The organism is Brevundimonas sp. (assembly GCF_030656255.1).
GTDB lineage: Bacteria > Pseudomonadota > Alphaproteobacteria > Caulobacterales > Caulobacteraceae > Brevundimonas.
Genome location: NZ_JAUSOE010000030.1, coordinates 1 through 110,513 on the forward strand (window position 1 = coordinate 1; position 110,513 = coordinate 110,513).

Genomic DNA, 110,513 nt, shown 5'->3' on the forward strand with positions numbered 1-110,513 from the left:
CCGGCGCGAAGCGACCGGGGGACCCAGCGGCGCGCGAGAGCGCGACACTGTCGCGGACGCGCTTTTCGACGACTGTGCGGCGGACGCATCGCCTTCGGCGCCGCTGGGTCCCCCGGTCTGCGCCGCGAAGAGGCGGCTTGCCGGAGGATGACGAAAGCAAGGTCAGAAAACCTTCCGGCCGCCCACCCAGGTCCCGATCACCTTGCCCTGGAGCCGTCGCCCGTCGAACGGCGAGTTCTTCGACTTCGACCGCAGCTTGTCCGCATCGACGATGATCGGCGCGCCGGGGTCGAACAGCACCAGGTCGGCGGGCGCGCCTTCGGCCAGCACCCCGGCGTCGAGGCCCAGCAGGGCCGCCGGTCCCTGGGTCAGGGGACGCAGCACGTCCAGCAGGTCCAGCCCGTCCTCGTGGTGCAGGGTCAGGGCGGCGGGCAGCAGGGTCTCCAGACCCACAGCGCCGGGCGCGGCCTCGGCGAAGGGACGGCGCTTGTCCTCGGCGGGGGCCGGGGCGTGGGCCGAGGTGATGACGTCGATCAGACCCTCGCGCACCGCCTCTATCAGCGCTTGGCGATCGGCCTCGGAGCGCAGCGGCGGGTCCAGCCGGTAGAAGGTGCGATAGTCGCCGATGTCCACCTCGTTGAAGCACAGGTGGTTGATCGAGACGCTGACGGCGACCTCAAGCCCCTTGGCGCGGGCCCGGGCCAGGGTCTCCAGCGCGCCTTCGGTCGAGATCTGATCCACCAGGAAGCGGGCGCCGGTCTGTTCGACCAGGGCCAGGTCGCGCTCCAGCCCTATCCGCTCGGCGATGGCCGGGCTGCCGGACAAGCCCAGACGCGTGGCCAGTTCGCCCGAGGCGGCCACGGCCCCCTCGGTCAGCCAGGGATCGGACGGGCGGCAGGCGATCAGGGCGTTGAAGGCGGCGGCGTAGCTCATCACCCGCTGCAGGGTGCGGCTGTTGACGATGACCTTGTCGCCGTCGGTGAAATACAGGGCGCCGGCTTCGTCCATCAGGCCGATCTCGGCCATCCGCTGGCCGTCCAGGGCCTTGGTCGCGGCGCCGGCGGCGCGAACATTGACCAGGTTCAGGGCCGCGCCGCGCCGCTGGATGAAGTCGACCATGGCCGGGTCGTCGACGGCGGGATCGGTGTCGGGCTGGACCACGATGGTGGTCACGCCCCCGGCCGCAGCGGCCAGGCTGGCGGACTTCAGCGTCTCTTTCGGTTCAGCGCCCGGTTCGCCGGTCTTGACCCGAATGTCGATCAGACCGGGGGCCAGGCACAGGCCGTCCGCGTCGATGGTCTGGTCGGCGTCGATGGGCGATGCGCCGTGAATGACGCGCACGATGCGGCCATTCTCGATCAGGACGCCGCCGGGACCGTCATAGTCCGTGGCGGGATCCAGCAGGCGGGCGTTGATGATGGCGACGGTGGTCATCACTTGTCCCCCCAACGGGCGGAGAGGGAGGCTAGCACGGCCATGCGGGCGGCGACGCCCATCTCGACCTGATCCTGGATCAGGGAGACGTCCAGGTCGTCGGCCACGTCGGAATCGATCTCGACCCCCCGGTTCATCGGCCCGGGGTGCATGACCCGGGCGCCGGGCTTGGCCCAGGCCAGTTTCTCGCGGTCCAGGCCCCAGAAGCGGAAATATTCGCGGGTCGAGGGCACCAGGGCGCCGGCCATCCGCTCCAGCTGAAGCCGCAGCATCATCACCACGTCGCAGCCCGCCAATCCCTCGCGCATGTCGTGGAACACCTCGCAGCCCCAGCGGTCGGCGTCGCCCGGCACCAGGGTCGGCGGGCCGATCAGGCGCACCCGCGCGCCCATCATCTGCAACAGGGCGACGTTCGACCGCGCCACCCGGCTGTGGGTGATGTCGCCGCAGATGGCGACGGTCAGGCTGGTCACATCGCCAAAGGCGCGGCGCATCGACAGCAGGTCCAGCAAGGCCTGGGTCGGGTGTTCGTGGCGGCCGTCCCCGGCGTTGACGACGGCGCAGCCGACCTTCTGGCTCAGCAGTTCCGCCGCGCCCGAGGCCGAGTGGCGGATGACCAGAATGTCCGGCTTCATCGCATTCAGCGTCACCGCCGTATCGATCAGGGTCTCGCCCTTCTTCACCGAGGACGAGCCGACCGGCATGGTCACCACATCGGCGCCCAGCCGCTTGGCGGCGATCTCGAAGGAAGAACTGGTGCGGGTCGAGTTCTCGAAGAACAGGTTCACGACCGTGCGGCCGTGCAGCAGGTCCAGGGCCTTGGACGACTGGCGATTGAAGTCGACGAAGGCGTCGCCGAGGTCCAGCAACTGCGGCGTGACGAAGGGGTTCAGGTCCGAGGCGGCCAGAAAATGGGCCTTGGGGAACGGAACCAGCCGTTCGCGAAGGGTCTGGTCGGTGACGTCTTGGGGCTGGGTCATCGAGACGCGCCTATAGGCGGGAGTCGCTGCAAACGCCAGACCGGGCGCCGGCCGGGCGCCAGATCAAGCGAAGTGGAACAGGGTCAGCAGCACCGGAATGACCACGGCGCTTCCGACGGTGGTCAGGGCGATGATCCCGGCGATCAGGGGCGCGTCCCCGCCCATCTGCCGCGCCAGCATATAAGAGGCGGCCGAACCCGGCGCCGCGCCGCAGATCAGGGCGACCCCCTGGGCCAGGCTGTCGCCGCCCAATGCCCAGGCGATGAACCACATCAGGGGCGGCATGACCCCCAGCTTGACCAGGGTGACGGCGGCGATGGTGGTGCGGCTTCGCTTGACCTCGGCGAAGGACAGACCCGCCCCGGCGACGATCAGCCCCAGGGGCAGGGCGGCGGCCCCCAACAGGTCCAGGGCGTCCGACAGGCCGGGGATCACGGGCACGCGCAACAGGTTCAGCGCCAGGCCGATCAGGCAGGCCAGCAGGATGGGATTGGCGAGCATCGACTTGGCCAACCCCAGGGCCGACGGCTCGCGTTTCAACGATCCCCATTTGGCCAGCACTGCGACGCAGGTGATATTGGTCACCGGTATGATGAAGGCGATGGCGACCGCGGCTATGGCCGTACCTTCCGAGCCATAGACCGACTGGATCACCGGCACGAAGACGAAGCTGTTCCAGCGGATCACCCCCTGAAAGACGCTGGTGTAGGCCGGCCCGTCCAGCGGGATCAGCGGTTTCGCGGCGAATGTCGCCGCCGCCACGATCAGGGTCGCCCCGACCGCCGCAGCCCCCGCCACCGTCGCCCCGCCCCCGGCCAGATCGGCGTGCCAGATCGCAGGGATCAGGAAGCTTGGGTAAAAGATGTTGATCGACAGCTTCTCGATTGGCCGCCAGGCCTCGTCGGGCAGGAAGCCGGACTTTCTCAGCCCATAGCCCAGGGCGATCATCAGAAAGACCGGCAGGACGCCGGCGATCAGCCCTGTCAAACCCAGGTCGCCTGATCCCGCACCCGATCCAGCGCCCCCTGCAGGATCCAGGCGGCGGCGGTGCGGTCCACGACCTGCGCCCGGCGCTTGCGGTTCAGGTCCAGGTCCTCGATCAGGAACCGCTCGACCGCGCTGGTGGACAGCCGCTCGTCCCAGAAGGCGACGTTGATCGGCCGCAGCCGCTCCAGATTGCGGGCGAAGGCGCGGCACGACTGGGCGCGCGGCCCTTCGGTTCCGTCCATATTGGCTGGCAGGCCGATCACCAGGGCCGAGACCTTGCGATGGGCCATCAGCTTGAACAGCTGCTCGGCCTCCAGCGTGAACTTGGATTTGCGGATCAGCTGGAGCGGAGAGGCGATCAGGCGCGTGGCGTCCGACACGGCGACGCCGATGGTCTTCTCGCCCAGATCCAGCCCCATCCACGGCGTGTCGGGCGGGCAGGCGGCGGGCAGGTCGAGGAGGTCGAGAACGGGCACGGCCTGCGGTTAGGACTGGCGGGCGGGGAAGTCAAAGGGCGTGACGAGAGCAACGCGGGAAGAGTGGTTGGACTGATTTTTCTCTGGTCGTGTCGCTGCCGCTAGGTTGCGGTGTTGTGGTCTGCCGTGAGTATCCACACGACATCCGTTTTTGGGATGCCTGCCTTACGGGCTGAAGCGTCGGTTTCAGCGAACTCTGGACCGCCTATCCAAGCACAGAATTTGGTCAGCCGGCTGTTACCGAATGCGTCGTCATACTCAACATCGCAAACCAGATACAGGCCCCAAGCCCCACTACAAATTCCAGCCCACTCCACCGCTGTAAGGGGTTTATGCTGGATAGCTTCTGCTTCATGAGATTCTTGAGGATGTATAACTGCGAGGGGAGGTATTTCTCCGGCGGGCGTTCCAAACTGCGATTTGATATCGCCCTTGAACGGCACATCGAAAACCTCGAGAGCTGCACGATACCGCATGTTGTGTGCTGGCGTGGTTCCCGCGTTGAATATCTTAAAATCGACGCGCGCATGTTGCCCTACGTATAGGCGACTAAGAACTCGGTCTTTGATGGAAACATAGGCCCTCAGTTCTGCGACAGAGTGCTTGCGCCCATCAGAAATGGCAATGTAGGCGAACGTCAGTGTTCCTATCAGAGCGAAGAACTCCAAAACGCTCCATCGCATCTGGCGCTCGGCAATAGCTACGGCGTTCCGGTTGGCTGTGGCAGCCGTCCATTGGGCGGCCAAATCCTGTTTTTCTCTTTGGGCGCTATTTATTGCTTGCTGGCACGAAACGCTATCGGGACCTTCTTCGGCAGAGGCAGCTGGCGCCGTCACCCCCGACTTGCTGCTTGCGCCAAGTTGCTTCCGGGGTAGCTGACATTCTTTAAACGGGCCGACCGCCTCGTTCGAGGGGTCGGGAATGTTGTATGGCAACATCCCAGCGTTGGGCGCTAGCGCCCAGAGAATGCCAGCGGCGACTACAACAGTCAGCGCCGCCCAAGATGTCCAGTTTCGTTTCATAAGTCCCAATAAGTGTCAGATACCGCCTTAAACCGCTAGGCTTGGTCCTGCTCCGGAGCGAAGGCAGCGTCGTCCTTGTGAATCTGAGGTCGGGAGGCTAATCCCGCCGATACATTCCCTATCGACGTGCATTGGAGGGCCGCATGGCCATCGACGCTGCGACGGTGCGCAAGGTTGCGCATCTCGCCCGCATCAAGACCCCCGAGGATCGGCTGGAGCCGCTGGCCCAGGAGCTGAACGGCATCCTGCAGTGGATCGAACAGCTGAACGAGGTCGATGTCGACGGCGTCGAGCCCATGACCTCGAACGTCGCCCAGCCCCTGCGCCTGCGCGAGGACGTGGTCACCGACGGCGGCAAGATCGACGCCGTCCTGTCCAACGCCCCGAAGTCGGCCGATGGCTTCTTCGTCGTGCCCAAGGTGGTGGAGTGACGCTCTCTCTTTCCCCGTCACCCTCGGACTTGTTCCGAGGGCCCACGGCGGGTTCGAATGGCGGCGTCTGCCGTCAAGGCGCGGCGGATGCGGCGCAATGGACCCTCGGGACAAGCCCGAGGGTGACGGATTTTGGGTTTGGCGCGAATGTCTGATCTTACGAAACTGAGCCTCAAGGCGGCTGTGGACGGCCTGAAGTCGAAGGACTTCTCGTCCCAGGAAATCACCCAGGCCTTCCTGACCAATATCGAGGCCGCCAATCCGACCCTGAACGCCTATGTCGAGGTGACGGCGGACAAGGCGATGGACATGGCCCGCGCCTCCGACGCCCGCATTGCGGCCGGCGAGGGCGGGGTGCTGGAAGGCGCGCCGCTGGGGATCAAGGACCTGTTCTGCACCGAGGGCGTCCAGACCACGGCCGGCTCCAACATGCTGCGCGGCTTCGTGCCGCCGTATGAATCGACCGTCACCGCCAATCTGTGGCGCGACGGGGCGGTCATGCTGGGCAAGCTGAACATGGACGAGTTCGCCATGGGCTCGTCGAACGAGACCTCGGCCTTCGGTCCGGTCAAGAACCCGTGGAAATCGACCGGTTCCAACGCCGATCTGACGCCGGGCGGATCCTCGGGCGGTTCCGCCTCGGCCGTCGCCGCCGACCTGTGCCTGGCCGCAACCGCGTCCGATACCGGCGGCTCGATCCGCCAGCCCGCCGCCTTCACCGGCACGGTCGGGATCAAGCCCACCTATGGCCGCGCCAGCCGGTTCGGCATGGTGGCCTTTGCGTCTTCGCTGGACCAGGCCGGCCCGATCACCAAGACGGTCGAGGACGCGGCCCTGCTGCTGCAATCCATGTGCTCGTTCGACGCCAAGGACTCCACCAGCCTGGACGTCCCGACGCCCGACTGGACCCAGTCGGTCGGCAAGTCGGTCAAGGGGCTGCGCATCGGCGTGCCGCGCGAATATGTCGTGGACGGCATGCCCGCCGAGATCCAAGCCCTGTGGGACCAGGGCGTGGCCTGGCTGAAGGACGCGGGCTGCGAGATCGTCGAGATCAGCCTGCCGCACACCAAATACGCCCTGCCGACCTATTATATCGTCGCCCCGGCCGAGGCCTCGTCGAACCTTGCCCGCTACGACGGCATGCGGTTCGGGCACCGGGCGGATCAATTCAGCTCGCTGGACGACCTGTACGCCACCTCGCGCGCCGAGGGCTTCGGCAAGGAGGTCCAGCGTCGCCTGACCATCGGCGCCTATGTGCTGTCGGCCGGCTTCTATGACGCCTATTACGTCCGCGCCCTGAAGGTCCGTCGCCGCATTGCCGAGGACTTCGACAATGTCTGGGGCCAGGTCGACGCCATCCTGACCCCCTCGACCCCATCGGCCGCCTTCGCCATCGGCGACAAGCAGATCGATCCGCTGACCATGTATCTGAACGACGTCTTCACCGTGACGACCAACCTGGCCGGCCTGCCGGGCCTCTCGGTCCCCGCCGGCGTCGATTCCGGCGGCCTCCCGCTGGGCCTTCAGGTCATCGGCAAGGCCCTGGATGAGGCGACGGTGTTCCAAGTGGGCGCGGCGCTGGAACGCGCTGCGGGCTTCACGGCCAAGCCCGGCCAGTGGTGGTGAATTAAAGAAAAGGGCCGGCGAGATCGCCGGCCCTCCCTTATTGATCAAGCCGCCGGAAGCGCCTTCAGATCCGCGTCGATCGCCGCGATCTTCTCGTCGGTGATGTTGCCCTGGGAGTAGGGCGCAACCTGGCGAAGGGTCATGCCCTTGAACTGGCCATAGGCGGGATGCTTGTCCATGCCGGGCAGGTGCTTCTCCAGCACCGCCTTGGTCGCCGGATCGTTCACCAAGGCCTCGATCGGGCTGTCGATGGTCGGATGCGCAGCGTGGTGCTCGTCATGTGCGTGTTCTGGCGCAGGGGCAGGGGCGGTCTGGGCCGAGGCGGCGCCGACCAGAAGCAGGGAAGCCGCAGCAGCGGCGAACAGGGTCTTGGTCATCGGATTCTCCATTGAGGCGACCGATGTTGAGCGCGATTTCGCGACACCCTCAAGACACCCCCTTTCTCGCCGCCGACGACGGCGCTAGGACGAAGCCATGACCGACACTGTTCCGAACTCGAAAACCATCAAGGGCCGCACCGGCGATTGGGAAATCGTCATGGGGCTGGAGATTCACGCCCAGGTGGCCTCGAAAGCCAAGCTCTTCTCCGGCGCCGCCGTCGGCTTCGGCGGAGGGCCGAACGAACAGGTGTCGCTGGTGGACGCCGGCTTCCCCGGCATGCTGCCGACCCTGAACAAGCACTGCGTCGAACAGGCGGTGAAGACCGGCCTGGGCCTGCGCGCGCAGATCAACAAGCGCAGCCAGTTCGACCGCAAGAACTACTTCTATCCCGACCTGCCGACCGGCTATCAGATCAGCCAGCTCTATTATCCGATCGTCGGCGAAGGCGTGGTCGAGGTGGAGGCCGAGGACGGCAGCTTCTTCAACGTCGGCATCGAGCGCCTGCACCTGGAACAGGATGCGGGCAAGCTGATCCACGACCTGTCGCCGACCGAGAGCTATGTCGACCTGAACCGGGCCGGCACGGCGCTGATGGAGATTGTCTCTCGTCCCGACCTGCGCACGCCGGAAGAGGCGGTGGCCTACGTCAAGAAGATCCGGACCATCCTGATCTATCTGGGCACCTGTGACGGCGACATGGAGAAGGGCAATCTGCGCGCCGACGTGAACGTCTCGGTCTGCCGCGCGGGGAACTACGAGAAGTTCAAGGCCAGCGGCGATTTCAGCTTCCTGGGCACGCGCTGCGAGATCAAGAACGTCAACTCGTTCCGCTTCATCTCCCAGGCGATCCAGTACGAGGCGCGCCGCCAGATCGAGATCCTTGAGGACGGCGGCTCGATCACTCAGGAGACGCGCCTGTACGATCCGACGGCCGGCGAGACGCGTTCGATGCGGTCCAAGGAAGAGGCGCAGGACTATCGCTATTTCCCGGATCCGGACCTGCTGCCGCTGGATCTGGAACAGGCCTGGATCGACGAGATCAAGGCCTCGCTGCCCGAACTGCCGGACGACAAGCGCAAACGGCTGATAAGCCAATACGGCCTGTCTCAGTACGATGCGGTGGTGCTGATCTCGGAACAGGCCAAGGCGGACTATTTCGAAGCCGCCGCCAAAGGCCGCGACGCCAAGCTGGTGTCCAACTGGGTCACCAACGAGATCTCGGCGCGTCTGACGGCTGACCACAAGGACTTCAGCGAGAACCCGCTGCCGGCGGCCCATGTGGCCCAGCTGGTCGAACTGATCGAGACGAACGTCATCTCGTCCAAGATCGCCAAGGAGGTCTTCGATCACGTCTGGAACGGCGAAGGTTCGCCAGCCGAAGTCGTGGAGAAGCACGGCCTGAAACAGGTCACCGACACCGGCGCTATCGAGAAGGCGGTCGATGAGATCATCGCCGCCAATCCGGACAAGGCGGCGGCGGTCGCCGAGAAGCCTCAAGCCCTGGGCTGGTTCGTCGGCCAGGTGATGAAGGCCACAGGCGGCAAGGCCAATCCGGCGGCGGTCAACGACATCCTGAAGGCCAAGCTGGGACTTTGATTTTTGGGGGCTGCGGCCCCCAAACCCCCGGCTGGTCGCTAACGCTCGCGGCGCGGCCGCTCGCTGCTTGAGCGACCCATTCTAGTGAGAAGGCCCGGCTAGTGAGAAGGCCCGGAGATCGCTCTCCGGGCCTTCGGTCTTTGTAGTGGCTACCAGCGCCAGGCGTCGCGGATGACGTCGATGATGTAGCCGTCGTATTCGTCGATCAGATAGATGGTGTTGTCGACCAGCACCCAGCGCGTGCCCTCGGGCGGATAGCCCAGGCCATAGGTGCGCCAGTCGTCGAGGCGGTAGCGCCAGAAGACGTCCGGCAGATAGTTGCCGACCGACCAATAGCGGCCCCAGTATGAGCGCGGCACGCTGTAGTAGCCCCAGCCCGGCGCGAAATAGAAGCCGACGCGCACACCGCTGTAGCCATGGAAGCGCCGGTCGTTCCGCCACCAGTCAGAGCGGTGGTTGCGATAGAAGTCGCGCCGCCATTGCTCACTGTTGAAGCGGCGTCGGAAGTCGTCGTGCCGGTCGCGGTTCTGGTTCCAGCCCGAGCCGGGACGGTCGGGGCGGCCGGGCCGTGTCTGACCATTGTTGGGTCGATCCGGCCGGTTCCACCCACCGTCCGGGCGGTTGGGCCGCCCTGCGCTGTCGCCGGGGCGATCTGGTCGTCCGCCGATTGAGGGGCGGTCAGGTCGGGATCCGCCGGTCTGAGGACGATCTGGTCGATTCCAGCCGCCTTCGGGACGATCAGGGCGAGAGGGCCGACCCGGATTCGCCCCTTCAGGGCGGCCGGGCCTGACGTCGGGACGATCTGGACGCGCGCCGCCGTTGTTCGGACGGTCGGGCCTGTCGCCCCCTGTCTGCGGGCGCTCGGGACGGGGCCGCTCGGGACGGGGCGTGTTGTCGTCGGGCCGGGTGGGGCGCGAGGGCGCTTCCGGCCGGGATTGTAAAGGACGGTTCGGCGCGGGACGCTCTCCCCGCGTGATCTGCGGCCTTTGGGGGCGGTCGGCGTCGCGTTGTTCGCGGTCGGCCTGACGGTCCTGGGCCAGGGCCTGGAGCGGGGTGGCGAGCGGACCGCCCAGGGCGGCGACGGCGGTGAAAGCCATCAGGAGGCGTTTCATGGTCTTTTTCATTCCTGCACGCTGGTTTTCCAGCGGCTTAGGGTGATGATCGCGCCTGGTCGATGAACCCCGGCTGAATGCCGGATAGGGGGCGCCCCAGACAGACGCCCCAGACAAAAGCCCCGCGAGCTTGTCCTCGCGGGGCTTGTCGGCTCAACGGCTCAGCGTCCTCAATAGACGTTGGACAGGACGCTGGCGATCAGGCCAGTGGCGACCGCGACCATCAGAATGTCGCTGCCGGCGTGGACGTAGCGATAGCCGCGCGGCGCTTCGCGCAGGCCGTAGAAATACGGGTCGCGAACATAGTAGGTCCGGTATTGAGACGGCAGATAGCCGCCCGTCCGCCAGCGATAGCCGGAGTAGCGGGGCTCGACCCGGTAATAGCCGTAGCTGGGCGCATACCAGTAGCCCGCGCGCGGGCCGTTGTAGCCGCGGAAGTCCGACCGGCCGCGCCACCAATTGCGATTGTTTCGGTCCCAGCGGTCGTCGCGGCGCTCGTGGCGGAAGTCGCGACGGTCGTCCCGGCGGTCCTGACGATAATCCTGCCGACTGCTGTAGTCGCCCTGACGCCAATCACGACGGTCGTCGCGGCGTTCCGAGCGGTAGTCGCGCCGGTCGTCGCGGCGGTCCTGGCGATATTCCCGACGATCGTCGCGGCTCTGCGCCTCGGCCAGCAGGGGAACGGCCGTGGTGGACAGGGCGATAGCGACAACAGCGGCCTTGGTGAGGCGGTTCATCTGCGTGCTCCATTCTGGGCCGCCGACGGAAACGACGAACTGGCCCGTTAATGAGGTTGAAAGTCGGATCGCGCGCCTGAACGCGTCCTGAACGACTGTGTCAGGATTGAATTGTGGATTGCGGCGCGGCGTCGCGGCCCCCAGATGCGAGGGACGCCACAGGAAAGACCGCCGCAATGACCGCTCCGATCCAGCTCTGGTACTGGCCCACGCCGAATGGATGGAAGGTGTCCATCGCCCTGGAAGAGATGGGCCTGGCCTATGAGGTCAAGCCGGTGAACATCGGAACGGGCGAACAGTTCGAGCCGGGGTTCCAGGCCATCAGCCCGAACGGCCGTATGCCCGCCATCGTCGATCCGGAAGGGCCTGGCGGCGAACCGATCTCGATCTTCGAGTCCGGCGCGATCCTGCAGTATCTCGGCGACAAGTCCGGCCGTTTCTATCCGACCGAGGTGCGGGCGCGTGTCGAGGTGAACCAGTGGCTGTTCTGGCAGGTCGGGGGTCTGGGGCCGATGGCGGGCCAGACCCATCATTTCCGCCAGTATGCGCCGGCGATGATCCGCGACCAGCGCCAGATCGCCTATGGGGTGCAGCGCTATACGAACGAGACGCTCCGCCTGTACGGCGTCATGGATCGACGTCTGCAGGATCGCGACTATCTGGCGGGCGATTACTCCATCGCCGACATGGCGGCCTGGCCGTGGATATTGCCGACGTTGCAGGGACAGGATCTGACGGACTTTCCGCACCTGGCGGGCTGGATGGAGCGGGTCGGCTCACGGCCTGCGGTCAAGGCCGGACGCGCCCTGTTGGAAGACCGACGCGGAAATGCAGGCGCGCCGGGCAAGGACGCCGAGGCGGCGCGCAAGGTTTTGTTCGGCCAGAGGGCGCCCAAGACGTAAACAAGGCCTTTCCAAATCGTATCGGAACTCTGAACGCTTTTCGCAGTATTCATTCCTGTTTTACTTAAAAATTCGGCGGCGCTTTGCGCTGTTAACTTTAACTTCAAACCGGCGGTATTTGATGCGGCATCAGAGGCGGGCCCAGAACGGCGCCCGTTCAGGAGATACGGTAATGAACGCGCAAGAAATGGCGCACGACCTGCAGGCCGACTTGGAAGTCGCGTCCTTGCCGCTGCCGACCGTCGATATGTCGGGCGATGACCTGTTCAAGCTGGGCATGATGTATTCGGCCGGCTCGGGCGGTTGCCCGATGGACCGGGTCTCGGCCCACATGATCTTCAACCTGGCCGCCATGAAGGGCTCGATCGAGGCGCGCGTCTATCGCCGCGAGATGAGCCAGGAAATGGAACGCGAAGAAATCGCCGAGGCCCAGAAGGCCGCCCGTCGTTATATCGACACCGGCGTGGTGCGGCTGGCCGCCTGACGGACTTCAGAAGGTGGCGTAGCCGTTGCCGTTCGATCCATTGATCGAATAGCTGAAGCCGATGGGCAGGGCGGCGCGCACCTGGGTGAAGAAGGCGGCGAGTTCGCCCAGGGTCGAGCGCGGCACGAAGATGATGTCGCCCCGGCGCAGGGCCACGACCTCGCCGCGACGCGGACGCAGATCGACCACCCGCATCATGCGCGACCCACCCGGACCGCGTCGGATCAGGGCCGTAAGCTCAGGCTTGCCCGACGCCAGGAAACCGCCCGCCTGGACCACCGCCTGATAGGCGTCCAGATCGCCGGTCATCTCGATGACGCCCGGGGTTCGCACCTCGCCGTCGATCCAGACGCGGATCGGGCCTGCCTGGCGCAGCGTCACCTCCACGATGGGCCGCACCAGTTGCGAGGCGTAGGCCGAAGACACTTCCCGCTCCAACTCCGGCAGCGTCCGGTCCGCCGCCATCACCTGGCCGACCAGAGGCAGCGCGACGCGGCCGTCGGGCCCGACCTTGAGCGTGCGGGTCAGTTCGGACGCGGTGGGCAGGGCCACCTCGATCTCGTCGCCCGGATAGAGCAGATATTCCGGCTCCTCGTCCGTCCAGCTTGCGAACGGGATGGCGGGAAAGTCGCCCCGTCGTGCGGCCTCTACCCTTCGTGAGTCTTCGGGGCGCGGCATGCGACCGCCGCCGCACGCGGCCAAGGCGGCGCAACCCGATCCGAGGGCCAGCAGGAACAGTCGGCGATCTGGCGTCATGGAATCGGTCTGGTCCGACGAAAGGGCGTTGAACTGCAGACTCGCCGCTTATGGGTAACCGATGGTTAACGCCGGTGGGCGAAGGGTGGATTCGCAAAAGACTTTCCAGGATTCGGCCCGCCTATGCGCTCGACGGCATATGTCACGACCCGACCGCGCTATGGCGTGCTGGACGTCGTCGGTCTGCTGTTTCGTGAACTGCTGCTGATGGTCATCGTCTTCCTGGTCATCTTCGCCCTGGGCGCCGCGGCCGCCTTCACCCTGAAGAAGAATTACACGGCCCAGGGCGCGGTCTTCGCCGGCGTGGGTCAGGAATATGTCTATCAGCCGCGCGTCGGCACGGCCGAACGGGGGCAGGCGCCGCAGGGCGACGAGGTGGCGAATTCCGAAGCCGCGATCCTGAGTTCGGGCCAGGTGCGCCAGCGCGTGGTCGAGGCCCTGGGGCCTGCGGCGATCCTGGGCAAGACGCCGACGGGATCGAAGGATCGGGCCGAGGCCGCGGCGAGAAAACTGATCGGCGCCAGCCTGGGCGTCGGGACGGCGCCGGGCAGCGCGATCATCCGTCTGAGCTATGAAGCCGACGACCCCGAGCGCGCGGCGCGCGTGCTGAACACCGTGATCGAGCAATATCTGGCCTATCGCCGCGAGGTCTTCCAGGACAAGACCCCCGCAATCGCCACCCAGAGACTGGCCTTCCAGGATGATCTGAACGCGGCGGATCAAGCCTATGAGCAGTTCCTGACGACCAACGACATCGGCGACTTTACCGCGGCAAAGACCACTCTGGCGGCCGTCTATCAGACGGTCTTCACCGACCGGTTGTCGACCCAGAGCCAGCTGAACCAGACCAGCCAGAGGCTGAACACCCTGGAGGCGCAGCAGGCGGCGACGCCGGCGGAGGTAGCCCTTCAGCAGGATCTGAACATCTCGGCCCAGGACCAGGTGCTGCAGCTGCGCACCGAACGCGAGCAACTGTTGTCGCGCTATCAGCCCGATGCTCAGCCGGTGAAGGACATAGAGGCGCGGATTGTCCAGTTGCAGGCCTATGTCTCGACCGGCACGGCCGTGGGCCCCAAGGAGGTTCGCACCGGGCCGAACCCCGTCTGGACCGAGCTGGAGACCAACCGGATCAACACCCGCGCCGACCGTGACGCCCTGGCCGCGCGCCTGTCCGCGCTAGATCGTCAGTTGTCGGACATTCGGGCCAGGCAGGCGCGTCTGACGGCGCTGGAGTCTGAAAACGCGACCCTGGCAGGCAATCGCGAGGTCCTGACCGCCAATATCCGCGAGTTCCAGCAGCGCGAGAGCCAGAGCCGGGCGGACAACGCCCTGGTCGCCGCCGGCGCCGACAATGTCACCGTCATCGAACGCGCCCAGCCGCCCTCGACCGGCAAGAGCCTGAAGGCGCCGGCCCTGGCCGCCGTCTTCCTGTTCGCCGCCTTTACGGCCCTGTGCATCGGCCTGTTGCGGATATTCACGCGGCGGGGCTTTTCGACGCCCGACTCGGTGCGGCGGACCCTGGACATGCCGGTCCTGGCGGTGGCGCCGGCCAAGGCGCACTAGGAGCGTGGCCGTGGTAATCTGGGACCTGGTGGAGCGCGCATAGCGATTCGATGGTCGATCTGACGTCCGAAATGGCCGGTCTTTGGGCGGCGCTGGGGCCTGCCCCCGCGCATCGCGCCCGCGTGATCCAGTTCGCCGCCGCCACGACCGGAGAGGGCGTCTCGACCGTGGCGCGGGAGTTCGCGCGTCTGGCCGCCGTGCGGGCGCGCAAGCCGGTTTGGCTCGTGGACGGCGACCTGGCCCAGCAGGGCCAGCTGGACGCCATCGCCGCCGAACCGGACCGGTTCGGCCAACTGGGCAAGCCGGCCCAGGCCTCGCCCGATGGGTCCAGCTTCTTCGCCGTCACGCCGGCCCCGACCGGTCGGGACGGCAAGCCGGTTCCGCCCGCGCGCCTGCTTACCGCCCGTCCCTGCCTGGGCGGGCGATTGTGGACGACCCGGTTCCATATGGAATCCCTGCGCTCGGGCCACCGCGTCGAGGCGGTGGGAGAGCCCCGCTACTGGGACGCCTTGAGGCCCCACGCCGACACCATCGTCATCGACAGCCCGGCGGCGGACCGCAACGACATGGCGATCATCCTGGCCCCCTTCGTCGACATGACGGTGCTGGTGGTGGCGGCCGGCGGCGCGACCGCGAGCGGACCGGTGATCCTTCGCGATGAGATCGAGGCGGTCGGCGGTCGCATCGCCGGGGTGGTCATGAACCGCTCGACCTACAAGCCGCCCAAGTTCCTGAGCCGGCTGGCGGGCTGAGGCCCGAGCGAAATAGACTCAATCGACTCGAAAAAAAGTGAGTCTATTTTCGTATATTCTGCGGCGCGAGGGCTCGGCCCTTCAGCTCTTCTGGAACGCGATGTCAAAGACCAACGCCAGATTATAATCCCGATCCGCAGAGTGGTGGTTTGAACGCCGCTTTTATTTTCAGGCTATTGAAAATAAAGAGAGTTGTCTTCAAAATTGAGATGGCAAAGGACGGCTGAGCTAGCCGTGATGACGCTGCGTCGAGGGCGTCGGTTGAGCATCATCGCCGCGCCATTTGGGCCTGCCAGTTAATGCTCTTCAGCGATCTGAAGGCGTCGCAGGCGGCCATTCCTGCAAATAGAACAAAGCCCAGGGCGACCTGAGGCGCCTTCATCAAGGACCAGGCCGCGACGAAGAAGCCGCTTAGTGCGATGTTGGCGGCGAACAGGATCAGCGGGCTTGATTGTTCCCGTGCCCGCAGATCGACGATATTCATCAGCCCAACCGCAGCTATGGCCAGGCCCGCGCCAGAAAGCCAAAGCGCCTCGAGCGAGGCTTGCCGATAGAGTAGGGCTGTCAGGCCGACATGTAGAGCGCCGAGCAGGCCTGCGGTCGTTGCGAAGACCCATTTAGACGGCGCATCATGGTTTCGCCCTTAGACGAAGTGACAGCCAATGGGCGCTCAGAGCGAGGCCGATCAATAGGGCGAGGAGGCCGTACGCCTCGATCCCCAAGGCTTGCAGAAATCTGGCATGCGGCGGGACGTCGGAAGAAAGCGTCCCGAAAGCGAGCGAGACCAGGGTGTTGAGAATAATGCCCGCGCCAAAATAATGCGCCGAAGCCTTGAGACCGATCGTCCACGCCACCCCGGCGGCGCCGGCATAGAAGATCGCCATAGCCGCCAGGAAAAGCGCAGCGTTCTGGGCGTCCTGGGTCAATAGACGCAGGGCGACGGCAAAACAGGCCACGCCTAAGACCGCTGTCCCTGTCGAAATGGCGAAGCGCGCCGTCCAGCTCACGCCGTCCGCCGTGGCCAGCCACCAACCGAGCGTGCAGTAGAGGCAACCAACCGCGAACTGGAGGGCGTCGCGTTCATCGACATGATCCAGTTCAACCGCCATGGCGTGCACCAGGGGGGACCTGTGCGCCGGTGCAATTCGAGAGGCGAGGGCGCAGATCGCTCCGGCGATCCGTTTGCGAGACGATATCCTCATGCGAGCACCTGTTTGCTGGTTCCGGGACTGCGGATCTGGCGTTGGGCCTGGGCGAGTGCGAACTGCGCGCCGGCGGTGGTCAGCCGATAGGCGTGACGCGGCGGACGGCCCTGTTCCAAGGGCTGACGCCATTCTGATTCCAGAAGTCCCTGCTCGCTGAGGCGCGCCAGCGTGGGGTACAGCGTCCCCGATTTCAGGCCTGTGGCCTTACAGAGTTCATAGCCATACCGCCAAGCCTGGGGCTGCAAGGCAAGCTCCGCCAGCAGGCGTCGGGTTTGAGTGGATGCGTTGGCTGTTCTCGGCATGGATTTATATCGACATATGTCGAGTTATGAGTCAATCGCGCTTCTTCGCGGTGGGGAACTGGTCTCATCTGTCGGTAGATGCGGGATGTCGAGGCGCCGCAAAGACGGCATGTCGGGAGGCGGTTTAAGGGGAAGCGCTAAATCCTCTGACGAAGATTTCGGCCGTCAGCCCCCCGTTCGCCTGACCATCGCCGCGCCGTAGAATTTCGGCTCAAACCGGCTGGTCCAGAAGATCTTGCCCAGGCCGCGCGCCGTGCGGTCCAGGGTTTCGGCGCGGGCGGGGCGGCGGAGCAGGGTCAGGGCGAGGGAGGCGAGGCCCCAGACGGCGGCCTGGGCGGCGCCGATCAGCATCCAGCGGGCGACGCCGGGCCAGTCGCGGCGGGCGGCGGCCATCTGGCTGGGGCTTTGGCCATAGGCGAAGGCGCGCAGCAGGGCGTAGTTCAGGGTGGCGCGGTCGGGCGGCGCGAACTCGTCCACCCAGGCGTCGGCGGCCCAGCCGAATCGGCAGCCGCGCGCTTGCAGGGCGGTGAACAGACGGTCGTCCTCGCCGCCCGTCTGGTCCATGGCGGCGTCGAAGGGTGCGGGGCCGGGCAGGGCCGAGGCGCGGACCATCAGACTGTTGCCGCAGCCGTGGATCTGGTCGGTCAGGCCGGTCTGGGTCGGTCCGTCGCGGCCGAAGAAGCGCTCCAGATAGGCGGTGGTCCAGCCGGTTCCGTCGGGCACGCGGCCTCGGATCGGGCCGAACAGGACGTCGGCGCCGGTCTGGGACTGGGCCTGCAACAGGGCGGCCAGCCAGCCAGGGGAGGCGGCCTCGTCGTCATCCAGGAAGGCGATCAGGGGGGCGTCGGCAGCGGCCAGGCCGATGTTTCGCGCCGTGGCGACGCCGGGGACAGGCGCGTGGGCATAGGTCAGAGGAACCGGCGTTTCGGCCCGCAGGCGGTCGATCAGGGCGGCAGCCGAACCGTCGGGGTCATTGTCGGCGACGACCACGGCGGCGATCCGGTCCAGGGATCCGACCTGAGCGAAGACCGAGCGCAGAGCCCGCTCCAGCATGGCCGGGCGACGCAGGGTGGGGATGACGACGGCGACGTCCCGCATCAGATCGCGTCCGCATAGACGGCCGCGCGGTACAGACGCAGGGCGAAGGCGCGGGTGCGGGTCGGCAACAGCGGCGACAGGGCCGCGCCCCGGGCCATGCGACGGATCAGCGGCAGGGACGGCAGGCGTTTCAGGGCGCGGGCGGCCTTGTAGCTGGGGTAGGTCTGGACGATGGCCGGGTGCAGGGCGACCACGCGGGCGAAGTTGGCGGCGCCCTGGTCAAACTTGCGCGCCAGGTCCGCCACCGTGTCCAGGCCCATGTGGGTGGCGGGGTTGTCGATGTGGACCACCTGGAACCGGCGGGCGACCCGCATGGCCCATTCCACATCCTCCCACCCCCAGCCGGTGAAGCCGGGGTCGAAGGATTCGACGGCGAAGACATCGCGCCGGACCAGCAGGTTGGAGGTGTAGACGTATTTCTCGGGCGTCTTGGCGCGCTGGGCGGCGCGTACGCATTCGCTGGCGCCGGACAGGGCGCGGTGGACGGCGAACCGACGGTCGCGCGGCGCCTGTTTCAGCGAGAAACCGCCGAAGGCCACGGCCGGGTCGTCGCGCGCGATCAGATCGACCCAGGTCTGGAGGAAGCGGGGGCTGTCCGGCTTCATGTCGCTGTCGAGGAACAGCCAGGACCCGGCGCGGGCGGCGATGGTCAGCCGGTTGCGACCCCGCGCCCGGCCTTCGTTGGCGGACAGGGTGACGAGGCGGGCGGGCAGGGCCAGGGCGTCCAGCGTCGCCTTCAGCCGGGCGGTCAGGTCGGCGTCGCCCGTGCCGTCGTCCAGCAGGATCAGCTCGACCCGGCCGGCCAGGGCGGCGGCTTCGGTATCCAGCCGGCGCAGCAGGGGCTCGGGATCGTCGCCCAGGAAGGGAATCAGGACCGACAGGGCGGGCCGGGCGGCGGCCCAGCCGGGATTGTCGTGAATATCGGCGCGGGAGCCGCTCATGCCGTCGCCCCTCGTCGGGCCTGGATCAGGCGGTTCAGCACATCGCGCACCCCGGCGGCGTTCAGGGTGAGCGCCAGGGCCGCATAGACCAGTCCGCCGACGCTCGCGTCCAGCATCAGTTCGACAAAACCGCCCAGCGGCGGAAGGCGCCAGACCACCAGGGCCATGCCGGTCGAGGCGACGCCGCAACGGATCAGCGCCTCCCACGGAATGGGCAGGGCGATGGCGCGGCGGCTGATGATCAGGCAGGCGACCAGGCCTATGGCGAAGCTGAGGGCCGTGGCGACGGCGGCGCCCAGCACGCCCAGCCGGGGGATCAGCACCAGGTTCAGGACGATATTGGCCAGCGCCGGAACAGCCATGGTGACGAGCAGCAGGCCGGTCTTCTTGCCCAGGGTGAAGCCGAAACCGAAATAATAGGCGATCAGGCCGGACATGAAGGCCGAGGCCGCGATCCAGGGCGTGACCAGGGCGGCGGCGACGCGCAGGTCAGGGCCGATCATCAGCTCGGCCAGCGGGCGGGCGACCAGGGACAGGCCGACGGCGGCGGGCAGGCCGATCAGGATCAGGGTCGAACCCTGTTCCAGCGCCGTCTGGCGCAGGGCCTCGCGGCCGCCGCGCTCCAGCGCCATGACCATGGCCGGGGCGCCGGCCGCGCCCAGCCAGATGAACATCACGTCCAGCGTGCGGTTCGCCAGGCTGTAGCTGGCGTGATAGGCGCCGACCGCCGCCGCATCCATGAAGGCCGCCAGCAGGAAGCGGTCGGTCGAGGCCAGGACCAGGGCCAGGGTCAGCGAGGCCGCGATCGGATAGCCGTAGGCGGCGTAGGTCTTCAGCCGCGCGCGATCCACGGTTCCGCCCGCCGACTGGCGCAGTTCGCCCGGCAGGATGAAGGGCAGGGCGAACAGGGGGGCGATCATCAGGCCCAGCATGGGCGAGGCGGCGCCCGCCCCGGCCAGGGCGAAACCGGCCCCGACCAGGAAGCCCAGGACGGCGACGGCCATGTCCACCGAGGCGGCCTTGGACACCTCGCCGGCGGCGCGGTACCGCTCCTGCGCCAGCTTGGCCAGGTTGCGGATCGGCGCCCCGGCCAGGCCGAAACCGACCGCCAGCTTGAAGGCCGGAGTCAGGGGCAGGAGCCAGACCACCAGGGCGGCCAGCGGCACGAAGACGGCGATGACGGCGAAAGACGTCCGGTACAGGCTGGCGAAATGGGTGGCCAGGCCGCCCGGCGTGCGCTCGGCCGCCCAGAAGCGGGCCATGGACGCCTCCAGCCAGCTGAAGCTGACCGTATGGGCCAGGCTGGTGACCGAAAACGCCAGGGCGTAGTGGCCGAAATCCTCGGGGCTGAGCAGACGGGTGAAGACGACGATGGTCAGGAAGCCGACCACCCCCTGGACGATCTGGGCCGGCAGATAGCCCCAGACGCCGCGCCAGAACATGCGCTTCTCGCTCACCGCACGGCCGCCCGGTCGCCCAGCAGGACGGGGATTGTGATCAGTATGATCCACAGATCCAGCCAGAAGGACTGGCGCTGGATATAGTCGATGTCCAGTTCGACGCGGCGGCGCACCTCGGCCTCGGTGTCCACCGGTCCGCGCGACCCGCGAACGGCGGCCCAGCCGGTCATGCCCGGCTTGATGCGGTGGCGGTGTGCGTATTCGGCGACCAGAAGCGCGGATTCGGTCTCGCCGGTCCTCATGCCGATGGCGTGGGGGCGCGGGCCGACCAGGGACATTTCGCCCCTGAGCACGTTGAACAACTGGGGCAGCTCATCCAGGCTGGAGGCGCGGATGAAGCGGCCGACGCGGGTGACGCGGTCGTCGTCGGCGACGACCTGGCGGCTGGCGGTCGCGTCGGCGTCGCAGTGGCGCATCGAGCGGAACTTCCACACCACGATGGTCTCCTGGTTGAAGCCATGGCGACGCTGGCGGAACAGGATCGGGCCGGGACTGTCCAGCCGCACGGCCAGGGCGACGACCGCCATGACCGGGGCGAAGACGACCAGGGCCAGGGTGCCGATCAACAGATCCTGCACCCGTTTGGCGAAGGCGCGGCGGTCGTCGTCGGGGGCGGCGCCGATTTCGGCCAAGGACGGACCGGCCAGACGATTCAGCGCCGCCTCACGACTGGCGTCGGAATCGAACAGGACGGTCAGGGGATTGGGCAGGGTCTCCAGACGGCGCGTCAGCTCGCGGACCCGCGCCCCGGCCTCGGCGTCGATCGCCAGAACGATCCGGTCGACATAGGGCAGCATGCGATGGGTCAGCAGGGCGTTGGCCCCGCCCAGCACCGGCACCCCGGCCAGGCGGTCGGGCGAGCGGGCCAGACGGTCGTCGAACACGCCCAGCACGTTCAGGTCGCGCCGGTCCAGCGCCCGCCGGATCAGGGCTTCGGCGTTTCGGGTCGCCCCGACGATGACGATATTGGGCGACAGCAGGCCCTGCCGCCGCCACCGGGCCGCCAAGACCCGCCATAAGCCGTGCAGGCCGGCCAGACAGACCGTGGCCGCAAGACCCCAGGGTAAAACCGGCCCCAGGCCGTGCCCGTCCAGGCCCAGGCCGACCAGCAGCGCCGCCATGATCGCTAGGGCGACGATCCCGACGACCCCGACCAGATGGAGCAGGGGCGTCGGCTCCGGTCCGAATCGATACAGGCCCAGGCTGCGCAACAAGGCCAGGGCGACGACGACGCCAGTCGCCAGGGGCAGGACGGCGCCGACGGTCAGGGTCTTCACATCCAGAGATCCCAGCGACCACAGCGCCAGAACGGCCAGGCCGACGACGGCCAGAACATCGGCGGCGCGGAAATAATAGGCGGCCAGCCGCACGGTCGAGCGCTGGCGCGCGTTCCGCCACACTTCCGGTCGGAAAGGCCCGCGTTCGGCATGCGGCGCGAGGCTTTCGGACGCGCAGCCGTTCGCGCTCACCGCGGTCGGCGCGGCAAGGGGATGGGCGCAGTCGGGCATGTCGATCCGGAGTTTCCGCACGGCCGCACCGTGCATACGCCGCCTCTATGTCGCGTTAACAACAGGTCTTTGTCTCGAACCGGATTGCACAACGCATCATGCTCGGCTATCGAGCCCTTCGCTGGAGACGTGGCCGAGTGGCTGAAGGCAACGGTTTGCTAAATCGTCGTACCCTGTAAGGGGTACCGAGGGTTCGAATCCCTCCGTCTCCGCCATAGGCCGACGTCCCCATTATGACTGACCAACCCAAAGTGCCCGAAATTGTGGGGGTTAATAGCCCCCCCCCTGTCCCTTGCCATTTCCACAAGCCAGATAGTGTGTGGGGAATAACGTGAGAGCAGCGCCATGGGCTGACAGCAACTGGCGTCAAGCTGCACTCGAACGCAATATGGGAATGACCTGGAAAAGGTCGAGCAACTGATGCGGCCTATGACGACCGAACCACATTATGGCGGGCGGCGCTGGTGGTTGATCTGTTCCTAGTCCGTCAAGCGAGCAACCAACATTTATATGCCTCCAGGCGGTGATTGATTCGCGGCCGCGCCGCCTGGCGGCTTGGGTATCGGTCGCAGCGCGTAGCGCATAGGGGAGGACAAATTTTAGAAGCTATTCGGCTACAGTGGACGCTGGGGAAGGCTGGGGGCTGGTCGATTCTGCCCCAAGGGCGGAGTCTGTCCCAAGGTATGTGGCAGCGCATGTTCGCGCGTCCACCTAGACCTCTACCCGGATTTGTCACGCTATGCACGCGGAAAGACAGGTGTGCTGTGGGACGGCAATCTGACTAACGCGCAGGAGGCGCTAGACTGTATCATCGGCATACGTGAAGGGGAGTCAGAATGCTGGAACGGCGGCTACCAGTGACTTGCGGTGCACAAATCGGGCGTCCGGTGCTCCACGATCCGGCGTGTGGGTGTAGGTGATGCCGGGTCTGCTGATCGATTTACACGCGAAATGGCCTAATCGCATCACGTGGCGGAAATGCTATGGTGGGAGGAGCCATGCAATGACCTATTTCATAAGCTCCCCGACAATTGCCGTCTATCAAAAATGAAAACATGAGCGAAGTAGAAAATGAATAGAAAAGAAAAAATTATCGTGGCTACGATGCCAAAATCCGGCACGTATTTAATTGCAAATATCCTAAAGGAAATGTCCATCATTGATTGCGAAATGCATCTGTCTGAATATCAATATTCAGATTACAGAAACTTAACGCCAGAAGAAAAAATAGCGAACGTTGTAGATTTAACGATCCACGAACCTCTAGAGGTGGCAATTACAAAAGTAATGCCCGGTCAGTTCGTCGTTGGCCACATTCCTTATACCCTAGAAATAGACGGCCTTTTTGGAGATTTTTCTAAGATTATTTCAGTAAGACATCCACGTTCGGCGCTTGTGTCAGCGATGAGATTTGAAGAGCGTAGAATAAGGGCGAATCCGAATTGGTTGTCTGGGTCGAGGGATTGGGTCGAGATCTCTTGCAGATTTGAGAAAATGGAGGCTTTTTTGCGCCAGCTTGGCGGCGGATATATGTCAGAGTTTAAATATTCCACTTTGTGGATGGACGCGTATCCAAGCAACGTCGTACAATTCGAAAAAATAACTGGGATGCATGGTTACGATAATCAAGTTTTGGAATTTAAACGAATATTGGATATCGTAAATTGCAATCATGTATTGATTTCTGATATAATAGAAAAATCTTTATGGATGCCGACTCCAACTTACAGTGGTTCAATTTCTAATGTAGATGAATGTTGGAATGATAATTGTGAAGAAATATTTGAGCATCTTGGTGGAATTGAGCTGACTGAAAAATTGGGTTATGAACCCAATCTCAATATTTAGGTAGCTGTTAGCTAGCACTGTGAGTCAAGATTTGTAATCTGGCAGATGTAGCTTTGGCATTTTTACAATGAAATCCCACTCATCATCGGCTCGTTCGCATTGTTTCAAATAAAAAGAACCGCGAAATATTTTAAAGCGAGAAATGTTTATTTTTTTGTCGACAAAATTATCGTCTCGGCATTTGATCAACACGAGATTTCCATGTCTCTCTCTCTATCAACATCCAGGCTGAGTATTCCATCCAGCTTTGGCCATACACAGTCATTGCTCGCCCCTGACCGCTGAGCCAGCCAATAACCAAGAAGCAAGGTGATTATTCTGTCTTTGACGAATTTGCGGACAACTGTTTTTGGCGTAATTCACGTATTGAGTGGCGCGTGTAGCCAATGGCTTACAGCGGACGGGCCCACGCGGGCCGTTGTGCGACAGGGCGGTGTTCATGCTGCGCTAGCGGAAACGGGATGTATGCAGGATCGGATCACCTGCCGTGTCACTGAACTGCTGGCCCTGACCGGGCTGAGCCGTGCGCCGCTCTCACGGCTGGTCGCCCCAGGCGAACTGCCGCTGGCGAAGGCGCCGGAACGGCGGTAAGCGCATTCGAAGGCGTTGCCGATTGCGGGGCGCTTATTAGATTGGCTGGACGACCGGCAATGGTGGACAGCGGTAATGTTATCGTGGGCGAGGAAATGGCCGCTTCGTTACATCGGCTCCTAGGGAGCTGCCCGACCGTTCTGTACCAGACCAGCTCATTCAGAACCTAGCTGAACCGCTTATAAAAACTCCGAAAGTCGGACCGTGCAGCGCTAAGACTATAGCAAGAGGTAGTGCAAATCATTATGAGTAGGGTGCGCCGCCTGCCTTTTCAAGAAATCTGAGCGTCGCTTGCGGGATAGGGACCGGTTCGTCGAACTTGCCGCTTCGAGGGCGGCGACCTAGGCTCATCAGGTGTCGCCGCAAGGCGGCGTCTCCGGAGCCTTCGCATGTCCGACGCCTCGCTGATTCTGTCCCGGCGCGATCTCGATTTCATTCTGTATGAATGGCTGGAGGTCGAGCGGCTGACGCAGCGGGCGCGGTTTGCGGATCATGATCGGGTGTCGTTCGACGGGGTGCTGGACACCTGCGCCCAGCTTGCGGCGGATATGTTCGCGCCGCACAATCGCAAGGCCGATCAGAACGAGCCGACGTTCGATGGCGAGCGGGTGACGATGATCCCCGAGGTGGCCCAGGCCCTGGCGGCGTTCCGTGAGGCGGGCCTGTTTTCGGCGTCGCAGGATTATGAGCTGGGCGGGCTGCAACTGCCCAATGTGATCGAGCGCGCCGGTTTCGCCTGGTTCCAGGCGGCCAATGTGGGCACCGCCGCCTATCCGTTCCTGACCATCGGGGCGGCCAATCTGCTGAAGACGCACGGCACGGCCGCGCAGATCGACGCCTATGTGCGGCCGATGCTGGAGGGGCGGTTCTTCGGCACCATGTGTCTGTCGGAGCCCCAGGCGGGATCGTCGCTGGGCGACATCCGCACCCGCGCGGTTCCGCAAGCCGACGGCAGCTATCGGTTGTTCGGATCGAAGATGTGGATCTCGGGCGGGGATCACGACCTGTCGGAGACCATCGTCCATATGGTGCTGGCGCGGATGGAGGGGGCGCCGGCGGGGGTGAAGGGGATCTCGCTGTTCGTGGTTCCGAAACACCTGCTGGACGAGAGCGGCGCGCCGGGCGAGCGCAACGACGTCGTCCTGGCCGGGCTCAATCACAAGATGGGCTATCGCGGCACGACCAACACCCTGCTGAACTTCGGCGAGGGACGGTATGCGCCGCGCGGGCAGGGGGGTGCGGTCGGCTGGCTGGTCGGGGCGCCGCATCAGGGGCTGGCCGCCATGTTCCACATGATGAACGAGGCGCGGATCGGCGTCGGGGCGGGGGCGGCGGCCCTGGGCTATACCGGCTATCTGCACGCCCTGGACTATGCGCGCGGCCGGCCGCAGGGACGGCCCCTTTCGGCCAAGGATCCCGCCAGTCCGCCCGTGCCGATCATCCAGCACGCCGATGTGCGCCGGATGCTGCTGGCGCAGAAGGCCTATGCCGAGGGGGCGCTGGGGCTGAACCTGTATTGCGCCCTTTTGACCGACGACCAGACGACGGCGGAGGACCCGGCCGAGCGGGAGCGGGCCGGGCGGCTGCTGGACATGCTGACGCCAATCGCCAAGAGTTGGCCGTCGCAATGGTGCCTGGAAGGCAACAGCCTGGCGATCCAGGTGCTGGGCGGATACGGCTATACCCGCGACTATCCGGTCGAGCAGTTCTATCGCGACAATCGGCTGAACCCGATCCACGAGGGGACGCACGGAATTCAGGGGCTGGACCTGCTGGGTCGCAAGGCGATCATGAATGGCGGCGCGGGCCTGAAACTTCTGGGCGAGACGGTGATGGCCACGGTGGGGCGGGCGTCGGGCGATGCCGAGCTGGCGCCCTATGGCGAGGCCCTGGCGCGGACCATGGCCCGGATCGGCGAGGCGACGGCGACGGTGTGGCGTGATGGGGATCCGGAGCGGGCCCTGGCCAACGCCTCGACCTATCTGGAGGCCGTGGGCCATGCCGTGCTGGCGTGGATCTGGCTGGAGCAGGCGCTGGCGGCGGCGGGCAAGACCGGCGACTTCTACGACGGCAAGCGCCAGGCGGCGCGATACTTCTTCCGCTGGGAGCTGCCGAAGATCGGGCCGATGCTGGATCTGCTGGTCAGCCGGGACGACACGACGCTGGCGATGCAGGACGCCTGGTTCTGATCAGGCGGCGGCGGTCCCGGGCCAGAAGGTCCGGTCGACCAGGCCGCGCACACGGCTGAAGGCGGCCGAGGCGCCGGCCATGACCCGCGCGTCCTCATCCACCGTCAGGTCGAGGGCGTCGAGGGCGGCGGTGAAGCTGCGCCAATGGTTGGCGCGGCCCTCGGGCGAGGCGGCAAGGTGGCGGGCGCCGAACTCGGCCGACAGGCCCAGGCCTGCGGCGGCCTTCAGCAGAAAGGCGGCGCCCAGGTTCGATCCCTCGGCCACATAGAGCCAGCCCAGGGCTGTGGGCGCGTCCACCGGCTCGCCCGGTCCAAAGCGGGGCTGGTCATCTTCCGGCGCAGGGGCGGCGCCCAGATCGGCCAGATCCGCGCAGACTTGCTGGTAACGGCGGCGGTCGGCCAGATCTGGGATCTTGTTCGCCAGCGCGGGCGCGTCGTAGAGGGCGGCGATGTCGCGATGGAATAGCTGCTGGACCCGCAGGAAGTCCGCATAGGCGTCGCGGCTGGCGAAGGGTTCCGCCTTCATGATCGCCTGATCCAGCCCATCGTGAACGCCATGGGTGGCGGCCTTCAGACGTCTGGCGCGGCTCGTATCGACTTCGGTCATCAAACGCCTCGGGTTGCTGAGGCTGGAGCTAACCTACTTGCGAATAAATCGCAAGTAGGTCGGTGGTCCTCAGTCGCGAATGAAGTGGGGCACGAAGCGCGAAGTGTTGCGGGTGATCCGGCCCGTGTCCTCTCGCAGGCTGATGCCGGCCGGTTCTTCGCCGACAACCCAGGAACCGACGATGACATAGTTGTCGTCGAACAGGGGCGGATTGTGCAGGGCCTGACGGATGTAGCGGCCCTCGCCATAGCCGCCGTCCACGACCTCGGCCGCGCTTAGCCCCTGGTCGATCAGTTCGACATTGTCGCCTTCGCGCGAGAACAGGGGCTTTCTGACATAGGAGGTCCCCAGGGCCGTCTCCCTAGGATCACCCTCGAAATAGGATTCCAGCAGATTGGGGTGGCCGGGGTGGCGTTCCCACAGCAAGGGCAGGATGGCCTTGTTCGACAACAGGCTCTTCCACGCCGGCTCCAGCACCGTGACCTCGGCGGTCGGCAAAGGGGCGGCGTAGTCGTCGCGCAGCATCTGCTCCCACGGATAGAGCTTGAACATCGCCTGGATGATCCAGTTCTCATGATCGACGAACCGGCCGTCTTCGTTCAGGCCGATCTGGTCGATGGCGACGAACTGAGGGTCCAGCCCAGCCTGGCGTGCGAGGTCCTCGAGGAAACGCACCGTCTGGCGATCCTCGACGAAGTCGGCGTCGGAGCTGAAATGGAGGAAACCGCCGTCCGGGAAGATGGCGCGGAACCGATCGACCAGCTTTTCATGCAGGCTGTTGAACTGGTCGGCGTCGGCGGGCAGGACGCCGGCGGCGATCTGGTCCTCCAGCCACAGCCACTGGAACACCGCCGTCTCATAGATGCTGGTCGGGGTGTCGGCGTTGTATTCGTACAGTTTGGCCGGACCCGCGCCATCATAGGCGAAGTCGAACCGGCCATACAGCGACGGCTCCTGCCGTTTCCAGCTGTCGGCGACATAGTCCCGCATCGGCTCGGGGATATCGAGCTGCTCCATCAGCCGCTCGGACTGGACCGCTTCATTGACCAGGTCCAGGCAGAGGCCGTGCAGTTCGGCGGTCGGCACCTCGATCCCATCCTCGATCTGGGCCAGCGAGAAGGCGTAGGCGGCCGTCTCGTCCCAGTAGGGTTTGCCGTCGGTATGGCGCCAGGTGAAGCCGAGTTCCTCGGCCTTGGCGTCCCAGTCGGTGCGGGGTTCGAGGCGCAGACGTTCCATGGTCAGGCCGGGTCTTTGTCGGGCGTCGATTGGCCGATGCGCGGCGTGACTACGGTCACGTCCGGCTGGCTGAGGCGGGCCAGGACGTCGTCGGCCGACGAATGACCTGGCAGGATGCCGGCCTCGCGCAGCTTGGCGTCCAGGTCGGCGCCGGTGCGGCGGTCTTCCAGGGCTTGGTTCGCATTCAGCTTTTCTTCCTGGATGGCCTGGCGCTGTTTGATGCGTTGCAGGCTGTCGGCGGCCGAGCCGATGCGCGACTGGGCGCCGGCCGAGTTCAGGGCGACCGAGGTCTGGGCGCGCTGGACGGAGTCGTTGACCTTGACGATGTCGATCTCGCGACGAAGCGTTTCGATCTTCTGGTCGGTCGAGGCGATGGCGGTGCGCAGACGGGTCTCGGCCGTTTTCATGTCCTCGATCAGCGGGCCGCGGCTGGTGATCTCGACTTCCAGTTCGGCGATGCGGCCGGCGACCTCGCGGGCCAGGTCGGTCTTGCCCTGGCCCAGAGCCGAGCGGGCCGAGCTTTCGTATTTGGCGATCTGGTCGCGGAAGCTGGCCATTTCGTTTTCGGCCATGCGGCGGCGGGCTACCAGGCCGGCCAGGTCGTCGCGCGCCTTGCCTTGAGCATTGTCGGCGTCGCGGATTTCCTGGTCGAGGATCTTCAGCGCATTGGCGTCGACGACGCCCTGGGCGGCGTCATGGGCCGAACCGCGGAACAGGGCGGAGAGTTTTCTGAGCATGGACATGGTCGGGTCTCCGGATCAGGCGGCGTCGGCGCCGAAGGTTTCACGCAGTTCGGTGGCGTCGATCGCATTCTCGGCCAGGGTGCGCAGTTCTATGAGGATGGTCTGCAGGGTCGTCTTGCACGACAGTTCGCCCATCAGCTCATACACGTCTTCGCCGCCGACGTTGGTAATGGCGAAGTTGGACAGGGGCACCACGCGCTGGGCCTTCAGCAGGAACTCGTTGAAGGCGTGGCGGTCGGCCTGTTCGGCGACGGGCCACAGCAGGACCGAACAAACGATCTGGGCGCCGCCGACGCTCAGATAGACCGGCAGATCGCCGTATTCGTGCATGGTCGCCAGCAGCACAGGCTCGGCGCCCTCCAGCACGCGCAGGGTCATCTCGCCCTCGCGCAGCAGGGGGGATTCGTCCAGCGCCGCCTTGATGGCGGGCACGGTCCAGGGGGTTTCGATCACGGCGTCCATATGGTGGTCGTCTCCAGGGGTGATGGAATGAGAAGTGGGGCGGCGCGCGCGGCCGGCAAGGCGGGGTCCGCGGGTGGAATCGGTGATGATGGCGCGGACGGCGGCCTTGACGTCGTCGCGGGCGGATTCGGGCACCCAGAGCTCCAGCTTGACCAGTCCCGCCTCACGACGCGCCTGCCGCCACGCACGGATGCGATCATTGGCGGCGGACGAGGGCGGGATGGCGCTGGGCATGTTTCATGAAACGCGTAACATGAACGCTTGACTTCGCCTAGGGGTCTGCGATCAATTGGCTCGGACCGAGGGGATGGCATGTTGTTGCCGAGGATGAAACTGGCGCTGATCTTCGACCGGGCGTTTCACGCCATGGCCGATATGCACTGGCGGATGCTGACCGGGCTGATCCTGTTTCATGCGGTTTCGTCCTGGCTCCTGCTGGCCTTGGCGGGAGAAACCGAGCTTCATCCGCCTGCGACTTTCATCTACTGGTACGCGACGACCGCCTATACCGTAGGTTATGGGGATCTCAGCCCGCAAGGCGCAGCCGGACGGCTGGTCACCGCGATCTGGATATTCCCCGGCGCCATCGCCGCCTTCACGACCGTGGTGGCCAAGGTTCTGGGCGCAATCGGCGACATCTGGCGCGTGCGCCGCGCCGGAAAGGGAGACTATTCCAAGATGAGCGATACGATCATTCTGATCGGCTATCATCCGGCTCGGACGCCCAAGATGATCAGCGAACTGTGCGCTGAACTGAACACGACCCAGACCCTGGTCCTGGTGACGCGTCAGGTCATCGCCGATCTGGATTCGCGCATCCGTTATGTTCAGAGCGAGAGCCTGACCTCGGCCGAAGGACTCGCTCGCGCCGGAGCGGCCGGCGCCAGCCGCATCCTGGTGTACGCCGACAATGATTCCGACACCCTGACCGCGACCTTGGCCGCGTCAGCGGCGGCGCCTGCGACCGCGCATATCGTCTGCTTCTTCGAAGACGCCGACAGCGCGCGCCTATTGGCCCAGCACTGTCCGCACGTCGAAATCGTCCTGTCGTCGGGGCCGGAAATGCTGGCGCGCTCTGCTCGCGACCCCGGCTCCAGCCAGGTCATCAGCGCCCTGACCAGCCAGTTGGACGAGAGCGCCACCCTGTTCAGTCTGAAATGGCAGGGCGGGGCTCGGTCAATCGGCAAGCTGACCCAGGGGCTTCTCGATCACAAAGCGACCCTTCTGGCGCTGCAGCCGCAGGGCGCCGATGCGCCGCGTTTCAACCCGCCGGCCGAAACGGACGTAGAGGCGGGCGACCGCTTGTTCTATGTGTCTTCAGCCCGGCTGGATCAGGCCAGCTTGGCGGGAAGCCGGTAAAAGATGTTCAAGAAACTCTTCGGATCATCGAGCAAGGTCGAGCCCGCCTCCAAGCTGGCGACCGTGCGCAACATCACCGTGGGCCGCACCGTGTCGCTGGATCCGCTGGCCTGGCGTCGATTGGGCGATGAGACCCATTTCGTTCTGGATCGGGACGTGCTGGACATTTCGGCCCAGGGTCTGGTCAGTCTGGACAGCGGCCAGTTCGTCCACCGCTTCTACACCGACGACCACGTCATGCTTCAGGCCATGAGCGACGATGAGGCGGGCGCCGAAAGCTATGATTTCAGCCTGTTCATCCCCTGGACCTCGGCCTATCCGCCGGGCGAGCGGGAGCGCCGGATCTGGCGCGACCGTCTGTCGGCGCCGGTGTTCCATGGCGCGGCGGAGGAGTTGCCGGACTATCCGCGCTTTTGGTTCGCCGAGAGCGACGCCGTTCAGCCGCCGGTCACTCTATGGGAAACCATCTGGGACGACCGGACGGCGACCACCCCCTACGCCAAGATCTTCCAGACCTGCATGTTGTACGCACGCGATCTGGCGGACGGACGCGAACTGATGATCGCCCTGGAGCAACAGCCCGAGGGTGGCGAGACGACGCACGAAATCATGATCGGCATTCCACTGGAAATGGCCGAGTTCCGCGCCTGACCGCGCGATCCGAAAGGGAAGACCGAATGTTCGACTGGTTCATTTTTCAGCAGGGCGCGATCGCCTTCCTGATCGCCTTCGCCGTCGCCGGCGGCTTCACCCTGGCCTTCAAGCTGGTTTACCAGTGGGTCACGCCCTATCACGAGCATACGCTGATCCGTGAAGGCAACACCGCCGCCGCCATCGCCCTGGGCGGGGCCCTGATCGGCTATGTCCTGCCCCTGGCCTCGGCCCTGTCGCACACCGTCAGCCTGGTGGAGTTCGCGGCCTGGGCCCTGCTGGCCGGCGTGATCCAGATCGTGGTCTTCGTCGCCATCAGCCGCATGGCCTTCCGCAATCTGGTGGCCCGGATCGAGGCGGGCGAAATCGCTGCGGCCGTCTATCTGGCCTCCATCTCCATCTGCGTCGGGCTGCTGAACGCCGCCTGCATGACGTCGTGACCGCCATGACCGATCCCAAGGACCTGCCCAAGACGGAAACCATGCGCCGGCTGAAGCGCTCGCGCATCCTGCATGTCAGCAGTCTGATGGCGACCGCCAGCTTCTCGCTGGCCGCCTGTAGCTCGCCGCAGGTGCGCGCGCCCGAGCCCGAGCCGGAACCCGCCCTGGCCTACGCCAGTCTGGACGAGTGCCGCGCCGCCAACGACATCCCCGACGACCAGTGCGACGCCGCCCTGGCCAAGGCTCAGGAAGAAGCCGCCAAGACCGCCCCACGCTATGCGACGCGCGAAGAATGCGAAGGCCAGTGGGGGCCGTCGCAATGTCAGCCCAACAATCAGGGCGGCAATGGATCCTTCTTCACGCCTCTGCTGGCGGGGTTCGTGGTCGGCCAGTTGTTGAACGGCGGCGGTTATCGCGGCGGCGGCCCGCTGTATCGCGACCGTGAGAACCGCTACTCGAACGGCTACGGCGGCGGCTACACCTATCGCGACTACCGAACCGGTCGCACCGTCACCAACGCCCGCGAACATGGCGATGTGGCGCGCCAGGCGCCGGCCCGGGTGCAGAGCCGCACGGCCGTCGTCTCGCGCGGCGGCTTCGGCGGGGGCGGTCGCAGCTACGGCGGCTAGCCGCCCCGCAGGCGGAAACAAATCAGGCTGAACAAGCGGCCCGTCAGACGTCCTCCTGGGCGTCCGGCGGGCCGTTTTTGCTGTCCGGGAGCGGCGAACGCGACAGCGCCGTGAAGTTTGAATGAAAAGCCCTGTCACACATTGAGGGGCTTTGAGGCCCGGTCGTTGAAGCGCCTAGAACTCACTGGGGGCTACCTGAAATGAAGAACCGAATCCTTGGCACCACGGCATTCGCCATGGTCGCCGTGTCGCCGTTCGCGGCCTTGGCGCAGTCTGCCGATCAAGCCGTCGTCACCGCGCCAAATGCGGCTGAAGCGACCGAGATCGACGAAATCGTCGTCACCGGCTCGTATCGTCGCAGCCTGGAACAGGCGGTCGAGATCAAGCGCGACAATATCGGCTTCTCGGACTCCATCGTCGCCACCGACGTCGCCAACTTCCCCGAGCAGAACCTGGCCGAGGCGCTGCAGCGCATCCCCGGCGTGACGATCGAACGCAACAAGGGCCTGGGCCAGCGCGTGTCCGTGCGCGGCCTGCCCAGCGAGTTCACCTTCGTCAGTATCAACGGCCTGGCGACCGCCTCGGGCAGCGGCGGCCGTGACGTCGAGTTCGACATCTTCGCCTCGGAAATCATCCAGCAGGTGACGGTCCAGAAGTCGCCGCGCGCAGCGGATGAAGAAGGCGGCATCGCCGGTTCGGTCAACATCTCGACGGCGCGTCCGTTCGACTACGCCGGTCGCCGGGTCGTCGGTTCGGTCGAGGGCGCCTACAACTCCATCTCCGAAGAAGTCGATCCCAAGATCGCCTTCCTGGCCAGCGACACCTGGGGCGATTTCGGCGCGCTGGTGTCCTTCTCGACGGCCCGCCGCACCAACCGCACCGACTCGGAATCGGGCATCAATTTCCGCCCGATGTCGCGCTTCCTGGCGACCTCGACGGGCTCCCGCGGTACCCAGGCCGCCGCCGTCTTGCTGCGCGACGCCGGCATCTCGGTGCCGAACCGCGCCGACACCAATGTCACCAACCGCATCATCTTCCAGGACAAGGTCGGCGACCGCGCCTATCTGAACACCCAGGACCAGTGGGGCGGCACGGTCGCGCTGCAGTATCGTCCGTCCTCGAACTTCAGCCTGGCCTTCGACGCCATGATCGGCGGCTACGAGACCACCGAGGACGAGTATGACGCGGCGGCCTATTCCGCCTCCAGCCGCTCGACCCTGGAGACCATCCACGAGTACGACGCCACCACCCTGGCCGACTACGGCATGGTCGTGCTGCGCGACGTCTCCTACACCGCCACTCAGCACGAGATGCTCAGCAAGGAGCGGATCAACAACACCGACTACCAGCAGTTCGGAACCGAGCTGAACTGGAGCGGCGACAGCTGGAAGCTGCACGCCATCGCGGGTTATTCGGGCGCCGAGAAGACGCTGGACTATTCCAACCTGAAGCACACGGCCTATGCGCCCTCGCGGACGCGCTGGACGGCCGAAGGCGGCGAGACGATCAAGAGCGCCAATCCGGCGTCGATCGACATGTACAACTCGCCGTCGAGCTATCTGTTCGAAGGCTATGAGACCACCTACGAAGAGATCAACGACGACAAGTACGCCGCCCAGGTCGACTTCACCAAATACCTTGATTTCAGCTTCTTCCCGGCGCTGAAGAGCGTCCAGGTCGGCGGGCGTTATACGGACAAGTCCAAAGAGCGCCAGTATGGCTCGCTGACCATCCAGGGCTCCGGCGCAGGCCTGGTCGATTATCTGGGACGCCCGATGTCGCAGAGCGAACTGACGACGATCGGTGATCTGGTCCCCGGCGGGTCCTACAGCATCCGCGACCTGACCTGGAGCCAGGTGTCGAACGACTACGCTCGCCGCACCTTCCGCTACGACGGCTTCTACACCCCGTTCAACGTCGGCGATTATTACGAAGTGACGGAAGAGGTTCTGGCCGCTTACGCTATGGCCGACCTCGAGTTCGACCTGGGGCCGGTGCCGGTCTCGGTCAATGGCGGCGCGCGCTATGTCGATACCTCGATCACCTCGTCGGGCTATCACCAGATCCAGAACCCGAACGGCACCACGGGCTATACGCCCGAGCCGGTGTCCAGCGACGGCAGCTATGACAAGGTCCTGCCCAGCCTGAACATCACGGCCGACCTGACGGACAGCCTGATCTTCCGCGCCGCGGCGTCGGAGACCCTGATCCGCCCGGCCCTGACCGACCTGGCCTACAAGCGCACGGCCAGCTGGAACTCGTTCCGCTTCACCGACGGCAACCCCAATCTGAAGCCGACCTACGCCAAGCAATGGGAAGTGGGCCTGGAACAGTATCTGGGCGACGGCGGCCTGCTGGCGGTCTCCTACTTCTGGAAGGAGATCGAGAGCGTCGTGCGTCAGGCCCTGACCGGCACGGTGCCGAACGTGACCAAGTACAACGCCAACGGCTCGATCGACGGCGTCTACACCTTCGACGTCTATCAGCCGATCAACGAGCCGGGCTCCTATGAGGTCAGCGGCGTCGAACTGGTCGCCGTGGTGCCCTTCGGCCAGTTCTACGCTCCGCTGGAAGGCTTCGGGATCAACGCCAACTACACGGTGCTGGACAGCTCGCTGACGGGCTCCTCCACCCTGGGCATCCCCACGCCGCCCGTCGGTCTGGCCGACAACACCTACAACGTCACCCTGTTCTACGAGAACACCAAGTTCCAGGCGCGCGCGTCCTATAACTTCAAGGACAAGTATGTCGAATCGATCGGCTACGAAATGTATCCGATCTGGCGCGAGGGATATGGCCAGCTCGATCTGTCGGCCAGCTACAATGTGACCGAGAACCTCCAGATCAATCTGGAAGGCATCAATGTCACCGACGAGGCGACCAAGGGCTATACGATGGATCCGTCCTTCCCGACCATGTACGAAAAGTCGGGACGTCGCATCAACTTCGGCCTGCGGATGGAGTTCTGATCCATTTCCCGAACGCCAAAACATGGTGAGGGCTGCGGACGGTCGATGTCGTCCGCAGACTTCCAGCCGGCCGCTCATGCGGCCGGCTGAGGCGCTGGTTCGCTTTGGCCGAGTGACCATGGCTACAGTTCAGACCATCACTTCTGATCCCCCAGAGGCTGGCCTGGCGCGACGTCCCCTCCGCAAGAGGGGGCGTCTTTGCGCGTTGGGCGGGCGGGGAGGCGACGACCATGTCGGTTGAGCGTCTTGTCGTCGAATTGCGCCGTGACCTGATCGGCTATCTGCAACGCAAGGGGCAGTCGATCGATGACGCCGAGGACGTGGTGCAGGAGGCCTTTGTTCGGTTTCATCGCGCCGGCCACGATCTGTCGGGCGCGGACGCCCGGCCTCTGTTGTTCGTGATCGCCCGCAACCTGCAGACAGACCGCTGGAAATCGGCCGGCCGCAAGGGCGTGCGCGGAACCGACGACATCCACGCCCTGGACGCCGGGCCGCGCGCCGTGGCCAGCGACGCCCCCGCCGCAGACCAGCATTTGATCGGGCGCGAAAACCTGGCCGCCGCCGCCCGGATCATTCGCGCCCTGCCGCCGCGAACGCGCGACGCCTTCCTGCTCAACCGGTTCGAAGGGCAGACCTATAGCCAGATCGCCAAGCGGCTGGGGGTCTCGGTCAGCATGGTCGAGAAACACATCGCCGAAGCCCTCCGTCAGCTGAAGATTTCCAGGGAGGGTTGAGGTGTCGTACCCCTATGTCGTTGTGATTATTGAAGGCGTCGGCGTCCTATCCCCCTGCCGCGTCCCGGAGCGTTTTGTTCGCGCATGATTCAGCGCCTGACATCCCTGTTTGATCGTCGGCCGCGAACCGCCGAAGAGTGGCTGGCGCGCATGCGTCGGCCGACTGTCCACGCGCGCGATCAGGCGGCCTTCCTCGACTGGTTGGAGCAAGACGACAACCTGCAAGCCTACGAAAACGCGAAGGCGCGTCTGGCCGGCCTCGCGCCTCTGGCCGGGGCCTTCGAAGGCGATCTGGCTCGACTGCGCGCGCGCAAGCCTGCGACCGTCGGCAGACGTATTCTGATCGGCGGCCTGGCGACGTCGGCCGTCGCCGCCATCGTCGCCCTGATGATCCTGCCGGGTCAGGGGCGCCAGATCGCCGATGAGCGCGTGGTGCTTTACGCCAGCGCGCCCGGTGAAATCACGGATCTTGCTTTGGAGGACGGCTCTCGCGTCACCCTGGACGCCGATACGCAGATCCAGGTGCGGTTCGAGCAGGACGCCCGGCGTGTCGTCCTGTTGCGAGGCGCAGCCTATTTCGATGTGGCGCACAATCCAGCACGCCCGTTCCAGGTCGCTGTCGCGGACCGGAATGTGATCGTCACCGGTACGCGGTTCGTCACGACCTTGCGCCAGAACCGGGCGGAGGTCTCCTTGCTGGAAGGGCGTGTCGCCATCGGCCGCCATGACGTGGGCAAGAGGCGCGCGCTTGATCGCGCGGTGATGCTGGCGCCGGGCCAGAAGGCCGTCTTCGCCCCCGGTCTGGACCGCGTCCAGCTGAGCCGCCCGGACGTCGAATCCGCCACGGCCTGGCGTGAACGCCGACTGATCTTCCATGACGCCCCGCTGTCGGACGTGATCGCCGAGGCTGCGCGGTATGCCGACAAGCCGATGGTCATTGTCGATCCCGCCCTGGCGAAGATGAAGGTGACGGTGGTGCTGCCCTTGACCGGACAGGTCGGGCTGATCGACCGCATGGACGATCTGTTGCCGATTTCCATCGAACGGACCTCGGACGGCCGCGCCCTGATACGTGGCGATTAGTTTACGTGACACTGGGTCACGTGCGGGCGGGTCCATCGCAGAGCTGTCACGCGGTCGCGCTAAGGATCGACGCTGATCTTCGTCCCATTGTCTTAAGGCCTGCTCCGCTTGAAGCCGTTCGCACCATCGACGCCGCTCGGTGCGCGACGTGTCGTTGTCGCGGGGGCGGTGGTGTCTGTGCTGGTCGGCGGCGGATGGGCCGGGACCGCCCATGCGCAGGACGGGACACGGACCTTCGACATTCCGGCCCAGGACGCCCGGCGCGCCCTGGTGGACCTGTGTGTGGCGGCGGGGTGTGAACTGGCCTTTGTCGCCCCACCAGGCGAGACGCGGCGCAGCCGTGCCGTTCGGGGGCGAATGACCTGGCGTGCGGCGGTCGGTCGGATGCTGGACGGCGCCGGCCTTCAGTACCGCTTCATCGGCGACCGTGGTGTTCGGGTCTGGGCGGCGGCTTCCGCGCCGGACCGCGCGCAGCCCATAGCGCCGACCGAGCTGGAAGAGGTGACGGTGATCGGCCGGCTGTCGGAACAGATCGAAGAGTCCCTGCGCCGCAAGCGCAACGCCGACGTCATCTCCGACAGCGCCTCTTCGACCCGGATCGGCGAACTGCCGGCCGCCAATCTGGCCGAGGCCCTTCAGCGCGTCCCCGGCGTCGCCATCGAGCGCGAGGTTGGGGAGGGGCAGTTCGTCAGCGTCCGAGGCCTGGGGCCCCTGTTCCAGTCAGTGACCCTGAACGGCGCGCCGGTTGCCTTCAACGAGAACATCCGCAACTCGACCCAAAGCGGCCGCCAGTTCCGCTTTCGCGCCCTGTCGGCGGACCTGCTGGCCGGCGCGCAACTGACCAAGTCCGCGACGCCGGATCTGATCGAAGGCGGCATCGGCTCCAACATCAATATCGAGACGGTCGGCGGGCTGGACGGCGATCCGTTCCTGAGCCTGCGGGTCGGCGGAGCGGGCGAGGCGCGGCTGCAGGATCCCCGTCTCGACCTGTCCGTCGCCGGGCGGGTCGTGTCGGATGACGGCGACTGGGGGTTGGTCGGCGGTCTGTCGCAGGAGGGGCGTTCGGTTCTCTACGACCGGTTTCAGATTCAGCGCTATCTGCCGGTGACCATCGACGGCGAACAGGTCGTGGCGCCCAGCGATGTTCGCACGACCGTCGAACAGGAGGACCGTCTGCGCCGAAGCCTGTTCCTGGGGGGAGAATGGCGGGCGACGCCGTCCGTCCATCTGCGGTTCGACAGCCTGGTTTCGACTTTCGACAACGCCATCCGCGAAGACCGGATCGTCTATGGGCTCGGCAAGTTGCTGGAAGCGGCCGACGCCCAAGCGACGATCACGGACGGGGTGGTTTCGGCCGGCGCAGTCCAGTCGGGCACGATCGACAACAACACCGAGTTTTCCGACCAGGCGCATCTGAATGTCGTGGTCTCGGGAACGGCCAGGGTCATGGTGGGGGCATGGAGGTTTCAGCCGCGCGTCAGCCTGTCGCGCGCGCGATCCAAACTGGATACGCCGCTCGAACGCCTGTCCTTCAGCGCGCGTGTTTCGCCGTCCTACAGCTTTGACGTGGGCGACGCCGCTTCCGTGCGAAAGGCGGCCCTGCTGCAGACCGACTTCGATCTCGGCGACCCCTCCGCGTTGAAATGGCAAAAGCTGGGCGTGCGCGCCATTGAATCCGTTGATGACGACGCGACGGCCCTGATCGACATCGGCCGGACCGCAGATGTCCGGATCGGCGGACTGAGCCTGTTCGACTTCCGTTTCGGCGGCCAGGTCAGCGACCGGTCCCGCGACTATCAGCGCCGGGACCGCGAAGCCGCCCTGCGGCCGGGGGCAGTGTTGACCCCGGATTTCTTCAGGTCGCGAGTTCAGGACGACGTCTTCGACGCCTTGATCGGCCGGCATCCGGGCGACTGGGTCGTCGCCGACTTCGCCTCCTTACAGACCGCCTTCATCCTTCCGGGCGAAAGCGACAGCATCGTGGTCTCGCCGGGCGACCTGAAGCCCACCGGGGCCGACCTGCAGAACTCCTACCGGGTGGGGGAGCGGGTCGGGGCTGTCTATGGACGGATCGATTTTGAAGGGGATGCGGGGGCGGCGTCCTTCTTCGGCAATCTGGGCCTTCGCCTGGTGGCGACCCGGACGGCTGTGGACGGTGCGCTGCTGACGACGGACGACAAGGGCGTGGCGGCGATACGGGACGTGTCCCACATCGGGTCGGACATCCGTCTGCTTCCCAGCCTGAACATCGCCTTCGACCTTGATCAGGGGCGCCGGCTGCGGCTGGCGGCGTCGCGCACCATGACCCGGCCGTCCCTGGCCGATCTGCGCCTGGCGACGGCGCCCTCCAGCTCCCTGGTCTCGTCCATCTACGAGCGCGGACAGGCCGAAATCGACGATCCTTCGCCGGGGTCGCTGTTCGTCGGGGTTGGCGGCAACCCGGACCTCAGCCCCTATATGTCGACCAATCTCGACGTCTCCTATGAGTGGACCTTCCCGCGAGGCGCGCTCAGCGTCGCGGCCTTCCACAAGACGATCGACGACTTCATCGGGCTGGTGGCCGCGCCGGAGATGCTGGTGTTCGAAACCCAGGCCGGTCCCCTGGTGCGCGCCGAGGTGCTGATGTCGCGGCCGGCCAATCTGGGCCGGGCGATCAGCCAGGGGCTGGAGATCGGCCTGCACCGTCGGCTTCCGTCCGGCTTCGGTCTCTGGGCCAGCGGGACCTGGACGGACGGCCATGGGCCGGGCGGGCGCAGCCTGGCGGGGGTGTCGCGCCTGGCCTATTCGATCAACCCCTTCTTCGAGCGCGGCCCGATCACGGTCGGCCTCTCCTGGTCCTGGCGGTCCGCCTTCCGATCCGAGGCGGACATGCAGGGGGGAGGGGTGTCGGACTTCACTGTGGCCGACGCCGGCTATCTGGACGCCCAGGCCTCGTTCGATATCGGATCGGGCGGGGAACTGGTGATCGCGGCCTCGAACCTGACCGACACGACCGACCTGGCCTATGAGCACGACACGCGACGCCTGCTGCAACTCGGCCGCGTCGGTCCCAGCGTAACCGCCAGCCTGCGCTGGTCGCTGTAGCCTCCACACCGCGGGTCCACGCCCTTCCTATTCCCAACCCAAGGAGTTCCCCATGTTCACCCTGATGGCCGCCCTGTTGGCCGGATCTGCGCTCGGCGCCGTCCAGCCGACCTGTGATCTGAGCGCGTCGGACGTTCGGGCGGCGGGCGGCGACGCCTGCGCTGTGGCCTGGATGGACCGCCGCCTGGGCATGAACGACCTGACAGCCGTGGGCACCCACAACAGCTACAAGCTGCCGATCCCGGACGCCGAGCTCCAGGCCATGATCGCCGTCAATCCCGCCGCGGTCGCGCTCGACTATTCGCACCGGCCCCTGGCTGAACAGCTGGACGCGGGCGCGCGCCAGATCGAGATCGACGTGCTGAACGACCCGCAGGGCGGGCGCTACGCCCATCCCCTGTCCGCTCTGGGCCGGCCGGGGCAGGGGGCGCCGGTCAGCGCGGCCTTCGCCGAGACCATGGCCCGGCCCGGCTTCAAGACCCTGCATATGCCGGACGTCGATTTCCGCAGCACCTGCCTGACCTTCGTGGCCTGTCTGACAGAAATCCGCGACTGGTCGCGCGCCCATCCGGACCACGCCCCGATCCTGATCATGCTGAACGCCAAGACGGGCGGCGCCTCCATGCCGGGCGGGACGACCCCGCTGGACTTCGACGCGGCCGCCTGGGACGCCCTGGACGCCGAGGTGCGGTCGGTGTTCGACGCGGATCGACTGATCACCCCCGACCAGGTCCAGGGACGCCACGCCACCTTGCGCGAAGGGGTTCTGGCCGGCGGCTGGCCGAAACTGGGCGCGGCGCGGGGCAAGGTCTTCTTCGCCCTGGACGAAGGGCCTGAAAAGGTCGCCGCCTATCGCGGGGCGCGGCGGTCGTTGGAAGGGCGGGTCTTCTTCGTCAATACCGACGAGGCGTCGCCCGCCGCCGCCTATCTGACGTTGAACGATCCCGTGGCCGAGCAGGCGCGGATCCAGGCCGCCGTCCGCGCCGGATTCATCGTCCGCACCCGCGCCGATGCGGACACGGCCGAGGCCCGTACCGGCGACGTCACGCGCCGCAGCGCCGCCTTCGCCAGTGGGGCGCAATATGTGTCGACCGACTATCTGTGGACCGATCCGCGTTTTCCCGGCTATGAGGTCCGCCTGACCGGGGCGGACGCTGCCGCCTGCAACCGGGTGCGGACCGAGACGCGTTGCGACGGTCTGGCCATCGAACCGACCGCCGCCGCCGTCCCGCGCGGCTATCTGGCCCAGGCGGACCGGCCCGATCTGACCACCGTCCTGGCGCCCCCGCCCGAGCCGGGTTCGCCGCGCGACATCGCCAATCGGGGCGTCTTCCTGCAGACCCGCAGCCTGGAGGGCACGCCGCGCTGGGTGCTGGCCACACACGACGTCACCGGCGACGTCTATGATCATTTCGCCGAGGCTCTGGGCGTGCGCCTGACGCCCGAGACGGCGCCGGTTTTGACCGCGCTGCTGGACCGGGCGGGCAATGACCGTTCGGTGGTCGGCGACGCCAAGACGCACTGGGCCACCAAACGTCCCTATATCGGCACGGACCAGCCGATCTGCGAAGCCAAGAGCGACCATCTGGCCGGCAACCCCGACTATCCGTCCGGTCACTCGGCCCACGGGTCCCATGTGGCGATGATCCTGGCCGAACTGGCGCCCCAGCGCGCCGACGCTCTCTATGCGCGCGGCCGCGAGTTCGCCGAGAGCCGCTACATCTGCGGTTCCCATAGCTACAGCGCCGCCGAGGCCGGCATCCTGTCGGGCATGGTTCTGTATGGCGCCGAACAACGCTCCGACGTCTTCCGCCGCGACATGGAAGCCGCCCGCGCCGAGGTCCAGGCGGCGCTGGCCCGCGCCGGTCTGGCGCAATAGGAGGGCGGGGCTCCGCTGGTACGCCGGCGGAGCCCAGCGCCGTTATGATCACGTGACGCCTTCGAGGCGGCGTACCGCCCGGCGTGCGGCATGGGTGGATCTAGGTGGGGCTTTTTATCCGGCCCGAGCTTTTGAGGGCGCAAGGATGATGGCGGAGAGGGTGGGATTCGAACCCACGGTACCCTTCCAGGCACGCCGCATTTCGAGTGCGGTACATTCGACCACTCTGCCACCTCTCCGCGGTGCATAGTCGCTTGGTCGAGCGAGCGGCTTCTCTAATGGCAGGCGCGCCGCATCGCAAGCGGTCTGTGAAAGAAATCGGACGCTATCTTTGCGCGGGCAGGGACAGGCCCGGCGCGGCGCCGGTCTGGGGATCGACGCCCTTGAATCGAAACAGTTCGGCCGGGCGTCCGCCGGTGGCAGAGGACAGGCGTCCGGTCGGTTCGACCAGGCCCGTGCGTTCGACGCCGCGCCGGAAATTCTGCTTGTGCAGCACCAGGCCCGAGACGGCCTCAGCGGCGGCCTGGAGCTCTGACAGGGTGAAGAGACCGGGCGTCAGGTCGAACAGGACCGGGCGGTATTTCAGCTTGCTGCGCAGCCGACCGAGACCGGTCGCCAGGATGCGGCGGTGGTCCGATCCCATGGGCGCGCCGGGCAGAAGGGCGGCGGCGTCGGGCGGTGTCTGGCGCGCGTCGCGCCAGGCCTCGGCGACCAGTCTCGCCTCGTACAGAAGCTCATAGCGTTCCAGCACCCGTTCCTCGTTCCAACGGTGGTCGGGCGTCAGGGCGAACAGGGCGCGGGCGCGGGCCGTGCGGCGGTCGTCGGCGCCGGCCCAACGGGTCAGTCCCTCGATCAGGGTCGCGTGCAGGGCGGGGCTGTCGGTCCGACGATCCTCCCAGGGGAAGAAGTCGAATACGGCGTCCCAATGCGCGTCATGGGTCTGGCCCTGGGCCGCGTCCGGCGTCAGGGCCAGATAGCCGACCGAGACCTCGCGCCTCTGGTCGGGGGTGGGGGTGGCGCGGGGGGTGGCGCGGCCCGCGTCGCCGAAGGTGTAGAGCTGTTCGACAAAGCCCAGGCGGAAGCCCGTCTGATCGGTCACGAAGTCGCGCAGGGCCCGTTCGAAGGTCCGGTCGCGCGCGGGATCGAACGGGCCGAAGGGCAGGGCGCGGGCGCCGTCCTCGCTCTGGGTCGTCAGAACCACGGCCCGACGGTCCTTCAGCGCCATGACGACGACCGACAGGCCGATGCGCACGCCCTGATCCGCCGGTCCCGCCATGCCTATTCCGTGTGCCAGGCGTCGTCGGCGGGCAGGAGGCCGACCGCCTTGGCCAGGACCTGATAGCGTTCCAGATAGCGGGCCTGGGCGATGGAGGCGGGCTGGGGCTCGATGATCAGGCTGTATCCCGGCGGGGGCGAGCCGAAGAAGCCCAGGGATTCCTTTTCGTTGAACCCGGCCAACTGCGTCGCCTCGAAATAGGCGCTGGCCTTGTCGGCCTTCTTGATCAGGGGCTTGATGGTCTGCGGCGTCTTGGGCGGCAGGCCGTAGCGGACGTGGATGGCGGCCTCCAGCCGCGCCTCGAAATCCTTGTAGCCTTCGCCCAGCGCCGCCTTGAACGGCGAGATCATGTCGCCGATCACATATTCCGAGGCGTCGTGAAGCAGGGCGGCGAGACGCCATTTGGGATCCAGGCCCGGCTTGATGTGGGCGGCGATCTCTTCGACCACGACACTGTGCTGGGCGACCGAAAAGGCGTGTTCGCCGATCGTCTGGCCGTTCCAGCGCGCGACGCGGGCCAGGCCGTGGGCGATGTCCTCGATCTCGATGTCGAAGGGCGAGGGGTCGAGCAGGTCCAGGCGTCGGCCCGACAGCATGCGCTGCCAGGCGCGGACTTCGGTCTTCTTCTTGGGGCGCTCGGCCAAATCGTCGATCCTGATGGCGTGTGGGCTGGTCAGGTGACGCAAAGCGGCGCGGGGATCAAGGCGGCAGGGTCGAATCGCATCGGCCGGCGCCGCAAATCGGCGTGGAAAACCGTCAGTTCCCGACGTTCAACGCGACCAGGTCCTTGGCGGACTCGAACACCCGGTCGGTCGTGGCCTTGGACCGCACAGTGGCGATGACCAGGGGGCCGCCGACCGGACCGCGCGCCACGAACCCCACCTGACGCCAGGCGCCGGCCTCGACATTGTCGTCGGCGAGCAGGAAGGTCATGCGGGTGGCGTCGCCGGGCGCCTGGGTGCGGACCTGGGTGGTTTCGCCGTCGGACTGAATGCTGACGTTGCTGGTTTCGGTGCGAACGCCCTGGCCGTCCTTGGACTGGATGTTGATGCCGGCGATGCGGACGGAGGCGTTGTCGCCCTGGGTCTCGATATGGATGCCGGGCAAGCTGACGGTGGCGTCTTCGCCCCTGGTCCTGATGTTGACGCCGGGCGCCTCGACCGACGTCTTCTCTTCGCCCGCTTCACGCTCGCGGGCGTCGATCCGCACCGCCGCCTGGGGCATTTCGGCGGACAGGCGGCGTTCGTAGTCCAGCAGCACCTGATCGGCCGAACGCCCGTCCAGCTTCACCAGATAGAGAACGACCTCTGACCCGCGCGGCCCGCCATAGGTGCAGGATCCGCCGCCGGGGCTGGCCGATCCCTTGCGGGTCAGGACGTTCAAGGCGTCCGGGCATTGCAGGCCGTCCACCACCTTCAGCACGCCCAACGGCGTATCGTCCTGCGAGGCGGTCGTGGTGGTGGTGATGCGGACCGCGTTTTCGCCGTCGCAGGCCGCCAGGCCGGCGCTGAGGCTTGCGGCCATAAGGCCGGCGGTCAGAAGACGATACGGGGCGGTAACGCTCATGTTCGCTATTGTGGGCGCTGGGGGGCGTCGATCCAGTGAAATCGCGGTAATGCCGATCAACCGCCCGGGCGGCCGCCGTCGCGCCGACCCAGGAAGGCCAGCCGTTCGAACAGGTGAATGTCCTGTTCGTTCTTCAGCAGGGCGCCGTGCAGTGGTGGGATTAGTTTGTTCGGCGTCTTTTCCCTCAGGGTCTCCGCGTCGATATCCTCGACCAGCAGCAGCTTCAGCCAGTCCAGCAGTTCCGAGGTCGAGGGCTTCTTCTTCAGGCCCGGCGTGTCGCGGATCTCGTAGAAGGTCTTCAGCGCCTCAGCGACCAGGCGCGGTTTGATGCCGGGGAAGTGGACATCGACGATGGCCGACAGGGTGTCGGCGTCCGGGAAGCGGATGTAGTGGAAGAAACAGCGACGCAAGAAGGCGTCCGGCAGCTCCTTCTCATTGTTCGAGGTGATGATGACGATGGGGCGGATCTCGGCCCGGATCGTCTCGTCGATCTCCTGGACATAGAATTCCATCCGATCGAGCTCCTGCAGGAGATCATTGGGGAATTCGATATCGGCCTTGTCGATTTCGTCGATCAGCAGGACGGGGCGAGCGGGGGCGGTGAAGGCCTCCCACAGTTTGCCTTTTTTTAGATAGTTGCGGACGTCGTGAACGCGTGCGTCGCCCAATTGGCTGTCGCGCAGGCGGCTGACCGCGTCATATTCATACAGGCCGTTGTGCGCCTTGGTGGTCGATTTGACGTGCCAGGTGATCAGGGGCGCGTCGAAGGCCTTGGCGATCTCATAGGCCAGAACCGTCTTGCCCGTGCCGGGTTCGCCCTTGATCAGCAGAGGCCGTTCCAGCGCCACGGCGGCGTTGACCGCGACCTTGAGGTCGGCGGTGGCGATGTAGCGATCGGTGCCTTCGAACCGGCTCATGAAAAACCCGCTCCGTGAATGTCACGAAGCGGGTTAGCGGATCGGCTCGGATATGAACAGCGATCAGGTGATGTGTTTGGCCGACACCGGGTCGCTGGCGGGGAAGGTCTCTTCAATACCTTCATCCACCAAGGCCTCTTCGCGGCTTTCGGCGTCCTGAACCTTGTCCTTCAGTTGGTCGGTCTTGCCCTCTTCGGCGACGATTCGTTTCGCATAGGGGGTGTCGGTGGAGGAGTCGGCCTTGGCGTGGGGATCGTTCATGTCATCTCCTTGGGGATCGGCGCGTCATGGCGCCGGGTCGGGGTTTTGTTCGGGCGCGTAGCCCAGTTGTTCGATGTCGTCGTCGTCGAGGCGTTTGGATTCCCAATGGGCGGCGCTGGCCTGGGCCCCGCGCTCGTTCTCCATCAGGCCGGAATAGACCAGCTCGACCTCGTCATCCGCGCGCAGGTCATTGCTGTCGGCGTCTGACTGGCTCAGGGTTTCGCCATCCAGGCCCAGCAGAGCGTCAGCCTCGCGCTCGATCCCGTCGAGCGCGAGTTGATCGTCGATATCGAGGTCGTCCTCGTCGAAATCATCCTCGTCGGCGTCGCCGTCCGCCTGGGTGACGTCAAGCACTTGATCCGCCTCATCCAGCAGGATGTCGCCTTCACCCTCGTCGTCGATATGGGTCTCGTCGAAGACTTCCGACTGCTCCTGGTCGTCCTGGTAATCATTGTCCGGCATGTCCGCCTCCTCTGAGAATGGGAAACGTCAGGCGGGGTTAGGTGTTCCAGCGTGCCGGAGGAACAAGAGATGGTTAACCCTCTGGCGTTAAGGTTCGACTCATCAGGTGCGGTCCAAGATTGATCGGTTCCGCCCGATTGGGGAGTTCGGTCGTCCATGGCGTTGAAGCTGTCGTTGAAACCCGGCGAGCGATTCGTGTTGAACGGCGCGGTGGTCCAGAACGGCGACCGTCGCGGGGTTCTGATCCTTCAGAACCGCGCCAGCGTGCTGCGTGAGAAGGACATCATGCAGGCGGAGGAGGTCACCACCCCCGCTCGACGGATCTATTTCCCGATCATGATGATGTATCTGGAAGAGGCTTCTGCGGCGAAATTCTACGACGAATTGGCGCTTCGGATCACCGAGTTCATGGGCGCGACCAAGAACCCCGCCATTCTCGCCGAATGCGTCTCGGCCTCGCGTCACGTTCTGGCGCGCGAATACTACAAGGCCCTGATGGCGGCCCGTAAGATTGTCGAATACGAAGAAAAGGTTCTGAATGTCGCTTCAAGCTTACAAAGCGGCGACGTCGCGGGCTGAAACGCCGCGCGACATGGAGTACCGGCTCTTCGGCCAGGTCACTCGCGCGCTGGTGCATGCCTCGACGGTCGATGAACGGGACCTGGCCACGCGTATTGATGCGCTGGATTGGAACCGGCGTCTGTGGTCGACTCTGGCCTCAGACTGCGGCGATCCCGCCAATGTGCTGCCGACGCCGCTGCGTGCGCAGATCATTTCCCTGAGCCTGTTCGTCAATCGCCACTCCTCCGCTGTCATGCGGGGCGAAGAGACGTTCCAGGACCTGATCGACATCAACCGCATGATGATGCAGGGGCTGGCGCCGGGCGCGCAGCAGGCGGCCTGAGCGCGACTGACTTCACGAAATCGCGAAGTCTATTGCTGCAAGCTGTTGAACCAACCTACCTTTCGAATCCCTGTTGAACAGTCGAAAGGAGGTGATCCAGTGTCTCATTGTCATCAATCGCGTGCGGTGGCCGCGACCCTGGTCCTCGGAGAGGTCCGGGCCTGACCTTTTGGTTGGCGCTTACACCCTCCAGGGTGTTTGAGCGCTATTCAGGCTGAGTTGCGGTCCGGCCGTTCGCGGTCAGACAATGAAGGGCCGTCGCGGCGACGCGGCGGCCCTTTTGTATGGTTTCAATGGAAGATCTGGGCGAGCCAGCCGGCGGCGTGGTGAGCCACTTCGAAAACCGTGCGCCAGATCAGGAACAGATACAGGGCGCAGCCCCCGGTCGCGAGCGCGCCCAGCAGGATGGCGATCCCGTCCCTCTGCATCATGCCCAGGGCGAAGAAGACCAGGGCGATGCCGGGCAGGGCGTCGCCGAACGGGATCGGCAGAGCCATGATCAGCGCCAGGATCACGCAGACCAGACCGGTGACCGTATCGGCCACCTCGCCGGTCAGGAACGGAATACGTGGTCGGGTCAGGTTCTCGACGTAGCGGACAGTCTTCATGATCCGCGACACGCCGGCGCGATAGGCCGCGCGACTGATCGATGTGCGAAGCGCCCAGCGTGGGAGCCAGATCGAATCGCGCTGAAAGGCCAGTTCCAACGACATCAGTATGATGGGCACCGCGAACACCGCCTTGCCGCCCGGCGGCCAAGGCAGCAGGGCTAGCATGGAGAGGATCAGGATCATGGCCCCGAAGCCGCGCTCGCCGAAAGCGGCGACCAGCTCCTCGAGCTTCAACTTGGGATCGTCGCCTTCGCCAAGCTCCTCGATCACGTCCGAGAAGAGCCGCAGGTCGTCGTTCGAAGGCGGTTGGGCGGGCATCAGCGCGGCTCGGGGAAGGGGTTCGCGCCATGTAGGCGCACAGAGGTTTCACCGCCACTTACCGAACGGCAACAAAGCCGAATAATCGCACCGGAGGCGATTATTTCTTCGCCGCGTGCTCGGGTTTGCCCTTCCGCTTGGTGTGGGCGAAGTCCTCAAGCTGTTTCTCGGTCATGGACTCGACCATCGACTTGGACGCGCCCTTTAGTTCGGACTTGGGCGTATCGCCGCGCTTGGCCGACAGGGCGGCGCCGGCGGCCTTCTGCTGGGCTGCGGATTTGGCAGGCATGGGATGTCTCCTTCCGCCCGGAAGAAGCCGTCAGCCGCCCAGCAGTTCCCGACCGATCAGGAAGCGCCGGATCTCGTTGGTGCCGGCGCCGATGTCGTAGAGCTTGGCGTCGCGGACCAGGCGTTCGACCGGCCATTCCCTGGTGTAGCCTGCGCCGCCCAGGGCCTGGACGGCCTCAAGCGTGACCTTCACCGCGTTTTCGGACGCCAGCAGGATGGCGCCTGCGGCGTCGTAGCGGGTCGTCAGACCGGCGTCGCAGGCACGGGCGACCGAATAAACATAGGCGCGCGCGCTGTTCAGGGCGACGTACATGTCCGCCACCTTGCCCTGCATCAGTTGGAATGAGCCGATCGGCCGGCCGAACTGCTGGCGGTCGCGAATATAGGGTAGGACGACGTCCAGCGCGGCCTGCATGATGCCCAAGGGGCCGGCCGCCAGGACCGCGCGCTCGTAATCCAGACCGCTCATCAGAACGCCGGCGCCGCCCCCCACCGGTCCCATGATGTTCTCTTCCGGCACTTCGCAGTCCTCGAACACCAGTTCGGCGGTGTCCGAGCCACGCATGCCCATCTTGTCCAACTTCTTGGAGACGCTGAATCCCTTCATGCCTTTTTCGATCAGGAAGGCGGTGCAGCCCTTTGATCCGGCGTCGGGGTCAGTCTTGGCGTAGACGACCAGGGTGTCGGCATGGGGGGCGTTGGTGATCCAGAACTTGGTCCCGTTCAGGACGTAACGATCCCCCTTTTTGTCCGCGCGCGTCCGCATCGACATCACGTCAGACCCGGACCCGGCCTCGGACATGGCCAGGGCGCCGACATGTTCGCCGCTGATCAGCCGGGGCAGATAGGCCTGCTTCTGCTCGGGCGTGCCCCAGCGCCGGATCTGGTTGACGCACAGGTTGGAGTGGGCGCCGTAGCTAAGGCCGATGGAGGCCGAGGCGCGTGACACCTCTTCCATCGCCACGACATGTTCCAGATAGCCCAGGCCGAGACCGCCGTAGTCTTCCTCGACGGTGATTCCATGCAGGCCCAACGCGCCCATTTCGGGCCAGAGGTCGCGACGAAACTCGTTCTTGTCGTCTATTTCGGCGGCCAGAGGCGCGAGCCGGTCGGCGGCCCAGCGGGCGGTCGTATCGCGAATCGCGTCGGCGTTTTCGCCGAGGCTGAATTCCATGGATTGCGGCGCGAAGGGAATGCTCATGCTCAAAGGGGTAGCATCGCGCATCCCCTTTCGCAAAACAGTCTTAGGCGCGGTCGGCCCGGCCCCAGCGCTGGTAGAGATTGTAGCCCGACACCCCGACGCAGGCGAGGGCGATGACGGCGAGCACCCAGCCGATCAGGAGGGTTTCGTCGCTCGAGCGGGATGACTGGCGGAAGGCGGCCATGGCCGCGCCGAACGATAGCATGCCGATGCCGCCCATCACCAGAAAGGTTGCGGTTTCGCTCCAGCTGGCCTGCTGAGCGGGGGGCGTGGCCGGAGCATAATCGACAGGAGCCTCTTCATCGGTCGCTGAACTCTCCTCCGTCCCGAACAGAGGCGCCTGGTCCGGATCGGCAGTCTCCGTGTTCTCGGGCCATGCGACGCGGGCGTTCGACGGTTCCTGGGGCGAGACAGGGTCAGCCGTCAGTTCAAGCGGGACCGGCTCCAGCGGCTGTTCGGCGGCGGCGAACACCGGGACTTCGACCGCCTGTTCGGCGATCAGTTGCGACGGTTCAACCGTCTCAGGCGCGTCTTCTGAAGTCGCAGGCTCTACCACCGGCTCGGGCGGGGAAACGTCTTCACTCGCGCCCGCTGAATCGTTGGGTGACGAGTCTGGCAGGGCCGGGGTCGGAGCGAATGAAATCTCGACGGCGCGATCTTCCGTCGTGTCGACCTCGACCTGTTGCGCAGCGACGTCGTTGGCGGCTGTGGCGGGCGCATCCGGCTTTGCGTTCAGGCGTCCCGTTCCAAAGCCCAGCAGCGGGCCATCGGCGCGCACGGCGTAGGGGGAGTAGAAGGCTGCGACGCTGGCCGTCGCTTCGGGCTGAGGCGCGGAAGTCGCAGGGCGCGGCTCCGATTCTGTCTCCGGTTCGGCCTCTTTGGCGGCGTCGGTCTCGATCAGAACGTCCGGGGTCGATTCCCCTTCGGCAGGCGGCGTCTCTTCGATGATGACGGGACGCTGGTCTTCGTGCTCGCCCAGAAGAACAGCGACGGCGGCCGCTGTCGTTAGGGTCGCCGACGGCAAGGCGGGAAAGGGCGCGACATCCGTGTTTTCAAACGCGACCGCCTCTGCCGACGGCTCCGGTTCGACGGTGCGCTCCACGAGGGTGGCGGTCACCGGCGGCAGGGGGGCGGCGAGAAGGTCGGCCAGCGAAACCGGCGCGTCGGGATTGGCGACGAACAGGGCGCGTTCGGCGGCGCGGCGGCGCGGCGGCGCGACGACCGCGTTGTCGTCCGTCCAGGCCAACAGGGCCTCGGCGGCTTCGTCGGACGCGCCGGCGTTCAATCGGGCCAGGACGTCGGAGGTCGTGAAGCGATCAACCCCCACCGAGAAGGCGAAACTGGCCAGGGCGTCGAACTGATGCTGGTTCAGCGGGGCCTGGACGGAGGCGATGGCACGCACCACCGGGATCAGGTCGTACTGCAGCAGCAGTTCGGCGTCGCTCTCTGACACGCTCAGCCCTTCGCGGGCGGAACGGGTATGGCCATAGCCGATCATCCAGCGACCGTCGGCGCGCTGAACGGCCCGGGGGCGGAAACCCTCGAAGCTCTTGATCAGAATGACCCCCTCGCGGGAAATCTTGGTTGGTTTCGGCGTGTCAGACACAGGTGTTGCCCCAAAGCGAGACGGCGGCGCGGCCCAGGGCCACGTCTCAGCAAACATGGGGCCAGGCTTCTACAGCAAAACGATGGTGGCCAGACCGAGGAAAATCAGGAAACCGAAGAAGTCGGTCGTGGCCGTCACGAACACCGCCGACGATACGGCGGGGTCGAACTTCAGCTTCGACAGGGTCAGCGGCGTCAGCACGCCGATGCAGGCCGCCACCAGCAGGTTCAGGATCATGGCCGCCCCGATGACCAGACCGATCCGCCAGTCCTCGTCGCGGAACCAGAACCCCGCAGCGACCCCGATAAGAGGCGCCAGCACCAGGCCGTTGGCCACGCCGACCGCCAGTTCACGCAGGAAGGTGCGCATGGCGTTGGCCGAGTTCAGTTCGCGGGTCGCCAGGGCGCGCACGGTGACGGTCAGGGCCTGGGTCCCGGCGTTGCCGCCGATGGCCGAGACGATGGGCATCAGCACCGCCAGGGCGACGATCTGCTGGATGGTGGCCTCGAACAGGCCGATGACGCTGGCGCCCAGGGCCGCCGTCGCCAGATTGATGGCCAGCCAGGGCACACGACCGCGCACGATCTCGGACACGGACGAACCGCGGTCCTCGTCGGCGACGCCGGCCAGGCGAAGGATGTCCTCGCGGTTTTCTTCCTGAATGATGTTGACGATGTCATCGACGGTGATCTGACCCACCAGCCGACCGCCCGCATCGACGACCGGGGCCGAGATCAGGTGATATTTCTCGAAGATGTAGGCGACCTCTTCCTGATCCTGATCGACGGCGATCACATTGATCGGCTCCATCAGTTCGGACAGGGCGGCGCTGCGTGGCGCACGCAGCAGGCTGCTGATCGGCACGCCGCCGACCGGGCGGTTCAGCGGATCGACCACATAGATGTCGAAGAAAAGTTCGGGCAGGTCGTCGCCCTGTTTGCGGATGTGGTCGATGGTGTCGCCCACGCTCCAGAACTGGGGCGCGGCCATGACCTCGCGCTGCATCAGGCGGCCGGCGGACTCCTCGTCATAGCCGAGGCTGCTCTCGATCGCCGCGCGGTCGACGTCGGGCATGGCGGCCAGGACGCGTTCGCGCTGATCGTCCTCAAGGTCCTCGACCACGGCGGCGGCGTCGTCGGAATCCAGTTCCTGCAGGGCCTCGGCCAGGGTTCCGTGCGGCACCCGCTCCAGCACCTCTTCACGGATGCTGTCGTCCAGCTCGGGCAGGGTCTCGGCCAGCAGTTCCGGCGGCAGCCAGAGCACCACGACGGCGCGGTGTTCCGACGTCAGGAAGCCCATCAGGTCGGCGACGTCGGCGGGGTGCAGATCCTCCAGCAGCGACCGCAGCCGCATGCCGTCGCCGTCGTCGGCGGCGTCCACGACTTTCTCGACGAATTGAGGGGTGAGGACATAGTCCTCGTCCAGGGCGGCGTGGTCTTCGTTATCAGGCGCTTCGGCTGGAGCGAAGGCGGAGTCCGTGGTGTTCACGTGGTCGCCTCCCTTGGTATGTCCAGCCGTAGTTAGCCGATGAATCGCCCTGTTTAGCCAGATGGTGCGGTCGAGAAGACTCGAACTTCCACGGGTTGCCCCACAGCGACCTCAACGCTGCGCGTCTACCAATTCCGCCACGACCGCTCGCATCGGAGCGGCGGCGAATAGACGAAGCCGCCGGAAAAGGAAAGGCTCTCTTTTCAGCCGTGTCGCGCTTTTTGCGTTTCGGCTGGTGGAAGCGTCAGGCCGAACCCGCCATGAAGTCGTAGAGGTCGGCCGGGCGGGTCACGGTGATGGCGATCCGGTCGTCGCGAATCTCGATCTCGCCGCGCGCGACGGGGTGATTGTTCGCCAGAATCCAGACCTCGTCGCCTTCCGAGGCGTCCAGCGGAATCACCGCGCCCCGACCCATGCGCAGCAGTTGCGACATCGGCAGCACCATACGGCCCAGCACCACTGAGATTTCGACGTCGACGGCGTTGATTTGGGACACGGGCGCTCTCGTTCACTATGAGGTCGTCCCTTGCGGAAACGCCTCAAGCTGCACATTGAAGCCTTATGCTTGCCGAGCCGTTAAGTCCTGAACTTCAAAAGCTGCGTCGCGACGATGATCGCCCTGTCGAATGGGCCGTCGCGACCCGCCCGGTCGATTACGCCGTCGCCGAGGCCTTCATGGAAGCGCGTGTCGCCGCCATTGCGGCGGGGGAGGCGGGCGAGATGGTCTGGCTGCTGGAACATCCGCCCCTCTATACCGCCGGGGTGTCGGCGCGGGACGAAGACCTGCTCGACGCCGGCCGCTTCCCGGTTCACCGGACGGGACGGGGCGGGCAGTTCACCTATCATGGGCCGGGCCAGCGGGTGGCCTATGTCATGCTGGACCTGAACCGGCGCGGCCGCGACGTGCGCGCTTTCGTCAGGGGGCTGGAGCAATGGCTGATCGGCGGGCTGGCCCAGTTCGGCGTCACGGCCGACGTGCGCGAGGGACGGGTCGGGGTCTGGGTCGAGCGCAAGGGCGCGGGCTGGTCGCGCGAGGACAAGATCGCCGCCATCGGCGTCAAGGTGCGCAAATGGGTCAGCTTCCACGGCGTCAGCCTGAACGTCGAGCCGGACCTGGATCATTTCGGCGGCATCGTGCCCTGCGGAATTCAGGAGCATGGTGTCACCAGTCTGGTCGATCTGGGCGTTCTGGCCACCATGGACGAGGCGGACGCGGCGCTGAAGACCAGTTTTCATCGCCTGTTCGGCGCGACCGTGGAAGCGGCTTCGCCGCTTTGACCTGCGCCGCTTCGCCGCAATCGGTATGACATTTGGGCGAAAGGACGGCGGCGGGGGTTGGCAAGCGTGGGAGGCATAAGGTTTAACGGCGGCGCCAAGCTTATCGTCCAAGCCCAGGAGCCTCCATGAACCGCCTGATCGCCGCCGCCTCGGCCGCCGTCGTGTCCCTGACACTGGCCGCCGGCGCCGCCTCCGCCCAGGATTTCCGCGCCCTCGCGCAGCAGGACCTGCAGACGGTCCATGACGTCCTGGCCGCCAACCACCCCGCCGCCGTCGTGCCCGGCGCGCCGGGCGAGGCCTTCCGGGCCTGGATCGACACCGGCTTGGCCGACGCCCAGAGCAAGGCCGGTCGCGTCAACAGCGGCGACAGCCACGCCTATCTGCTGCGCTATTACGCCAACGGCTTCCGCGATTCGAACATCGCGACCCGCCCGACCTATGAGGGTCTGGGTCCCTATTTCGCCATCGGCTGGCCGGGTCTGACGACGGCCTGGCGCAACGGCGAATATGTGGTCTCCTATGTGAAGCCCGGCGTACGCAGCCTTCCGCCGGTCGGCTCGACCCTGGTGAAATGCGGCGACAAGACTGCGGCGCAACTGGCCGACGAACGCCTGGACCGTTGGGAAGGCGATCTGACGACCGAGGCCGGCCGCGTCCGCACGGCGCCCTATCTTCTGTGGAACCGCAACAATCCGCTGACCAGCGGCGTGCCGTCGCTCTGCACCTTCAAGGTCGGCCGTCGGGAGCGCGAGTTCCAGATGCAGCCGCAACCCGCCGAGGCCGGGGCGCTGGAAGCCGCCTATCGCGCCACCGTCTATATGCCCCCGGCCAATCCCCTGGCGATCGAGACGGTCAACGGCCGTCCCTGGATCCACGTCCATAGTCTGGCGGACGAAGCGGGCTGGGACGCCTTCTATGCTGCGGTCGAGGGCCAACTGGCCGCCCTCCGCGGGCCACAGGGCTTCGTCATCGACCTGCGGGGCGCCAATGGCGCGTCGCTGAACGCGACGGGCCGGGGCTATGGCCTGGCCAACCGGATCTGGACGCCCGAGTTCACCGTCAGCCGCCAGCCCGAGGCCGGCTCCATCACCTATCGCGCCACCCCGACCAACCGTCAGTGGTTCGTCGACACCCTGAACCGGATGCAGGCCGATCCGCGCTTCGTGCAGGAGTCGGGCGCGGTCATCGAGCAGACCCAGGCCATCGTCGCCGCCTTTGATTCGGCCCTGGCCGCCAATCAGGCCACCTTCACCCTGCCGGGCCGCCCGTCGGTCGCGGACACCGGCACGGCCAATCCGGTCGCCGGTCCGGTGATCGTTCTGGTGGACGGCGGCTGCACCAGCGGCTGCCTGGACACGCTGGACCTGCTGACCCGTCTGCCGAACGTGCGCCTGGCCGGTTCGGTGACGGCCGAGGACTCGATCTTCATCGAGCCGACCGTCCTGCGCCTGCCGTCGAACTATGCGGACCTCAGCTATGGCCACAAGGCCTGGATGACCCGCCAGCGCGGCAATGACATGCCCTTCACCCCGGTCCAGGGCCTGGCCTACACCGGCGATCCGACCGACGAGACCGCCGTCCGCGCCTGGGTGGGAAGCCTGTTCCAGTAAAAAACGTCCCGATCGAACGGGCTGTGGGGGCGGGCAGGGGTGGAACCTCGGCCCGCCCCTTCTTATTTGGAGGTCATGACCGATCTCGCCCCCCCGTCCGACCGCCTGCGCTCGCCCTCGGGCTATGACCTGACTCCGCCGGATGACGCTGAACGCGCCCGGCTGGAAGCCGACCTGAACCCCGAGGAGAAGCGCGTCCTGCTGTCGCACGGCACCGAGGCGCCCTTCTGCGGCACCCTGCTGGGTGAGAAGCGGGCGGGGGTCTTCTGCTGCCGCGAATGCGGCCTGCCCCTGTTCCGCAGCCGCACCAAGTTCGAGAGCGGCACCGGCTGGCCCAGCTTCACCGAGCCGGTCGATCCGGCCCATGTCCACGAAATCCGCGACACCAGCTACGGCATGGTCCGCATCGAGACCCAGTGCGCCCGCTGCGGCAGCCACCAGGGCCACGTCTTCCCCGACGGCCCGCCGCCGACCGGAAACCGCTATTGCATCAACTCGGTGGCCCTGTCCTTCGTGGCCGAGGGCGAGCGCCTGTCGGATCCGTTGCATCGCGGCGACGGCGACGCCTGACCTTGGCCGCATTCGCTGTGCTAGGATGATTTTGAACGGAGGCGGCGCATGCTGATCGCAGGACTCTTGGCGGGTATGGCTCTGACGATGTCGGGGGCGATGTCGGGTGGCGATCCCGACGGCGTGGTCACCACCGCGCCATCCAACGCCCCGACCCTGGCCCAGGCCATGGCCGCCGCGCCCGAGGCCGCCGTCGCCGCCCCCACGGCCCAGGACGCTACGCCCCACGGCCTGACCACCGAACAGCAGATCCAGCACTGGATCGACAGCCGCACCCCCGGCGCCAGCTTCGACGAAGCCTCCGCGCCGGGTCCACAGGATGACCGCCAGATGCACGGCATGGTCGAGGCCGGCATCGGCACCGGCGGCTACCGCAGCTATGGCGCGGCGGTGTCCCTGCCGGTCGGCGAGAACGGCCGTCTGGACCTGGCCTATCGCGAGGGCCGCAACCAGCCCTGGGGCTATGGCTATGGCGGCGGATACGGCCTGCGCGGGCCGGGCTACTACGCGCCCCACGGCGGCTGGTCCGGCCGCGGCTACGGCGCCGATTCGACCAGCAAGTCGCTGTCGCTAGGCTTCAGCTGGAGCAAGGATGACGATGCTGAAGACCGCGATCCGTGGCGGCGGGGGCTGTCGGCCTACGACTGACGCGGCTATCGCATCGTCCAGTTTTAGGCTGAGCGCCGAGGTCGCAAATCGACCCATAGCGGACCTTAAAAGCCTCACTCGATTAGTGTCGTGTCCATAAAATCGAAGCGTGCAGTCTGGCCGCTCTCGGTTGAAAACGTCGCAGAGAATAACTCCGGATCTAATCGAACCCTGACCCCTTCGTGTGTCATTCGACGCAATGCATCCAAACGCATGGGGTCACGGACATTGCATTGATCTTGAGGCGCCCGAGCAGCCATTCGTTCGTTGCTGATCAAGACGCCGCGCTTCTCATCCAAGCGACCGCTATCGCCGCAGTCAATATACAGTTGATAGCCCGTGAACGTCAGGGCGTCAGGGTTTATGCCTTTGAGATGTAGCTCGATATTCGAGCCTACCGTCGGCTCGCCGTTTATCTCAACAGGGTACCAGTAGCCGATAAGCGAGGGCGCAGAAGGGTCTCTAACCCAGCCGCAACTCGCGATCCCGAAAGACGCCAGCATGATCAGCGCCAATTTCATGGCGCTCGCGGTCATCGTACAGGGGCGATCTGTGCATTCAGCGCCGTCGGACATACGGGAAACTTAGCATGCCCATGTCCGCTTTCCACCCTAAGCTGACGTTCTCGACGTCCGTTCCTACACCTCTAGACCAACCCCTCCGCCAGATCGCCCGTCTTCCGAACGAACAGCCATCCCACGGTCGTCGCGGCGAAGAAGGCCAGGGCGATGCCCAGGAAGGTCCAGCCCGACATCACGACCGCCCAGCCGCAGAAGCTCAGCCCGCCCAGAGCGGCCAGGCGCGCGGGCCAGCGGTCGCTGAACCGGAACAGGGCGGCGCAGCACAGGCCGTAGACGACCAGGAACAGCACGGTGGTCGCGCCGATCAGCAGGCTGAACTGGCCGGCCAGGCGCGGCTGGGCGCTGATCAGCACCATCAGGGTCATCAGGCCGCCGTGGATCGGCGGATTGGCGGGCGGGGTCAGGGCGCCTCGGCCGAAGATGCGAGGCAGGAAGCCCTGACGGGCCCCGGCGCGGGCGGTCTCGCCGGTCGGCATCATCCAGCCGCCCAGGGTGCCCAGGGTCTTGGCGATGGCGCAGACGGCGACGAAGCCCGCCGCGCCGCCGCCGATCACCCGTGCGGCCACATCGGCGAAGGGGCTGCTGGATTTCGCCAGTTCAGCCGCCGGAATCACCCCGAAGATGGCCGCGCTGACCGCAATATAGATGACCGCCGCCAGGCCGACCCCGGCGAAGGTGGCGCGGCCGACGTCGCGCTCGGGATTCTTAAGCCGCTGGGCCACGACCCCGGCGCTCTCGAAGCCGAGGAAGGCCCAGAAGATCAGGGCCATCGAGGCGGGAACGCTGGCCACCAGCCCCGCGCCGTCCGGCGACCAGGAGGCGGCGAAAATCTGGGGATCGAAGGCCATTGCGCCGGCGACGGCGGCGATGGCCAGGGGAATCAGGCCGATCCCCAGCGACAGGCCGCCGAAACGCGCCACCGCGCGCGGTCCGGCCATATAGAGGAAGGTAGTCAGCCACAGCAGGGCGATATTGCAGATCACGCTGGGCCAGCGTTCCGCCAGCACGGGGAAGAAATGCGCCAGATAGCCGGTGGGGGCCACGGCGATGGCGACATTGCCCAGCCAGTTGCCGACCCAATAGCCGATCGAGGCCTGATAGCCGAAGAATCGACCCAGTCCCTGTTCGGCATAGCCCGACAGGCCGTCGGCGGCGGGCAGCCTGCGCCCCAGGCCCGCGAAGACCCCGGCCAGCAGCAGGGCGCCGACGGCGGCCACGACCCAGCCGACCATGCTGGAACTGCCGACCGACGCCAGGGAGGCCGGCAGCAGATAGACCCCCGAGCCGATCATGTTTCCGGTGACGAGCAGGGCGGCCAGAACCCAGCCCAGCTTGCGCGGTTCCGTTTTCCGGGTGTCGGTCATGACGGTCGCCTCTTGATCGCGCATAGCAAAAAGGCCCGACTTGCGCCGGGCCTTTTCAGTCTCAGATGGTGCCGCCGGGGGGAATCGAACCCACGACCTCAGCCTTACCAAGGATGCGCTCTACCACTGAGCTACGGCGGCCCCGACTGAGGAAGCGGCCGTATAGCCAGAGGCTTCCGGGGAGGGAAGCGGTTTTTTGATGATCTGAAAGAAAGTTTGGACACGGCCCCTGATCACGGCATGATCCGGACATGACTCGCTCCCCGCCTGACGCCGACACGCCGCCCGCCGTTGCTGCGGCCTCGCCCCCCGAGGTTTCGGCACCGTCCGAGGTCGAGCGGGCCAAGGCGGATCGGGCCATTCGACTGGCCTCGGCCCTGCGCGCCAACCTGAAGCGCCGCAAGGCGCCGGCCCGCACCCCCGCCGCGCCGAAAGACCGCAACTGAAAGTCATCGGCCTGCGCCCGTTCCGCCCTTTGGCAAGCGCGCGCCGGCTTGCTAGAGAACCATCCCCCCGAGGCGTTTCCTTCGGGCGCGCTTAAGGACGTCATGGACAGTATCGCCATTCAGGGCGGCGCCCAGCTTTTCGGGGATATTCCCGTCAGCGGCGCCAAGAACTCCGCCATCAAGCTGATGGCCGCCTCGATCCTGACGGATCAGCCCTTGCTGCTGACCAATATGCCGCGTCTGGCGGACACCCGGTTCCTGGGGCAACTGCTGCGCCAGTTCGGCATTGAAGTGACCGAGCGTGACGGCGCGGACGGGCAGGAGAGCCTGTTCCACGCCAAGGACCTGACCTCGACCTTCGCTCCCTATGATCTGGTGCGCCAGATGCGGGCCTCGTTCAATGTGCTGGGGCCCCTGCTGGCGCGGACCGGCGAGGCCAAGGTCTCGCTGCCCGGCGGCTGCACCATCGGCGCGCGGCCGGTGGACCTGCACCGCCAGGCCCTGACGGCGCTCGGCGCCGAGATCGAGCTGGACGAGGGCTATGTCACCGCCAAGGCTCCGTCGGGTCTGAAGGGCGCCGAGATCGAGTTTCCGTTCGTCTCGGTCGGCGCGACCGAACACGCCCTGCTGGCCGCTGTGCTGGCCCAGGGGACGACCGTGCTGCGCCGCGCCGCGCGCGAGCCGGAGATCGGCGACCTGGCCCGCTGTCTGACCGCCATGGGCGCGAAGATCGAGGGCATAGACACCGACGTCCTGACCATCACCGGGGTTTCGTCGCTGAACGGCACGACCTGGTCGGTGATTCCCGACCGAATCGAAATGGGCTCCTACGCCGTCGCCGCCGCCATGGCGGGGGGCGAGGTGCGTCTGACCAAGGCGCGGGCCGAACTGATCGGCGCCCTGACCGACAAGATGATCGAGGCCGGGGTCGAGGTGTCGCCCACCGCCGACGGCGTGTTGATCAAGCGCGATCCGAAGGTCCGGTTGCAGGCGGTCGATATCGAAACCGCCATCTATCCCGGCTTCGCCACTGACCTGCAGGCCCAGTTCATGGCCCTGATGACCACGGCCGACGGGGTCAGCACCGTGCGCGAGACCATTTTCGAGAACCGGTTCATGCATGTGCCGGAGCTGGCGCGGCTGGGGGCCGAGATCTCGGTCCACGCCGGCGAGGCGCAAGTTCATGGAGTCGAGGTGCTGCACGGCGCCCAGGTGATGGCCACCGATCTGCGGGCCTCCATGTGCCTGGTCATCGCCGGTCTGGTCGCCGAGGGCGAAACCACGGTCGGCCGCGTCTATCATCTGGATCGCGGTTTCGAGCGTTTGGAAGAAAAGCTGGGCGCGTGCGGCGCCGATATCCGCCGAATCAAAAGCCAAGACGATGGGATGGGGTGATGAGCACTGAGATCGACGGCGTCATTTCCGAAGCCAAGGCGCCGGTCGAACCGCTGCGCCTGCTGGCCGAGGACGCCGACGATCTGCAGATTATCTCCGCCGCGCTTCAGGACGCCATCCTGCGGCCGGTCGATATCGTTTGGGAAAAGGGCGCCCGCACCCTGACCATCGCCTTCAGCCGCTTCTGCTGGGAGTGCGGCGGAACGCGGGTGATGTGCGCCATGCAGTTCGGCGACGTGCTGGCGGTCAAGAGCCGCCGCCTGTCGCGCAGCCCCGACGCCTCGCTGGAGCTGCTGGCCCTGGATTTCATGCCGACCGAGGCGCCGGGCGGGCGGGTGATCCTGATGTTCGCCGGCGGCGGCGATCTGCGAATCGACGTCGAATGCCTGGACGCCGTGGTGACGGACATCTCCGAGCGCTGGCCGGCGCGGGTCGCCCCGACGCATCTGGACGCGGCCCCCCTGACCGCACCTGAAAATGATGAAGGGAGCGCGGCATGAGCGGCGTCCACAAGCTGGTCTCGGTCGAGCTGGACACGGTCACGCTTCCCGCCGCCACCGCCGAGATCGAGCACGAACGCCGCGTCGCCATCTTCGACTTGGTCGAGAAGAACAGCTTCGAACCGGTCGGCGCCGACAGTGGTCCCTATAAGCTCAAGCTGTCGTTGCAGGACAATCGGCTGGTGTTCGACATCGATGGCGAGGGCTTCACCCGCACCTACGCCATCAGCCTGACGCCCCTGAAGGGGGTGCTCAGGGACTATCTCATGATCTGCGACAGCTATTACGAGGCCCTGCGCGGGTCGTCCGCCAGCCAGATCGAATCGGTCGACATGGGCCGGCGCGGCCTGCACAACGAGGGGGCCGATCAGCTCAAGGCGCGGCTGGACGGCAAGATCGTGGTCGATCACGAGACCGCGCGACGACTGTTTACGCTGCTCTGCGCCCTCTACCGTCGCGGCTGACCTCGACTATCTCTGCGTTTTCGGGCATTAGGCCCCTCCATTCCGCCCCTCGCGCCCGCCCGGCGTGGGGTCGAACGCATATTCAACGGGCGTGAGAGGCCGCATGGCTAAGGAAGAACTGCTCGAGTTTCCCGGCACCGTCAGCGAACTGCTGCCGAACGCCACCTTCCGCGTGACGCTCGAGAACGACCACGAGATCATCGCCCACACGGCGGGCAAGATGCGCAAGAACCGCATCCGCGTGCTGGCCGGCGACAAGGTTCTGGTGGAAATGACCCCCTACGACCTGACCAAGGGTCGCATCACCTATCGCTTCAAGTAAGGGACGGCTCGTATGAGCCGGCCTGAGCTGGTGCTGGCCTCGGCCAGCCCGCGCCGCATCGAACTGCTGGCGCAGGTCGGGATCACGCCCGACCATATCGATCCCGCCGACATCGACGAGACGCCGCTGAAGGGCGAGACGCCCACGCGTCTCGCCGAACGTCTGGCTACGTCCAAGGCCCAGGTGGTCGCGGCGCGACGGCCCGACGCGGTGGTCATCGCCGCCGACACCGTGGTCGCCGTGGGGCGTCGCTTCCTGGAGAAGGCGTCGGACGAGGCCGAGGCGACGCGGTTCCTGAAACTGCTGTCCGGCCGCAATCACCGGGTCTTCACCGGCGTGGCCGTCGTGCGCGACGGCAAGCTGTCGTCGCGGGTCAATGAGACCCGCGTCAGCTTCAAGCCGCTGTCGGATCACGAGATCGCCGCCTATGTCGCCACGGGCGACTGGCGCGGCAAGGCCGGCGGTTACGGCATCCAGGGTCCGGCCGGGGCCTTCATTCAGCGAATCGTCGGCAGCCATCCCGCGGTCATGGGCCTGCCCCTCTATGAGGCGGTGCAGTTGCTGCATGGCGTGGGTTGGCGGGCATGAGCGGCGAGATCGAGGTCTTCCTCGACGAGGCGCCGGGCGAGACTCGCGGCGCAGTTTCGCGCGACGGCCGCTATACCCATCTGCTGATCCATCGTGACGGCGATCTGCCCCAGCATCGCCTGGGCGCCCGGTCCGTCGGCCGGGTGACCGAGATCAATCCCGGCCTGCGCGGCGCCTTCGTCGATCTGGGCGCCGGCGCGCCGGCCTTTCTGCCCTTTCATCGCAATGAACGTCTGACCCAGGGCGAACGGCTGGAGGCGGCGGTCGTCGCCGAGCCGCGCGCCGGCAAGGGCGCGGTTCTGCGCCGCCTCGGGCCGGGGGAGGGGGCGCCCCGCCTATTGGACGCGGCGCCCAGCATCGCCGCGCAACTGAGAGACCTCGCCGGGGGCGGGGGCTTGATCACAGGTCTCGCCGCCATCGACGCGGTGACGGAGGCGGAGGAAGAGGCTCTGGCGCCCAGCCATGTCTTCCCCTCGCACGGGGTCGATCTCGCTATCGAACGCACCCGCGCCCTGATTGCTGTCGATATCGATCATACGGCCGGGACGGGGCGGGATCCGAAGCAGGCGCGTGCTGCGGCGAATCGTCAGGGGCTGAACCAGGCTGCGCGTCTGATCGGCCTGCGGCACTGGGGCGGGCTGATCGTCATCGACCTGGTCGGCGACGCAGAGGACGCCGCCGCCGGGGACAAGGCGGCCCGCGCGGCCTTCGCCCACGAACCCCAGGCCGTGTTCGGCCCGATCAGCCGGTTCGGCCTGTTGCAGATGTCGCTGCCTTGGCGGCGAACCCCTATCGAAGAAATCCTGTTCGAGGCTGGTCGCCGGCGGTCAGTCCAGACCGAGGTCCTGACCCTGGCGCGGGCGCTGCGCCGACGACTGTTGTCCGACACCCTGTCGCCGCGCGTCGTCGCGCGCTGTGCGCCGGACGAGGCCGCGATTCTCGCTCCCCTGGCCGCCCGCATGGGGCCGCGCGCCTCGGTGCGAGCCGACGCTGACGTGCGGCGCGGGTGCGGCCGTATCGAAGGACCGGATCGATGAGCACCTGCCCGATCTGCCGCAAGGCCGACGCCGATCCCAAGTACAAGCCCTTCTGCTCGCGCCGCTGCTCCGAGGTGGATCTGCAGCGCTGGTTCACGGGCGGCTACGCCATCCCGGCCGCCTTGGACGAGGGCGCCGAAGATGATGGCGAAAAGGACTGAAACGACGCTGGACAGGCGGAAACGGCTCGCCTATAGACCCGCCTCTCGCGACGCCGCGTCGGCGCCTGGATAGCTCAGTTGGTAGAGCAGCGGATTGAAAATCCGCGTGTCGGTGGTTCGAACCCGCCTCCAGGCACCATCTTTCGACGGCCCGCCGACCTTCCCTCAAATGATCAAGCAAATGGTCTCGTTCCATGGAACGACGGCATCTGAAACGATGCTGATCGAGTGCTTTGGGGGCGGATGATCTGCGAAACCCTCTCAGAGGAGTAAAAAACTCCTCCGGAATATGGTTTTCGAACAAGCTTGCGCTAATCGCGGCGAAATCATCACAAAAGTGTCGCTTTCTGGCTTTCTGGCGGTCGAAAGGAGCAAGACTTGCTCGAACTTCGCCCGGCGGGTGAAATCCGGCTGTTCTCCCTTGACGCTCCGGTAAGGGTTCGCCAAAGGGGGTAGGACGTCCTCCCACAAAGGCGTCAGACGGATTCTTAGGAGACGCGTTCTCCGGCGGTTCGAATACGGAGGCGATGCGGGCAACCGGATGCGTCTTCATCAAAGAATTCAGCGCCCGGATGATCCCGATGGGACGTGGGGCGTTGAAGGAAACATTTTCAGGTTGGGGGGCGGCTCTTTGACACGGCCGCACCTTTGGTTCCACGAGTCAGACCAAGCAGGAACTGGCGAATTATGCTGAACAGCAAAAAGACGAACATCCTTCTCGCCATGGCCGGCGCCGCCGTGCTGATGGCGAGCTCGCCGGTCTTGGCCCAGGCCCCGGCCGAGCCGACCCCGGCCGCTGCACCCGCAGCAGCCCCGACGGCGATGGCTCCGGCCGCCGACGCGGCCAACCCGGAAAGCATGAACGAAGCCGTCGGCGGCGGTCACGGCGGCGACATCACGCCGATCTCCATGTTTATGGAAGCGACCGTGATTGTTAAGGTCGTCATGATCGGCCTGCTTCTGGCTTCGATCCTGTCCTGGACCCTGCTGCTCATCAAGCTGTTCGAGTTCGGCGCTCTGAACCGCAAGACCGACAACTTCCTCGAAACCTTCCGCGGCGCCCGCACCATCGCGGACATGCGCGCCGTTTCGACCCAGGAAGAGTTCGACGGCAACCCGCTGGCTGACATGGCCGCTGCGGCGACCGAAGAAGTCGAAATGTCGCGTCAGGCCGGTCTGTCGGTCACCGGCGATCACCTCGACTCGGCCCTGGGCCGCGCCGCCGCCGCTGTCACCGCCGTTCAATCCGGTCTGGCCCTGCGCCTGTCGGGCGGACAGCAGTTCCTGGCTTCGGTCGGCTCGATCGGTCCGTTCGTCGGTCTGTTCGGTACGGTTTACGGCATCATGAACTCCTTCATCGGTATCGCCCAGTCCAACACGACCAACCTGGCCGTCGTTGCCCCGGGTATCGCTGAAGCTCTGCTGGCCACCGGCATCGGTCTGTTCGCCGCTATCCCGGCCGTTGTCTTCTACAACTACTTCAACACCCGCATCGCCGCCTACGGCACCCGTGCCGATGGCTTCGCCGCTGAGCTGCTGAACGGCATCTCGCGTCAGCTCGACAAGGGGGCGTAAGACGGATGGCCGCCAAGATTAAATCGGGCGGCGGCGGCAACAAGGTCGAGGCCAACAGCGATATCAACGTCACGCCTTTCGTTGACATCATGTTGGTCCTCCTCATCATCTTCATGGTCGCGGCTCCGCTCGCTTCCGTGTCGGTGCCGGTCGAGTTGCCCATCGCCGTCGCCAAGGCGGCCCCGAACCCGCCCAAGCCGGTCTATATTTCGATCCAGAATGACGGCGACGTCTTTGTGGGCGACTTCCAGACCGACGTCGGATCCCTGGGCGAAGATCTGCTGAAGCAGATCGGGTCCCGGAACCCGGCGGATGAGCGGATCTTCATTCGGGGCGACCAAAACACCCGCTACGGTGATTTCATGCAGGTCATGAACGCTTTGCAGGATAACGGCTTCTACAGCGTTGCACTGGTCGGCGAAGACCAGGCGACGAGCTAGAGCGCGGGGATAGTATGACAGACGTCGAATATCATCGCAGTCGTTACGACGTACCGAAGGCCAAGGGTTTCATGGGGGTTTCTTACCCCGTGCTGATCGTTTGCCTCCTGGTTGTTACGATCCTGTTCGCATTGCTGATCTTCTTCCTTCAGCAGTCGAAGTTCAAACTGAAGGAGTTCAACTACGTCGACGAGTCCGTCGAGGTCGAGTTGGTCGAGCCGGTTCCGCCGCCTCCGCCGCCTCCGCCCCCGCCGCCTCCGCCGACGGATCAGCCGCCGCCGCCCAAGCTTCAGGTGCGGGTGCCGGCTCCGGTTCCGAACGTGGTTCCTCCTCCGCCGGTGAACATCACGCCGACGAAGAAGGAAGACCGGGTCGAGTACACGGGTCCGCCCGTGAACATTCCTGGACCGCCGCCGCCTCCGGCGCCGCCGGCCCCGGCTCGTCCTGCGGTGGTGACCAGCGTCGCCTGGTCGCGTCAGCCTCAACCCGAGTTCCCTGAGCGTGCTCAGGAGCGCGGTATCGAAGGCGGCACCGTGACCCTGCTCTGCACTGTCGCCGCCAACGGCACGCCGACGAACTGCAGTGTGGTTTCCGAGACGCCCTCGGGCTCTGGTTTCGGTCAGGCCGCTCTTCGCTCCATGCGTTCGGCGCGGTTCTCGCCCGGCACCGTGGACGGTGTGGCTCAAGGCGGTCAGGCCCGCTTTACGGTTCGCTTCCGTCTCCAGTAGGCGAAGGCGAGTTCAACAAGACAGAACGCCCCGGTTTCGGCCGGGGCGTTTTTCTTTGCATCAGGCGCAACGACGCCTTGATCCCCTGCCACAGTCCCGGTAGAGAACGCCCCTCGCGACGCGCGGGCCGCCTTAGCTCAGTTGGTTAGAGCGCCGGTTTGTGGAACCGGAGGTCCTCAGTTCAAGCCTGAGAGGCGGTACCATCGCGCAGCGTGGCGGGGCTTGCAGCCCGCCGCCCCAGTGACCATCTCCTGGTCGTCGGCGTGTTTCCGCGCTGATCCCCCACATCGACAGGAGAGCGCAGATGAAGACGCGCAAGTTGGGCCCGAACGGTCCCGAGGTTTCGGCCATAGGCCTGGGCTGTATGGGCATGAGCGCCTTCTACGGCGGCGCGGACGAGGCCCGGTCCATATCCGTCATCCACCGCGCCCTCGACCTGGGCGTCACCCTGTTCGACACCGCCGAGATGTACGGCCCGCACACCAATGAGATGCTGGTCGGCAAGGCGCTGAAGGACCGGCGCGATCAGGCCTTCATCGCCACAAAATTCGGCATCAACTACAACGCCGACCGTTCCAAGCTATTGGTCGACGGCAGCCCGGCCAATGTCCGCCGCGCCATCGAGGGCAGTCTTCAGCGCCTCGGCGTCGATCACGTCGATCTGTACTATCTGCACCGGGTCGATCCCGACACGCCGATCGAGGAGACGGTCGGGGCCATGGCCGAACTGGTCAAGGAGGGCAAGGTCCGCTTCCTGGGCCTGTCCGAGGCGGCGCCGGAGACCCTGCGCAAGGCCCATGCGACACATCCGATCACAGCGCTCCAGACCGAGTATTCGTTGTGGACCCGAGATCCGGAGGACGAACTGTTCGCGGTCGTGCGTGAACTGGGCATAGGCTTCGTGCCTTACAGTCCGTTGGGCCGGGGCTTCCTGTCCGGCGACATCAAGTCCATCGACGATCTGGAGGCGGACGACTTCCGCCGCACCAACCCCCGCTTCATGGGCGAGAATTTCCAGAAGAACCTGGATCTGGTCGAGGCGGTGAAGACCATCGCCGCCGACAACGGCGTGACCGCCGCCCAACTGGCCCTGGCCTGGGTCCTGGCCCAGGGCGAGGATCTGGTTCCGATCCCCGGCACGCGCCGCGTGGCCACTCTGGAACAGAACGTGGCCGCAGCGGACATCGTCCTGACGCCGGAAGACCTGGCGCGCATCGATGCGGTCTTCCCCAAGGGCGCCGCCGTGGGCCACCGCTACGCCGAGGCGGCGCGCGCGGCCCTGAACCACTGAGGTCGCAGCCCAACTGAGTCCGAACCGTCAGGCTTGACGGTAGACATGAAAAGGCCCGGCCGGATCGCTCCGGCCGGGCCTCTTTGCGTCTGGACGGGCCTACTGGATACGGGTCCAGGTCTGGGTCTTGCACAGGGGCGCGACGACGCAGCCGCGCAGGTTCAGGCTGTTGTCGTTGGTCATGGTGATGGTGCCGCGATAGGTGCGGCCGTCGGCCGGATTATAGACCGAGCCGTTGCGCCATTCGGTCGGGCCGCCGGTGAAGCCGGTCAGCATGGGCAGGTTGCGCAGGGTGCGGCCGCGCAGGGCGGTGTCGCGATTGTGCTCGTCGCGGGCGTTGGCGTCGGTCCGGATGTGGTCCGAGTTCACCAGGGTCCCGCACAGGGCTTGGCCGCAGCGGGCGATCCGCACCTGGCCGCCATTGGTCGGGGTCTGCCACAGGCCGGTCGGATCGGCGGCCAGGGCGGGGGAGGCGAGGGCGGTCGCCAGGGCGGCGGCGGCCAACATGATCTTGGTCTTCATGGTCGTTTCCTTTGCTCAGGCCGGTTCGGCGGCCCGTTGGCGATCAAGGTGATCCGGGTTTCGGTTCAAAACAAGGCTGAACTGATCTGCTTCGCTAATGAAAACCGTCCCTTAGGGAAGCTTTTAGCCAGGCGGTCAGGCCGCATTGACCTTGTCGCGCAGCAGGCGTCTGATCCGGCAAAACAAGCCTTGGGAGACACCATGGCCGACCGACCAGGAAACGACCACGGAAGCCTTATCAAACAGGCGCTGGACAACGGGGCCGAGCCGGCGCGCTCTGCGCTCGCCGCATCCTGGCGTCGGTCCATGTCGCTGTACGGCCTGGATCCGGAAGACGGCGGCCGCGCCCAAACCTTGACAGAGGCGCAATTTCTTGAGGCGCGGCAGGCGATGGAGCCGATGACGCGGGCGGCGCAGGGGGTGCTGGACCGGCTGTTCCTGGCCGTCGGCGACACCGGCTGCTGCATCCTGCTGACCAACGCCGACGGGGTGCCGTTGGAGCGCCGGGGGGCGGCGGCGGATGACGAAATCTTTCGCCGCTGGGGGCTGTGGCCCGGCGCAATTTGGTCCGAGGCGGTCGAGGGCACCAATGGCATCGGCACGGCCCTGGCGGAACATCGGCCCGTGACCATCCATCGCGACCAGCATTTCCACACTCGCAATACGGCCCTGAGCTGCACCAGCCATCCGATCCACGATCATCTGGGACGCCTCGCCGGTCTGCTGGACGTCTCGTCCTGTCGCGCCGATGCGACTGCGGGCGTGCTGGGCCTGATCGCGGCGGCCGTGGCGGACGCGGCGCGAGCCATCGAGGCTCAGACCTTCCGCCAGGCCTTTTCCCAGGCGCGGATCGTCCTGGCCGGGGATGCGGTCGAACGCAATGCGGCGGCCCTGCTGGCGGTGGATCGGGATGACCTGGTGATCGGCGCCACCCGCGCCGCCCGCCTGGCCCTGTCCATCACCGACGAGCGGATCGCGGCCCAGCTGGCGGCGTCCGAGGTGCTGGGGGCGGGCTGTGTCGAGACGGAGCTGCTGGAGGCCGAACGGGGGGCGGTGCGTCGCGCCCTGGCGCGCAGCGGCGGCAATGTCTCAGCGGCGGCGCGGGCCCTGGGGGTCAGCCGCGCGACCCTGCACCGCAAGCTGCACCGACTGGGCCTGTCCCGCGAAGCCCACTGAGCCGACTGTCGCAGGTCTGCGACAGGTTTGCGCTGCACCATGGAACCCCCGTCTGGCGGATCGGCCGGGGCGGGCCGAGCTTGCGGTCCCAACGACGTCGGTAATCGACGCCCGAGGGAACGTAGGAGTGTTTCATGACCAAACCCGAATTCGCCCGCGCCGCGACGCCCAAGTTCAAGACGCGCTATGACAACTTCATCGGCGGCCAGTGGGTGCCGCCGGTCAACGGCCGCTATTTCGAGAACACCTCCCCGGTGAACGGCCGCGTCCTGTGCGAAGTCGCACGCTCGGACGCGGCCGACGTCGAGCTGGCGCTGGACGCCGCCCATGCCGCCAAGGACGCCTGGGGCAAGACCAGCGTCGCCCAGCGCGCCGTCATTCTGAACAAGATCGCCGACCGGATCGAGGCCAACCTCCAGGCCGTCGCCGAGGCTGAGACCTGGGACAACGGCAAGCCGGTGCGCGAAACCCTCGCCGCCGACATCCCCCTGGCCATCGACCATTTCCGCTATTTCGCCGGCTGTATCCGCGCCCAGGAAGGCGGGATTTCGGAGCTGGATCACGACACGGTCGCCTATCATTTCCATGAACCGCTGGGCGTCGTCGGCCAGATCATCCCGTGGAACTTCCCCATTCTGATGGCGACGTGGAAGATCGCGCCTGCCCTGGCGGCGGGCAACTGCATCGTGATGAAGCCGGCGGAACAGACCCCGGCCTCGATCCTGCTGCTGATCGAGCTGATCCAGGACCTGGTGCCCGCGGGCGTGCTGAACATCGTATCCGGCACGGGCGCCGAGGTGGGCGAGCCCCTGGCCACCAATCCCCGCATCGCCAAGATCGCCTTCACCGGCTCGACCGCCGTAGGTCAGAAGATCATGGAGTATGCGACCCGGAACATCATTCCGGTGACGCTGGAGCTGGGCGGCAAGTCGCCGAACATCTTCTTCAAGGACGTGATGGACGCCGACGACGCCTTCCTGGACAAGGCGCTGGAAGGGTTCGCCATGTTCGCTCTGAACCAGGGCGAGGTCTGCACCTGCCCCAGCCGGGCCCTGATCCACGAAGACATCTATGAGGCCTTTATCGCCAAGGCCATCGCTCGGGTCGAGGCCATCGTCCAGGGCGACCCGCTGGACCCGGCCACCATGGTCGGCGCCCAGGCTTCGGAACCGCAGTTGAAGAAGATCCTGAGCTATCTGCAGATCGGCAAGGACGAAGGGGCTGAGGTGCTGACGGGCGGCGAGCAGTCGCTGCTGCCGGACGACCTGTCGGGCGGCTATTACGTGAAGCCGACCGTGTTCAAGGGCACCAACGACATGCGGATCTTCCAGGAGGAGATCTTCGGCCCCGTCCTGGCCGTGACCACCTTCAAGACCTTCGAAGAGGCCATGGAGATCGCCAATGACACCGAATACGGCCTGGGCGCCGGGGTGTGGTCGCGCGATATGAACACCGCCTATCGGGCGGGTCGGACTATCCAGGCGGGCCGCGTCTGGACCAACTGCTATCATCAGTACCCGGCGCATGCGGCCTTCGGCGGCTACAAGAAGTCGGGCATCGGGCGCGAGAACCACCGGATGATGCTGGACCACTATCAGCAGACCAAGAACCTGCTGGTCAGCTACAGCCCCGACAAGCTGGGCTTCTTCTGATCTGTATCAAGGATGGTCGATCCCGGATCGGCCATCCTGTGATCGCTCGCTGTTCCGTCTGTCCGGCGAGCGCAAACCAGGCGGGCGGGCCGGTGACCTGCTTCCGGTCCGCCCGTTCCCCCACGCCCTAGACCCCCATCGATAAAGGACTGCCCATGCCCAGAACCATGAAGGCCGCTGTCGTGCGCGAATTCGGCAAGGCCCTGACCATCGAGGAGGTCGCGGTTCCCGAACCGGGGCCGGGCCAGATCCAGGTCAAGATCGAGGCCTGCGGCGTCTGTCACACCGATCTGCACGCCGCCGAGGGCGACTGGCCGGTCAAGCCCAGCCCGCCCTTCATTCCGGGCCATGAGGGTGTCGGCTATGTCTCGGCGGTCGGCGCCGGGGTCAAGCTGGTCAAGGAGGGCGACCGTGTCGGCGTGCCCTGGCTTTATTCCGCTTGCGGCCACTGCAAACACTGCCTGGGCGGCTGGGAGACCCTGTGCCACGACCAGCAGAACGCCGGCTATTCGGTCAACGGCGGGTTTGCGGAATACGCCCTGGCCGATCCCGACTATGTCGGTCATCTGCCGGACAATGTCAGCTTCACCGACATCGCCCCGATCCTGTGCGCCGGGGTGACGGTCTATAAGGGGCTGAAGATGACCGACACCAAGCCGGGCGACTGGGTGGTGATCTCGGGCATCGGCGGCCTGGGCCATGTGGCGGTCCAGTACGCCAAGGCCATGGGTCTGAACGTCGCCGCCGTGGACGTGGACGACGCCAAGCTGGACCTGGCGCGGCGTCTGGGCGCCACCGTGACGGTCAACGCCAAGACCTCGAACGATCCCGCCGCCGACATCAAGGCCCAGACCGACGGCGGCGCCCAGGGCGTGCTGGTCACGGCGGTTTCGCCCAAGGCCTTCGCCCAGGCGGTCAACATGACCTCGCGGGGCGCCACCGTGGCCCTGAACGGCCTGCCGCCCGGCGACTTCCCCCTGTCGATCTTCGACATGGTGCTGAACGGCACCACGGTGCGCGGCTCCATCGTCGGCACCCGTCTGGACCTTCAGGAGGCGCTTCAGTTCGCCGCCGACGAGAAGGTCAAGGCCACGGTCTCGGTCGAGCCGCTGGAGAACATCAACAGCATCTTCCAGCGTATGCGCGACGGCCAGATCGAGGGCCGGATCGTCATGACGATCTGAAATCGACGCGAGCCCTCTACAAAAAATAGAGTCTATTTCGTCTATTTCGTCTATTTCCGACGTCCAAAGCCGTTGCGTCAGGATGTCGGATCGCGATGTCAAAGACCTGGGCGAGATCATAAGCCCGTCGGCGAACGTGCTGGGTTGGCGGCTTGAATCATTTTCAAGCCGCTGATTCATCGACGGTTTTCCTATGGAATTAGGAGGGCTGGGCGGTCCCAGCCCTCGCATCAGGCAGGCGACCGCGCGGTTCGCCCCGACTTCTGCGGCTTCACCCCCAGCAACAGGCCCAGCCATCCGATCCGGCGTGCGACCTCGTAGGCGAGGAGGCAGCCCAGGGCGGTGATCAGGATCAGGAGGCCGGCCTCCACACCCAACGGCAGGTGGAGCATGGCCAGATTATAGGCCGCCACGACCGTCACGGTCTGGTGGACGATATAGAAGGGGAAGACGCCCACCGAGAGATAGCGCAGGGCCGGGCCGCCCCGGTTCAACCATCTTGCGCCGAAGCCCATAATGGCGGCGATGAAGCCCGCCTGATCCAGCGCATAGACGATCCGCATCGCCTGCCTGAGCGGCTCGGCCGGACTGGTGTCGCCGCGATAGACCCAGGCATAGGTCGCCCAGGCCGCCCAGCTGCACAGGGCGATGATCAGGGCGGGCCAGCGCAGCCGCATCAGGGTCTGACGCGCCTCCTCGGACCGGGCGATCAGATAGCCGAACAGGAAGGCGCCGAAGCTGAGGGCGTGGTTGTACCAGTCGTCGGTCAGGGCATGGGTGATTTCGAACCGGGGCGCCAGGAACCAGCGGATCAGGATCAGATACAGGACCGGCCAGACCACCAACCCCCATCCCCGAAAGACCCGATCCCCCGCCGCCTGAAGAGCGCGTCGGGCGGCCGGAAAGGCGATCATCGCCGTCAGCAACAGGCTGTAGGGCAGCAGATAGGCGATGAACCACAGGTGGTTCCACGTCGGCGTGGTCAGACAGCCGTCGGCGTCGCACCAGTGGCCGGTCGAGGTGGCGTACCGCACCCAGAAGTCCTTGAGCACCGGTCCATGCGCGGGGTCGGCGATCCCCAGGCCCTTGGCCGCCTCGAGGATTTCGTAATAGCTCTGGGGCGGCACAATGACGAACATGCCGAACAGGAGCGGCGGCAGCAGGCGCAGGGTGCGCGATCCGGCCAACGCCCATCCGCTTTGCCCGCGCGCGGCGAACCCGTCCGCTAGAAACCGGGTCGCACAGCCCGAAACCAGAAACAGCAGGGTCAGCCGCCATGGGTTCGTCAGCAGCATGATCGGCTCAAGCGCCTCGACCGGACGTGGGCTGTTCACATGGTAATCCCAGGGCACGTAGAACATGCCGACGTGATAGAGGATCAGCAGCATGAAGGCGCCGACGCGAATCCAGTCCAGATCGTATCGTCGGCCCGTCATTGCGGACGGCGGCACGAGCGGGGGCGGAACAGACATGCGAGAACTCCATGGCGAATGATGCAGGCCCCGTCCTCGCGGAACGACGGGTGGGTCAGCAATCGTCCGGGGCCATGCGGTCGTCTGGCGGGGACGGCGCCGGGGTCGTCGGGACGAACGGCGCGCGTCTCGTGACGAGCGGATGGACGGCTATCGCACGACGCCTGAACGGTCGTGACCTATGGCGGTGCGCCCTGGCGGTCCTGGCCTTTTCGCTGATCAACACGCCGGTCAACATCCTGACAGCCCAGGCGGACAACCCCGATGTGGCCGCCTGGATGCCCATGGTCTGGGAGGTGTCGAGCACCATCACCCTGATGGCGGCGATCTGGATTCCATGGCTGGCCGCCAGTCTGGCGCCGCCGGACGAGGCGGCGGGCGAGGGATGGCGGCCCAAGGCGCGGTTCGCCGGGATTCATCTGGCGGCGCTTCTGACCTTTTCGGCCCTGCACGTCAGCGGTTTCGTGGCGCTGAGGAAGCTGGGCTACGCCGTCATGGGGGCGGGCGCTTATCAATTCGGCGACCGGTTCGGCTATGAGCTGCGCAAGGACCTGGTGACCTATGTCCTGCTGGTCGGGGGCTTCCTGCTGACCGCCTATCTCCGGCGGCGGCGGGACGAACCGGTGCGGCCGGTCAGTTTCGACATTCGCGACGGCGCCCGCATCATCCGCGCGCCCCTGGCCGACATTCTGGCGGTCAGTTCGGCGGGGAACTATGTCGAGTTCGTGCTGGCGGACGGGCGGCGTCCGCTGATGCGCGCGACCCTGGCGGCGGTCGAGGCCGAACTGTCGCGGTTCGGCTTCGTGCGCGTCCATCGCTCGTGGCTGGTCAATGCAGAGCGCGTCACTGGTCTGCAACCCGACGGCTCCGGCGACTGGACCGTGGAACTGGGGGCGGTCAATGCGCCCCTGTCACGCCGCTATCCCGCCGCCCTGGTGACGCTGCGCGGCTAGCCGATCAGGGCCAGCCATTCGTCTTCGGTCAAAACCTGGACGCCGTGTTTTTCGGCGTCTTTCAGCTTGGAGCCGGCGCCGGGGCCGGCGACGAGGTAGTCGGTCTTTTTGGAGACGGAGCCCGAGACCTTGGCGCCCAGGCTTTCGGCGCGGGCCTTGGCTTCGTCGCGGGTGAAGCGTTCCAGAGCGCCGGTGAAGACGACGGTCTTGCCTGCGACCGGGGTGTCGGACTTGGGCCGTTCGGCGTCGAGGATCTGGGTCAGTTCGGCCTCGAGCGCGGCGACGACCTGAAGATTGTGCGGCTCGTGGAAGAAGTGGGCCAGGGCCAGGGCAGCGACGGGGCCGACGCCGGTGACGCCGGCGATCTGGTTCAGGATTTCGGACGGGCCTTCCTGGCGCGCCACCCGGGCCAGTTCGACCAGGCCGGACCAGTCGTCCGTCATTGTGGCCAGAGACCGGCGGGCGGGAGCGGCCATGCCGGGGAAGGCTTGGCTGATCTTCATGTCCATGGTCGCCTCGGGCCAGGGATCGGCGGCGGGGGGCGCGGCCTCGGCCATCAGGGTCAGGACGCGGGGCGATATGGCGTGGGCGGCGGCCAGGGCGGTCCAGGCGTCCGACGGCACGCCCGAAGCGGCCTGGAGACAGGCGGCCTTCAGCGCGGGCCAGGTTTCGAAGGCGCGAGCCAGGACGATGGAGGTCTGTTCGCCGATGTCGCGTATGCCCAGGCCGAACAGGAACCGGTCCAGCGAGATGACGCGGCGGGCGTCGATGCCGGCGACCAGGTTGCGGATGCTGGTTTCGCCATAGCCGTCGTCGCGTTCCAGTTCATTCAGCCGCGCCTCGTCGCGGGCCAGGCGGAAGATGTCGGCCGGTTCCTTGATCCAGCCGCGCGCATTGAAGGCGACCAACTGCTTTTCACCCAGGCCCTCGATATCGAAGGCGCGACGGCCGACGAAATGCTTGAGCCGTTCGACAATCTGGGCGTCGCAGATCAGGCCGCCGGTGCAGCGGCGCTTGACCTCGTCGCCCTCGCGCACAGCCTCGGAGCCGCAGACCGGGCATTTGTCGGGGAAGACATAGGGGACGGCGTCGGCCGGGCGCTGGTCGGGGACCACGCCCAGGATCTGGGGGATGACGTCGCCGGCGCGTTGCAGGCGCACCGTGTCACCGATGCGGACGTCCAGACGTTCGATCTCGTCTTCATTGTGCAGGGTGGCGTTGCGCACCACGACGCCGCCGACCGTGACTGGATGCAGACGGGCGACGGGGGTCAGGGAGCCGGTGCGGCCGACCTGGATGTCGATGCCTTCCAGCACCGTGGTCGCCTGTTGCGCCGGGAATTTGTGGGCGATGGCCCAGCGGGGGCTGCGGGCCACGAAGCCCAGGCGGCGCTGCCAATCCAGCCGGTCGACCTTGTAGACCACCCCGTCGATGTCATAGCCCAGCGCAGCCCGGTCGCGTTCAAGCTCGCGATAGACCTCGATCAGGCCCTCGGCGCCCTCGACCCGACGCGAGCGGGCGTTGACGGGGAAGCCCCAGGCCTTGAGCTTTTGCAGGGCCTCCCACTGGGTCTCGGCGAAGTCGCGGGAGTGTTCGCCCCAGGCGTAGGCGAAGAAGTTCAGCGGGCGTTTGCCCGTGATCCGGGCGTCCTTCTGGCGCAGGGAGCCGGCGGCGAAGTTGCGGGGGTTAGCGTAGGTGCGGCGGCCCTCGGCCTCTGCTGCGGCGTTGAAGGCGGCGAAGGCGTCATTGGGGGCGTATACCTCGCCCCGGATCTCGATCCGGTCGGGCCAGTCGTCGCCGGCTAAAGTCTGTTTCACATCGGCGATGGTGTTCAGATTGGCGGTGACGTCCTCGCCCGCACGACCGTCGCCGCGCGTGGCGCCGATGGTTAGCCGGCCGTCCACATAGAGGAGGTTGGCCGACAGGCCGTCGATCTTGGGCTCGGCGACGAAGGCGATGGGTTCGTCGGCGGGCAGTTTCAGGAAGCGGGCGATGCGGGCCACGAAGTCGCGCACCTCGCCCTCGTCGAAGGCGTTGTCCAGCGACAGCATGGGCACGCCGTGACGGACCTCGGCGAACTGGCTGGAGGCGACGGCGCCGACCTTGTTGGACGGGGAGTCGGGGCGGACCAGGTCGGGAAAGGCGGTCTCGATCTCCAGGTTCCGCGCGCGCAGGGCGTCGTAGTCGGCGTCGGAAATCTCGGGCGCCGCCTCATTATACAGGGCGTCGTGGCGGGCCATTTCGGCGGCCAGCCAGGCCAGTTCCTCGGCCGCGGTTTCGGCGGTCAGGTCTTCGACGGGCGGAAAGGGGGGAATCGCGCTGGACATGTCGGGGTCTCATTACCACGGGCTGACGTCAGGCGATCCGCACGCTAGGCTGAATCGTTATTCACGGAGTCGTCCATGTCGCCCGCCGCCGTCCGATCCCTTCTGCTCGGCGGATGCGCCGCCCTGGCCCTGACCGGATGCGTCGTCGAGCCGATCAGTCCGCCGCCGCCCGCGCCTGTCGTGCCCGCCGCTGAATACGGCCAGCTGCTGGACGATGTGCGGATCCTGTCGGCGGACGACATGGAGGGGCGGGGAACCGGAACGCCGGGCGGGGAGCGGGCGCGGGCCTATGTCGTCGCGCGGCTGGAGGCGTTGGGCGTCGCGCCCGCGCCCTTCGGGCGGCTGCAGCCGTTCGAGGGGACGGGGCCTTCGCCGCAGGGCCCGGCTGCCTATCGCGGGGTCAATGTGCTGGGCCTGATCCGCGGCACCCGTGTCGGCGACCGCTATATCGTGGTCAGCGCCCACTATGATCACGTCGGCATGCATGACGGCCAGATCTACAATGGCGCCGACGACAACGCCTCGGGTGTCGCCACCCTGCTGGAGCTGGCCAAACGGCTGAAGGCCCAAGCGCCGGAGCACAGCGTGCTGCTGGTCGCCTTCGACGGAGAGGAGCGAGGGCTGTTGGGCGCGCGGGAGTTCGTCAAGGCGCCGCCTGTGCCCCTGTCGTCCATCGCCCTGAACCTGAATTTCGACATGACGGCGCGGGCCGAGACCGACGGCCATCTGTGGGTCACGGGGACCTATCAGCACCCCAACCTGCGCCCGATCCTGGAGCCCCTGTCGGCGGTCGGGCCGGTCAGTTTCGCCTTCGGCAAGGACACGCCGCAGGACGAGGGCGAGAACAACTGGGTCTCGGCGTCGGATCACGGCGCCTTCCACGACAAGGGGGTGCCCTTCCTCTATATGGGCGTCGACTATCATCCCGATTATCACCGCCCGACCGACGACTTCGAGCGGATCAAGCCCGAGGTCTTCACCTCGGCGACGGAACTGGCCATCGCCGGATTCCGGGCTCTGGATCGGTCGCTGGATCGATGATCCGGCGTTTCCTGCTCCCGACCCTGGTCTGTCTGGCCGCGCTGGCCGGCTGCGAGCGGCGCGAGGCGGAGCCTGAGTCCACGGCGTCGGCGCCCGTCGCCCCGGCGGCCTTCCAGCATAGGCTTGAGGGCGATATCTCCGGCGACTATCGGCCCGTGTCCGAGCCGACCCAGGCCTGGCGGGTCGAGAGCCTGTTCATCGGCCAGGCCTCGGCGCTGGCTGCGTGGGAGGCGGGGCAGAGGGGGACGGCGCCCCTGATCCTGACGCTGTCGGGGCCGGAGGGGACGGTGCAGGTGGCGCCGCGCGCCTATGACCTGACCGACCAGAGCCTGCATTTCGTCGGCGAGACGCCCGACGGCCAGCCGACCACCCTGGACGCCCGCATCGATCCCGGCGCCCTGGCGACCGCGCGCCGCAATCTGGGCGACCGCACCCCCGTGATCACCGGCGCGGTGACGGTGAAGGGGCAGAGGGTCCCTTTCAGCCTGGGCTGGTGGAACGGCGACTGATCCGGTCAAGGCCCGTGTCGGCGGCGTTCAGCTCTGATGCGAAGCCGTGTTTGGTGTGACGTCATTGATCTGAAAACAGATCAATTGTTGCAAAAGCTATTCTATTTCTCCGCAAAACCTCCGCCGAACCTTCATGCCAGGGCGCATGCGCCGTCACACAGCATCCCTAATGACTGCAGCCGGGCAGGAGGGACGATAACGTCATCGCGGCCGGGCATGAGCTCGGGCGTCCCCTGTCATAGCTCTTTGACCAGACACGGTGGACTGATGATGACCGGCCTTCAGATGAAAACCCTTCTCGTGACGGCGGTCAGCGCCCTCGCACTCGCCGCCTGCGGTTCCGCCGAAGTGGCTTCGCCTGGTGAAGGCGATTTCGGCAACGGCGGCGGCACGACCCCCACCACGCCGACCACCCCCACGCCCGGCACCCCCGCCGCCGACTGCCCCACCGGCCTGTCGAACGTCGGCACCATCGCCAACGGCACCCTGCGCGTCTGCCAGCTGCCGACCCAGGTCCTGGGCAACCTGACCCTGGCTGTCCGCGCCGGCACCATCTATGCGATCAGCGGCCGCACTGAAGTGGGCACCGATCGCGGCATCGACCCCGCTTCGACCACCGGCACCCAGGGCATCCTGACCATTGAACCGGGCGTGAAGCTCTTCGCTTCCAGCGGCGGCGACTATCTGCTGGTCAATCGCGGCTCGCAAATCTACGCGGAAGGCACCGCCACCAACCCGATCATCTTCACCAGCCGCCAGGACATCGAGGGCACGGCCACCGCGACCTCGCAAGGTCAGTGGGGCGGCATCGTCCTCGCCGGCCGCGCACCGCAGGCCAACTGCCAGCTGACCGCCCCGGTCACCTGCACCGGTCAAGTCGAGGGCACCAACGCCTTCTTCGGCGGCAATACGGCCACGGACAACTCAGGCCGCCTGCGCTATGTCCAGATCAAGTATTCGGGCTTTGAAATCTCGACCGGCAATGAACTCCAGGCCCTGACTCTGGCCGGCGTCGGTTCGGGCACGACCCTGGAATATATCCAGTCGTACAACAGCTCGGATGACGGCATCGAAATCTTCGGCGGCAACGCCAACCTGAAGCACATCGTCATCAACGGCGCCGACGACGACGGTCTGGACACCGACACCGGCTGGCGCGGCGGCGCTCAGTTCGGCATCGTGACCCAGCGTGCGCCGAACTCGACCAGCCGTTCGGCCGGCTTCGAGTTCTCGTCCGCCCCGACCTCGACCGCCTACGCCTCGCGGTACCTGTCGCAGCCCAAGATCGCCAACTGGACCCTGGTCGGCCGCAACGCCCCGACCGACGCTCACACGGTCATGCACTTCGACACAGGCACCAACCCGAACCTGATCAATATCGTCGCCACCTCGACGGCGGGTTCGGTTGCGGGCTGCTTCGACATCGCCGACGGCGACACCCAGACCAGCTTCGACAGCGGTTCGACGCCTTCGCTGCGCTCGATCTACATGTCCTGCTCGATCGCCTACCGTCCGGCCAACGTCGCCCGCTCCACGGCGGTGTTCACCAACGCCCGCAACACCAATGTCACGGCGCTGGGAACCTCGACCCTGACCGCTCCGGCCTCGGGCACGACCATCACCAACCAGAACCTGGCCTTCATCAACGGCGCCAACGAAAACGCCGTGACGGCCGTCGATCCGAAGACGGTCTACAGCTTCTTCGACAGCGTGACCTACATCGGCGCGGTGCGGAACGCCCAGGACACCTGGTGGCAGGGTTGGACCTGCGGCCTGACCTCCGGCTCGACCTGCTGACGATGACAGCGCCGGCGGCGACCATGAGGTCGCCGCCGGTTCTTCGCGTTTCCTGACCCCTTCAAGGCGCAGACCATGAATAGACTTACTCTGACCCTGAGCGGGGTCCTTCTCGCCACCAGTGCGCTTATCGCGCCAGGCCTGGCTTTCGCCCAGGCAGCGTCTCCGACCGACCAGACTCCGGCGGAGCAGATTGAAGAACAGCCCACCGAAGTCGGCGAGATCGTCGTCCTCGGCCGCTATATTCCAGAACCCAATCGCGAAAGCTCCGAAGTCGCGGCCTTCCTGACGTCCGAGGACCTGGAGCGCACCGGCGACAGCAACGCCGCCGCCGCCCTGACCCGCGTCACCGGCCTGTCGATCGTCGAGGGCCGCTTCATCTATGTGCGCGGCCTGGGCGAGCGCTATTCGTCGGCCCTGCTGAACGGTTCGCCTCTGCCCAGCCCCGAGCCGCTTCAGCGCGTCGTTCCTCTGGACCTGTTCCCCTCCAGCATTCTGGACAGCGTGACGGTTCAGAAGACCTATTCGCCGAACTTCCCGGGTGAGTTTGGCGGCGGCGTCATCGATCTGCACACCATCGACGCCCCGAACGAACCCTTCTTCAATATGAAGCTCTCTCTGGCCGGCAACACCGAGTCGACCGGCAAGGAAGGCCTGATCTATTACGGATCGCGCACCGACTTCACCGGCTTCGATGACGACACGCGCGAAGTGCCCGGCGCAATCCGCATCGCCTTCGACCAGGGCAAGCAGATCAACAGCGCCAACTTCACGGCCGATCAGCTGCAGACCATGGGTCAGTCGCTGAGCAATGCGCCGCTGCGTCTGTTGCAACGTGAAAAGACCCCGATCGACGGCGGCGTGGAATTCGCCGGCGGTTTCTCGCATGACACGGGCATCGGCACGCTCGGCCTGGTCGCCGTGGCCGGGTATGACAACAGCTGGCAGGCGCGTCGCGGCGTTCAGGAAGAGGGTCAGTTCCAGGGTGAAGTTCTGGTGCCCGTCTCGACCTACGCGGTTGAATCCAATCAGAACGACATTCGCCTGAACCTCCTGGGCGGCCTGTCCCTTTCGAACGCCGATCATGAAGTGAAGTGGACCAACTTCTACGTCCGCAACACCACCAAGGAAGCCCGCTCGGTCGCGGGGCCCGATTTCGACGCCGGCGGCAGCGTGATCCGCAATGACTATACTGAGTGGTTCGTGCGCCAATTGTTCACCAGCCAGCTGGCCGGCGAGCACGAGTTCATGGACGGTTCGCTTCAAATCGACTGGCGCGCGGCCTATGCCAAGACCTCGCGCGACGCGCCCTATGAATCGCGCTTCCAGTACGGCGTCAACGCGGACGGCGACTACATCCACAACGTCCAGGGCAATCTGATTTCGTTCAGCGAACTGGACGATGACATCGTCTCGGGCGGTCTGGACGTGGCCTATACTCTGCCGTTGTCTTCGGCCCGTGAAGCCATCATCAGCGCCGGTGTGGCCTCGTTCGACAACAACCGTGAAGCCTCGCGCCATGACCTTCAGTTCGAAGCCGTCAATGGTCTGACCGACAGCCAGCGCCTGTCGCGCATCGACTATCTGTTCTCGGACTACAACATCAATCCGACGACGCTGCAGCTGCGTGAAATCGCCGGCAGCAACGGCGCCAGCGCCTATGACGCCGAACTTCAGGTCAACGCCGCCTACGCCATGGTCGATGCGGAGATCATCCCCCTGGTTCGCACTACGGTGGGCGTGCGCTTCGAAGACGGTCAACAGAGCGTCACGCCGCGCGACCTGTTCGGTGGTACCTCGACCTATGAAGCCACGGAGATCGAGGAACAGTACTGGCTGCCCTCGCTGACGGCGACGTGGAACTTCGCCGAGGATCAGCAACTGCGCTTCGGCGTGTCACAGACGATCGGCCGCCCTCAGTTCCGCGAACTGGCGCCCCAGGCCTATACCGACCCGGAAAGCGACCGCATCTTCATCGGCAACCCCTATCTGGTGGACACCGAGCTGCTGAACCTGGACGCGCGGTACGAATGGTACTTCGCCCGCCAGCAGTTCATCACCGCCGGCGTCTTCTACAAGGATATGGACAAGCCGGTTGAGTCCGTCATCGTCGATGTCGGCAACCAGCGCCAGCAATCCTACCTGAACGCGCCCAAGGCGACCATCATGGGCGCCGAGGTCGAGGTGAAGAAGTATTTCGAGTTCCCCGACCAGGGCATGAGCTTCATCGCCAACAAGCGTTGGCTGGTTCAGGCCAACTACACCTACTCGGACTCCGAGGTTAAGGTCGGCGACGGCGACACCGTCCTGACCCTGGGTGGCGCGGGTACGCCCGAACAGGCGTCCTTCTTCATCCAGGACGGCAGCCGTCTGCAAGGCCAGTCGGACCACGTCGCTAACCTGCAACTGGGTTGGGAAGACGACACCGCCCGGTCGCAGGCGACGATCATCGTCAACTATGTCAGCGACCGGATCACCGCCCGCGGCGCCGGCACCGGCTCAAGCCGCGAGCCCGACTTCATCCAAGAGCCGGGCGTCTTCCTGGACTTCGTCTATCGCAAGGACTTCACCGTCATGGCCCGCGACATGGGCTTCGCCCTGGAACTGCGGAACCTGCTGGGAACCGAGTTCGACGAATATCAGGAGCTGGGCAACAAGATCCGGGTCAACAACTATGACCTGGGTCAGAGCGCCTCGGTCAGCCTGACCGCCCGCTTCTGATTTCAGAAACAGGCGACGCGTTTGCGACCGGGAAGCTTTCGGCTTCCCGGTCGCTTTCGTTTAAATGATCCGTGTAGATCGTATCTGTCACCAGATGTTCTTCGCGTCTTCACACTTCGGTGCGGCCCGCATACGGACGATTAGTCTAGATCGCGGCATGGCCGTCGGGGGTCGGAACAGGCATGACGTCGTGATCGCGGCTTTCCGTAGTTTTAACGTCTCTTCGGCGACCGACCGTATGCGTCGTCTGCCGCTGCGTCGCATCGTCGAGGTGGTGCTGGTCCTGCTGCTGCTGGTTCAGGCGGGGCGGCTGGTCTGGCTGTTCGCGGGGCCTCAGCCGAAGCTCGAACCGGCCGGCGTCACGGCCCCGGCGGGGCCGGTGGACCTGAGTATTCTGTCGCGTTTCGACGCCTTCTTCCGCACGGGCGGGCAGGGCGCCCTGGCCGGCGCCTCGGGTGCGGACGCCAGCCAGATGCGGCTGTTCGGCGTGCGCGCGGGCGGCGCGGGCGGCGGATCGGCCATCATCGGTCTGGCGGACGGGCGTCAACTGTCCGTCGGCGTCGGCGAGGAGGTCGAACCCGGCCTGGTCTTGCAGTCTGTCGGGTCGGATTTCGTCACCCTCGCGCGCGGCCAGTCCTTGAGCCGTCTGGAATTCGCCGACACGCCCGCCGGCGCCGCCGCGCCCCCCCCGCCGCCGTCGACGCCTCAGGTGGTGGCCCCCCCGGCCGCCGCGCCGGTCTCGGCCCAGGGGGCGGTTGTCGATCCCCAGCGGCTGATGGCCCAGGCCTCGCTGCGGCCGCGAATTCAGGGGCTGGGCGTCAACGGCTTCACTGTTTCTTCCGCCGGCAATGCGTCGGAGCTGCGCAGCGCCGGGCTTCAGTCGGGCGACGTCATCCTGTCCGTCAACGGCGTGGCGCTGAACAGCCCTCAGGCCATCGGCGCCCTGCGCGGCCAACTGGCCAGCGCGCCTTCGGCCGAAATTCAATATGAGCGCGCGGGCGAGACGCGCACCACCACCATAAGGACGCGTCCATGACCGCCTCTCTGCGCAATCGCCTGAAGCGCTCCGGCGTCGGCGCCCTCGCTGCCGTCCTGGCCCTGCAGGCGCCCCTGGCCGCCGCGCCCGTCATGGCGCAGGAGGCGCGCCAGACCCTGAACGTCCAAGGCGCCGACATCCGCGCCTTCATCCAGGACGTGGCTCGCACGACAGGGCGCACCTTCATCGTCGATCCCGCTGTGACCGGGACGGTGACGGTGACCAGCGACCGCCCGCTGGGCCGCGCCCAGATGTTCGAGGTCTTCCTGTCCACCTTGCGGGCCAACGGCCTGGTCGTCACACCGACCCAGTCAGGCGCCTATCGCATCAGCCCGGCCCAGGGCGCGGCCCAGGGGCCGTCGACCGTCGGCGCAGAGCGGTTCTCGACCGAGGTCTTCCAACTGCGCAATATCGACGCGGCGTCCGCCGCCGAGACGATCCGGCCCCTGGTCGGGGCCCAGGGCCAGGTCCTGGCCAATCCCGGCGCCAACAGCGTGGTGGTGGCGGACTTTTCGGACAATCTGGCGCGTATCCGCTCGCTGATCGGCCGGATCGACGTGGACCGGTCCAGCTATGAGGTGGTGGCGCTGGAGAACGCCTCGGCGCGAGAGATCGCCGGGGTTCTGCAGCAAGTGATGGCCGCGCCGAGCGGCGGCGGCCAGGGAATGGTCACGGTCACGGCGGTCGAGAGCTCGAACTCCATCGTCCTGCGCGGCGACGGCCAGGCCCTGGCGCGGGTGCGCGGCCTGATCCACGACCTGGACGGCCGGTCGCGCGCCAGCCAGGACGTCAATGTCGTCTTCCTGGAACACGCCAACGCCGAACAGCTTCTGCCCGTGCTGCAACAGGTGGTCGGCCAGCCGGTCACGGCCTCGAGCAGCACGAGCCAGGGCTTGCGCACCGCACCGACCGGATCGACGACCGGCGCGTCCAGCGGCCTGTCCCGCACCGCCGCCAGCCTTGGAGGCGCGGAGGCAAACACCGGCGCCATCGGCTCGTCCACAGTGACGGCCACCGGCCAGCGCGCCACCATCGCCCGCTTCCCCGGCGCCAACGCCCTGGTCATTGCAGGGCCGGCCGATATGCAGCGGACCCTGGCCGACGTCATCCGGCGGCTGGACGTGCGCCGTCAGCAGGTGCTGATCGAGGCCATCGTGGTCGAGCTGAGCGACAACGCCGTGCGCGAGCTGGGTGTCCAGTGGCTTTACGGCGGCGAGAACGGCGTCGGCCTGACCAACTATACCGACAACGCGACCCCGCTGGTGAACATCGCCGGCGGCGCCTACTCGGCGCAACTGGACGATGACGATCCGCTCAAGGAACAGCTGCAAAACCTGGCCCTTAACAGTCTGTCGGGCGCCAACGGCTTCGTCGGCGGCGCCGCCGTGGACATCGGCGGCGGTCTGTTCGGCTTCATCATCAACGCGGCCAAGACCGACAAGGGCTCGAACCTGCTTCAGACCCCGTCGATCATGACGCTGGACAACGAAGAGGCCACCTTCCTGGTCGGGCAGGAGGTGCCGATCACGACCGGCCAGACTTTGCTGGACGGCAACTCCAACCCCTTCACCACGACCGATCGGAAGGACATTGGCGTGCGGCTGACGGTCAAACCCCAGATCAACGCCGGCGGCTCCATCACCCTGACGCTGCGTCAGGAGGTCTCGGCCATCAACGGCGGGCTGACCAGCAGTTCGACGGACCTGGTGCTGGACAAGCGGGAACTGCAGACGACCCTGGTGGTCGATGACGGCGACATCGCAGTCGCCGGGGGGCTGCTGGACCAGAACGACATCATCCAGACCGACAAGATCCCGGGCCTGGGCGACCTGCCCGGCGTCGGCGCCCTGTTCCGCTCGAACAGCCGCCAGCGGGGGCGGACCAATCTGATGGTCTTCCTGCGGCCCACCATCGTTCGCACGCGTGAAGAGGCCCAGGGCCTGGCCGCCGACCGCTGGGGCTATATGCGCGATCAGCAGCAGGCGGTGCAGCCGGATCGCGAGCCCAGCCTGGACGCCCTGGTGCGCGACTATATGCGGACACAGGCGCCGGCCGCCCCGGCCAGCGGCGAACCCATGGTCATCGCCCCGACCACGGAGGTGGCGGCGCCCGTGGCCCCGGTCGAGGTCGCGCCCCTGCCGCCGACCGGGAACTGATCCCATGATCACCCTGGTCAGCCCCAGCCTGCCCTATGGATTCGCCAAACGGCACGGCGTCCTGCTGCTGGACGCCGGCGAGGTGGCGCGTGTAGGGCTGCGCGAGGGGGCGGACCCCAAGGCCCTGATCGAGGCGCGTCGCGTCCTGGGTCGGCCGCTGGCGGTCGAGACGCTGAGCCAGGCGGCCTTCGACCGCCAACTGTCGGAGGTCTATGCCGGCGATCATCTGGCGGCGACCGACGGCGATGATCTGGACATGCCGGCCGGGCTGGACAGTCTGATCGACGACATCCCGGCGGCGGCGGACCTGCTGGATACGGCCGATGACGCCCCGGTGATCCGGCTGATCAACGGGATCATCGCCGAGGCGGTGCGGACGGGCGCCTCCGACATCCATCTGGAAACCTATGAGACCGCCCTGCTGGTGCGGATGCGGATCGATGGGGTTCTGCGCGAGGCCCTGAGCCTGAACCCGCGCATCGCGCCCCTGCTGGTGTCGCGCATCAAGGTGATGGCGCGGCTGGACATCGCCGAGAAGCGCGTCCCGCAGGACGGGCGCATCCCCCTGGCCCTCGGCGGCAAGACGCTGGACGTGCGGGTCTCGACCCTGCCGTCGCGTGGCGGCGAGCGGGTGGTGATGCGGATCCTGGACAAGGATCAGGCCGGACTGACCCTGGACCGGCTGGGCATGGGGCCCGACGCGCTTGTCGCCTTCCGCGCGGCCCTGGCCGAACCGAACGGCATCATTCTGGTCACGGGGCCGACGGGGTCCGGCAAGACCACCAGCCTGTACGCCGGCCTGGCCCTGCTGAACGATCAGACGCGCAATATTCTGACGGTCGAGGATCCGGTCGAATACGCCATCGACGGCGTCGGCCAGACCCAGGTCAACACCAAGGTCGGCATGACCTTCGCCGCGGGCCTGCGCGCCATCCTGCGCCAGGATCCGGACGTGGTCATGGTGGGGGAAATCCGCGACGTGGAGACGGCGGGGGTCGCGGTTCAGGCCGCCCTGACCGGCCACCTGGTGCTGTCCACCGTCCACACCAATGATGCGGCGGGGGCGGTGACGCGGCTGCGCGACATGGGGGTGGAGCCCTTCCTGCTGGCCTCGACCCTGCGGCTGATCGTGGCCCAGCGGCTGGTGCGCCGGCTGTGCGAGCATTGCCGCACGCCGGAGGTCGCCGACAAGCCGACCGCGAAACTGATCGGCGCCAAGGCCGGGGTGCGCGTCTGGCGTCCGCACGGCTGCGCCCATTGCAGCAGCACCGGCTATGTCGGCCGGGTCGGCCTGTACGAAGTGCTGAAGATCGACGACCGTGTACGCCGTCTGATCGCGGCCGAGGCGGACGAGGACGCGGTGGTCGCCGCCGCCTTCGCCGGGGGCGGAACCTTGACGGAACGCGCGCGCGCCCTGGTGCTGGACGGCGTCACCTCGGTCGAGGAGGCGGTGCGCGTCGCCCGCCAAGAGACCGCGACCGATCCGGCGGAGGCGGCCTGATGGCGGCCTTCGACTATGTCGCCGTCGATGCGGCGGGCCGCACCGTCTCCGGCGCCGTCACGGCGGCGGACGAGGCGACGGCGCGAGGGCAGTTGACGCGTCGCCGGCTGATGCCGCTGGAACTGACGCCGGCCCGGATGGCGGCGCGGTCCGAACGGGGCGGCTCAGGTTCGGTCCGGGGCGACCGGCTGAACGCCAAGACCCTGGCCCTGACCACCCGCCAACTGGCCACCCTGATCTCGGTCGCGCCCATCGAAGAGGCCCTGCGCACCTTGGCGCTTCAGGCGGACCGGCCGGTCGTGCGGCGGGTTCTGGAAGGCGTCCATGCCGGGGTGATGGAAGGGCGGCGTCTGTCGGACGCCATGGCGCTTCAGGGCCAGGCTTTTCCGCCCCTGTACCGGGCCATGGTCTCGGCCGGGGAACAATCGGGCGCCTTGCAGCCGATCCTGGAACGCCTGGCCGACGGCTTGGAGCGGGACCAGCAGGTCCGCGGCAAGGTGATCACCGCCGTGGTCTATCCCAGCGTCCTGGCCGTCGTGGCCCTGGGCGTGATCAGCATTCTGATGACCTTCGTCGTGCCCAAGGTGGTCGATCAGTTCGAGAGCATGAACCAGACCCTGCCGCTGCTGACGCGGCTGGTGATCGGGGTGTCGGACTTGATGCGGAACTGGGGCTGGCTGTTCCTGATCGTGCTGGCCGGGCTGATCGCCGCAGGCGTTGTCGTGCGGCGCCGACCCGAGATCCGGCTGCGGATCGACCAGACGATGCTGAAATTGCCGGTCATCGGCCGGCTGACGCGGGATCTGCACGGCGCCAAGATGGCGCGCACCCTGTCGACCATGATCGCCGCCGGCCTGCCGGTGCTGGAAGGCCTGACCATCACCGCCCGCACTGTGTCCAACATGGCTCTGCGTCAGGCGACGGAATCCATGGGCGAGGCGGTGCGCGAGGGCGGGGGGCTGTCGGCCGCCATGCGCCGCGCCGACGTCTTTCCCCCGCTGCTGGTCTATATGACCGCCTCGGGCGAGAGCAGCGGACGGCTGGAGCCGATGCTGGAACGCGCCGCCGACTATCTGGAACGCGAGTTCTCGACCTTCACCGCCGTGATGCTGAGCCTGCTGGAGCCCGCCATCATCGTTGTCATGGGCGGGGTGGTCGCGATGATCGTCCTGTCGATCCTGCTGCCCATACTTCAGATCAACACCCTGGCCATGGGGTGAGGAGAGTTTAGTGATGACGTCAGAAAATCAGAACAAGCGTAAGAAGCGTCAGGGTTTCACCCTGGTCGAGCTGATGGTGGTCATCGTCATCATCGGCCTGCTGGCGACGGTCGTCGCCCTGAACGTCCTGCCCAGCCAGGACCGGGCCATGGTCGGCAAGGCCAAGGCGGATATCTCGGTTCTGGAACAGGCGATCGAGACCTATCGCCTGGACAATCTGAACTTCCCCACCGACCAGCAGGGACTCGAGGCCCTGGTCGCGGCGCCGGCCGGTCTGACCCAGCCGGAACGCTATCGTCAGGGCGGCTATGTGCGCCGTCTGCCGGAAGACCCGTGGGGCAACCCCTACCGCTACCGTCGCCAGAGCGCGCACGGCCAGCAGTTCGACGTCTACTCCCTTGGGGCGGACGGCAAGGAAGGGGGCGAGGGCAATGACGCGGACCTCGGCAACTGGCAGGGCTAGCCTTCAGCGTCGCCGTTCTGGATTCACCCTCGTCGAGCTGATGGTCACGGTGGCCGTCATCGGATTGGCGGCGGGGGCGGTGGCCCTGTCCTTGCCTGACCCTCGACCCGCCGTGGGCCTGGAGGCGGAGCAGTTCGCCGCCCGACTGTCGCGCGCCCGCGAGGAGGCGATCCTGACCAATCGGCCGGTGGCGGCCGATGCGGACACGGCCGGCTACGGCTTTTCCAGTTTCGACGGCGCCGTCTGGACGCCGCTGAACGGCGTCTTCATCGCCCGCACCTGGGGCGAGGGCGTCGCAGCGCCGGCGGATCCCGTGCGCATCGTCTTCGATCCTACCGGCGTGGCCGACCCGGCGCGCGTCCGGCTGACCCGCGACAACCAGTCCCGCACCGTCACGGTCGATGGCGCGGGCGAGGTGTCGATCCATGGTTGACTTCGCCCCAGCGTGGCGACGCCGCCCGGCGAGCGGCAGGGCTCAACACGCCCGCGCCGGGTTTACGTTGATCGAAATGCTGGTGGCCCTGGCGGTGTTCGCCCTGGCGGCCATGGCCCTGTTGAACCTGTCGGGCGAGAGCACCCGTTCCGCCGTGCGCGTCGAGGCGCGCACCCTGGGCGGTCTGGTGGCCGAGAATGTTGCAGCCGAGGCCATGATCGCGCCCAGCCTGCCGGTCGGCGAAGTCAGCGGCGAAACCCAGATGGCCGGCCGCGTCTGGCGCTGGCGTCGCGTTGTCACCGGGACGGAAGTCGCCGGCATGGGCCGGATCGACGTGCGGGTCTTCACTGAAGAGGGCCAGGTGGCGGACCGCGTCCTGTTCCGGGCGGCCGGGGCATGAGGCCGTCGGGTACGAAGCCGCGGGATCGGCGGGCGGGGTTCACCCTGGTCGAGGTCCTGGTCTCGCTGGCCATCTTCGCCCTGTTGGCCGGGGCCGGCGCCCTGGTGCTGAGTCAGACCATCGACACCCGGTTCGCCATTCGCGCCGAGACCGACCGCACCGGCGATCTGCAGCGGACGCGCGCCCTGCTGAAGGCCGATCTGGCCCAGGCGGCGCCGCGTCGCACGCGCGGCCCGACCGGCCGGCCCCTGCCGCGCGCCCTGATGGGGCAGGAGACGCCCAGCGACCCTATTCTGGTCCTGGTTCGCAACGGGTGGTCCAATCCGGATGGGGCGGCGCGCCCATCGCTGCAGAGGGTCGAATACCGGGTGGTCGAGGATCGGCTGGAACGTCGCGTCTCCCCCTATCTTGACGGCGCCCGCGCTGGACCGCCCCAGGTTCTGTATCGCGGGGTCAAGGACGCAACAGTGACCTTCATCCTGAACGGATCCGAGGCCCCGGCCTTCATCTCGACCAGCGACCGGCCGTTGCCGGACGCGGTGCGGATCGTCATGACCCTGGACGGTTTCGGCCGCCTGGATCAGCTGTTCCTGGTCGCCGCTGCATGAGACGGCTGCGGGGATCGCGCGAGGGCATGGCCCTGCTGACCGTGCTGCTGCTGGTGGCGGTGATGGCGGTCGTGGCGGTCGCCATTCTGGACGACGTGCGCTTCTCGGTGCGCCGCACCACCAACGCCGAGACCCAGGCCCAGGCCCAATGGTACGCCGCCGGCGCCGAAAGTCTGGCGCGGCGCCAGATCGCCGACCTGATGAAGGCCGATCCCGCCCGCACCCCGCTGGAGCCGCGCTGGAACGGCCGAGTGCTGGAGTTTCCGGTGGAGGAGGGGACGATCCGCGCCGTGATCACGGACGGCCAAGCCTGTTTCAACCTGAACAGCCTGGTGTTCGGCCAGGGCGAGGACCTGTTCCCCCGCCCCGAAGCCACGACCCAGTTCGTCGCCCTGGGGGCCGCCCTGGGCCTGTCGCGCGCCCGGATGGCGGCTGCGGCCGCCGCCCTGACCGACTGGATGGACAATGACGCCGAAGCTTCGCCCGGCGGGGCCGAGGATGCGCGTTACGCCGGCCTGTCCACGCCGTATCGCACCGGCGGCGTCATCCTGGCGGACGTCAGCGAGATGCGGGCGGTCGCCAATATGGACGACGACCTGTATCGGCGGCTGCGCCCCTATGTCTGCGCCCTGCCGGCGACCACCCAGACCACGCTGAACATCAACACCCTGACCCCGGCCGAGGCGCCCCTGCTGGTCATGCTGACCCAAGGTGAAGTGGGACTTCAGGGCGCGCGCGCCGCCATCGCCGCGCGGCCGGTTCTGGGCTGGTCCAGCGTCGACGCCTTCTGGGGCCAGCCGGCGCTCAAGGGCTTCACGCCTGATGAGGAGACAAGCGGGCAAGTCTCGCTGTTGACACGCTATTTCGATCTTCGGGTCGATATCGATTACGGCGGCGCCCACGCCGTCCGCACTGCTCTCCTGTACGCCGCGCCGGACGGCGCCGTGCGCACTGTCATTCGCCGCTGGACCCCTGAAGAATGAGCCAGACCCGTATCGTCATCATCCCCCCGGCGGCCTCGATGCCGGCGCCCTTCCTGACGTTCGACGCCGGGGGACGGGTGCTGCAACGCGGCTCCCTGTTGCTGGAAGACTCGGCCGCGGCGCCCGATGTCCGCCCCGATCTGCGAACGGTGGCCGTCGCCCCGGGCGCCGATGTCCTGGTGCGCTGGCTGGACCTGCCGGTCGGCGGGGCGGCCCAGGTGCGGGCGGCGGCGCGTTGGGCCTTGAAGGACGATCTGGCCGGCGATCCTGAGCGCACGGTCGTGGCCCTGGGCCCGGTCGTCGGCGAGGGGCCGCGTCTGGTCGCCGCCGTGGGTGCGGGTCTGCTGGAGGCGTGGATCGACTATCTGGCCGCCCTGGGCGTGACGCCGGCCGCCGTTGTGCCCGACTGTCTGATCCTGCCGGCGCCGGCGGACGACGCGCTCAGCGCCGCCGTCTTCGGGGCCGACATGGGTCTGCGCGGCATGGATTTCGCGGCCACGGTCCAGTCCGATCTGGTCGAGGCGGTGGCGGGCGGGCGCCCGTTGATCCGCGTGGACGATCCCGAGACGATGGAGCGGCTGCTGGCGGCCGCAGCGGCGGCGCCGGCCGTTGATCTGTTGTCCGGCCTGGAGCGCAGGCGCGAGGTCCGGGCGGGCGGCTGGCGGTTGGCGGCCGGTCTGGCGGCGGCTCTGGTGGTGTCGCCCCTGATCCTGACCCTGGCCGCCGGCGCGCGCGATCAGGTCGCCGCCGACCGGGCCGAACGCCGGACCCTGGCCCTGATCAGCGAAACCCTGCCCGACGCCGCCCGCGCCAGCGATCCGATGGAGGCGGCGCGTCGCCAGATCGCCGTGGCCCCGCCGCCGGGCGGCCTGGCCTCGGTCAGCGCCGCCCTGTTCGCTGCCGTGGAACAGGTCGAGGGCGCGGAACTGGACAGTCTGAGCGCCGATCCCGGCCAGGGGGTGCGCGCGACCGTCAGCTATCCGGCCTTTTCGGATCTGGAGACCTTGAGGACCGCCCTGGCCGCCTCGGGCCTGTCCATGTCCGACGCCTCGACCGTCGAGGACGGCGGGCGGGTGGTCAGTGAAATCATCGTGGGAGGCGCCGCATGAACGGCCTGATGTCTCAAGCCGCCGCCTGGTGGGACGGCCGCACCCTGCGCGAGCAGCGGATGCTGGCGGTGATGGGCCTGGCGATCGCCGCCGTTCTGGTCTGGCTGCTGATCGTTCGTCCGGCCTGGGCCTGGCGGGCCGATGCGGCCGAGGCGCGGGCCGTGGCCGAGGCCGATCTGGTCCTGGTTCAGACGGCGACGGGTCGTATGGTGCGGACCGACGCCGCCAGCAGCGACGTCGATGTCGCGGCGGTGGTCGCCGAGGTGGGGTCGATCACCGGGGTGACGCCGATCATGGGCATGTCGTCGGACGGCGGTCTGGGCTTCAGCCTGACCAATGTCTCCAGCGCGGCGGCCTTCGGCTGGCTGGCGGCCCTGCATGACCGCAAGGTCGAGGCCACGACGCTGAACGTCGTCGAAAACGCCGATGCGACGATCAGCGTCGAGGGCGCGCTGGCGCCCGCCAGCTGAGCCACGCGTGAGCGCGGTTCTGCAGCGCCTTACCCCAGGGTCAAGGTCCTCAGGCGCAGAAGCCGGTCACCGGCCGTGATGAACAGGCTCCGGCCGTCCTCGCCGAAGGTGCAGTTCGCCGCCGCCCCGCCTGTGTCGATGCGGCCCAGGCTGCGCCCCTCGGGGGTCAGAACATGGATCCCGCCGGGACCGGTGGCGAACAGATGGCCCGCGCGATCAACGGCCAGACCATCCGGCAGGCCTGGATTGGACGGCCCGACCTGGTCGGAGAAGTCCATCAGCACCCGCGACTTCATCGCCGGGCCGGTCTGGGTCAGATCATAGGCCAGCAATAACGGGTGTTCGGGATCCGAGACCGCCACATAGAGGGTGCGCTGATCCGGCGACAGGCCGACGCCGTTGGGGAAGGTGAGACTGTCGTCCAGCAGCGTTACGGCGCCTTCGGGATCCAGCCGATAGACGCCGTTGTAGGCCGTCTCCTTCAGCGGCGAACGGTCCATGTCCTTCAGCCCATAGGGCGGGTCGGTGAAGAAGATCGCGCCGTTCGACGCCTGGACCAGGTCATTGGGCGAACTGAAGCGGGCGTCGCCATAGCGGGTCGCCAGCAGGGTCTTGGCGCGGGTGGCCAGATCGACGCGCGCGATGGCGCGGGCGCCATGATCGGCCATCAGGATCGAGCCGCCGGGGCCGACGATCAAACCGTTCGACCCTGGCTCACGAAAGACCGAGGCGTCCGGCCCATCATAGCCCGACGGCTCCATGAAGACAGAGAGGCCGTCCCGTTCCGACCAGCGATGGATCCGGTTCTCGGGCACGTCGCTGAACAGCAGATAGCCGCCGTCGGCGATCCACACCGGGCCTTCGGACCAGGTGAAGCCCGAGGCGAGCGTCTCCAGCCGCGCGTCCGGGGCGACCAGGCGGTCCAGCGCCGGGTCGTGGCGGATCACGTGGGAAGCAGAGGCGGAGCGGGCCGAGGCGCAGCCGGCGCCGACGAGGCTTCCAGCGAGGCTGCCCGCAAGAACGAGACGACGAGAGAGGGGCAGGGCGAGACTCCGGGAGTTAAGGGGAAGGGCGGGCGTCAGAGCGAGACGGCGCGACGCTCGCGGGCGGATTGATAGATGGCTTCGATGATCCGCAGATCCCGAAGGCCTTCCTCGCCCGAGACGATGGGCTCGGCGCCGGTCATCACGCATTGGGACAGGTGATCCAGCTGAGCCGAAAACTGGTTCTGGGGCGTCTCGGGAACCGCATGGTCTTCGGTGCGCCAGTCCTTCATCCGGCGCAGGCGATTGCCGGAATAGGCGGTGGCCGGCTCCGCATCCACCCAGCCGTCCGTGCCGACGATACGGAAGCGGTTGTGATTGGAGCCATAGGTCGAGACGCAGTCGGCGACGGCGCCGGACGGGAAACGAAGCTGGAAGTTGATCGTGTCCTCAACCTCCTTAAATCGAATATCCGACCGGTCCGTGGATTCGAGCGCCACGACCTCGACCGGTTCTTCGCCGGTCAGATAGCGGGCCGCCTGCAGGCTGTAGATGCCGATGTCCATCAGCGAGCCGCCGCCCGCCAGGGCGCGGTTCAGCCGCCATTGGGCGGGGTCGCCGATGTTGAATCCATGTTCGGCCGTCACGATGCGCGGACGACCGATTTCGCCGGCGCGGACGACCCGCATCGCCTCGCGATTGGCCGCTTCGAAATGGCAGCGATAGCCGATCATCAGCTTGCGGTCGGCGGCCTTGCAGGCCGCGATCATGGCTTCCGCCTCGGCCGCCGTATTGGCCATCGGCTTTTCGCAAAGGACATGTTTGCCGGCCGCGGCGGCCCGCAGGGTGTACTGGTGGTGCAGCCCATTGGGCAGGATCACATAGACGATGTCGACGTTCGGATTGTCGCGGATCTGGTCGAAGCTGTCGTAGGTGTAGAGGCCGTCTTGGGATACGCCGTATCGCTCTGCGTAACGGCGCGCCTTTTCCGGGGACCCGCTGACCAGAGCGGCGAGGCGCGAATGGCGACATTCGGCGAAGCGCGGCAGGATGACGTCCGCATAGCCGCCCAGACCCACGATGGCATATCCCAGCCGCCGATCGGGGAGCGCCGTTTGGGCCAGACTCGGCGCCGGCGCCAGGCTGGCTGCAGCACCCAGTTTCATGAGGGATCGGCGCGTGGGTTTCATGATCATCAGGCTTGTTTCGATTTTAACGGCGGTCGCCTCGACGGCTGATCTGGCATCGCGTCGATGGACGAGTACAGAAGCGTTTTCCCGTCAGGACAAGCCATCATCCTGTCGCACCTCGCAGGGATGACTGTCGGCGTCCTCCGCACCTGTTGCAAACGTCGGTGAGAGCGTTAGGCGGCTTGACGACTCGCGCCGGACAAAGGCTAGCTTTCGCCATGGCAAAAGTCGCGATCAAGACGCCTCAAGGCGATAACCCCAATCCCGTGGACCTGCATGTTGGCCGGCGCGTCGCCGAGCGCCGTCAGGCGCTGCGCTACAGTCAGGCTCAACTGGCGCTGGCGGCCGGGGTCACCTTCCAGCAGATCCAGAAATACGAGCGTGGCAGCAATCGGATCGCCGCCTCGCGTCTGTGGGAGATGGCGGAGTTTCTGAACGTCGATCTCAACTATTTCTTCGAGGGTCTGGGTTTGCCCGATGCGTCAGAGGCGCGGCCGGGAGGCGCAACCACAAAACATACGGCCGAGATCGCCCGGCGAGCGCTCGAGCTGTCGGCGCGAAACCAGAAGCTTGTTCTGGACCTGATCCAGCAACTGGCCCGGGTTCCGGCCGAGACCGGCGCGGAAATCGATGTCTAGCCTCTGTCTCGCTGTCCGTGGCGGACGGCGAGCCCATTCGCGGAACGGACGCTAGGCGATGGGGCGACTGACGCGGCGCGAGATCGAATGCGTGCAACTGGCCGGCCTTAGACTGTCAAATCAGGAGATCGCGGAGGTTCTGGGCATCACGCCCAGCACGGTGGCGAACTATCTGCAAAGCGCCAACGCCAAACTCGGAACGAGCCACCGGCGGGCAGCGGCCCAGGCGCTGGGCATTCAATACCCAGGCGCCGGAATGACCGATGCCGAGCTGGCCGAACGGCTGCCAGAACGATTGCGTCCGGCTGTCTCGCCGGGCGTGGGGAACCCGATCGACGACCGGCCCTGGGCGGCGCGCTTTTGGCGGCCGCCTCCGGCGAACCGGTTCATTCGACTGGGCGTCATCGTCGGCGTGACGGCGCTCTGGCTGCTCGTTCTGGGCGGTTTGACGTCTTTAGTGATGACGATCTTCTCGACGCTCGACGCATGGCGGCCTTCTTAGCCGAGATCCTCGCCATGAATCACAAGACCGACTTCGCCAACCTCATCGCGCAACGCCTTCAGACGGCGGAACAGGCGCTGGATCAGGCGCTCGCCGAAATCAGCCTTCTGACCCACGATATGACGCGTCACCGCGCCGGCGCCCTGTTCGCCGCGCAGGCCGGACATCAGGCCTTGGTCGACGTCCAGGCGGCGGCCGGGGCGCTTGTCGAGGGCCGATCCAGGCTCGTGGCCAGTCATGACCGGCTGGCGCGCATCGCCCGCACGCTCGGCATAACCGTCACGGCCGGCGGACCGCTTGAAGGCAAGGATCAGCCTGCCGCCGGAGCGACGGCGCGGGTGCTGGAGGTCTGATGCTCCAGACGGGGCTCCTGATCGTCAGTCTGGCCGCTCTGGCCGCGCCGGTCGTCTGGGGCGGCCGCGCCGACCGCTGGGCCGCTGCGTTTCTGCTGGCGGACATGGTGCTCAGCCCATTGGCGCAGCATCTGATGCACGGGGATGTCCGCTGGGGCGTCGCCCTGGTGGATATGGCCTGCGCGATCGGACTGATCGGTCTGGCGATGCGGGCGGACCGCTGGTGGCTTCTGTTCGCCGCCGGCCTGCAGGTCGCGGTTGTCCTGACCCATTTCGCCGCCCTGGGCCCCGCCTTCATCTACAACTGGACGGCTGTCACGGTTCGGCTCGCGACCTGGATCGCCTTGCTGATCGTGCTTCTGGCCGGCGCCTACGAAGCCCATCTGGTGCGTCGGTATCGACTGCTGCCCGGCGCCCCGGCCTAACCCACCTTATTGATTTCGCCGCCGCCAAGGGCGGAGGCGAGGAGATTTCACCATGGCCGAGAGCCAAACGCCGACATTCGCCGACCTGTTCGCCGAATGGGACAACCTTCGCCGCTTCGACGGCTTCTTGCCCGATGAATTCGCATCCTACGAAGCCTGCTGCGCGGCCGAGCGCGATTATGAGGCGCGTCTTGGACGGTGCGAGAGCCTGTTGCTCGCCCATACGCCCACTTCCGAACGGGAGGTCGCCTGGCTGCTCGAGGTGATCAATTCAGGCGATGGCTTCACGCCTCAGACGCTCGCCACATTGGGCCGCGTCCAGGCGTGGGTGATGTCGCGCAGTCTGGCGGCGGAGGGGGCCGCTTCGACAGCGTCGCGTCCTCAAAAGCTTCAGTATGCCGCGTCCGCCGGCGCCAGCGAAGCCGCATCCATGTCTTGAGCGTCGTGGACCCTCGAGCTGAGGCTTGGCTTCCCAGTGCGGCGGAAAGTCTGCGCTGAGGAGGCCACGCCTGGCTCGACGGAGACCTCCATTCGCCGAAGTCAAACCGACATCAAGATGTCGAGTTTTCGTTACGGACCGCTTCTATAGCGACCCCTTCGGTAGGGGGCTGCCCAGTGAGTCACGAGCACGAGGTGGGGCAGGCGCTTGTGACGCACAATCGTGCGCTTCTCGCCTATGTGCGACGCAGACTGGCGTCGAGCGCCGATGCGGAAGACGTGGCGCAGGAGGCTATTCTGCGTGTGCTTTCCCGTGCGCGGGTGGCGCTGATCACGGATCCGCTATCCTATGCGATGCGGGCCGCCCGCAATATTCTGATCGATCGGGCGCGCCGGTCCGAAGCCACCCCCTTTGACGATTTCGGAGAGACGGACCATCAAGCCGACGGCGCAGCGTCGCCCTTGGAAGCGCTGGACATGAACCAACGGCTGCGTCTCTGTCAGAAAGCCCTGGACGCTATGCCCGCCGTGCGCCGCGAGGTGTTCGTGAGACGCCGCGCCGGCGAGGAATCCTATGAACATATCGCCGGCGAATTGAACATGTCGGTCGAGGCGGTTCAGAAACACTACAGTCGCGCCGCTCAGACGCTTCGCAAGACGGCGGAGGGGCGTCATGTCGATTGAAACTTTTGACGCTCGCGACGACCGGGCGGCGGCCCTTTGGGCGGATGAGAAACAGGGGGACTGCTGGACCCTAACGCGGCAGTCCGATCTGGACGCCTGGCTGGCGGGACGGCCGGACCGACAGCGTCTGCTGGACCAGCACGAGGCCCTGATCGCGGATCCTGCTGTCCTGTGGGCGGCGCGGCGAGCCGCTCACCGGACGGCGAAGCCGGGCCTGTTCGCCTCGACGCCGCCCTGGGTGAAGGTCTGGGCGCCGGCGGGGCTGGCCGCCTGTGTCGCCTGCGCGGCTCTGTTCGGCGCAGCCTCTTCCCTTCGGGGCGATCTGATTGTCGGTCGTCGCGGGGCTCCGCAAGCTGTGGCCCTGGCGGATGGGTCGGCGGTCCGGCTGAATGGCGCGAGCCAGGTCCGTGTCCTGCTGGGAGAGAAGGAACGGAGACTGCGACTGGACGGCGAAGGCTTCTTCGAAGTCGCCCACGACGCCGGACGCCCGTTCACGGTGGAAGCCGAAGGGGTGCGGATCACCGCCGTCGGCACGCGCTTCAACGTGGATTCTCTCGAGACCCTCGACGGCCCGATGGTCGAGGTCGTGGTGTTCGAGGGCGCCGTCGATGTGACGCCGACCAAGGGGGACGTCGTGAGAATCCGGGCTGGCGAGCGCGTGCGGGTGCTGAAGGCCGATGTGCAACGCGCCAGTCTGCGACAACCCGAGGCCGAGACCGATCTTCCATCCTGGACCAAGGGCTGGTTGGAACTGGACGAGACGACCCTGATCAGCGTGATCGACGATCTGAAACGGACCACGGGGGTGGAGGTCTCACTCTCTGATCCGCAACTTGGCCGCGCGCTCGTGAGCGGCCGCTTCTCTTACGATAATCCCGAGAACGCCTTGGCCGCAATCGCCCGGCTTCATGGCCTCAGACTGACCCGAAAAGACGCCGGTCACTATCTGCTGTCTGACGCTTAGGTGACGAATAGAGCAAGTTTTCAAGACGGGTGTCAGGACCGCGATGTCCGTCGTCTTCCCCAATAGCGGTCAGGTTCGGCCGCGGGGGATCTATCACATGCGTATTTACAAGACCGGCCTCCTTGCGGCGGCCGCCGTCGCCGTCCTGACATCCGCCGCCGCCCCGGCCCAGGCCTGGCAGGCCGCCAGCAGCGCCGAGGCGCGCGCCACCCTCAACATCCCGGCGCAGGATCTGGGACGTGCGATCCAGACCCTGTCCCGTCAGACCGGCCTGCAGATCGTCTTCGACCCCGAACTGACGCGGGGTCTGCGGGCTCAGGCCGTTTCCGGCTCGATGACGCCCCGCGAGGCGCTTCGCCGGATGATCGCGGGCTCCGGCGTCGAGGCGCGCGAGGTCCGCGGCGTTTTGACCCTGGTGCGTCAGTCGGCCGAGGCGTCGGCGCCCACCCCGAATGCGACAGAGCTGGAGGAGGTCCTGGTCGTCGGCTACGCCGCCGGCATGCGCCGTTCGCTGGACGCCAAGCGCGACGCAGACTTCATCTCGGACGTCATCAGCGCCGACGACATGGGCGACCTGCCGGCCAATAATGTGGCCGAGTCCCTGTCGCGCCTGCCTGGCGTCAACGCCGTGCGCAACCACACCACGGGCGAGGGCGACCGGATCACGATGCGGGGCCTGTCGACCGAGCTGAACAACTACACCATGAACGGCGTCCGCATCGGCGGCACCGGCTCGCCGGACGACAGCTTTTATCGCGGCGTGCGCCTCAGCTTTCTTCCGCCGGAAGGCATCGACTCCATCACTGTGGTCAAGAGTCTGACGCCGGACCGCGACGGCGACGCCCTGGGCGGCTCCATCGACATCCGCACGCCCACGGCCTTCGACCATAAGCCGACCTATGGCGTCCTGTCGGCCTCGGCCGGGTTTCTGGACAAGTTCGACGACAAGACGTCGGGCGAGATCTCAGGCTCCTTCGGCCGCCAGTTCAACGACCACTGGGGCGTGTTCGTCACCGCCAGCTGGTCGCGACGCAAGTCCCAGTTCGAACAGAACGGCGTCGATGGCGATAACCAGCCCCCCGTCTGGTACGAAGACAGCGAGAGCCTGGGCTGGGACACGGATACTTTCGTGCTGCGCGGCATGGACCTGGCGTTCGGCGAGACCGAGGTCGAGCGCAAAGGGCTGAACGCCAGTCTCGACTACCGCGGCGACCGCCATGACTTCCACTTTCGCGGCCAGTTCAACGAGTACACTCAGGACGAGTTCGACAACCGGCTGAACTTCCGCAACGACACGGCGAAAAACTCGACCCGTCTGACCCAGGTGGACAAGACCGCCACCGGTCTGGCCAGTCCGGACGACGCCATCATAGGTTCAGGCGCCAAGGGCAATATCTATTCCTACACCACCGCCCAGATCGTTGACCGGGACGGCGACGGCGTCATCACGGATGCGGACCGATCGACCAAGTCCTACTACACGCTGAACGGCGCCTCGGGGACCTGGGATCCTCAGGGCTTTCGCCTGCGTCGCTTCTGGGAAGGGTCGCGCGAGACCGGTTCGCTGATGTCGCTGAACCTGGGCGGCGTCAGCCGCTATGGCGATGTGAAGCTGGACTACGACCTATCCTACGCCAAGTCCGAGGACAATATCGACGACAGCTACGAGATGGAGTTCCGCAGCGACAAGTACGGCTGGCTGGGCAATGAAGGCGTCGACATCGTCAACTTCGGCGACAGCCGCTTCCCCAAATGGGTGCTGAACGAAGCCGGCATGGCGGCGGTGCAGGACCCGGCCGAATACGACTACGCCGGCCTGTCCGGCGAGGTCGGCGGGGCGCAGGAGGATCTTTGGCAGGGCCAGTTCAACGCCGAATGGCGGCCCGTTTCGCCCTGGCTGGAGTCGGTGAAGGGCGGGGCGAAATTCTATTCCTCCAAACGCTCGACCTATAGCGGCGAATTCCTCGATCTGGACGCGGATGGGACCCTGGCGGACTTCTCGGCCTTCTACGGCAAGGAGGTCACCGACCTGTTCGACGGCGAATATACGGGCCTCTATCGCCTGGGGGTCGTGCTGGACAACCAGGCCATGTTGGCGGAACTGAGCCGGGCGATGAACGGCGACAGCAGCTTCTTCGAAGGCTTCGCCACCGACCCTTCCAGCGCCGAACTCAGCAACGAGGACAGTTTCGAGTTCAAGGAAGACATTCTCGCCGGCTATCTGATGGCCACGGCCCGCTTCGGCGACGCCCAGATCATCGGCGGCCTGCGGGTCGAGAGCACGCGCAACGACATCTCGGCCTATGTGCTGGACGAGGTCCAGGGCGAGCGGTTCACGACGGACAAGAGCGATTTCGTCAATGTCTTGCCGTCGATCCATCTGAACTATGCGCTGAACCGCAACACCAAGGTGCGCGCGGCGATCTGGACCAGCTTCGCCCGTCCGGACATCGCCCGCATGACGTCGGCGCGGGAATATAGCTACGACACCGATCCGGACGGCGACGGCGACGAAAACCCCACCTCGGACTGGGTGCTGATCGGCATCGAACAGGGCAACCCCGACCTGAAGCCGATGAAGGCGATCAACTACGACCTGTCGATCGAACGCTACAACGGCGACACCGGCGCCTATTCGCTGGGTTTGTTCTACAAGGATATCGAGAACTTCCTGTTCCGCTCGGCCTCCAGCAACATTCGCGACGGCACCGCAGGGGCGAACATCGGGCCGGACGGCGTCACCATCTCCATGCCCAACAACGGAAAGTGGGCCGAGGTTTACGGCGTCGAGATGAGCGCCCAGCAGATCTTTTACTGGTTGCCGGGCGCCCTGTCCGGCCTGGGCGCCAGCGTGAACCTGACCCTGCAGCATTCGGAAGCCGAGACCGGGATTTCGTGGCACCCCGAGGGCTACACCCTGCCGCTGATGGAGACGCCTGAGGCCATCGCCAATGTGCAGCTGTTTTGGCAGTACAGCGGTTGGGAAGCCTACGCCGCCTATAGCTACCAGTCCGAGTTCCTCGAGGGGATTCAGGACTTCGGCAATAATCCCTACGAACAGGACTATGAGTTTGTGGACCTGAACGTGCGGCGCAAACTGTGGGGCGGCGCAACCGCTTCTCTGCAGGTGCAGAACCTCTTTGACAGTCACACCTATTGGTACACGGCCGGTTCAAGCACCGAGTCCAGCCGCGCCTATATCAAGAACGGGCGGTCGATCTCGCTCGGCCTGACCTACGTCTTCTGAGGGCGACGAAAATGAAGTTTGCTCGCACCCTCATGCTCGGGGCCGCCGTCGCGGCCCTGGGCGTCTCCACCGGCGTCTTGGCCCAGACGCAACGTCCGGATCGCCCCGAACCAGCGCCGGTCCAGGCGTCCGAACGCCCAATAGCGCCGGCGACGGTCCAGCCGGAGCGGATCATTCTCAACCTGACCGCCGATCCGGCGCATCAGATGGCCGTCACCTGGCGCACTGCGCCGGGCCTGGACGGTCAGGTGGAGTTCGCCGAGGCCCAGGACGGGCCGGACTTCATCGCCTCAGCCGTTCGCATGACCGCAACCAGCGACGACGCGGTCCTGGCGGTGCGCGAGGCGACGGACTTCCGCGCCGCCTATCATTCGGCCGTGATGACGGGGCTGAAACCGGCGACCGTCTATGTCTATCGCGTCGGTTCGGGCGGGGTCTGGTCGGAGTGGCTGCAGTTCAAGACAGCCGCTGCGACGCCCGAGCCCTTCACCTTCCTGTATTTCGGGGACATGCAGAACAATATCCTCAGCGAGGCGTCACGTACGCTGAGGATGGGGTTCCGCAAGGCGGGCGATGCGGCCTTCGTCATCCACGCCGGCGACCTGATCAACCGGCACGACAGCGACAATGAATGGGGCGAATGGTTCGCTTCGGGCGGCTTCCTGTACGCCCAGACCCCGCAGATGCCGACGCCGGGCAATCACGAATATGGCCGAGGCCCGATCCTGAACCCCCAATGGCGCCGGCAGTTCACCCTGCCGGAGACCGGGCCGGCGGGCGTCGAGCGTCTGAAGGAAACCGCCTGGACCGTCGATTATCAGGGGCTGCGCCTGATCTCGATCGACGCCCCGCTGTTCCATGGCGACGAGGCCATGCGGGCCGAAATGGTGCGGTGGCTGGACCAGGTTCTGGCCGACAATCCAAACCACTGGACGGTGCTGTTCCTTCACTTCCCGCTGTTCTCGATCGACCCCGACCGCGACAACAGTCGCGTCCGCGATGCGTTGAAGCCTTTGATCGACAAATACGGTGTGGACCTGGTGCTTCAGGCCCACGACCACGGCTATGCGCGCGGCGCCATCGGCGAAGGCGTCATGACCAACGCCGGCCCTGGCCACAGGTCTGACCAGGGCTCGACCTATGTGGTCTCGGTCGCCGGGCCGAAGATGTATCCGATGGCGGACCTGACCTGGGCCGACCGGACCGCCGCGCGGACCCAGACCTTCCAAACCCTGGATGTGTCGCAAGACGCAGTGGTCTATCGCGCCTTTACCGCGACGGGCCGCGAACTGGACGCCTTCCGCCTGACGAAGGGCGAGGACGGCGTGGCCCGGGTGGAAACGCTCACGGAGGGCGCCGCAGATACAGGACCGCTCTAGAACGGAGACGCTGCAACGAGCCTGAGATGGGCGTCGCAAACACGGCGCCCACTCTTGTGCGTTCGGCTGCATTCGGTTGGTCGAGGACATCCGGACCGTTAAGCGACATCTCAGTGACCGCTGGCTTCAGCGAATCGACAAGCCTGTAATCCTGACTTGGTTCGAGGCGTCGCTGACGCGCGAGTTCAGACGCGGTTTGATCGCTTTGATCGTGGCGGTGTCTGGAATGGGCCGTCCGAAGACTGAAGCTTGGTTTTTCGAGAGATAATTAAAATAAGCGCGCCACGCCATCGTGCAGGGTGACTGCGGGTTTCGGTATAAATCGTCTCGATGGGCAAATAAATTAGTGTGCTATATTTCTTGCCGTCCAAATTTATCGCAAAGCTTCATGTGTAATCTTCTAAGAGAGATTCGTGAGGCCGTTCTACGGTGATTGTTAGGGGCAATTACAAGCGTTGCTGTTCACAGAGCTGCGCTGTTCTTCATTCTTTTCGGAACGCTTTGACGTGGTGACCACTTCAATTCGGTATCTCGAAAGGACACGCATCATGATCAAGCCCATCTTCGCCCTCGTTGCGGCTGGCGCCCTGCTGGCCGCTTGCGGGAACAACGACCAGACGACCGGACCGGTCGAAGGTCCGGCGGTTTCGACCTCGGAAACGCCCCGCAATCCTGCGGTCGATACGGATGACACCACCCAGACCACGGCGCTTACGCCCGGCGCCAACTCCTTCACCGAAGGCCAAGCCCGGGAAGCCATTGAAAAGCAAGGCTACACGGGCGTCGGACCTCTGATGCAAAATGAGAACGGCGTCTGGTCCGCCTCAGCCTCGAAGGACGGCGCTCAAGCCACCGTCTCGGTCGATTACAAGGGCGTGGTCACCGCGCAATAGTCGCGAACCCCTCCCCACATTTTCAAAACTTTAGATCTAGGAGCGCCCAATGGCGACCGTCACCCGTCTCTACGACAGCCATACCCAGGCCCTGCAGGCCGTGTCAGATCTGGAAGCCGCCGGTTTCAAGCCTGACGACATCAGTATCGTGTCCAACAACGCCGACAACTGGCATGCCGGTCATTCGCATCCCCACAAGGACGGCGCCGGCCCGCTGGGCGACCGCAACGGCGACGGCGAGAACGATGTCGCCGACGGAGCCGGCAAGGGCGCTGCGACCGGCGGTCTGGCCGGGGCAGGCGCGGGTCTCCTCGCAGGTCTGGGAATGTTGGCTATCCCAGGCCTTGGACCGGTCGTCGCGGCAGGCTGGCTCGCCTCGACCGCCGTCGGCGCAGCCATCGGCGCAGCGGCCGGGGGCGCTACAGGCGGCCTGCTCGGCGCGCTGAAAGAGGCCGGCCACTCGGACGAAGACGCCAACGTCTATGCCGAAGGGGTCCGCCGGGGCGGCACCCTGGTCAGCGTCAAATCGGATGGCGACGATGAAAGCCGGGTCGAGGCTATCCTGAACGGCCGCCAGGGCTTCGACGCCGTGTCACGAGGCGAAGCCTATCGCGCCTCCGGTTGGAGCCGGTTCGACAGCGACGCTAAACCCTACAGCAGTGAAGACATCTCGCGAGAGCGAGCTCTCTACCGCTAAGGCGCAACCCGCAACGAAACGCCCGCCAGCCCAAGCGCTGGCGGGCGAAGACGGCTGAAGGCGAGATGCGAGCAGCGGGCTATGAACCCGGCGATGCCGTTGGACAGCGAAGTCGGCCCGACAGCCGGCTATGTCCCGCATCAGGACGCGATTTTCTGATTAAAAAGGAAAAGACGATGGTGGGTGATGTAGGGTTCGAACCTACGACCCGCTGATTAAGAGTCAGCTGCTCTACCAACTGAGCTAATCACCCGACCGGTCGTCTTGTCTTCGGTGGAGGCGACTGCCTTGCCGAAGGGCGCTCCTACTACCCAGCCGCCGGGGGGTTGGCAAGCGCTTTCGCAAACTTTCTTTGACGGGCATGGTCCGCACGGAATCGGTCGCGTGGGGCGACGGGGGAGTGAGCATCATGGCCTTCTGGAACCGGCGTCGTTCGATCGACACCATGTTGGCGCCGCACGACGGGCCGCGGCTGAAGCCGACGCTGAGCTGGCCGCATCTGCTGGCCCTGGGCGTGGGCGCCATCGTGGGCACCGGCATTCTGACCTTAATCGGCGTGGGGGCAGGGCTGGCGGGACCGGCGGTGCTGATCAGTTTCGGCCTGGCGGGTCTGGTCTGCGCCTGTGCGGCCCTGGCCTATGCCGAACTGTCGACCATGATGCCGGCGGCGGGCAGCGCCTATACCTATTCCTACGCCGTGTTGGGCGAGATGATCGCCTGGGTCGTGGGCTGGAGCCTGATCCTGGAATATTCGCTGGTGGTCAGCGCGGTGGCCGTGGGCTGGTCCGGCTACGCCGTCGGCTTCCTGAGCGGCCTCGGGGTCGATCTGCCTCTGGCCCTGACGGCGGGACCTCATGCGGGCGGGATCATCAACCTGCCGGCCGTGGCCATCATCGGCGTGGTGACCGGGCTGCTGCTGCTGGGCACCAAGGAGAGCGCGACGCTGAACGCCGTGCTGGTGGTGATCAAGATCGCGGCCCTGGTGGTGTTCGTGGCCATCGCCCTGCCGGCCTTCAAGCCTGAGAACTTCACCCCGTTCATGCCCAACGGCTTCGGCGCGCCCTTCGTCCAGACGGGGGTGATGGCGGCGGCGGCCATCATCTTCTTCGCCTTCTATGGGTTCGACGCCATTTCCACAGCGGCGGAAGAGACCAAGAAGCCCGAGCGCGACCTGGCCATCGGCATCGTCGGCTCCATGCTGGTCTGCACGGCGCTTTATCTGGTGGTCGCGGCTGCGGCCATCGGCGCGCGACCGGTGGCGGACTTCGCCGACAGTCCCGAGCCCCTGGCCCTGATCCTGCGCCAGATGGGGCAGGGGACGGCGGCGCAGTGGATCGCGGCGGCGGCGGTGGTGGCCCTGCCGACCGTTCTGCTGGCCTTCCTGTTCGGCCAGAGCCGCATCTTCCTGGGCATGGCGCGCGACGGCCTGTTGCCGCGGCGTCTGGCCAAGGTGTCGGTGCGCGGCGTGCCGGCGGTGGTGACGGTCTTCACCGCCGTGGTCGTGGCGATCCTGGCGGGTCTGTTGCCGCTGGACGAGCTGGCGTCCCTGGCCAACGCCGGGACGCTCGCGGCCTTCTGCGCGGTGGGGGTGTGTCTGGTGGTGCTGCGGATCCGCGAGCCGGGCCGCCGTCGGGTGTTCAAGGCGCCGCTGTGGCCCCTGGTCGGGGCGGTCAGCGTGATCGGCTGTATCGTCTTCTTCCTCAGCCTGAAGCCCGTCACCCAAGTCGGCTTCCTGATCTGGAACATGATCGGCGTGGCCATCTATCTGCTGTGGTCGTCGAAGAACTCACGCCTGGCCAAGGGCGAGGAGGAAGCCGCCTGATGGCGCGTCGCGACCTGACCGGCGCCGTCGACTTCAGCGTGCTGGAAGGCATGACCGGCGGCGACGCGGCGATTTCGGAAGAGGTGCTGGGCCTGTTCGTCGAACAGGCCGCCCTCTGGTCCGCCCTGCTGAATCCGAAAATCGACGGCTGGCGCGACGGAGTTCACACGATCCGGGGCGCGGCGGCGGGGATCGGGGCCGGCGACCTGGCCGCGATCTGCGCAGAGGCGGAGACGGCCGAACAGGCCCTGGCCGCGCCGGCGCTGGAGCGGGTCAAGACGGCGCTGGATATAGCCTTGGCTGACGTGGCGGCCTATCGCCACGAGCTTATGTTGAGGGGGCTTAAAGCCTAGCTTCGAGTCCGGTCGTAGATCGCGAACTCGTGGGCGATGCATCGGTCGATCAGCAGGCGCCAGACCGGCTCGGCAATCTCGGGCGACAGGTGGTGCGCCTCGGCGGCGGTCAGGACCTTGGCGACCACGTCGTCGATCCGGGCTTGGTCGAAGACGGCGTCGCGGTCGGGCTTGATGCGGGCGGCCGCCTCCATATAGCGCTGACGTTCGGCCAGCAGGGCGACCAGGGCGCGGTCCAGGGCGTCGACGCCCTGGCGGACCTCGGCCATGGACTGGCATTCGGCGGGATCGACGCGGGCGTCGACGGCGACAAGGGCAGGGTGGTGCATGGCCGTGGGGTTAGCCGCTCAGGCCGCCCAAGCCAAGACGTCAGCCGACGAAGGCGCGTTCCAGCACATAGTCGGCGGGCTCGGCGTTCGAGCCTTCCTTCAGCCCATAGGTCTCCAGCAGTTCGCCGGCTTCCTTGATCATGGCCATCGAGCCGCACAGCATGGCGCGGTCGCGGGCGGGATCGAAGCCTTCGGGCAGGCCCAGGTCGCGGAAGAAGTCGCCGGACTTTATGCGGTCGGTGATCCGGCCCGGCGTTTCGAACGCCTCGCGCGTGACCGTCGGGTAATAGGTCAGCTGCGCCTTGGCCTCGTCGCCGATCAGCGGGTCGTCATGGATCTCGCGGGTGAAGAAGTCGCGATAGGCCAGGTCGGCGACGCTGCGCACCGTGTGGATCACATAGACATGGCCGAAGCGGGAATAGGTTTCAGGATCGCGCGCCACGCTCAGCCAGGGGGCCAGCCCCGTGCCTGTGCCGATCAGGAACAGCCGCTCGCCGCCGGTCAGGGCGTCCAGAACCAGGGTGCCGGTCGGCTTCTTGCCCATCAGCACCGTGTCGCCCGGTTGGATCTTCTGCAGGCGCGAGGTCAGGGGGCCGTCCGCGACCTTGATCGAGAAGAACTCCAGCTCCTCGGCCCAGCAGGGGCTGGCGATGGAATAGGCGCGAAGGACGGGTTTCCCGCCGTCTTCGCCGGGCAGGCCGATCATCACGAACTCGCCCGAGCGGAAGCGGAAATCCTCGGGCCGGCGGACGCCGAAGCTGAACAGGCTGTCGGTCCAGTGGCGGACCCACAGAACCTCCAGTTCGTTGAACGGGCTGGCTTTGACGGGAGCGGGGGAGAGGGCGGCGTCGGTCATGGTGGGCTTCTGTAAGCTGAGACCTTGTCGCAGGAAAGAAAAAGCCTTTCGTCCAGCGGCCACTTTTCCTCGTGACGGCTTGCAGAAGCGCCGCTAGCGTCACCGACCATGCGCACAGTTCTCCTTGCTTCGACCATTCTCCTGTCGGCCGGTTCCGCACTCGCCCAAGAGACACCCTCCAACATTTTGACGCCGGAACGGGTGTTCTCCAGCCCCAGCCTGAACGGCCCCGTGGCCAAGGGCGTCAGCCTGTCGCCGGATGGGCAACTGGTGGCCTTCCTGCGGTCGCGCGAGGACAATGTGGATGTCCAGGACCTTTGGGCCGCCCCGACCGGCGAGGGCGAACCCTACAAGCTGATCGACGCCCGCGCCCTTGTGCCTGACGCCGGCGAACTGTCGGAGGCCGAGAAGGCCCGGCGGGAGCGGATGCGGATCAGCGCGCGTGGCGTGGTCGAATATTCGTGGGACCAGCAGGGCCGCTATATCCTGGCGCCGCTGGAAGGCGACATCTTCCTGGCCAGCCGCGCCGACGGCAAGGTGCGCCGCCTGACCGAAACCCCGGCCGACGAGATCGACGCCAAGGTCTCGCCCAAGGGCAGCTACGTCTCCTATGTCCGCGATCAGAACCTGGTCGTCTATGATTTGGCCACCGGCCAGGAGACGCCGATCACCGACGACGGCGCCGGCCTGATCACCTGGGCCACGGCCGAGTTCATCGCCCAGGAGGAGATGGACCGCGACACCGGCTACTGGTGGAGCCCCGACGAACGCTACATCGCTCTGACCCGCGTGGAGGAAAGCCCGGTGGACATAGTGCCCCGGTTCGAGTTCACCGGCGCCGGCGCCACCATGGTCGAGCAGCGCTATCCCCGCGC

At 66.3% G+C, this 110,513-nt stretch carries 111 protein-coding genes and 7 tRNA genes (1 of these 118 running past the window's edge); 73 read left to right on the forward strand and 45 right to left on the reverse strand.

The features are described 5' to 3' along the window. Nucleotides 1-162: 162 nt before the first annotated feature. The 5 genes from pyrC to Q7J26_RS03135 all read right to left on the reverse strand — a co-directional run bounded on the left by pyrC (nucleotide 163) and on the right by Q7J26_RS03135 (nucleotide 4,815). Nucleotides 163-1,434, reverse strand: coding sequence for a dihydroorotase (gene pyrC, locus Q7J26_RS03115; protein ID WP_304935057.1), 1,272 nt, complete (start codon nucleotides 1,432-1,434; stop codon nucleotides 163-165). Next, nucleotides 1,434-2,414 carry an aspartate carbamoyltransferase catalytic subunit gene (locus Q7J26_RS03120; RefSeq protein ID WP_304935058.1) on the reverse strand — a complete coding sequence of 327 codons (981 nt, stop codon included), beginning with the start codon at nucleotides 2,412-2,414 and terminating at the stop codon, nucleotides 1,434-1,436. Before Q7J26_RS03120 ends, pyrC begins: the two co-directional genes overlap by 1 nt. Nucleotides 2,415-2,477: 63 nt before the next feature. Then, nucleotides 2,478-3,401, reverse strand: coding sequence for an AEC family transporter (locus Q7J26_RS03125; RefSeq protein WP_304935059.1), 924 nt, complete (start codon nucleotides 3,399-3,401; stop codon nucleotides 2,478-2,480). After that, nucleotides 3,398-3,877, reverse strand: a complete 480-nt coding sequence (ruvX, locus tag Q7J26_RS03130) for a Holliday junction resolvase RuvX (RefSeq protein ID WP_267516242.1) — start codon at nucleotides 3,875-3,877, stop codon at nucleotides 3,398-3,400. The genes Q7J26_RS03125 and ruvX overlap by 4 nt, the downstream gene beginning before the upstream one ends. Nucleotides 3,878-3,978: 101 nt before the next feature. Next, nucleotides 3,979-4,815, reverse strand: coding sequence for a hypothetical protein (locus tag Q7J26_RS03135; RefSeq protein ID WP_304935060.1), 837 nt, complete (start codon nucleotides 4,813-4,815; stop codon nucleotides 3,979-3,981). 227 nt (nucleotides 4,816-5,042) lie between these two features. On the opposite strand from Q7J26_RS03135, the gene gatC reads away from it, so the two are divergent. After that, on the forward strand, nucleotides 5,043-5,330 hold the full coding sequence (gatC, locus tag Q7J26_RS03140) for an Asp-tRNA(Asn)/Glu-tRNA(Gln) amidotransferase subunit GatC (RefSeq protein ID WP_008261275.1): 288 nt from the start codon (nucleotides 5,043-5,045) through the stop codon (nucleotides 5,328-5,330). 147 nt (nucleotides 5,331-5,477) lie between these two features. Continuing rightward, the gene (gatA, locus tag Q7J26_RS03145) at nucleotides 5,478-6,956 is read left to right on the forward strand and encodes an Asp-tRNA(Asn)/Glu-tRNA(Gln) amidotransferase subunit GatA (RefSeq protein WP_304935061.1); all 1,479 of its coding nucleotides are present in this window, start codon (nucleotides 5,478-5,480) and stop codon (nucleotides 6,954-6,956) included. A 44-nt stretch (nucleotides 6,957-7,000) separates the two neighbouring features. Here the strand turns inward: gatA and Q7J26_RS03150 are convergent, their stop codons facing one another. Beyond that, on the reverse strand, nucleotides 7,001-7,333 hold the full coding sequence (locus Q7J26_RS03150) for a hypothetical protein (protein ID WP_304935062.1): 333 nt from the start codon (nucleotides 7,331-7,333) through the stop codon (nucleotides 7,001-7,003). A 97-nt stretch (nucleotides 7,334-7,430) separates the two neighbouring features. On the opposite strand from Q7J26_RS03150, the gene gatB reads away from it, so the two are divergent. Next, nucleotides 7,431-8,933 (forward strand): Asp-tRNA(Asn)/Glu-tRNA(Gln) amidotransferase subunit GatB, encoded by a 1,503-nt coding sequence (gatB, locus tag Q7J26_RS03155; RefSeq protein WP_304935063.1) that lies wholly within the window; start codon nucleotides 7,431-7,433, stop codon nucleotides 8,931-8,933. Nucleotides 8,934-9,082: 149 nt separating this feature from the next. Here gatB and Q7J26_RS03160 read toward each other — a convergent pair whose 3' ends face one another. Continuing rightward, complete coding sequence (locus Q7J26_RS03160) at nucleotides 9,083-10,045, reverse strand: RcnB family protein (RefSeq protein WP_304935064.1); 963 nt, start codon at nucleotides 10,043-10,045, stop codon at nucleotides 9,083-9,085. A 170-nt stretch (nucleotides 10,046-10,215) separates the two neighbouring features. Further along, complete coding sequence (locus Q7J26_RS03165) at nucleotides 10,216-10,782, reverse strand: RcnB family protein (protein ID WP_304935065.1); 567 nt, start codon at nucleotides 10,780-10,782, stop codon at nucleotides 10,216-10,218. A gap of 176 nt (nucleotides 10,783-10,958) precedes the next feature. Between Q7J26_RS03165 and Q7J26_RS03170 the strand changes: the two genes are divergently transcribed. After that, a complete protein-coding gene (locus Q7J26_RS03170) occupies nucleotides 10,959-11,684 on the forward strand; it encodes a glutathione S-transferase N-terminal domain-containing protein (RefSeq protein WP_304935066.1) in 726 nt (241 codons plus the stop codon). Nucleotides 11,685-11,856: 172 nt separating this feature from the next. After that, complete coding sequence (locus tag Q7J26_RS03175) at nucleotides 11,857-12,168, forward strand: sel1 repeat family protein (RefSeq protein ID WP_304935067.1); 312 nt, start codon at nucleotides 11,857-11,859, stop codon at nucleotides 12,166-12,168. A gap of 6 nt (nucleotides 12,169-12,174) precedes the next feature. On the opposite strand, the gene Q7J26_RS03180 is transcribed toward Q7J26_RS03175, so the two are convergent. Next, entirely contained in the window at nucleotides 12,175-12,924 is a 750-nt protein-coding gene (locus Q7J26_RS03180) for a polysaccharide biosynthesis/export family protein (protein ID WP_304935068.1), read from the reverse strand. A 123-nt stretch (nucleotides 12,925-13,047) separates the two neighbouring features. On the opposite strand from Q7J26_RS03180, the gene Q7J26_RS03185 reads away from it, so the two are divergent. Further along, a complete protein-coding gene (locus Q7J26_RS03185) occupies nucleotides 13,048-14,487 on the forward strand; it encodes a Wzz/FepE/Etk N-terminal domain-containing protein (protein ID WP_304935069.1) in 1,440 nt (479 codons plus the stop codon). A gap of 50 nt (nucleotides 14,488-14,537) precedes the next feature. Then, nucleotides 14,538-15,239, forward strand: a complete 702-nt coding sequence (locus Q7J26_RS03190) for a hfsB (RefSeq protein WP_271166525.1) — start codon at nucleotides 14,538-14,540, stop codon at nucleotides 15,237-15,239. Between the two features lie 268 nt (nucleotides 15,240-15,507). On the opposite strand, the gene Q7J26_RS03195 is transcribed toward Q7J26_RS03190, so the two are convergent. The 7 genes from Q7J26_RS03195 to Q7J26_RS03225 form a co-directional block, all read right to left on the reverse strand. Further along, complete coding sequence (locus Q7J26_RS03195; protein WP_304935070.1) at nucleotides 15,508-15,723, reverse strand: hypothetical protein; 216 nt, start codon at nucleotides 15,721-15,723, stop codon at nucleotides 15,508-15,510. 145 nt (nucleotides 15,724-15,868) lie between these two features. Beyond that, the gene (locus Q7J26_RS03200) at nucleotides 15,869-16,348 is read right to left on the reverse strand and encodes a hypothetical protein (protein WP_304935071.1); all 480 of its coding nucleotides are present in this window, start codon (nucleotides 16,346-16,348) and stop codon (nucleotides 15,869-15,871) included. Nucleotides 16,349-16,437: 89 nt separating this feature from the next. Then, nucleotides 16,438-16,689 carry a PadR family transcriptional regulator gene (locus tag Q7J26_RS03205; protein WP_304935072.1) on the reverse strand — a complete coding sequence of 84 codons (252 nt, stop codon included), beginning with the start codon at nucleotides 16,687-16,689 and terminating at the stop codon, nucleotides 16,438-16,440. A 222-nt stretch (nucleotides 16,690-16,911) separates the two neighbouring features. Next, nucleotides 16,912-17,844, reverse strand: a complete 933-nt coding sequence (locus Q7J26_RS03210) for a glycosyltransferase family 2 protein (RefSeq protein WP_304935073.1) — start codon at nucleotides 17,842-17,844, stop codon at nucleotides 16,912-16,914. Next, nucleotides 17,844-18,785: a glycosyltransferase gene (locus Q7J26_RS03215; protein WP_304935074.1), complete on the reverse strand. Its 942-nt coding sequence runs from the start codon at nucleotides 18,783-18,785 to the stop codon at nucleotides 17,844-17,846. Before Q7J26_RS03215 ends, Q7J26_RS03210 begins: the two co-directional genes overlap by 1 nt. Continuing rightward, nucleotides 18,782-20,242 carry a lipopolysaccharide biosynthesis protein gene (locus tag Q7J26_RS03220; protein ID WP_370651903.1) on the reverse strand — a complete coding sequence of 487 codons (1,461 nt, stop codon included), beginning with the start codon at nucleotides 20,240-20,242 and terminating at the stop codon, nucleotides 18,782-18,784. Before Q7J26_RS03220 ends, Q7J26_RS03215 begins: the two co-directional genes overlap by 4 nt. Next, nucleotides 20,239-21,789 carry an exopolysaccharide biosynthesis polyprenyl glycosylphosphotransferase gene (locus Q7J26_RS03225; protein WP_304935075.1) on the reverse strand — a complete coding sequence of 517 codons (1,551 nt, stop codon included), beginning with the start codon at nucleotides 21,787-21,789 and terminating at the stop codon, nucleotides 20,239-20,241. The genes Q7J26_RS03220 and Q7J26_RS03225 overlap by 4 nt, the downstream gene beginning before the upstream one ends. Before the next feature lie 87 nt (nucleotides 21,790-21,876). Here Q7J26_RS03225 and Q7J26_RS03230 point away from each other — a divergent pair. From Q7J26_RS03230 to Q7J26_RS03245, 4 genes are all read left to right on the forward strand, one after another. Next, a tRNA-Ser gene (locus tag Q7J26_RS03230) sits at nucleotides 21,877-21,968 on the forward strand. Nucleotides 21,969-22,824: 856 nt separating this feature from the next. Further along, entirely contained in the window at nucleotides 22,825-23,601 is a 777-nt protein-coding gene (locus Q7J26_RS03235) for a hypothetical protein (protein WP_304935076.1), read from the forward strand. A gap of 465 nt (nucleotides 23,602-24,066) precedes the next feature. Continuing rightward, nucleotides 24,067-24,192: a hypothetical protein gene (locus Q7J26_RS03240; protein ID WP_304935077.1), complete on the forward strand. Its 126-nt coding sequence runs from the start codon at nucleotides 24,067-24,069 to the stop codon at nucleotides 24,190-24,192. A gap of 389 nt (nucleotides 24,193-24,581) precedes the next feature. Next, complete coding sequence (locus Q7J26_RS03245) at nucleotides 24,582-26,381, forward strand: acyl-CoA dehydrogenase (RefSeq protein WP_304935078.1); 1,800 nt, start codon at nucleotides 24,582-24,584, stop codon at nucleotides 26,379-26,381. Here the strand turns inward: Q7J26_RS03245 and Q7J26_RS03250 are convergent, their stop codons facing one another. The 4 genes from Q7J26_RS03250 to Q7J26_RS03265 all read right to left on the reverse strand — a co-directional run bounded on the left by Q7J26_RS03250 (nucleotide 26,382) and on the right by Q7J26_RS03265 (nucleotide 29,662). Then, complete coding sequence (locus tag Q7J26_RS03250; RefSeq protein WP_304935079.1) at nucleotides 26,382-26,987, reverse strand: biliverdin-producing heme oxygenase; 606 nt, start codon at nucleotides 26,985-26,987, stop codon at nucleotides 26,382-26,384. Between the two features lie 69 nt (nucleotides 26,988-27,056). Next, the gene (locus tag Q7J26_RS03255) at nucleotides 27,057-28,223 is read right to left on the reverse strand and encodes a glutathionylspermidine synthase family protein (RefSeq protein WP_304935080.1); all 1,167 of its coding nucleotides are present in this window, start codon (nucleotides 28,221-28,223) and stop codon (nucleotides 27,057-27,059) included. Between the two features lie 2 nt (nucleotides 28,224-28,225). Then, nucleotides 28,226-28,966 (reverse strand): PspA/IM30 family protein, encoded by a 741-nt coding sequence (locus Q7J26_RS03260; RefSeq protein ID WP_304935081.1) that lies wholly within the window; start codon nucleotides 28,964-28,966, stop codon nucleotides 28,226-28,228. Between the two features lie 15 nt (nucleotides 28,967-28,981). Beyond that, on the reverse strand, nucleotides 28,982-29,662 hold the full coding sequence (locus tag Q7J26_RS03265; RefSeq protein ID WP_304935082.1) for a YjfI family protein: 681 nt from the start codon (nucleotides 29,660-29,662) through the stop codon (nucleotides 28,982-28,984). A gap of 78 nt (nucleotides 29,663-29,740) precedes the next feature. Here Q7J26_RS03265 and Q7J26_RS03270 point away from each other — a divergent pair, with 78 nt between their 5' ends. From Q7J26_RS03270 to Q7J26_RS03310, 9 genes are all read left to right on the forward strand, one after another. Continuing rightward, a complete protein-coding gene (locus Q7J26_RS03270) occupies nucleotides 29,741-30,787 on the forward strand; it encodes a potassium channel family protein (RefSeq protein WP_304935083.1) in 1,047 nt (348 codons plus the stop codon). Between the two features lie 3 nt (nucleotides 30,788-30,790). Then, nucleotides 30,791-31,438 carry a YjfK family protein gene (locus Q7J26_RS03275; RefSeq protein ID WP_304935084.1) on the forward strand — a complete coding sequence of 216 codons (648 nt, stop codon included), beginning with the start codon at nucleotides 30,791-30,793 and terminating at the stop codon, nucleotides 31,436-31,438. Between the two features lie 26 nt (nucleotides 31,439-31,464). Beyond that, entirely contained in the window at nucleotides 31,465-31,878 is a 414-nt protein-coding gene (locus Q7J26_RS03280; protein WP_304935085.1) for a DUF350 domain-containing protein, read from the forward strand. Nucleotides 31,879-31,883: 5 nt separating this feature from the next. Next, the gene (locus Q7J26_RS03285; protein ID WP_304935086.1) at nucleotides 31,884-32,507 is read left to right on the forward strand and encodes a DUF1190 domain-containing protein; all 624 of its coding nucleotides are present in this window, start codon (nucleotides 31,884-31,886) and stop codon (nucleotides 32,505-32,507) included. 200 nt (nucleotides 32,508-32,707) lie between these two features. After that, the gene (locus tag Q7J26_RS03290; RefSeq protein ID WP_304935087.1) at nucleotides 32,708-35,476 is read left to right on the forward strand and encodes a TonB-dependent receptor; all 2,769 of its coding nucleotides are present in this window, start codon (nucleotides 32,708-32,710) and stop codon (nucleotides 35,474-35,476) included. Between the two features lie 230 nt (nucleotides 35,477-35,706). Beyond that, entirely contained in the window at nucleotides 35,707-36,210 is a 504-nt protein-coding gene (locus Q7J26_RS03295; RefSeq protein ID WP_304935088.1) for an RNA polymerase sigma factor, read from the forward strand. Between the two features lie 84 nt (nucleotides 36,211-36,294). Beyond that, a complete protein-coding gene (locus Q7J26_RS03300) occupies nucleotides 36,295-37,293 on the forward strand; it encodes a FecR domain-containing protein (RefSeq protein ID WP_370651904.1) in 999 nt (332 codons plus the stop codon). A 108-nt stretch (nucleotides 37,294-37,401) separates the two neighbouring features. Next, on the forward strand, nucleotides 37,402-40,377 hold the full coding sequence (locus Q7J26_RS03305; RefSeq protein ID WP_304935090.1) for a TonB-dependent receptor: 2,976 nt from the start codon (nucleotides 37,402-37,404) through the stop codon (nucleotides 40,375-40,377). A 52-nt stretch (nucleotides 40,378-40,429) separates the two neighbouring features. Then, the gene (locus Q7J26_RS03310; RefSeq protein ID WP_304935091.1) at nucleotides 40,430-42,256 is read left to right on the forward strand and encodes a Ca2+-dependent phosphoinositide-specific phospholipase C; all 1,827 of its coding nucleotides are present in this window, start codon (nucleotides 40,430-40,432) and stop codon (nucleotides 42,254-42,256) included. Nucleotides 42,257-42,405: 149 nt separating this feature from the next. On the opposite strand, the gene Q7J26_RS03315 is transcribed toward Q7J26_RS03310, so the two are convergent. The 7 genes from Q7J26_RS03315 to Q7J26_RS03345 form a co-directional block, all read right to left on the reverse strand. Next, nucleotides 42,406-42,495, reverse strand: a tRNA-Ser gene (locus Q7J26_RS03315). Between the two features lie 86 nt (nucleotides 42,496-42,581). Then, nucleotides 42,582-43,532, reverse strand: a complete 951-nt coding sequence (locus tag Q7J26_RS03320; protein WP_304935092.1) for an NAD regulator — start codon at nucleotides 43,530-43,532, stop codon at nucleotides 42,582-42,584. A 2-nt stretch (nucleotides 43,533-43,534) separates the two neighbouring features. Then, nucleotides 43,535-44,128, reverse strand: a complete 594-nt coding sequence (locus Q7J26_RS03325; RefSeq protein ID WP_304935173.1) for an HD family hydrolase — start codon at nucleotides 44,126-44,128, stop codon at nucleotides 43,535-43,537. Between the two features lie 160 nt (nucleotides 44,129-44,288). Beyond that, complete coding sequence (locus Q7J26_RS03330; protein WP_304935093.1) at nucleotides 44,289-45,098, reverse strand: methyltransferase type 11; 810 nt, start codon at nucleotides 45,096-45,098, stop codon at nucleotides 44,289-44,291. A gap of 56 nt (nucleotides 45,099-45,154) precedes the next feature. Further along, a complete protein-coding gene (locus Q7J26_RS03335) occupies nucleotides 45,155-46,015 on the reverse strand; it encodes a MoxR family ATPase (RefSeq protein WP_304935094.1) in 861 nt (286 codons plus the stop codon). Nucleotides 46,016-46,078: 63 nt separating this feature from the next. Further along, nucleotides 46,079-46,276: a hypothetical protein gene (locus Q7J26_RS03340; RefSeq protein ID WP_304935095.1), complete on the reverse strand. Its 198-nt coding sequence runs from the start codon at nucleotides 46,274-46,276 to the stop codon at nucleotides 46,079-46,081. A 24-nt stretch (nucleotides 46,277-46,300) separates the two neighbouring features. Further along, nucleotides 46,301-46,738 carry a hypothetical protein gene (locus Q7J26_RS03345; RefSeq protein WP_304935096.1) on the reverse strand — a complete coding sequence of 146 codons (438 nt, stop codon included), beginning with the start codon at nucleotides 46,736-46,738 and terminating at the stop codon, nucleotides 46,301-46,303. Between the two features lie 156 nt (nucleotides 46,739-46,894). Here Q7J26_RS03345 and flbT point away from each other — a divergent pair, with 156 nt between their 5' ends. Further along, nucleotides 46,895-47,317: a flagellar biosynthesis repressor FlbT gene (gene flbT / locus Q7J26_RS03350; RefSeq protein ID WP_304935097.1), complete on the forward strand. Its 423-nt coding sequence runs from the start codon at nucleotides 46,895-46,897 to the stop codon at nucleotides 47,315-47,317. Continuing rightward, nucleotides 47,277-47,642: a flagellar biosynthesis regulator FlaF gene (gene flaF, locus Q7J26_RS03355; protein ID WP_304935098.1), complete on the forward strand. Its 366-nt coding sequence runs from the start codon at nucleotides 47,277-47,279 to the stop codon at nucleotides 47,640-47,642. Before flbT ends, flaF begins: the two co-directional genes overlap by 41 nt. 290 nt (nucleotides 47,643-47,932) lie before the next feature. On the opposite strand, the gene Q7J26_RS03360 is transcribed toward flaF, so the two are convergent. The 7 genes from Q7J26_RS03360 to Q7J26_RS03390 all read right to left on the reverse strand — a co-directional run bounded on the left by Q7J26_RS03360 (nucleotide 47,933) and on the right by Q7J26_RS03390 (nucleotide 53,650). Then, the gene (locus Q7J26_RS03360; RefSeq protein ID WP_304935099.1) at nucleotides 47,933-48,571 is read right to left on the reverse strand and encodes an exopolysaccharide biosynthesis protein; all 639 of its coding nucleotides are present in this window, start codon (nucleotides 48,569-48,571) and stop codon (nucleotides 47,933-47,935) included. 100 nt (nucleotides 48,572-48,671) lie between these two features. After that, complete coding sequence (locus tag Q7J26_RS03365) at nucleotides 48,672-48,860, reverse strand: DUF3008 family protein (RefSeq protein WP_035305524.1); 189 nt, start codon at nucleotides 48,858-48,860, stop codon at nucleotides 48,672-48,674. Between the two features lie 30 nt (nucleotides 48,861-48,890). Beyond that, entirely contained in the window at nucleotides 48,891-50,060 is a 1,170-nt protein-coding gene (locus tag Q7J26_RS03370; RefSeq protein WP_304935100.1) for an isovaleryl-CoA dehydrogenase, read from the reverse strand. A gap of 43 nt (nucleotides 50,061-50,103) precedes the next feature. After that, nucleotides 50,104-51,666: a lysozyme gene (locus Q7J26_RS03375; RefSeq protein WP_304935101.1), complete on the reverse strand. Its 1,563-nt coding sequence runs from the start codon at nucleotides 51,664-51,666 to the stop codon at nucleotides 50,104-50,106. Nucleotides 51,667-51,735: 69 nt separating this feature from the next. Continuing rightward, on the reverse strand, nucleotides 51,736-53,154 hold the full coding sequence (gene mgtE, locus Q7J26_RS03380; protein ID WP_304935102.1) for a magnesium transporter: 1,419 nt from the start codon (nucleotides 53,152-53,154) through the stop codon (nucleotides 51,736-51,738). Between the two features lie 62 nt (nucleotides 53,155-53,216). Continuing rightward, a tRNA-Leu gene (locus Q7J26_RS03385) sits at nucleotides 53,217-53,301 on the reverse strand. Nucleotides 53,302-53,398: 97 nt separating this feature from the next. Further along, nucleotides 53,399-53,650 (reverse strand): FliM/FliN family flagellar motor switch protein, encoded by a 252-nt coding sequence (locus Q7J26_RS03390; RefSeq protein ID WP_304935103.1) that lies wholly within the window; start codon nucleotides 53,648-53,650, stop codon nucleotides 53,399-53,401. 65 nt (nucleotides 53,651-53,715) lie between these two features. Here Q7J26_RS03390 and lipB point away from each other — a divergent pair, with 65 nt between their 5' ends. The 4 genes from lipB (at nucleotide 53,716) to Q7J26_RS03410 (ending at nucleotide 57,260) form a co-directional block, all read left to right on the forward strand. Then, on the forward strand, nucleotides 53,716-54,432 hold the full coding sequence (lipB, locus tag Q7J26_RS03395; RefSeq protein ID WP_304935104.1) for a lipoyl(octanoyl) transferase LipB: 717 nt from the start codon (nucleotides 53,716-53,718) through the stop codon (nucleotides 54,430-54,432). A gap of 125 nt (nucleotides 54,433-54,557) precedes the next feature. Continuing rightward, the gene (locus tag Q7J26_RS03400; RefSeq protein ID WP_304935105.1) at nucleotides 54,558-56,042 is read left to right on the forward strand and encodes a hypothetical protein; all 1,485 of its coding nucleotides are present in this window, start codon (nucleotides 54,558-54,560) and stop codon (nucleotides 56,040-56,042) included. Nucleotides 56,043-56,117: 75 nt separating this feature from the next. After that, nucleotides 56,118-56,612 (forward strand): peptide-methionine (R)-S-oxide reductase MsrB, encoded by a 495-nt coding sequence (msrB, locus tag Q7J26_RS03405; RefSeq protein WP_304935106.1) that lies wholly within the window; start codon nucleotides 56,118-56,120, stop codon nucleotides 56,610-56,612. A 48-nt stretch (nucleotides 56,613-56,660) separates the two neighbouring features. Further along, the gene (locus tag Q7J26_RS03410; protein WP_304935107.1) at nucleotides 56,661-57,260 is read left to right on the forward strand and encodes a hypothetical protein; all 600 of its coding nucleotides are present in this window, start codon (nucleotides 56,661-56,663) and stop codon (nucleotides 57,258-57,260) included. Nucleotides 57,261-57,334: 74 nt separating this feature from the next. On the opposite strand, the gene Q7J26_RS03415 is transcribed toward Q7J26_RS03410, so the two are convergent. The 3 genes from Q7J26_RS03415 to Q7J26_RS03425 form a co-directional block, all read right to left on the reverse strand. Further along, nucleotides 57,335-57,781 (reverse strand): hypothetical protein, encoded by a 447-nt coding sequence (locus Q7J26_RS03415; protein ID WP_304935108.1) that lies wholly within the window; start codon nucleotides 57,779-57,781, stop codon nucleotides 57,335-57,337. Between the two features lie 125 nt (nucleotides 57,782-57,906). Continuing rightward, nucleotides 57,907-59,205: an amino acid permease gene (locus Q7J26_RS03420; protein ID WP_304935109.1), complete on the reverse strand. Its 1,299-nt coding sequence runs from the start codon at nucleotides 59,203-59,205 to the stop codon at nucleotides 57,907-57,909. 66 nt (nucleotides 59,206-59,271) lie between these two features. Then, nucleotides 59,272-59,346, reverse strand: a tRNA-Thr gene (locus tag Q7J26_RS03425). Between the two features lie 110 nt (nucleotides 59,347-59,456). Here Q7J26_RS03425 and Q7J26_RS03430 point away from each other — a divergent pair. The 14 genes from Q7J26_RS03430 (at nucleotide 59,457) to Q7J26_RS03495 (ending at nucleotide 68,152) form a co-directional block, all read left to right on the forward strand. Beyond that, a complete protein-coding gene (locus Q7J26_RS03430; RefSeq protein ID WP_304935110.1) occupies nucleotides 59,457-59,651 on the forward strand; it encodes a hypothetical protein in 195 nt (64 codons plus the stop codon). Between the two features lie 102 nt (nucleotides 59,652-59,753). Beyond that, complete coding sequence (murA, locus tag Q7J26_RS03435) at nucleotides 59,754-61,046, forward strand: UDP-N-acetylglucosamine 1-carboxyvinyltransferase (protein WP_304935111.1); 1,293 nt, start codon at nucleotides 59,754-59,756, stop codon at nucleotides 61,044-61,046. Beyond that, nucleotides 61,046-61,546 (forward strand): DUF2948 family protein, encoded by a 501-nt coding sequence (locus Q7J26_RS03440; RefSeq protein ID WP_304935112.1) that lies wholly within the window; start codon nucleotides 61,046-61,048, stop codon nucleotides 61,544-61,546. The genes murA and Q7J26_RS03440 overlap by 1 nt, the downstream gene beginning before the upstream one ends. Beyond that, nucleotides 61,543-62,010: a UPF0262 family protein gene (locus Q7J26_RS03445; RefSeq protein WP_304935113.1), complete on the forward strand. Its 468-nt coding sequence runs from the start codon at nucleotides 61,543-61,545 to the stop codon at nucleotides 62,008-62,010. The genes Q7J26_RS03440 and Q7J26_RS03445 overlap by 4 nt, the downstream gene beginning before the upstream one ends. A gap of 103 nt (nucleotides 62,011-62,113) precedes the next feature. After that, entirely contained in the window at nucleotides 62,114-62,332 is a 219-nt protein-coding gene (gene infA, locus Q7J26_RS03450) for a translation initiation factor IF-1 (protein WP_008261544.1), read from the forward strand. Between the two features lie 12 nt (nucleotides 62,333-62,344). Beyond that, a complete protein-coding gene (locus tag Q7J26_RS03455; protein ID WP_304935114.1) occupies nucleotides 62,345-62,920 on the forward strand; it encodes a nucleoside triphosphate pyrophosphatase in 576 nt (191 codons plus the stop codon). Further along, a complete protein-coding gene (locus Q7J26_RS03460) occupies nucleotides 62,917-63,957 on the forward strand; it encodes a ribonuclease E/G (protein WP_304935115.1) in 1,041 nt (346 codons plus the stop codon). The genes Q7J26_RS03455 and Q7J26_RS03460 overlap by 4 nt, the downstream gene beginning before the upstream one ends. Continuing rightward, on the forward strand, nucleotides 63,954-64,118 hold the full coding sequence (locus Q7J26_RS03465; protein ID WP_008259215.1) for a DNA gyrase inhibitor YacG: 165 nt from the start codon (nucleotides 63,954-63,956) through the stop codon (nucleotides 64,116-64,118). Before Q7J26_RS03460 ends, Q7J26_RS03465 begins: the two co-directional genes overlap by 4 nt. A gap of 63 nt (nucleotides 64,119-64,181) precedes the next feature. Beyond that, nucleotides 64,182-64,257, forward strand: a tRNA-Phe gene (locus tag Q7J26_RS03470). A 548-nt stretch (nucleotides 64,258-64,805) separates the two neighbouring features. Further along, nucleotides 64,806-65,693: a MotA/TolQ/ExbB proton channel family protein gene (locus tag Q7J26_RS03475; protein ID WP_304935116.1), complete on the forward strand. Its 888-nt coding sequence runs from the start codon at nucleotides 64,806-64,808 to the stop codon at nucleotides 65,691-65,693. A 5-nt stretch (nucleotides 65,694-65,698) separates the two neighbouring features. Continuing rightward, nucleotides 65,699-66,133 carry a biopolymer transporter ExbD gene (locus Q7J26_RS03480; RefSeq protein WP_304935117.1) on the forward strand — a complete coding sequence of 145 codons (435 nt, stop codon included), beginning with the start codon at nucleotides 65,699-65,701 and terminating at the stop codon, nucleotides 66,131-66,133. A 14-nt stretch (nucleotides 66,134-66,147) separates the two neighbouring features. After that, complete coding sequence (locus tag Q7J26_RS03485) at nucleotides 66,148-66,861, forward strand: energy transducer TonB (RefSeq protein ID WP_304935118.1); 714 nt, start codon at nucleotides 66,148-66,150, stop codon at nucleotides 66,859-66,861. A 126-nt stretch (nucleotides 66,862-66,987) separates the two neighbouring features. After that, nucleotides 66,988-67,064: transfer RNA gene (locus Q7J26_RS03490), tRNA-His, on the forward strand. A gap of 101 nt (nucleotides 67,065-67,165) precedes the next feature. After that, on the forward strand, nucleotides 67,166-68,152 hold the full coding sequence (locus Q7J26_RS03495) for an aldo/keto reductase (RefSeq protein WP_304935119.1): 987 nt from the start codon (nucleotides 67,166-67,168) through the stop codon (nucleotides 68,150-68,152). Between the two features lie 99 nt (nucleotides 68,153-68,251). On the opposite strand, the gene Q7J26_RS03500 is transcribed toward Q7J26_RS03495, so the two are convergent. Further along, a complete protein-coding gene (locus tag Q7J26_RS03500) occupies nucleotides 68,252-68,674 on the reverse strand; it encodes a DUF2147 domain-containing protein (protein WP_304935120.1) in 423 nt (140 codons plus the stop codon). A gap of 201 nt (nucleotides 68,675-68,875) precedes the next feature. On the opposite strand from Q7J26_RS03500, the gene Q7J26_RS03505 reads away from it, so the two are divergent. From Q7J26_RS03505 to adhP, 3 genes are all read left to right on the forward strand, one after another. Next, nucleotides 68,876-69,850 carry a GAF domain-containing protein gene (locus Q7J26_RS03505; protein ID WP_304935121.1) on the forward strand — a complete coding sequence of 325 codons (975 nt, stop codon included), beginning with the start codon at nucleotides 68,876-68,878 and terminating at the stop codon, nucleotides 69,848-69,850. Nucleotides 69,851-69,984: 134 nt separating this feature from the next. After that, the gene (locus tag Q7J26_RS03510; RefSeq protein ID WP_304935122.1) at nucleotides 69,985-71,502 is read left to right on the forward strand and encodes an aldehyde dehydrogenase family protein; all 1,518 of its coding nucleotides are present in this window, start codon (nucleotides 69,985-69,987) and stop codon (nucleotides 71,500-71,502) included. 155 nt (nucleotides 71,503-71,657) lie between these two features. Then, nucleotides 71,658-72,686: an alcohol dehydrogenase AdhP gene (gene adhP / locus Q7J26_RS03515; RefSeq protein WP_304935123.1), complete on the forward strand. Its 1,029-nt coding sequence runs from the start codon at nucleotides 71,658-71,660 to the stop codon at nucleotides 72,684-72,686. A gap of 230 nt (nucleotides 72,687-72,916) precedes the next feature. Here adhP and Q7J26_RS03520 read toward each other — a convergent pair whose 3' ends face one another. After that, nucleotides 72,917-74,158 carry an acyltransferase family protein gene (locus Q7J26_RS03520; RefSeq protein WP_304935124.1) on the reverse strand — a complete coding sequence of 414 codons (1,242 nt, stop codon included), beginning with the start codon at nucleotides 74,156-74,158 and terminating at the stop codon, nucleotides 72,917-72,919. Between the two features lie 11 nt (nucleotides 74,159-74,169). Here Q7J26_RS03520 and Q7J26_RS03525 point away from each other — a divergent pair, with 11 nt between their 5' ends. Then, entirely contained in the window at nucleotides 74,170-75,111 is a 942-nt protein-coding gene (locus Q7J26_RS03525; RefSeq protein WP_304935125.1) for a LytTR family DNA-binding domain-containing protein, read from the forward strand. On the opposite strand, the gene ligA is transcribed toward Q7J26_RS03525, so the two are convergent. Then, on the reverse strand, nucleotides 75,108-77,438 hold the full coding sequence (gene ligA / locus Q7J26_RS03530; RefSeq protein ID WP_304935126.1) for an NAD-dependent DNA ligase LigA: 2,331 nt from the start codon (nucleotides 77,436-77,438) through the stop codon (nucleotides 75,108-75,110). The two genes, Q7J26_RS03525 and ligA, sit on opposite strands and share 4 nt — an antisense overlap. Nucleotides 77,439-77,513: 75 nt before the next feature. Here ligA and Q7J26_RS03535 point away from each other — a divergent pair, with 75 nt between their 5' ends. The 15 genes from Q7J26_RS03535 (at nucleotide 77,514) to gspM (ending at nucleotide 93,885) form a co-directional block, all read left to right on the forward strand. Then, a complete protein-coding gene (locus tag Q7J26_RS03535; protein WP_304935127.1) occupies nucleotides 77,514-78,479 on the forward strand; it encodes a M28 family peptidase in 966 nt (321 codons plus the stop codon). Continuing rightward, entirely contained in the window at nucleotides 78,476-78,988 is a 513-nt protein-coding gene (locus Q7J26_RS03540; RefSeq protein ID WP_304935128.1) for a hypothetical protein, read from the forward strand. The genes Q7J26_RS03535 and Q7J26_RS03540 overlap by 4 nt, the downstream gene beginning before the upstream one ends. Nucleotides 78,989-79,273: 285 nt before the next feature. Beyond that, nucleotides 79,274-80,785, forward strand: coding sequence for a hypothetical protein (locus tag Q7J26_RS03545; RefSeq protein WP_304935129.1), 1,512 nt, complete (start codon nucleotides 79,274-79,276; stop codon nucleotides 80,783-80,785). Nucleotides 80,786-80,860: 75 nt separating this feature from the next. After that, entirely contained in the window at nucleotides 80,861-83,506 is a 2,646-nt protein-coding gene (locus tag Q7J26_RS03550; protein WP_304935130.1) for a TonB-dependent receptor domain-containing protein, read from the forward strand. 238 nt (nucleotides 83,507-83,744) lie between these two features. Beyond that, nucleotides 83,745-84,542, forward strand: a complete 798-nt coding sequence (locus Q7J26_RS03555) for a type II secretion system protein N (protein WP_304935131.1) — start codon at nucleotides 83,745-83,747, stop codon at nucleotides 84,540-84,542. Then, nucleotides 84,539-86,698, forward strand: coding sequence for a type II secretion system secretin GspD (gspD, locus tag Q7J26_RS03560; RefSeq protein ID WP_304935132.1), 2,160 nt, complete (start codon nucleotides 84,539-84,541; stop codon nucleotides 86,696-86,698). The genes Q7J26_RS03555 and gspD overlap by 4 nt, the downstream gene beginning before the upstream one ends. A 4-nt stretch (nucleotides 86,699-86,702) precedes the next feature. Continuing rightward, the gene (gspE, locus tag Q7J26_RS03565; RefSeq protein ID WP_304935133.1) at nucleotides 86,703-88,199 is read left to right on the forward strand and encodes a type II secretion system ATPase GspE; all 1,497 of its coding nucleotides are present in this window, start codon (nucleotides 86,703-86,705) and stop codon (nucleotides 88,197-88,199) included. Then, nucleotides 88,199-89,419 (forward strand): type II secretion system inner membrane protein GspF, encoded by a 1,221-nt coding sequence (gene gspF, locus Q7J26_RS03570; protein WP_304935134.1) that lies wholly within the window; start codon nucleotides 88,199-88,201, stop codon nucleotides 89,417-89,419. Before gspE ends, gspF begins: the two co-directional genes overlap by 1 nt. Before the next feature lie 13 nt (nucleotides 89,420-89,432). Further along, nucleotides 89,433-89,882: a type II secretion system major pseudopilin GspG gene (gene gspG, locus Q7J26_RS03575; RefSeq protein WP_304935135.1), complete on the forward strand. Its 450-nt coding sequence runs from the start codon at nucleotides 89,433-89,435 to the stop codon at nucleotides 89,880-89,882. Next, entirely contained in the window at nucleotides 89,851-90,315 is a 465-nt protein-coding gene (locus Q7J26_RS03580; RefSeq protein WP_304935136.1) for a GspH/FimT family pseudopilin, read from the forward strand. The genes gspG and Q7J26_RS03580 overlap by 32 nt, the downstream gene beginning before the upstream one ends. Next, on the forward strand, nucleotides 90,308-90,715 hold the full coding sequence (gene gspI / locus Q7J26_RS03585; protein WP_304935137.1) for a type II secretion system minor pseudopilin GspI: 408 nt from the start codon (nucleotides 90,308-90,310) through the stop codon (nucleotides 90,713-90,715). The genes Q7J26_RS03580 and gspI overlap by 8 nt, the downstream gene beginning before the upstream one ends. After that, nucleotides 90,712-91,323: a type II secretion system minor pseudopilin GspJ gene (gspJ, locus tag Q7J26_RS03590; RefSeq protein WP_304935138.1), complete on the forward strand. Its 612-nt coding sequence runs from the start codon at nucleotides 90,712-90,714 to the stop codon at nucleotides 91,321-91,323. Before gspI ends, gspJ begins: the two co-directional genes overlap by 4 nt. After that, nucleotides 91,320-92,306: a type II secretion system minor pseudopilin GspK gene (gene gspK / locus Q7J26_RS03595; protein WP_304935139.1), complete on the forward strand. Its 987-nt coding sequence runs from the start codon at nucleotides 91,320-91,322 to the stop codon at nucleotides 92,304-92,306. Before gspJ ends, gspK begins: the two co-directional genes overlap by 4 nt. Next, nucleotides 92,303-93,415: a type II secretion system protein GspL gene (gspL, locus tag Q7J26_RS03600; protein WP_304935140.1), complete on the forward strand. Its 1,113-nt coding sequence runs from the start codon at nucleotides 92,303-92,305 to the stop codon at nucleotides 93,413-93,415. Before gspK ends, gspL begins: the two co-directional genes overlap by 4 nt. Further along, nucleotides 93,412-93,885 (forward strand): type II secretion system protein GspM, encoded by a 474-nt coding sequence (gspM, locus tag Q7J26_RS03605; RefSeq protein ID WP_304935141.1) that lies wholly within the window; start codon nucleotides 93,412-93,414, stop codon nucleotides 93,883-93,885. The genes gspL and gspM overlap by 4 nt, the downstream gene beginning before the upstream one ends. Before the next feature lie 29 nt (nucleotides 93,886-93,914). Here gspM and Q7J26_RS03610 read toward each other — a convergent pair whose 3' ends face one another. Both Q7J26_RS03610 and Q7J26_RS03615 read right to left on the reverse strand, forming a co-directional pair. Next, nucleotides 93,915-94,832, reverse strand: a complete 918-nt coding sequence (locus tag Q7J26_RS03610) for an SMP-30/gluconolactonase/LRE family protein (protein ID WP_304935142.1) — start codon at nucleotides 94,830-94,832, stop codon at nucleotides 93,915-93,917. Nucleotides 94,833-94,963: 131 nt separating this feature from the next. Then, on the reverse strand, nucleotides 94,964-96,064 hold the full coding sequence (locus tag Q7J26_RS03615) for a Gfo/Idh/MocA family protein (RefSeq protein ID WP_370651905.1): 1,101 nt from the start codon (nucleotides 96,062-96,064) through the stop codon (nucleotides 94,964-94,966). 176 nt (nucleotides 96,065-96,240) lie between these two features. On the opposite strand from Q7J26_RS03615, the gene Q7J26_RS03620 reads away from it, so the two are divergent. From Q7J26_RS03620 to Q7J26_RS03670, 11 genes are all read left to right on the forward strand, one after another. Beyond that, nucleotides 96,241-96,696 (forward strand): helix-turn-helix domain-containing protein, encoded by a 456-nt coding sequence (locus Q7J26_RS03620; protein ID WP_304935143.1) that lies wholly within the window; start codon nucleotides 96,241-96,243, stop codon nucleotides 96,694-96,696. A gap of 58 nt (nucleotides 96,697-96,754) precedes the next feature. Then, nucleotides 96,755-97,198 (forward strand): response regulator transcription factor, encoded by a 444-nt coding sequence (locus tag Q7J26_RS03625; protein WP_304935144.1) that lies wholly within the window; start codon nucleotides 96,755-96,757, stop codon nucleotides 97,196-97,198. A gap of 14 nt (nucleotides 97,199-97,212) precedes the next feature. Further along, a complete protein-coding gene (locus Q7J26_RS03630; protein ID WP_304935145.1) occupies nucleotides 97,213-97,551 on the forward strand; it encodes a hypothetical protein in 339 nt (112 codons plus the stop codon). After that, nucleotides 97,551-97,976, forward strand: coding sequence for a hypothetical protein (locus Q7J26_RS03635; RefSeq protein WP_304935146.1), 426 nt, complete (start codon nucleotides 97,551-97,553; stop codon nucleotides 97,974-97,976). Before Q7J26_RS03630 ends, Q7J26_RS03635 begins: the two co-directional genes overlap by 1 nt. A 52-nt stretch (nucleotides 97,977-98,028) precedes the next feature. Continuing rightward, complete coding sequence (locus Q7J26_RS03640; RefSeq protein WP_304935147.1) at nucleotides 98,029-98,415, forward strand: hypothetical protein; 387 nt, start codon at nucleotides 98,029-98,031, stop codon at nucleotides 98,413-98,415. A gap of 176 nt (nucleotides 98,416-98,591) precedes the next feature. Further along, nucleotides 98,592-99,098, forward strand: coding sequence for an RNA polymerase sigma factor (locus Q7J26_RS03645; protein WP_304935148.1), 507 nt, complete (start codon nucleotides 98,592-98,594; stop codon nucleotides 99,096-99,098). Continuing rightward, a complete protein-coding gene (locus Q7J26_RS03650; RefSeq protein ID WP_304935149.1) occupies nucleotides 99,088-100,062 on the forward strand; it encodes a FecR family protein in 975 nt (324 codons plus the stop codon). The genes Q7J26_RS03645 and Q7J26_RS03650 overlap by 11 nt, the downstream gene beginning before the upstream one ends. 97 nt (nucleotides 100,063-100,159) lie before the next feature. Continuing rightward, entirely contained in the window at nucleotides 100,160-103,309 is a 3,150-nt protein-coding gene (locus Q7J26_RS03655; protein ID WP_304935150.1) for a TonB-dependent receptor, read from the forward strand. 11 nt (nucleotides 103,310-103,320) lie between these two features. Then, nucleotides 103,321-104,688 (forward strand): metallophosphoesterase family protein, encoded by a 1,368-nt coding sequence (locus Q7J26_RS03660; RefSeq protein ID WP_304935151.1) that lies wholly within the window; start codon nucleotides 103,321-103,323, stop codon nucleotides 104,686-104,688. A 548-nt stretch (nucleotides 104,689-105,236) separates the two neighbouring features. Then, nucleotides 105,237-105,581, forward strand: a complete 345-nt coding sequence (locus Q7J26_RS03665) for a hypothetical protein (RefSeq protein ID WP_304935152.1) — start codon at nucleotides 105,237-105,239, stop codon at nucleotides 105,579-105,581. Between the two features lie 49 nt (nucleotides 105,582-105,630). Beyond that, a complete protein-coding gene (locus tag Q7J26_RS03670; RefSeq protein WP_304935153.1) occupies nucleotides 105,631-106,278 on the forward strand; it encodes a general stress protein in 648 nt (215 codons plus the stop codon). 177 nt (nucleotides 106,279-106,455) lie between these two features. Here the strand turns inward: Q7J26_RS03670 and Q7J26_RS03675 are convergent. Continuing rightward, nucleotides 106,456-106,531: transfer RNA gene (locus tag Q7J26_RS03675), tRNA-Lys, on the reverse strand. A 156-nt stretch (nucleotides 106,532-106,687) separates the two neighbouring features. Between Q7J26_RS03675 and Q7J26_RS03680 the strand changes: the two genes are divergently transcribed. Beyond that, a complete protein-coding gene (locus tag Q7J26_RS03680; protein ID WP_304935154.1) occupies nucleotides 106,688-108,100 on the forward strand; it encodes an amino acid permease in 1,413 nt (470 codons plus the stop codon). Next, nucleotides 108,100-108,453 (forward strand): Hpt domain-containing protein, encoded by a 354-nt coding sequence (locus tag Q7J26_RS03685; protein WP_304935155.1) that lies wholly within the window; start codon nucleotides 108,100-108,102, stop codon nucleotides 108,451-108,453. Before Q7J26_RS03680 ends, Q7J26_RS03685 begins: the two co-directional genes overlap by 1 nt. Here the strand turns inward: Q7J26_RS03685 and Q7J26_RS03690 are convergent. Together Q7J26_RS03690 and Q7J26_RS03695 are read right to left on the reverse strand one after the other, a co-directional pair. After that, nucleotides 108,450-108,782 carry a chorismate mutase gene (locus Q7J26_RS03690; protein ID WP_304935156.1) on the reverse strand — a complete coding sequence of 111 codons (333 nt, stop codon included), beginning with the start codon at nucleotides 108,780-108,782 and terminating at the stop codon, nucleotides 108,450-108,452. The two genes, Q7J26_RS03685 and Q7J26_RS03690, sit on opposite strands and share 4 nt — an antisense overlap. 40 nt (nucleotides 108,783-108,822) lie before the next feature. Continuing rightward, nucleotides 108,823-109,638: a ferredoxin--NADP reductase gene (locus Q7J26_RS03695; protein ID WP_304935157.1), complete on the reverse strand. Its 816-nt coding sequence runs from the start codon at nucleotides 109,636-109,638 to the stop codon at nucleotides 108,823-108,825. A 108-nt stretch (nucleotides 109,639-109,746) separates the two neighbouring features. On the opposite strand from Q7J26_RS03695, the gene Q7J26_RS03700 reads away from it, so the two are divergent. Continuing rightward, a protein-coding gene (locus Q7J26_RS03700) for a S9 family peptidase (RefSeq protein WP_304935158.1) crosses the window boundary here: on the forward strand, nucleotides 109,747-110,513 show its 5' end (the start). It continues 1,474 nt past the right edge of the window; the window shows 767 of its 2,241 coding nt (coding positions 1-767); its start codon is at nucleotides 109,747-109,749; its stop codon lies beyond the right edge, outside the window.

Bases quoted from the DNA above. Each gene is read 5' to 3' on its own strand.
- Q7J26_RS03660 (WP_304935151.1), top strand. From the start codon at position 103,321: ATGAAGTTTGCTCGCACCCTCATGCTCGGGGCCGCCGTCGCGGCCCTG.
- gspF (WP_304935134.1), top strand. From the start codon at position 88,199: ATGGCGGCCTTCGACTATGTCGCCGTCGATGCGGCGGGCCGCACCGTC.
- Q7J26_RS03185 (WP_304935069.1), top strand. From the start codon at position 13,048: ATGCGCTCGACGGCATATGTCACGACCCGACCGCGCTATGGCGTGCTG.
- gspJ (WP_304935138.1), top strand. From the start codon at position 90,712: ATGAGGCCGTCGGGTACGAAGCCGCGGGATCGGCGGGCGGGGTTCACC.
- Q7J26_RS03150 (WP_304935062.1), bottom strand. From the start codon at position 7,333: ATGACCAAGACCCTGTTCGCCGCTGCTGCGGCTTCCCTGCTTCTGGTC.
- Q7J26_RS03655 (WP_304935150.1), top strand. From the start codon at position 100,160: ATGCGTATTTACAAGACCGGCCTCCTTGCGGCGGCCGCCGTCGCCGTC.
- Q7J26_RS03495 (WP_304935119.1), top strand. From the start codon at position 67,166: ATGAAGACGCGCAAGTTGGGCCCGAACGGTCCCGAGGTTTCGGCCATA.
- Q7J26_RS03485 (WP_304935118.1), top strand. From the start codon at position 66,148: ATGACAGACGTCGAATATCATCGCAGTCGTTACGACGTACCGAAGGCC.
- Q7J26_RS03255 (WP_304935080.1), bottom strand. From the start codon at position 28,223: ATGGAACGTCTGCGCCTCGAACCCCGCACCGACTGGGACGCCAAGGCC.
- Q7J26_RS03340 (WP_304935095.1), bottom strand. From the start codon at position 46,276: ATGAACGATCCCCACGCCAAGGCCGACTCCTCCACCGACACCCCCTAT.
- Q7J26_RS03295 (WP_304935088.1), top strand. From the start codon at position 35,707: ATGTCGGTTGAGCGTCTTGTCGTCGAATTGCGCCGTGACCTGATCGGC.
- Q7J26_RS03270 (WP_304935083.1), top strand. From the start codon at position 29,741: ATGTTGTTGCCGAGGATGAAACTGGCGCTGATCTTCGACCGGGCGTTT.
- Q7J26_RS03240 (WP_304935077.1), top strand. From the start codon at position 24,067: ATGCAGGATCGGATCACCTGCCGTGTCACTGAACTGCTGGCCCTGACC.
- Q7J26_RS03670 (WP_304935153.1), top strand. From the start codon at position 105,631: ATGGCGACCGTCACCCGTCTCTACGACAGCCATACCCAGGCCCTGCAG.
- Q7J26_RS03120 (WP_304935058.1), bottom strand. From the start codon at position 2,414: ATGACCCAGCCCCAAGACGTCACCGACCAGACCCTTCGCGAACGGCTG.
- Q7J26_RS03275 (WP_304935084.1), top strand. From the start codon at position 30,791: ATGTTCAAGAAACTCTTCGGATCATCGAGCAAGGTCGAGCCCGCCTCC.
- Q7J26_RS03320 (WP_304935092.1), bottom strand. From the start codon at position 43,532: ATGGCGGGACCGGCGGATCAGGGCGTGCGCATCGGCCTGTCGGTCGTC.
- Q7J26_RS03135 (WP_304935060.1), bottom strand. From the start codon at position 4,815: ATGTTGCCATACAACATTCCCGACCCCTCGAACGAGGCGGTCGGCCCG.
- flbT (WP_304935097.1), top strand. From the start codon at position 46,895: ATGGCGTTGAAGCTGTCGTTGAAACCCGGCGAGCGATTCGTGTTGAAC.
- Q7J26_RS03695 (WP_304935157.1), bottom strand. From the start codon at position 109,638: ATGACCGACGCCGCCCTCTCCCCCGCTCCCGTCAAAGCCAGCCCGTTC.
- Q7J26_RS03310 (WP_304935091.1), top strand. From the start codon at position 40,430: ATGTTCACCCTGATGGCCGCCCTGTTGGCCGGATCTGCGCTCGGCGCC.
- infA (WP_008261544.1), top strand. From the start codon at position 62,114: ATGGCTAAGGAAGAACTGCTCGAGTTTCCCGGCACCGTCAGCGAACTG.
- Q7J26_RS03685 (WP_304935155.1), top strand. From the start codon at position 108,100: ATGGCGCGTCGCGACCTGACCGGCGCCGTCGACTTCAGCGTGCTGGAA.
- gspE (WP_304935133.1), top strand. From the start codon at position 86,703: ATGATCACCCTGGTCAGCCCCAGCCTGCCCTATGGATTCGCCAAACGG.
- Q7J26_RS03260 (WP_304935081.1), bottom strand. From the start codon at position 28,966: ATGTCCATGCTCAGAAAACTCTCCGCCCTGTTCCGCGGTTCGGCCCAT.
- Q7J26_RS03235 (WP_304935076.1), top strand. From the start codon at position 22,825: ATGAATAGAAAAGAAAAAATTATCGTGGCTACGATGCCAAAATCCGGC.
- Q7J26_RS03175 (WP_304935067.1), top strand. From the start codon at position 11,857: ATGAACGCGCAAGAAATGGCGCACGACCTGCAGGCCGACTTGGAAGTC.
- Q7J26_RS03440 (WP_304935112.1), top strand. From the start codon at position 61,046: ATGAGCACTGAGATCGACGGCGTCATTTCCGAAGCCAAGGCGCCGGTC.
- Q7J26_RS03545 (WP_304935129.1), top strand. From the start codon at position 79,274: ATGAAAACCCTTCTCGTGACGGCGGTCAGCGCCCTCGCACTCGCCGCC.
- Q7J26_RS03250 (WP_304935079.1), bottom strand. From the start codon at position 26,987: ATGACCGAAGTCGATACGAGCCGCGCCAGACGTCTGAAGGCCGCCACC.
- Q7J26_RS03550 (WP_304935130.1), top strand. From the start codon at position 80,861: ATGAATAGACTTACTCTGACCCTGAGCGGGGTCCTTCTCGCCACCAGT.
- Q7J26_RS03525 (WP_304935125.1), top strand. From the start codon at position 74,170: ATGGCGAATGATGCAGGCCCCGTCCTCGCGGAACGACGGGTGGGTCAG.
- ligA (WP_304935126.1), bottom strand. From the start codon at position 77,438: ATGTCCAGCGCGATTCCCCCCTTTCCGCCCGTCGAAGACCTGACCGCC.
- Q7J26_RS03540 (WP_304935128.1), top strand. From the start codon at position 78,476: ATGATCCGGCGTTTCCTGCTCCCGACCCTGGTCTGTCTGGCCGCGCTG.
- Q7J26_RS03505 (WP_304935121.1), top strand. From the start codon at position 68,876: ATGGCCGACCGACCAGGAAACGACCACGGAAGCCTTATCAAACAGGCG.
- Q7J26_RS03535 (WP_304935127.1), top strand. From the start codon at position 77,514: ATGTCGCCCGCCGCCGTCCGATCCCTTCTGCTCGGCGGATGCGCCGCC.
- Q7J26_RS03360 (WP_304935099.1), bottom strand. From the start codon at position 48,571: ATGCCCGCCCAACCGCCTTCGAACGACGACCTGCGGCTCTTCTCGGAC.
- Q7J26_RS03640 (WP_304935147.1), top strand. From the start codon at position 98,029: ATGGCCGAGAGCCAAACGCCGACATTCGCCGACCTGTTCGCCGAATGG.
- Q7J26_RS03665 (WP_304935152.1), top strand. From the start codon at position 105,237: ATGATCAAGCCCATCTTCGCCCTCGTTGCGGCTGGCGCCCTGCTGGCC.
- Q7J26_RS03690 (WP_304935156.1), bottom strand. From the start codon at position 108,782: ATGCACCACCCTGCCCTTGTCGCCGTCGACGCCCGCGTCGATCCCGCC.
- Q7J26_RS03225 (WP_304935075.1), bottom strand. From the start codon at position 21,789: ATGCACGGTGCGGCCGTGCGGAAACTCCGGATCGACATGCCCGACTGC.
- Q7J26_RS03400 (WP_304935105.1), top strand. From the start codon at position 54,558: ATGAACCGCCTGATCGCCGCCGCCTCGGCCGCCGTCGTGTCCCTGACA.
- Q7J26_RS03210 (WP_304935073.1), bottom strand. From the start codon at position 17,844: ATGCGGGACGTCGCCGTCGTCATCCCCACCCTGCGTCGCCCGGCCATG.
- Q7J26_RS03200 (WP_304935071.1), bottom strand. From the start codon at position 16,348: ATGGCGGTTGAACTGGATCATGTCGATGAACGCGACGCCCTCCAGTTC.
- Q7J26_RS03300 (WP_370651904.1), top strand. From the start codon at position 36,295: ATGATTCAGCGCCTGACATCCCTGTTTGATCGTCGGCCGCGAACCGCC.
- Q7J26_RS03330 (WP_304935093.1), bottom strand. From the start codon at position 45,098: ATGAGCGTTACCGCCCCGTATCGTCTTCTGACCGCCGGCCTTATGGCC.
- gatB (WP_304935063.1), top strand. From the start codon at position 7,431: ATGACCGACACTGTTCCGAACTCGAAAACCATCAAGGGCCGCACCGGC.
- Q7J26_RS03365 (WP_035305524.1), bottom strand. From the start codon at position 48,860: ATGCCTGCCAAATCCGCAGCCCAGCAGAAGGCCGCCGGCGCCGCCCTG.
- flaF (WP_304935098.1), top strand. From the start codon at position 47,277: ATGTCGCTTCAAGCTTACAAAGCGGCGACGTCGCGGGCTGAAACGCCG.
- Q7J26_RS03635 (WP_304935146.1), top strand. From the start codon at position 97,551: ATGCTCCAGACGGGGCTCCTGATCGTCAGTCTGGCCGCTCTGGCCGCG.
- Q7J26_RS03580 (WP_304935136.1), top strand. From the start codon at position 89,851: ATGACGCGGACCTCGGCAACTGGCAGGGCTAGCCTTCAGCGTCGCCGT.
- Q7J26_RS03555 (WP_304935131.1), top strand. From the start codon at position 83,745: ATGCGTCGTCTGCCGCTGCGTCGCATCGTCGAGGTGGTGCTGGTCCTG.
- gatA (WP_304935061.1), top strand. From the start codon at position 5,478: ATGTCTGATCTTACGAAACTGAGCCTCAAGGCGGCTGTGGACGGCCTG.
- murA (WP_304935111.1), top strand. From the start codon at position 59,754: ATGGACAGTATCGCCATTCAGGGCGGCGCCCAGCTTTTCGGGGATATT.
- Q7J26_RS03170 (WP_304935066.1), top strand. From the start codon at position 10,959: ATGACCGCTCCGATCCAGCTCTGGTACTGGCCCACGCCGAATGGATGG.
- Q7J26_RS03430 (WP_304935110.1), top strand. From the start codon at position 59,457: ATGACTCGCTCCCCGCCTGACGCCGACACGCCGCCCGCCGTTGCTGCG.
- Q7J26_RS03625 (WP_304935144.1), top strand. From the start codon at position 96,755: ATGGGGCGACTGACGCGGCGCGAGATCGAATGCGTGCAACTGGCCGGC.
- Q7J26_RS03410 (WP_304935107.1), top strand. From the start codon at position 56,661: ATGCTGATCGCAGGACTCTTGGCGGGTATGGCTCTGACGATGTCGGGG.
- Q7J26_RS03475 (WP_304935116.1), top strand. From the start codon at position 64,806: ATGCTGAACAGCAAAAAGACGAACATCCTTCTCGCCATGGCCGGCGCC.
- Q7J26_RS03280 (WP_304935085.1), top strand. From the start codon at position 31,465: ATGTTCGACTGGTTCATTTTTCAGCAGGGCGCGATCGCCTTCCTGATC.
- Q7J26_RS03325 (WP_304935173.1), bottom strand. From the start codon at position 44,128: ATGCTGTCGGGCCGACGCCTGGACCTGCTCGACCCCTCGCCCTTCGAC.
- Q7J26_RS03520 (WP_304935124.1), bottom strand. From the start codon at position 74,158: ATGTCTGTTCCGCCCCCGCTCGTGCCGCCGTCCGCAATGACGGGCCGA.
- Q7J26_RS03335 (WP_304935094.1), bottom strand. From the start codon at position 46,015: ATGAGCCGGTTCGAAGGCACCGATCGCTACATCGCCACCGCCGACCTC.
- msrB (WP_304935106.1), top strand. From the start codon at position 56,118: ATGACCGATCTCGCCCCCCCGTCCGACCGCCTGCGCTCGCCCTCGGGC.
- Q7J26_RS03460 (WP_304935115.1), top strand. From the start codon at position 62,917: ATGAGCGGCGAGATCGAGGTCTTCCTCGACGAGGCGCCGGGCGAGACT.
- Q7J26_RS03455 (WP_304935114.1), top strand. From the start codon at position 62,345: ATGAGCCGGCCTGAGCTGGTGCTGGCCTCGGCCAGCCCGCGCCGCATC.
- Q7J26_RS03615 (WP_370651905.1), bottom strand. From the start codon at position 96,064: ATGATCATGAAACCCACGCGCCGATCCCTCATGAAACTGGGTGCTGCA.
- Q7J26_RS03290 (WP_304935087.1), top strand. From the start codon at position 32,708: ATGAAGAACCGAATCCTTGGCACCACGGCATTCGCCATGGTCGCCGTG.
- Q7J26_RS03630 (WP_304935145.1), top strand. From the start codon at position 97,213: ATGAATCACAAGACCGACTTCGCCAACCTCATCGCGCAACGCCTTCAG.
- Q7J26_RS03680 (WP_304935154.1), top strand. From the start codon at position 106,688: ATGGCCTTCTGGAACCGGCGTCGTTCGATCGACACCATGTTGGCGCCG.
- lipB (WP_304935104.1), top strand. From the start codon at position 53,716: ATGCTTGCCGAGCCGTTAAGTCCTGAACTTCAAAAGCTGCGTCGCGAC.
- gspL (WP_304935140.1), top strand. From the start codon at position 92,303: ATGAGCCAGACCCGTATCGTCATCATCCCCCCGGCGGCCTCGATGCCG.
- Q7J26_RS03160 (WP_304935064.1), bottom strand. From the start codon at position 10,045: ATGAAACGCCTCCTGATGGCTTTCACCGCCGTCGCCGCCCTGGGCGGT.
- gspK (WP_304935139.1), top strand. From the start codon at position 91,320: ATGAGACGGCTGCGGGGATCGCGCGAGGGCATGGCCCTGCTGACCGTG.
- Q7J26_RS03445 (WP_304935113.1), top strand. From the start codon at position 61,543: ATGAGCGGCGTCCACAAGCTGGTCTCGGTCGAGCTGGACACGGTCACG.
- gatC (WP_008261275.1), top strand. From the start codon at position 5,043: ATGGCCATCGACGCTGCGACGGTGCGCAAGGTTGCGCATCTCGCCCGC.
- Q7J26_RS03650 (WP_304935149.1), top strand. From the start codon at position 99,088: ATGTCGATTGAAACTTTTGACGCTCGCGACGACCGGGCGGCGGCCCTT.
- Q7J26_RS03180 (WP_304935068.1), bottom strand. From the start codon at position 12,924: ATGACGCCAGATCGCCGACTGTTCCTGCTGGCCCTCGGATCGGGTTGC.
- Q7J26_RS03420 (WP_304935109.1), bottom strand. From the start codon at position 59,205: ATGACCGACACCCGGAAAACGGAACCGCGCAAGCTGGGCTGGGTTCTG.
- Q7J26_RS03195 (WP_304935070.1), bottom strand. From the start codon at position 15,723: ATGAATATCGTCGATCTGCGGGCACGGGAACAATCAAGCCCGCTGATC.
- Q7J26_RS03245 (WP_304935078.1), top strand. From the start codon at position 24,582: ATGTCCGACGCCTCGCTGATTCTGTCCCGGCGCGATCTCGATTTCATT.
- Q7J26_RS03345 (WP_304935096.1), bottom strand. From the start codon at position 46,738: ATGCCGGACAATGATTACCAGGACGACCAGGAGCAGTCGGAAGTCTTC.
- Q7J26_RS03500 (WP_304935120.1), bottom strand. From the start codon at position 68,674: ATGAAGACCAAGATCATGTTGGCCGCCGCCGCCCTGGCGACCGCCCTC.
- Q7J26_RS03415 (WP_304935108.1), bottom strand. From the start codon at position 57,781: ATGAAATTGGCGCTGATCATGCTGGCGTCTTTCGGGATCGCGAGTTGC.
- Q7J26_RS03190 (WP_271166525.1), top strand. From the start codon at position 14,538: ATGGTCGATCTGACGTCCGAAATGGCCGGTCTTTGGGCGGCGCTGGGG.
- adhP (WP_304935123.1), top strand. From the start codon at position 71,658: ATGCCCAGAACCATGAAGGCCGCTGTCGTGCGCGAATTCGGCAAGGCC.
- gspD (WP_304935132.1), top strand. From the start codon at position 84,539: ATGACCGCCTCTCTGCGCAATCGCCTGAAGCGCTCCGGCGTCGGCGCC.
- gspM (WP_304935141.1), top strand. From the start codon at position 93,412: ATGAACGGCCTGATGTCTCAAGCCGCCGCCTGGTGGGACGGCCGCACC.
- Q7J26_RS03510 (WP_304935122.1), top strand. From the start codon at position 69,985: ATGACCAAACCCGAATTCGCCCGCGCCGCGACGCCCAAGTTCAAGACG.
- pyrC (WP_304935057.1), bottom strand. From the start codon at position 1,434: ATGACCACCGTCGCCATCATCAACGCCCGCCTGCTGGATCCCGCCACG.
- Q7J26_RS03285 (WP_304935086.1), top strand. From the start codon at position 31,884: ATGACCGATCCCAAGGACCTGCCCAAGACGGAAACCATGCGCCGGCTG.
- Q7J26_RS03165 (WP_304935065.1), bottom strand. From the start codon at position 10,782: ATGAACCGCCTCACCAAGGCCGCTGTTGTCGCTATCGCCCTGTCCACC.
- gspG (WP_304935135.1), top strand. From the start codon at position 89,433: ATGACGTCAGAAAATCAGAACAAGCGTAAGAAGCGTCAGGGTTTCACC.
- gspI (WP_304935137.1), top strand. From the start codon at position 90,308: ATGGTTGACTTCGCCCCAGCGTGGCGACGCCGCCCGGCGAGCGGCAGG.
- Q7J26_RS03215 (WP_304935074.1), bottom strand. From the start codon at position 18,785: ATGAGCGGCTCCCGCGCCGATATTCACGACAATCCCGGCTGGGCCGCC.
- Q7J26_RS03480 (WP_304935117.1), top strand. From the start codon at position 65,699: ATGGCCGCCAAGATTAAATCGGGCGGCGGCGGCAACAAGGTCGAGGCC.
- Q7J26_RS03465 (WP_008259215.1), top strand. From the start codon at position 63,954: ATGAGCACCTGCCCGATCTGCCGCAAGGCCGACGCCGATCCCAAGTAC.
- Q7J26_RS03370 (WP_304935100.1), bottom strand. From the start codon at position 50,060: ATGAGCATTCCCTTCGCGCCGCAATCCATGGAATTCAGCCTCGGCGAA.
- Q7J26_RS03265 (WP_304935082.1), bottom strand. From the start codon at position 29,662: ATGCCCAGCGCCATCCCGCCCTCGTCCGCCGCCAATGATCGCATCCGT.